Annotated in this window: 118 protein-coding genes and 2 tRNA genes (2 of these 120 only partly in view); 70 read left to right on the forward strand and 50 right to left on the reverse strand. The window is 67.8% G+C overall.

Annotated elements, in window-relative coordinates:
* The 4 genes from EV653_RS30745 to EV653_RS30760 all read right to left on the reverse strand — a co-directional run.
* A protein-coding gene (locus EV653_RS30745; protein ID WP_134107943.1) for a hypothetical protein crosses the window boundary here: on the reverse strand, positions 1-573 show its 5' portion. 375 nt of this gene lie to the left of the window's left edge; 573 of the gene's 948 nt are visible here — the first part of the coding sequence; it begins with the start codon at positions 571-573; its stop codon lies off the left edge, out of view.
* A gap of 297 nt (positions 574-870) precedes the next feature.
* Positions 871-2,079, reverse strand: coding sequence for an OmpA family protein (locus EV653_RS30750; RefSeq protein ID WP_134107945.1), 1,209 nt, complete (start codon positions 2,077-2,079; stop codon positions 871-873).
* A 192-nt stretch (positions 2,080-2,271) separates the two neighbouring features.
* Positions 2,272-3,528, reverse strand: a complete 1,257-nt coding sequence (locus tag EV653_RS30755) for a hypothetical protein (RefSeq protein WP_134107947.1) — start codon at positions 3,526-3,528, stop codon at positions 2,272-2,274.
* A gap of 13 nt (positions 3,529-3,541) precedes the next feature.
* Entirely contained in the window at positions 3,542-4,177 is a 636-nt protein-coding gene (locus EV653_RS30760) for a hypothetical protein (protein ID WP_134107949.1), read from the reverse strand.
* Positions 4,178-4,394: 217 nt separating this feature from the next.
* Between EV653_RS30760 and EV653_RS30765 the strand changes: the two genes are divergently transcribed.
* Both EV653_RS30765 and EV653_RS30770 read left to right on the forward strand, forming a co-directional pair.
* Positions 4,395-5,831, forward strand: a complete 1,437-nt coding sequence (locus EV653_RS30765) for a GuaB1 family IMP dehydrogenase-related protein (protein WP_134107951.1) — start codon at positions 4,395-4,397, stop codon at positions 5,829-5,831.
* A 404-nt stretch (positions 5,832-6,235) separates the two neighbouring features.
* The gene (locus EV653_RS30770) at positions 6,236-7,219 is read left to right on the forward strand and encodes a helix-turn-helix transcriptional regulator (protein ID WP_134107953.1); all 984 of its coding nucleotides are present in this window, start codon (positions 6,236-6,238) and stop codon (positions 7,217-7,219) included.
* A 23-nt stretch (positions 7,220-7,242) separates the two neighbouring features.
* Here EV653_RS30770 and proS read toward each other — a convergent pair whose 3' ends face one another.
* Positions 7,243-8,655, reverse strand: a complete 1,413-nt coding sequence (gene proS / locus EV653_RS30775) for a proline--tRNA ligase (protein ID WP_134107955.1) — start codon at positions 8,653-8,655, stop codon at positions 7,243-7,245.
* Positions 8,656-8,812: 157 nt separating this feature from the next.
* Here proS and EV653_RS30780 point away from each other — a divergent pair, with 157 nt between their 5' ends.
* Positions 8,813-9,826: a metallophosphoesterase gene (locus tag EV653_RS30780; protein WP_134107957.1), complete on the forward strand. Its 1,014-nt coding sequence runs from the start codon at positions 8,813-8,815 to the stop codon at positions 9,824-9,826.
* Between the two features lie 82 nt (positions 9,827-9,908).
* Here EV653_RS30780 and EV653_RS30785 read toward each other — a convergent pair whose 3' ends face one another.
* The 5 genes from EV653_RS30785 to EV653_RS42335 form a co-directional block, all read right to left on the reverse strand.
* The gene (locus EV653_RS30785) at positions 9,909-12,125 is read right to left on the reverse strand and encodes an NADP-dependent isocitrate dehydrogenase (protein WP_134107959.1); all 2,217 of its coding nucleotides are present in this window, start codon (positions 12,123-12,125) and stop codon (positions 9,909-9,911) included.
* 87 nt (positions 12,126-12,212) lie between these two features.
* Positions 12,213-12,875, reverse strand: coding sequence for a pentapeptide repeat-containing protein (locus tag EV653_RS30790; protein WP_238160548.1), 663 nt, complete (start codon positions 12,873-12,875; stop codon positions 12,213-12,215).
* A 139-nt stretch (positions 12,876-13,014) separates the two neighbouring features.
* Positions 13,015-13,848 carry an ROK family protein gene (locus tag EV653_RS30795; protein ID WP_134107961.1) on the reverse strand — a complete coding sequence of 278 codons (834 nt, stop codon included), beginning with the start codon at positions 13,846-13,848 and terminating at the stop codon, positions 13,015-13,017.
* 20 nt (positions 13,849-13,868) lie between these two features.
* Positions 13,869-14,642, reverse strand: a complete 774-nt coding sequence (locus EV653_RS30800; RefSeq protein WP_134107963.1) for a hypothetical protein — start codon at positions 14,640-14,642, stop codon at positions 13,869-13,871.
* A gap of 1 nt (position 14,643) precedes the next feature.
* Complete coding sequence (locus EV653_RS42335; protein WP_134107965.1) at positions 14,644-15,168, reverse strand: SigE family RNA polymerase sigma factor; 525 nt, start codon at positions 15,166-15,168, stop codon at positions 14,644-14,646.
* Between the two features lie 162 nt (positions 15,169-15,330).
* Between EV653_RS42335 and EV653_RS42340 the strand changes: the two genes are divergently transcribed.
* From EV653_RS42340 to EV653_RS30830, 5 genes are read left to right on the forward strand one after another with little or no spacing between them, the layout of a single operon-like run.
* The gene (locus EV653_RS42340) at positions 15,331-15,864 is read left to right on the forward strand and encodes a hypothetical protein (protein ID WP_134107967.1); all 534 of its coding nucleotides are present in this window, start codon (positions 15,331-15,333) and stop codon (positions 15,862-15,864) included.
* Positions 15,865-15,910: 46 nt separating this feature from the next.
* Positions 15,911-16,606: a YcnI family copper-binding membrane protein gene (locus EV653_RS30815; protein ID WP_134107968.1), complete on the forward strand. Its 696-nt coding sequence runs from the start codon at positions 15,911-15,913 to the stop codon at positions 16,604-16,606.
* Between the two features lie 2 nt (positions 16,607-16,608).
* The gene (locus tag EV653_RS30820) at positions 16,609-17,115 is read left to right on the forward strand and encodes a copper resistance CopC family protein (protein WP_134107970.1); all 507 of its coding nucleotides are present in this window, start codon (positions 16,609-16,611) and stop codon (positions 17,113-17,115) included.
* Positions 17,115-18,140: a copper resistance D family protein gene (locus tag EV653_RS30825; protein ID WP_134107972.1), complete on the forward strand. Its 1,026-nt coding sequence runs from the start codon at positions 17,115-17,117 to the stop codon at positions 18,138-18,140. Before EV653_RS30820 ends, EV653_RS30825 begins: the two co-directional genes overlap by 1 nt.
* A gap of 42 nt (positions 18,141-18,182) precedes the next feature.
* The gene (locus tag EV653_RS30830; RefSeq protein ID WP_134107974.1) at positions 18,183-18,665 is read left to right on the forward strand and encodes a MarR family winged helix-turn-helix transcriptional regulator; all 483 of its coding nucleotides are present in this window, start codon (positions 18,183-18,185) and stop codon (positions 18,663-18,665) included.
* 30 nt (positions 18,666-18,695) lie between these two features.
* Here the strand turns inward: EV653_RS30830 and EV653_RS30835 are convergent, their stop codons facing one another.
* On the reverse strand, positions 18,696-19,880 hold the full coding sequence (locus EV653_RS30835) for a DUF6236 family protein (protein WP_134107976.1): 1,185 nt from the start codon (positions 19,878-19,880) through the stop codon (positions 18,696-18,698).
* A gap of 194 nt (positions 19,881-20,074) precedes the next feature.
* On the opposite strand from EV653_RS30835, the gene EV653_RS30840 reads away from it, so the two are divergent.
* From EV653_RS30840 to EV653_RS30860, 5 genes are all read left to right on the forward strand, one after another.
* Complete coding sequence (locus tag EV653_RS30840; RefSeq protein ID WP_134107978.1) at positions 20,075-20,338, forward strand: hypothetical protein; 264 nt, start codon at positions 20,075-20,077, stop codon at positions 20,336-20,338.
* Between the two features lie 40 nt (positions 20,339-20,378).
* On the forward strand, positions 20,379-21,446 hold the full coding sequence (locus EV653_RS30845; RefSeq protein WP_134107980.1) for a pyridoxal-phosphate dependent enzyme: 1,068 nt from the start codon (positions 20,379-20,381) through the stop codon (positions 21,444-21,446).
* A complete protein-coding gene (locus EV653_RS30850) occupies positions 21,443-22,240 on the forward strand; it encodes a Rossmann-like domain-containing protein (RefSeq protein ID WP_134107982.1) in 798 nt (265 codons plus the stop codon). Before EV653_RS30845 ends, EV653_RS30850 begins: the two co-directional genes overlap by 4 nt.
* Before the next feature lie 96 nt (positions 22,241-22,336).
* Complete coding sequence (locus EV653_RS30855) at positions 22,337-23,014, forward strand: DUF1707 SHOCT-like domain-containing protein (protein WP_134107984.1); 678 nt, start codon at positions 22,337-22,339, stop codon at positions 23,012-23,014.
* A gap of 38 nt (positions 23,015-23,052) precedes the next feature.
* Entirely contained in the window at positions 23,053-23,508 is a 456-nt protein-coding gene (locus EV653_RS30860; RefSeq protein WP_134107986.1) for a GNAT family N-acetyltransferase, read from the forward strand.
* Here the strand turns inward: EV653_RS30860 and EV653_RS30865 are convergent.
* Entirely contained in the window at positions 23,492-25,087 is a 1,596-nt protein-coding gene (locus EV653_RS30865; protein ID WP_370359158.1) for a dolichyl-phosphate-mannose--protein mannosyltransferase, read from the reverse strand. The genes EV653_RS30860 and EV653_RS30865 overlap by 17 nt on opposite strands.
* Positions 25,088-25,302: 215 nt before the next feature.
* On the opposite strand from EV653_RS30865, the gene EV653_RS30870 reads away from it, so the two are divergent.
* The 5 genes from EV653_RS30870 (at position 25,303) to EV653_RS30890 (ending at position 29,388) form a co-directional block, all read left to right on the forward strand.
* Positions 25,303-25,542, forward strand: coding sequence for a hypothetical protein (locus EV653_RS30870; protein WP_134107990.1), 240 nt, complete (start codon positions 25,303-25,305; stop codon positions 25,540-25,542).
* Positions 25,539-25,955 carry a type II toxin-antitoxin system VapC family toxin gene (locus tag EV653_RS30875; protein WP_134107992.1) on the forward strand — a complete coding sequence of 139 codons (417 nt, stop codon included), beginning with the start codon at positions 25,539-25,541 and terminating at the stop codon, positions 25,953-25,955. The genes EV653_RS30870 and EV653_RS30875 overlap by 4 nt, the downstream gene beginning before the upstream one ends.
* Positions 25,952-26,794: a 16S rRNA (cytidine(1402)-2'-O)-methyltransferase gene (gene rsmI, locus EV653_RS30880; RefSeq protein WP_134107994.1), complete on the forward strand. Its 843-nt coding sequence runs from the start codon at positions 25,952-25,954 to the stop codon at positions 26,792-26,794. Before EV653_RS30875 ends, rsmI begins: the two co-directional genes overlap by 4 nt.
* A 28-nt stretch (positions 26,795-26,822) precedes the next feature.
* The gene (gene metG, locus EV653_RS30885) at positions 26,823-28,388 is read left to right on the forward strand and encodes a methionine--tRNA ligase (RefSeq protein ID WP_134107996.1); all 1,566 of its coding nucleotides are present in this window, start codon (positions 26,823-26,825) and stop codon (positions 28,386-28,388) included.
* An 88-nt stretch (positions 28,389-28,476) separates the two neighbouring features.
* The gene (locus EV653_RS30890) at positions 28,477-29,388 is read left to right on the forward strand and encodes an NADP-dependent oxidoreductase (protein ID WP_134107998.1); all 912 of its coding nucleotides are present in this window, start codon (positions 28,477-28,479) and stop codon (positions 29,386-29,388) included.
* Positions 29,389-29,494: 106 nt separating this feature from the next.
* Here EV653_RS30890 and EV653_RS30895 read toward each other — a convergent pair whose 3' ends face one another.
* Genes EV653_RS30895 through EV653_RS30915 form a run of 5 tightly spaced genes read right to left on the reverse strand, consistent with a single transcriptional unit; the run spans position 29,495 to position 34,719 of the window.
* Positions 29,495-30,406, reverse strand: a complete 912-nt coding sequence (locus tag EV653_RS30895) for a phytanoyl-CoA dioxygenase family protein (RefSeq protein ID WP_134108000.1) — start codon at positions 30,404-30,406, stop codon at positions 29,495-29,497.
* Positions 30,403-31,677, reverse strand: coding sequence for an ABC transporter substrate-binding protein (locus EV653_RS30900; RefSeq protein ID WP_134108002.1), 1,275 nt, complete (start codon positions 31,675-31,677; stop codon positions 30,403-30,405). Before EV653_RS30900 ends, EV653_RS30895 begins: the two co-directional genes overlap by 4 nt.
* A 12-nt stretch (positions 31,678-31,689) precedes the next feature.
* Positions 31,690-32,499 carry a carbohydrate ABC transporter permease gene (locus EV653_RS30905; RefSeq protein ID WP_134108003.1) on the reverse strand — a complete coding sequence of 270 codons (810 nt, stop codon included), beginning with the start codon at positions 32,497-32,499 and terminating at the stop codon, positions 31,690-31,692.
* The gene (locus EV653_RS30910; protein WP_238160549.1) at positions 32,496-33,410 is read right to left on the reverse strand and encodes a carbohydrate ABC transporter permease; all 915 of its coding nucleotides are present in this window, start codon (positions 33,408-33,410) and stop codon (positions 32,496-32,498) included. Before EV653_RS30910 ends, EV653_RS30905 begins: the two co-directional genes overlap by 4 nt.
* Positions 33,403-34,719 carry a glycoside hydrolase family 36 protein gene (locus EV653_RS30915; protein ID WP_202871907.1) on the reverse strand — a complete coding sequence of 439 codons (1,317 nt, stop codon included), beginning with the start codon at positions 34,717-34,719 and terminating at the stop codon, positions 33,403-33,405. Before EV653_RS30915 ends, EV653_RS30910 begins: the two co-directional genes overlap by 8 nt.
* A 64-nt stretch (positions 34,720-34,783) precedes the next feature.
* Here EV653_RS30915 and EV653_RS30920 point away from each other — a divergent pair, with 64 nt between their 5' ends.
* Complete coding sequence (locus tag EV653_RS30920; protein WP_134108007.1) at positions 34,784-35,701, forward strand: helix-turn-helix domain-containing protein; 918 nt, start codon at positions 34,784-34,786, stop codon at positions 35,699-35,701.
* Here the strand turns inward: EV653_RS30920 and EV653_RS30925 are convergent.
* Positions 35,673-37,808 (reverse strand): discoidin domain-containing protein, encoded by a 2,136-nt coding sequence (locus EV653_RS30925; RefSeq protein WP_134108009.1) that lies wholly within the window; start codon positions 37,806-37,808, stop codon positions 35,673-35,675. The two genes, EV653_RS30920 and EV653_RS30925, sit on opposite strands and share 29 nt — an antisense overlap.
* Positions 37,809-37,972: 164 nt before the next feature.
* Between EV653_RS30925 and EV653_RS30930 the strand changes: the two genes are divergently transcribed.
* Entirely contained in the window at positions 37,973-38,392 is a 420-nt protein-coding gene (locus EV653_RS30930; protein ID WP_134108011.1) for an SRPBCC family protein, read from the forward strand.
* A 23-nt stretch (positions 38,393-38,415) separates the two neighbouring features.
* On the opposite strand, the gene EV653_RS30935 is transcribed toward EV653_RS30930, so the two are convergent.
* The gene (locus tag EV653_RS30935; protein ID WP_134108013.1) at positions 38,416-39,393 is read right to left on the reverse strand and encodes a type IV toxin-antitoxin system AbiEi family antitoxin domain-containing protein; all 978 of its coding nucleotides are present in this window, start codon (positions 39,391-39,393) and stop codon (positions 38,416-38,418) included.
* A 157-nt stretch (positions 39,394-39,550) separates the two neighbouring features.
* Here EV653_RS30935 and EV653_RS30940 point away from each other — a divergent pair, with 157 nt between their 5' ends.
* From EV653_RS30940 to EV653_RS30985, 10 genes are all read left to right on the forward strand, one after another.
* On the forward strand, positions 39,551-40,462 hold the full coding sequence (locus tag EV653_RS30940; protein WP_134108015.1) for a TatD family hydrolase: 912 nt from the start codon (positions 39,551-39,553) through the stop codon (positions 40,460-40,462).
* A complete protein-coding gene (locus EV653_RS30945) occupies positions 40,456-41,346 on the forward strand; it encodes an ornithine cyclodeaminase family protein (RefSeq protein WP_134108017.1) in 891 nt (296 codons plus the stop codon). Before EV653_RS30940 ends, EV653_RS30945 begins: the two co-directional genes overlap by 7 nt.
* Positions 41,347-41,499: 153 nt before the next feature.
* Positions 41,500-41,769 (forward strand): hypothetical protein, encoded by a 270-nt coding sequence (locus EV653_RS30950; RefSeq protein WP_134108019.1) that lies wholly within the window; start codon positions 41,500-41,502, stop codon positions 41,767-41,769.
* A gap of 21 nt (positions 41,770-41,790) precedes the next feature.
* The gene (locus EV653_RS30955; protein WP_134108021.1) at positions 41,791-42,405 is read left to right on the forward strand and encodes a nitroreductase family protein; all 615 of its coding nucleotides are present in this window, start codon (positions 41,791-41,793) and stop codon (positions 42,403-42,405) included.
* Positions 42,406-42,631: 226 nt separating this feature from the next.
* On the forward strand, positions 42,632-43,762 hold the full coding sequence (locus EV653_RS42345; protein ID WP_134108023.1) for a resuscitation-promoting factor: 1,131 nt from the start codon (positions 42,632-42,634) through the stop codon (positions 43,760-43,762).
* A gap of 18 nt (positions 43,763-43,780) precedes the next feature.
* Entirely contained in the window at positions 43,781-44,659 is an 879-nt protein-coding gene (gene rsmA / locus EV653_RS30965) for a 16S rRNA (adenine(1518)-N(6)/adenine(1519)-N(6))-dimethyltransferase RsmA (protein WP_134108025.1), read from the forward strand.
* 18 nt (positions 44,660-44,677) lie between these two features.
* Entirely contained in the window at positions 44,678-45,610 is a 933-nt protein-coding gene (locus EV653_RS30970) for a 4-(cytidine 5'-diphospho)-2-C-methyl-D-erythritol kinase (protein ID WP_202871908.1), read from the forward strand.
* Between the two features lie 31 nt (positions 45,611-45,641).
* The gene (locus tag EV653_RS42770) at positions 45,642-45,803 is read left to right on the forward strand and encodes a type II toxin-antitoxin system Phd/YefM family antitoxin (protein ID WP_202871909.1); all 162 of its coding nucleotides are present in this window, start codon (positions 45,642-45,644) and stop codon (positions 45,801-45,803) included.
* Between the two features lie 70 nt (positions 45,804-45,873).
* Complete coding sequence (locus EV653_RS30980) at positions 45,874-46,161, forward strand: type II toxin-antitoxin system VapC family toxin (protein ID WP_134108031.1); 288 nt, start codon at positions 45,874-45,876, stop codon at positions 46,159-46,161.
* A 148-nt stretch (positions 46,162-46,309) separates the two neighbouring features.
* Positions 46,310-48,187: an elongation factor G gene (locus tag EV653_RS30985; protein WP_134108033.1), complete on the forward strand. Its 1,878-nt coding sequence runs from the start codon at positions 46,310-46,312 to the stop codon at positions 48,185-48,187.
* On the opposite strand, the gene EV653_RS30990 is transcribed toward EV653_RS30985, so the two are convergent.
* Positions 48,171-49,019 carry a fructosamine kinase family protein gene (locus EV653_RS30990; protein ID WP_166679629.1) on the reverse strand — a complete coding sequence of 283 codons (849 nt, stop codon included), beginning with the start codon at positions 49,017-49,019 and terminating at the stop codon, positions 48,171-48,173. The two genes, EV653_RS30985 and EV653_RS30990, sit on opposite strands and share 17 nt — an antisense overlap.
* Positions 49,020-49,092: 73 nt before the next feature.
* Between EV653_RS30990 and EV653_RS30995 the strand changes: the two genes are divergently transcribed.
* Positions 49,093-50,853, forward strand: coding sequence for an ABC-F family ATP-binding cassette domain-containing protein (locus tag EV653_RS30995; RefSeq protein ID WP_370358936.1), 1,761 nt, complete (start codon positions 49,093-49,095; stop codon positions 50,851-50,853).
* A gap of 459 nt (positions 50,854-51,312) precedes the next feature.
* Here the strand turns inward: EV653_RS30995 and EV653_RS31000 are convergent, their stop codons facing one another.
* The gene (locus EV653_RS31000) at positions 51,313-51,810 is read right to left on the reverse strand and encodes a MarR family winged helix-turn-helix transcriptional regulator (RefSeq protein ID WP_130440594.1); all 498 of its coding nucleotides are present in this window, start codon (positions 51,808-51,810) and stop codon (positions 51,313-51,315) included.
* A gap of 97 nt (positions 51,811-51,907) precedes the next feature.
* Between EV653_RS31000 and EV653_RS31005 the strand changes: the two genes are divergently transcribed.
* On the forward strand, positions 51,908-52,705 hold the full coding sequence (locus EV653_RS31005; RefSeq protein WP_134108040.1) for a methyltransferase domain-containing protein: 798 nt from the start codon (positions 51,908-51,910) through the stop codon (positions 52,703-52,705).
* Between the two features lie 2 nt (positions 52,706-52,707).
* Positions 52,708-53,055 carry a VOC family protein gene (locus tag EV653_RS31010; RefSeq protein ID WP_134108042.1) on the forward strand — a complete coding sequence of 116 codons (348 nt, stop codon included), beginning with the start codon at positions 52,708-52,710 and terminating at the stop codon, positions 53,053-53,055.
* Positions 53,056-53,098: 43 nt separating this feature from the next.
* On the opposite strand, the gene EV653_RS31015 is transcribed toward EV653_RS31010, so the two are convergent.
* The 6 genes from EV653_RS31015 to EV653_RS31040 all read right to left on the reverse strand — a co-directional run bounded on the left by EV653_RS31015 (position 53,099) and on the right by EV653_RS31040 (position 60,050).
* Positions 53,099-55,561: an ABC transporter permease gene (locus EV653_RS31015; RefSeq protein WP_134108044.1), complete on the reverse strand. Its 2,463-nt coding sequence runs from the start codon at positions 55,559-55,561 to the stop codon at positions 53,099-53,101.
* Between the two features lies 1 nt (position 55,562).
* Positions 55,563-56,342 carry an ABC transporter ATP-binding protein gene (locus tag EV653_RS31020; RefSeq protein ID WP_134108046.1) on the reverse strand — a complete coding sequence of 260 codons (780 nt, stop codon included), beginning with the start codon at positions 56,340-56,342 and terminating at the stop codon, positions 55,563-55,565.
* Between the two features lie 99 nt (positions 56,343-56,441).
* Positions 56,442-57,107, reverse strand: coding sequence for a response regulator transcription factor (locus EV653_RS31025; protein ID WP_134108048.1), 666 nt, complete (start codon positions 57,105-57,107; stop codon positions 56,442-56,444).
* On the reverse strand, positions 57,107-58,285 hold the full coding sequence (locus EV653_RS31030; RefSeq protein WP_238160550.1) for a sensor histidine kinase: 1,179 nt from the start codon (positions 58,283-58,285) through the stop codon (positions 57,107-57,109). Before EV653_RS31030 ends, EV653_RS31025 begins: the two co-directional genes overlap by 1 nt.
* A gap of 74 nt (positions 58,286-58,359) precedes the next feature.
* On the reverse strand, positions 58,360-59,001 hold the full coding sequence (locus EV653_RS31035) for a TetR/AcrR family transcriptional regulator (RefSeq protein WP_134108052.1): 642 nt from the start codon (positions 58,999-59,001) through the stop codon (positions 58,360-58,362).
* Positions 59,002-59,054: 53 nt separating this feature from the next.
* Positions 59,055-60,050: an acyl-CoA desaturase gene (locus EV653_RS31040; RefSeq protein ID WP_134108054.1), complete on the reverse strand. Its 996-nt coding sequence runs from the start codon at positions 60,048-60,050 to the stop codon at positions 59,055-59,057.
* A 124-nt stretch (positions 60,051-60,174) separates the two neighbouring features.
* Here EV653_RS31040 and EV653_RS41395 point away from each other — a divergent pair.
* Positions 60,175-60,246 (forward strand) — tRNA-Gln (locus EV653_RS41395).
* A gap of 314 nt (positions 60,247-60,560) precedes the next feature.
* Here the strand turns inward: EV653_RS41395 and EV653_RS31045 are convergent.
* The 3 genes from EV653_RS31045 to EV653_RS31055 all read right to left on the reverse strand — a co-directional run bounded on the left by EV653_RS31045 (position 60,561) and on the right by EV653_RS31055 (position 62,649).
* Positions 60,561-60,941 carry a hypothetical protein gene (locus EV653_RS31045; protein ID WP_134108056.1) on the reverse strand — a complete coding sequence of 127 codons (381 nt, stop codon included), beginning with the start codon at positions 60,939-60,941 and terminating at the stop codon, positions 60,561-60,563.
* A 241-nt stretch (positions 60,942-61,182) separates the two neighbouring features.
* Positions 61,183-61,395: a hypothetical protein gene (locus EV653_RS31050; RefSeq protein WP_134108058.1), complete on the reverse strand. Its 213-nt coding sequence runs from the start codon at positions 61,393-61,395 to the stop codon at positions 61,183-61,185.
* Positions 61,396-62,130: 735 nt separating this feature from the next.
* Positions 62,131-62,649 (reverse strand): hypothetical protein, encoded by a 519-nt coding sequence (locus tag EV653_RS31055; protein WP_134108060.1) that lies wholly within the window; start codon positions 62,647-62,649, stop codon positions 62,131-62,133.
* Between the two features lie 224 nt (positions 62,650-62,873).
* On the opposite strand from EV653_RS31055, the gene EV653_RS31060 reads away from it, so the two are divergent.
* Both EV653_RS31060 and EV653_RS31065 read left to right on the forward strand, forming a co-directional pair.
* Positions 62,874-63,377 (forward strand): DinB family protein, encoded by a 504-nt coding sequence (locus EV653_RS31060; RefSeq protein ID WP_134108062.1) that lies wholly within the window; start codon positions 62,874-62,876, stop codon positions 63,375-63,377.
* Positions 63,378-63,501: 124 nt separating this feature from the next.
* Positions 63,502-63,939: a hypothetical protein gene (locus tag EV653_RS31065; RefSeq protein WP_134108064.1), complete on the forward strand. Its 438-nt coding sequence runs from the start codon at positions 63,502-63,504 to the stop codon at positions 63,937-63,939.
* A gap of 36 nt (positions 63,940-63,975) precedes the next feature.
* Here the strand turns inward: EV653_RS31065 and EV653_RS31070 are convergent, their stop codons facing one another.
* Complete coding sequence (locus tag EV653_RS31070) at positions 63,976-64,440, reverse strand: HEAT repeat domain-containing protein (protein WP_166679631.1); 465 nt, start codon at positions 64,438-64,440, stop codon at positions 63,976-63,978.
* 88 nt (positions 64,441-64,528) lie between these two features.
* A complete protein-coding gene (locus EV653_RS31075; protein ID WP_134108068.1) occupies positions 64,529-64,840 on the reverse strand; it encodes a hypothetical protein in 312 nt (103 codons plus the stop codon).
* A gap of 259 nt (positions 64,841-65,099) precedes the next feature.
* On the opposite strand from EV653_RS31075, the gene EV653_RS31080 reads away from it, so the two are divergent.
* From EV653_RS31080 to EV653_RS31095, 4 genes are all read left to right on the forward strand, one after another.
* Positions 65,100-65,609 (forward strand): RNA polymerase sigma factor, encoded by a 510-nt coding sequence (locus tag EV653_RS31080; RefSeq protein ID WP_134108071.1) that lies wholly within the window; start codon positions 65,100-65,102, stop codon positions 65,607-65,609.
* Entirely contained in the window at positions 65,602-66,780 is a 1,179-nt protein-coding gene (locus EV653_RS31085; protein ID WP_134108073.1) for a hypothetical protein, read from the forward strand. Before EV653_RS31080 ends, EV653_RS31085 begins: the two co-directional genes overlap by 8 nt.
* Positions 66,781-67,054: 274 nt before the next feature.
* Positions 67,055-67,837: a hypothetical protein gene (locus EV653_RS31090; RefSeq protein ID WP_134108075.1), complete on the forward strand. Its 783-nt coding sequence runs from the start codon at positions 67,055-67,057 to the stop codon at positions 67,835-67,837.
* 76 nt (positions 67,838-67,913) lie between these two features.
* A complete protein-coding gene (locus tag EV653_RS31095) occupies positions 67,914-68,354 on the forward strand; it encodes an AAA family ATPase (protein ID WP_134108077.1) in 441 nt (146 codons plus the stop codon).
* Here the strand turns inward: EV653_RS31095 and EV653_RS31100 are convergent.
* From EV653_RS31100 to EV653_RS31110, 3 genes are all read right to left on the reverse strand, one after another.
* Complete coding sequence (locus EV653_RS31100) at positions 68,345-68,869, reverse strand: DinB family protein (RefSeq protein WP_134108079.1); 525 nt, start codon at positions 68,867-68,869, stop codon at positions 68,345-68,347. The genes EV653_RS31095 and EV653_RS31100 overlap by 10 nt on opposite strands.
* A complete protein-coding gene (locus EV653_RS31105; protein WP_134108081.1) occupies positions 68,859-69,308 on the reverse strand; it encodes an NUDIX domain-containing protein in 450 nt (149 codons plus the stop codon). The genes EV653_RS31100 and EV653_RS31105 overlap by 11 nt, the downstream gene beginning before the upstream one ends.
* 67 nt (positions 69,309-69,375) lie before the next feature.
* The gene (locus EV653_RS31110; protein WP_166679632.1) at positions 69,376-70,191 is read right to left on the reverse strand and encodes an alpha/beta fold hydrolase; all 816 of its coding nucleotides are present in this window, start codon (positions 70,189-70,191) and stop codon (positions 69,376-69,378) included.
* 39 nt (positions 70,192-70,230) lie between these two features.
* On the opposite strand from EV653_RS31110, the gene EV653_RS31115 reads away from it, so the two are divergent.
* Positions 70,231-70,698 carry a hypothetical protein gene (locus EV653_RS31115; RefSeq protein WP_134108085.1) on the forward strand — a complete coding sequence of 156 codons (468 nt, stop codon included), beginning with the start codon at positions 70,231-70,233 and terminating at the stop codon, positions 70,696-70,698.
* A 7-nt stretch (positions 70,699-70,705) separates the two neighbouring features.
* The gene (locus EV653_RS31120) at positions 70,706-71,611 is read left to right on the forward strand and encodes a phosphotransferase family protein (protein WP_134108087.1); all 906 of its coding nucleotides are present in this window, start codon (positions 70,706-70,708) and stop codon (positions 71,609-71,611) included.
* On the opposite strand, the gene EV653_RS31125 is transcribed toward EV653_RS31120, so the two are convergent.
* Entirely contained in the window at positions 71,601-71,933 is a 333-nt protein-coding gene (locus tag EV653_RS31125; RefSeq protein ID WP_134108089.1) for a VOC family protein, read from the reverse strand. The two genes, EV653_RS31120 and EV653_RS31125, sit on opposite strands and share 11 nt — an antisense overlap.
* Before the next feature lie 213 nt (positions 71,934-72,146).
* Here EV653_RS31125 and glmU point away from each other — a divergent pair, with 213 nt between their 5' ends.
* Both glmU and EV653_RS31135 read left to right on the forward strand, forming a co-directional pair.
* Positions 72,147-73,598: a bifunctional UDP-N-acetylglucosamine diphosphorylase/glucosamine-1-phosphate N-acetyltransferase GlmU gene (gene glmU / locus EV653_RS31130; RefSeq protein ID WP_202871910.1), complete on the forward strand. Its 1,452-nt coding sequence runs from the start codon at positions 72,147-72,149 to the stop codon at positions 73,596-73,598.
* A gap of 26 nt (positions 73,599-73,624) precedes the next feature.
* On the forward strand, positions 73,625-74,605 hold the full coding sequence (locus EV653_RS31135; protein ID WP_134108094.1) for a ribose-phosphate diphosphokinase: 981 nt from the start codon (positions 73,625-73,627) through the stop codon (positions 74,603-74,605).
* A gap of 48 nt (positions 74,606-74,653) precedes the next feature.
* Here the strand turns inward: EV653_RS31135 and EV653_RS31140 are convergent, their stop codons facing one another.
* Positions 74,654-75,139 carry a hypothetical protein gene (locus EV653_RS31140; RefSeq protein WP_134108096.1) on the reverse strand — a complete coding sequence of 162 codons (486 nt, stop codon included), beginning with the start codon at positions 75,137-75,139 and terminating at the stop codon, positions 74,654-74,656.
* A gap of 291 nt (positions 75,140-75,430) precedes the next feature.
* On the opposite strand from EV653_RS31140, the gene EV653_RS31145 reads away from it, so the two are divergent.
* Complete coding sequence (locus EV653_RS31145; RefSeq protein WP_134108098.1) at positions 75,431-76,192, forward strand: DUF1932 domain-containing protein; 762 nt, start codon at positions 75,431-75,433, stop codon at positions 76,190-76,192.
* Here EV653_RS31145 and EV653_RS31150 read toward each other — a convergent pair.
* On the reverse strand, positions 76,185-76,841 hold the full coding sequence (locus EV653_RS31150; RefSeq protein WP_134108101.1) for a hypothetical protein: 657 nt from the start codon (positions 76,839-76,841) through the stop codon (positions 76,185-76,187). The genes EV653_RS31145 and EV653_RS31150 overlap by 8 nt on opposite strands.
* Positions 76,842-77,118: 277 nt before the next feature.
* Between EV653_RS31150 and EV653_RS31155 the strand changes: the two genes are divergently transcribed.
* Genes EV653_RS31155 through EV653_RS31180 form a run of 6 tightly spaced genes read left to right on the forward strand, consistent with a single transcriptional unit; the run spans position 77,119 to position 84,518 of the window.
* The gene (locus EV653_RS31155) at positions 77,119-77,763 is read left to right on the forward strand and encodes a 50S ribosomal protein L25/general stress protein Ctc (RefSeq protein WP_134108103.1); all 645 of its coding nucleotides are present in this window, start codon (positions 77,119-77,121) and stop codon (positions 77,761-77,763) included.
* A 45-nt stretch (positions 77,764-77,808) separates the two neighbouring features.
* Positions 77,809-78,384 carry an aminoacyl-tRNA hydrolase gene (pth, locus tag EV653_RS31160; RefSeq protein WP_134108105.1) on the forward strand — a complete coding sequence of 192 codons (576 nt, stop codon included), beginning with the start codon at positions 77,809-77,811 and terminating at the stop codon, positions 78,382-78,384.
* Positions 78,381-82,010, forward strand: a complete 3,630-nt coding sequence (gene mfd / locus EV653_RS31165; RefSeq protein WP_134108107.1) for a transcription-repair coupling factor — start codon at positions 78,381-78,383, stop codon at positions 82,008-82,010. The genes pth and mfd overlap by 4 nt, the downstream gene beginning before the upstream one ends.
* A gap of 29 nt (positions 82,011-82,039) precedes the next feature.
* Positions 82,040-82,663: a hypothetical protein gene (locus tag EV653_RS31170; RefSeq protein WP_134108110.1), complete on the forward strand. Its 624-nt coding sequence runs from the start codon at positions 82,040-82,042 to the stop codon at positions 82,661-82,663.
* Positions 82,664-82,669: 6 nt separating this feature from the next.
* Entirely contained in the window at positions 82,670-83,644 is a 975-nt protein-coding gene (locus EV653_RS31175) for a MazG family protein (protein WP_134108112.1), read from the forward strand.
* A 40-nt stretch (positions 83,645-83,684) separates the two neighbouring features.
* Positions 83,685-84,518, forward strand: coding sequence for a phosphotransferase enzyme family protein (locus EV653_RS31180; RefSeq protein WP_134108114.1), 834 nt, complete (start codon positions 83,685-83,687; stop codon positions 84,516-84,518).
* Between the two features lie 201 nt (positions 84,519-84,719).
* Here the strand turns inward: EV653_RS31180 and EV653_RS31185 are convergent, their stop codons facing one another.
* Positions 84,720-85,184, reverse strand: coding sequence for a hypothetical protein (locus EV653_RS31185; protein WP_134108116.1), 465 nt, complete (start codon positions 85,182-85,184; stop codon positions 84,720-84,722).
* Positions 85,185-85,254: 70 nt separating this feature from the next.
* Here EV653_RS31185 and EV653_RS31190 point away from each other — a divergent pair, with 70 nt between their 5' ends.
* The 7 genes from EV653_RS31190 to EV653_RS31220 all read left to right on the forward strand — a co-directional run bounded on the left by EV653_RS31190 (position 85,255) and on the right by EV653_RS31220 (position 90,979).
* Positions 85,255-86,097: a LysR family transcriptional regulator gene (locus EV653_RS31190; protein ID WP_134108118.1), complete on the forward strand. Its 843-nt coding sequence runs from the start codon at positions 85,255-85,257 to the stop codon at positions 86,095-86,097.
* Entirely contained in the window at positions 86,094-86,618 is a 525-nt protein-coding gene (locus tag EV653_RS31195) for an RNA 2'-phosphotransferase (RefSeq protein ID WP_238160551.1), read from the forward strand. Before EV653_RS31190 ends, EV653_RS31195 begins: the two co-directional genes overlap by 4 nt.
* Before the next feature lie 60 nt (positions 86,619-86,678).
* Positions 86,679-87,959, forward strand: a complete 1,281-nt coding sequence (gene eno / locus EV653_RS31200; RefSeq protein WP_134108120.1) for a phosphopyruvate hydratase — start codon at positions 86,679-86,681, stop codon at positions 87,957-87,959.
* An 18-nt stretch (positions 87,960-87,977) separates the two neighbouring features.
* Positions 87,978-88,583, forward strand: a complete 606-nt coding sequence (locus EV653_RS31205; protein ID WP_134108122.1) for an FtsB family cell division protein — start codon at positions 87,978-87,980, stop codon at positions 88,581-88,583.
* Entirely contained in the window at positions 88,580-89,062 is a 483-nt protein-coding gene (locus tag EV653_RS31210) for a DUF501 domain-containing protein (RefSeq protein ID WP_134108124.1), read from the forward strand. Before EV653_RS31205 ends, EV653_RS31210 begins: the two co-directional genes overlap by 4 nt.
* Entirely contained in the window at positions 89,055-89,963 is a 909-nt protein-coding gene (locus EV653_RS31215) for a Ppx/GppA phosphatase family protein (protein ID WP_202871911.1), read from the forward strand. The genes EV653_RS31210 and EV653_RS31215 overlap by 8 nt, the downstream gene beginning before the upstream one ends.
* 80 nt (positions 89,964-90,043) lie before the next feature.
* Positions 90,044-90,979, forward strand: coding sequence for a hypothetical protein (locus EV653_RS31220; protein WP_134108126.1), 936 nt, complete (start codon positions 90,044-90,046; stop codon positions 90,977-90,979).
* Between the two features lie 15 nt (positions 90,980-90,994).
* On the opposite strand, the gene EV653_RS31225 is transcribed toward EV653_RS31220, so the two are convergent.
* Positions 90,995-91,576, reverse strand: coding sequence for a TetR/AcrR family transcriptional regulator (locus EV653_RS31225; RefSeq protein ID WP_134108128.1), 582 nt, complete (start codon positions 91,574-91,576; stop codon positions 90,995-90,997).
* 129 nt (positions 91,577-91,705) lie between these two features.
* On the opposite strand from EV653_RS31225, the gene EV653_RS31230 reads away from it, so the two are divergent.
* The 3 genes from EV653_RS31230 (at position 91,706) to EV653_RS31240 (ending at position 94,877) form a co-directional block, all read left to right on the forward strand.
* Positions 91,706-93,136, forward strand: coding sequence for an MFS transporter (locus tag EV653_RS31230; RefSeq protein WP_134108130.1), 1,431 nt, complete (start codon positions 91,706-91,708; stop codon positions 93,134-93,136).
* Between the two features lie 84 nt (positions 93,137-93,220).
* On the forward strand, positions 93,221-94,069 hold the full coding sequence (locus EV653_RS31235) for a uracil-DNA glycosylase (protein WP_134108132.1): 849 nt from the start codon (positions 93,221-93,223) through the stop codon (positions 94,067-94,069).
* A gap of 61 nt (positions 94,070-94,130) precedes the next feature.
* Entirely contained in the window at positions 94,131-94,877 is a 747-nt protein-coding gene (locus tag EV653_RS31240) for a hypothetical protein (RefSeq protein WP_134108134.1), read from the forward strand.
* Positions 94,878-94,902: 25 nt separating this feature from the next.
* Here the strand turns inward: EV653_RS31240 and EV653_RS31245 are convergent, their stop codons facing one another.
* On the reverse strand, positions 94,903-95,676 hold the full coding sequence (locus EV653_RS31245; RefSeq protein ID WP_238160552.1) for an LLM class F420-dependent oxidoreductase: 774 nt from the start codon (positions 95,674-95,676) through the stop codon (positions 94,903-94,905).
* Positions 95,677-96,502: 826 nt separating this feature from the next.
* On the opposite strand from EV653_RS31245, the gene EV653_RS31250 reads away from it, so the two are divergent.
* Entirely contained in the window at positions 96,503-96,955 is a 453-nt protein-coding gene (locus EV653_RS31250; RefSeq protein ID WP_134108138.1) for a hypothetical protein, read from the forward strand.
* Between the two features lie 215 nt (positions 96,956-97,170).
* Here the strand turns inward: EV653_RS31250 and EV653_RS31255 are convergent.
* From EV653_RS31255 to EV653_RS31265, 3 genes are all read right to left on the reverse strand, one after another.
* Positions 97,171-97,253, reverse strand: a tRNA-Leu gene (locus tag EV653_RS31255).
* A gap of 67 nt (positions 97,254-97,320) precedes the next feature.
* Complete coding sequence (locus EV653_RS31260; protein ID WP_134108140.1) at positions 97,321-97,863, reverse strand: peptide deformylase; 543 nt, start codon at positions 97,861-97,863, stop codon at positions 97,321-97,323.
* A complete protein-coding gene (locus EV653_RS31265; protein WP_134108141.1) occupies positions 97,860-98,366 on the reverse strand; it encodes a glycine cleavage system protein R in 507 nt (168 codons plus the stop codon). The genes EV653_RS31260 and EV653_RS31265 overlap by 4 nt, the downstream gene beginning before the upstream one ends.
* Positions 98,367-98,469: 103 nt before the next feature.
* Between EV653_RS31265 and EV653_RS31270 the strand changes: the two genes are divergently transcribed.
* Together EV653_RS31270 and EV653_RS31275 are read left to right on the forward strand one after the other, a co-directional pair.
* Positions 98,470-99,588 (forward strand): sensor histidine kinase, encoded by a 1,119-nt coding sequence (locus EV653_RS31270; protein WP_134108143.1) that lies wholly within the window; start codon positions 98,470-98,472, stop codon positions 99,586-99,588.
* Positions 99,585-100,241: a response regulator gene (locus tag EV653_RS31275; RefSeq protein WP_134108145.1), complete on the forward strand. Its 657-nt coding sequence runs from the start codon at positions 99,585-99,587 to the stop codon at positions 100,239-100,241. Before EV653_RS31270 ends, EV653_RS31275 begins: the two co-directional genes overlap by 4 nt.
* A gap of 43 nt (positions 100,242-100,284) precedes the next feature.
* Here the strand turns inward: EV653_RS31275 and EV653_RS31280 are convergent, their stop codons facing one another.
* From EV653_RS31280 to EV653_RS31290, 3 genes are all read right to left on the reverse strand, one after another.
* The gene (locus tag EV653_RS31280; RefSeq protein ID WP_134108147.1) at positions 100,285-101,592 is read right to left on the reverse strand and encodes an NAD(P)/FAD-dependent oxidoreductase; all 1,308 of its coding nucleotides are present in this window, start codon (positions 101,590-101,592) and stop codon (positions 100,285-100,287) included.
* Between the two features lie 182 nt (positions 101,593-101,774).
* Entirely contained in the window at positions 101,775-102,257 is a 483-nt protein-coding gene (locus EV653_RS31285) for a GNAT family N-acetyltransferase (RefSeq protein WP_134108149.1), read from the reverse strand.
* Positions 102,254-102,754, reverse strand: coding sequence for a DinB family protein (locus EV653_RS31290; RefSeq protein ID WP_134108151.1), 501 nt, complete (start codon positions 102,752-102,754; stop codon positions 102,254-102,256). The genes EV653_RS31285 and EV653_RS31290 overlap by 4 nt, the downstream gene beginning before the upstream one ends.
* A 62-nt stretch (positions 102,755-102,816) precedes the next feature.
* Between EV653_RS31290 and EV653_RS31295 the strand changes: the two genes are divergently transcribed.
* Positions 102,817-103,578 carry a DUF4118 domain-containing protein gene (locus EV653_RS31295; RefSeq protein ID WP_238160553.1) on the forward strand — a complete coding sequence of 254 codons (762 nt, stop codon included), beginning with the start codon at positions 102,817-102,819 and terminating at the stop codon, positions 103,576-103,578.
* 84 nt (positions 103,579-103,662) lie between these two features.
* On the opposite strand, the gene EV653_RS31300 is transcribed toward EV653_RS31295, so the two are convergent.
* Complete coding sequence (locus EV653_RS31300; protein WP_238160554.1) at positions 103,663-104,574, reverse strand: NADP-dependent oxidoreductase; 912 nt, start codon at positions 104,572-104,574, stop codon at positions 103,663-103,665.
* Between the two features lie 66 nt (positions 104,575-104,640).
* Between EV653_RS31300 and EV653_RS31305 the strand changes: the two genes are divergently transcribed.
* The 4 genes from EV653_RS31305 (at position 104,641) to EV653_RS31320 (ending at position 108,124) form a co-directional block, all read left to right on the forward strand.
* On the forward strand, positions 104,641-105,027 hold the full coding sequence (locus EV653_RS31305) for a winged helix-turn-helix transcriptional regulator (RefSeq protein WP_134108153.1): 387 nt from the start codon (positions 104,641-104,643) through the stop codon (positions 105,025-105,027).
* Between the two features lie 148 nt (positions 105,028-105,175).
* Complete coding sequence (locus tag EV653_RS31310) at positions 105,176-106,000, forward strand: Bax inhibitor-1/YccA family protein (RefSeq protein ID WP_134108155.1); 825 nt, start codon at positions 105,176-105,178, stop codon at positions 105,998-106,000.
* A 109-nt stretch (positions 106,001-106,109) separates the two neighbouring features.
* A complete protein-coding gene (locus tag EV653_RS31315; protein WP_134108157.1) occupies positions 106,110-107,264 on the forward strand; it encodes a VOC family protein in 1,155 nt (384 codons plus the stop codon).
* Positions 107,265-107,284: 20 nt separating this feature from the next.
* Complete coding sequence (locus EV653_RS31320; RefSeq protein WP_134108159.1) at positions 107,285-108,124, forward strand: LLM class F420-dependent oxidoreductase; 840 nt, start codon at positions 107,285-107,287, stop codon at positions 108,122-108,124.
* 68 nt (positions 108,125-108,192) lie between these two features.
* Here the strand turns inward: EV653_RS31320 and EV653_RS31325 are convergent, their stop codons facing one another.
* Positions 108,193-108,423: a DUF4287 domain-containing protein gene (locus EV653_RS31325; RefSeq protein ID WP_134108161.1), complete on the reverse strand. Its 231-nt coding sequence runs from the start codon at positions 108,421-108,423 to the stop codon at positions 108,193-108,195.
* A 114-nt stretch (positions 108,424-108,537) separates the two neighbouring features.
* Entirely contained in the window at positions 108,538-109,566 is a 1,029-nt protein-coding gene (locus tag EV653_RS31330; RefSeq protein WP_134108163.1) for an SGNH/GDSL hydrolase family protein, read from the reverse strand.
* 78 nt (positions 109,567-109,644) lie between these two features.
* Between EV653_RS31330 and EV653_RS31335 the strand changes: the two genes are divergently transcribed.
* Positions 109,645-110,314, forward strand: the 5' portion of a protein-coding gene (locus EV653_RS31335) for a cystathionine beta-synthase (RefSeq protein WP_134108165.1). The gene runs 704 nt beyond the window's last position; 670 of the gene's 1,374 nt are visible here — the first part of the coding sequence; its start codon is at positions 109,645-109,647; the stop codon falls past the right edge of the window.

Consider the following 110,314-nt stretch of genomic DNA (forward strand, 5'->3'; position numbering starts at 1 on the left):
GGGTACGACGCTGAGCTCGTCGCCGGCCGGTTCCCCGTGTCCGTGGGGGACGCTGAACGACTCGCAGAGATAGCGGACGTTGCCATGGGTGAACTTGATGTCGCGGATGCCCGTGAAGGTCGGCTGCTCGCCGATGACCGCGTGAGACTCGAGCCGGTCGACGTACCAGCCCTTGGTGGCAAACGGGTTCCGGTCGTCGCTGATCCGGGCGCGGCGCTCCAAGACCTGGGCCACCGCGCGGTTCGCCTCCCGGAGCCGCCGACTCATCGTCCGGAGGCCGCGGTCCATCGCCGCGCCCAGCCGCTCGAGCCTGTCGGTCAGCAGCGGGGACGTGTCGTCGACGCCCAGGCCGGCCCGAAAGATCCGGGCGAGGTCGGTCGGGACGACTTCGGCGGCAGACACCAGCGCGGCGCGGATCAGGCTGCGGCTCTCCGCCTCGTCCGGCTCGTTGTCGCCGAAGATCAGCTCCCGCAACGTCGGCCCGAGCCTCGCCGCGACCCCCGGCGTGTGGATGCCGCGGCCGCGGTGTAGTTCGTCCAGTTCGCTGGTCAGGAGATCGAGCCTCGAGCTCATAAGCGTTCACCTCGGTCCAATGGTGCTGCTCCAACGGTGGGGACCTAACCGCACCGTACCGCTCCTGACCGGATCGCGCCTGTCCTCGCTAGTCCGGAATCTCACCTCCGAATCGGGATCGGTTCGCCCAGCACCTGGGCAACCGAGGAGGTGAAAGCGATGATCTGGCACTGCTTCAGCTTCAGCTGGTTCGGACTGCAGTTCTGGGCCGAGCCGTCGATCCGCTGCTGACGACGGTCGGCAAGGCGCTGGCCGGTGGATACGATCCACCGGCCGGCGCCATTTTGTGAGTTGGGGTTAGGGCCCGAGGGCCGAACAGGCCGGAGGGCCGGTCGTGACCCTCACTGTCCGGTTCAGGATGGCCAGCCGCGCGATGAGATCGCCCTGCTTCGATCGGTCGACGACGTAGCCGCAGAAGTGCATGCCGACCCCGCGGGCAAGGATCGAGGCCGGTGTGACCCCCATGACATCGGCGAGCAGGTCGCGGAACGCCAGCGCTCGGTCTGTGGAAACGCGTGTGCGGCCGGCCTCGGTGCCCCACGAACTTGTCGTGCCAGTGACGCTCAGCCGGCCCGGGCATTTGGCGAGTGCCGTTGCCACGCGAACGGCGGCGGCCCGGGCTGCGTCCGGCTCCACGAAGGTCGCGGTGTCGGGCTGGAAGCTCACGATCGTCTCGGGGATGACCTGCTCGGCGCATGGCGTCGGCGGGGGCGGCGGCGGTGGCGGCGGCGCGATCGGAACTACTGACACCTTGTACTTCGAGGACGACGAAATGGTGCCGACACCCGAAGGGACGAACTCGACCTGCCTTTCCTTGGCTCCGGAGCGGATCAGGATCGTCCGCCACAGGTCCTCGAGCTGCTTGGTCCTGGCCTCGTCCAGGGGCGACTGGGGAGTCGTGGTCTGGCCCAGTCCGATCACCTTCACCCGGATGTCACGCAGATCCGGAAGGTTGTTCGGCTTCGGCGCGGAGAGCTGTTCCCACAGATCCTCGGTTGTCCACCTGAAGCCGAGGTGCTGAAGCTGGAGCTGACCGGCGGTCGGGAGCAACGAGTCAGCGATGATCAGGGTCTTGTCTCCGGCGCTGCCGCGCAGCCGCCTGGCCGCGACGGCGATCGCGCCGAGCGGGTCGCTCTCCGCCGAACCGGCGACGGCGGCGTCGATGTCCTTCCCGAGTTCCACTTTGGCACGGGCGACGGCCTTGCGCCGGTCGTCGTTCGACGTGGCCGTGCCGATCTTGATCTCCGAGATGTCCACGCCGTCGACGGAGCCGTCCACGCCGATGGAGATCAGGTTCGAACCGTTGGTCACATCAGGCAGGGCGTCGAGGATTCGCCGGGACGGAACCTTCGGGGCATTGCGATGCACGCTGACCACGACAGCCACGTCGGGTGGTGGTTCCGCCGACTGGGGTTGTTGGTGGCCGCAGGCAACCAACACTGAGGCGACGGCGACGGCAACGGCACCGGCTGTCCCGCGCCGGAACGCGCTGTACTTCGGTGACATGGTCTTCCTTTCGATCGATGCGGGCCTAGTACCAGTGCCGTCCGTGCGTCGGGCAGCGGGATCCCAGAAAGCAGTGCACGTAGTCGAGGCGGCTGTGGCCGGATTCCTCGCAGACCTCCAGAACGAGCGCGCAGGAGCGGCATCTGCCGGTTCGGTCCGGTCCGATCCGCCGCCACCGCCAGAACTGCCAGGTCATGCGACTTCTCCGCTCGTGACACCGGTGGTGAAGGCGGGGTCGCCCATCATCGTGATCAGCGTGTCCCGGTAGTGCCGCTTCACATGGGTGCCGGCCCGCACGAGGACGACGTCGTACATGTGTTTGCGTGCTTCGAGTTGCTTCGCGACCATCCGGCGCTTGAAGTCGGCGTGATTCGCGACGGCGGTCAGCGCTGTGCGTACCTTGCCGACGCGGCGGCGCAGCAGGGCGATGGTGGTGTCGGCCTTGACCGCGTCGCCCCGGACCGGGTTGTGCGTGAGGACCTTGATGAACATCATCGCGATGCCGACGGCGAGGATAGCCACCAGCCAGAGCACGAATGCGAACCAGAAGTGGAACTGCTCGGGTGCGCCCCCGCCGTCAGCAGCGCGCTCCAACTGCTGGGTCTCGAAGTCCTGCCTCGAAGCGTCCGTCCGGGCCAGCGCCAGGCCCGCTCCGAAGACCGCCCAGAGGGCGGTGCCGAGGAAGACGATCCGGTCGAGCCGGTTGGCGTACCCGCGCCGCTTGCAGCCGACCAGTCGGGTGCCGCAGACGTACGGCACCATCACCATGAACACGATCAGCATCGCGGCCAGGCTGGCACCTAGCCACCGATCGTCGTCGTTGTGGATGAAGACGCCGAGGATCCACGTGAGGACGTACCCTTCGGGAACTCCGAAGACGATCAGCAGGCCGACAGTTTTGAACCACAGCTTCAGGCGCTCCGGTCGGAGCACGATGCCGAGGTACCGCTCGGACGTGGGCGCGGGCGGCTCGGTAGCGCTCCAGTCGGTGTCGTCCGCAGCCGGCTTCTCGCCGCGCAGGATCTGGCCGAGTTCCGCCCGGCTCGCCTCCGCCGCGGCGAGATCGGCTTCTAGGTGGGCGGCCTGCAACTCCAGCCTGGTATGGGACAGTTTTCGACCGTCCTCGTCCTCGGTCGACTCCAGCGCGTGCAGGACGAAGTGCTCGCCTTCTGCTTCGGCCAGGATTCGCCGTACCTCTTCCTCGGAACGGATCCGGTCGATCTTGGCGTCGATCTCCTGCTCGTACGGCAGTTGGCCGTCGACGGCCTCGACCACGGTCACGTCGTACGCGCCGCTCTCGACGTCTACCCGGGCCTTGGCCTCCGCGGCTTTCAGCTCCAACGAGAGATCGAACTCCGGCGGCAACTCGGTGAACGCCGGTAGGTCGCTGTTGCGCTGCACAAGGGCTTCGATACCCGTGGTGCGAGCGCGTCGGAACGTGAACTTCACTGGGATGGCCTCCTCAGGCGCTACGGGTTTGAACACTGGCCAGATGTGGACGGCGGGACTGCCAGACCGGTCCGTCGAACGGCGGTGCCGGTGGGATGTCGGCGCGATTGCGGTCGGCGCGGGCGCAGCGGACACGGCTGTACATCTCGACGCGCACCAAGTAGGCGCTCTCGCAGAGTTCGCGGAGCGTCTCGTACTCGCTCTCCAGCCAGTCCAGTTCGGCCTGAACCTCTGCTCGCCGGGCGACTGCCGCCTGTTGTGCCGAGGTCTGAGCGCGGGCCGCGACGCGATCGCTCAGTTCGGCCCGCCGCCGGAGAGCCCAGTCATGGCGTTCCCTCGCCGTGCCCTGCGGTCTCAGTGAGGAAGCCGGCGCAGTGATCGCCGGCTCGTCGAGAAGGACCTGCAGGGTTGCCAGTTCCTTCTCGAGAGTTGCCTGACGCGCTTCGAGAGGCTTGCGAAGCTCGACGGCGTGTGCGAAGTACACCCCGTGTTGCGTCCGAGTCCAGCCTGTGTGCCGACCGATAGGCACCGCCCGGTAGCGCGCCCGGTCCCGGACCGCGCTCCACTTGATTGCCCACCGCTCCTTCCGGGTGATCTCCAACGGAGGAATGGTTGCCTCCGCCGCCCCGGTCTGGGACTTCCTGCTCATGACGTGCCTCCCTGGTCACCGGCTTCCCTGTCCCGGCTACCAGTTCCTGACGGACGGTGAGCAGGCTGCGGACGCGTAGGTCCGAGGTTTCACTCCAAGGACGAGACCGGGCGGATCAGGCATCACTCGACGGGGGTGGGGGAGCCGGTTCGCTTGTTCGGGGTTGGTTTGCGTGGCAGGCTGGTTTGGTTTGTTCAGCGGGCGGAAGGGGATTGTCATGCGGTTTCATCATGAGCGGGAGGCTGCGGGCGATCTGACCTTCAGTGATGTGTTCCTCGTGCCGAATCGGTCCGGGGTCGCGTCGCGGCTGGATGTGGATCTGTCGACGGGGGACGGGAGCGGGGCTTCGATTCCGGTGGTCGCCGCGAATATGACTGCTGTGTCGGGGCGGCGGATGGCGGAGACCATGGCCCGGGGTGGCGGCCTGGCGGTTATTCCGCAGGACATTCCGGTCGATGTCGTGGCCGACGTGGTCGGTTGGGTGAAGAGCCGGGATCCGGTGCATGACACCGCGTTGACGCTGCCGCCGACCGGGACTGTCGGCGAGGCCTTGAACCTGTTGCCGAAGCGGAATCACGGCGCGGTCGTGGTTGTCGATCACGGGCGGCCGGTCGGGGTTGTGACCGAGGCGGACTGTGTTGGAGTGGATCGGTTCACGCAGCTTGAGGGGATCATGTCCCGGGAGTTGCTGACGTTGCCGCAGGGGATCGACCCGGAGGCCGCGTTCAACCAACTGCACGACGGGCGGCACCGGCTTGCTCCGGTGGTGGATGCGAACGACCAGATCGTCGGCATCCTGACTCGGCAGCGCGCGCTTCGCGCCACCCTGTACGAGCCGGCGCTGGATGCGAACGGCAAGCTGCGGATCGCCGCCGCGATCGGGATCAACGGGGACGCCGAGCAGAAGGCGAAGGCGTTGCTCGACGTCGGAGTCGACGTACTCGTGATCGACACCGCGCACGGGCATCAGGAGCGGATGCTCGAGGTCGTCGAGCGGGTTCGCGCGCTGGGTCCGACGGTGCCGATCGTGGCCGGCAACGTGGTCACGGCCGAGGGCGTCACGGATCTCGTCAACGCGGGCGCCGACATCGTGAAGGTCGGCGTCGGGCCGGGCGCGATGTGTACGACGCGGATGCAGACGGCGGTCGGTCGTCCGCAGTTCTCCGCCGTACTCGAATGTGCGACGCGGGCCCGTGAGCTCGGCAAGCATGTCTGGGCGGACGGCGGCGTACGGTATCCGCGCGATGTCGCGCTCGCGCTGGCGGCCGGCGCGTCGAGCGTGATGATCGGCTCGTGGTTCGCCGGCACGTACGAGTCGCCCGGCGACCCGCACCGCGACAGCCAGGGCCGGATCTACAAGGAGAGCTTCGGGATGGCGTCCGCGCGGGCGGTGCGGTCCCGGACGGCCGACGACACTCCGTTCCAGCGGGCCCGGAAGAGCATCTTCGAGGAGGGCATCTCGACCGCCCGGATGTACCTCGACCCGGAGAGCCCGAGTGTCGAGGACGTGCTGGACTCGATCGTCTCCGGCGTCCGCAGTTCCTGCACGTACGTCGGTGCCGCGAACCTCGCCGAGTTCCACGAGCGCGCCGTGATCGGGCTGCAGACCGCCGCCGGATACGCCGAGGGGAAGCCGCTCGACACGAGCTGGTAGCTGTAATCGTATACATCCGATCTCACCCCCGGGATGAGATTGAGGGCACAACAAGATCATGCGGCGGGCGATGGCCACCGTCGGCGTTCGGTGGCACCGTGTAGTCAGCGGGGGGAGGAAGGGACACCGGGACGACCGTCGGGGGGTCGCCGATCTCGCAGGGGGCGTGGGATCGATCGACGCGGGGGCTCAACAGTTACCGGTGTTCCGCTCGTGGTCGCGGGTGGTGCAGGAGGGCTCGGCCGAGGCTTGGGAGGGCGACTCGGGAGCTCACACTCACCGCCCGCGACCGCCGTCCAGTCACACCGTCCGGCTACCGGATCACGGGCATCGCTTGGCAAGTCGCGGGTACAGCGGCATAGTCAAGGGATCGATGCTGCCGTGCTGGGTGGGGAGCCGACGTTGTGGAGTCAGACAAGGGCGCCCCGCTGCGGGTTGACGCAGAGACCGCGATCATCCTGCGCGAGGCCTACCACAAGATCGAAGCGCTGTTCCGTTCCGACCACTACGGCCTGTACGACTACGTCCGGGTCGTAGCCGGGAAGGTCGCGCGCGTCGACGCGTTCTTCGTCGGGTTCCTGCAGGGCAGCAACCGGGTGCGGTACCCGTACGGCTACGACAAGGGTCACTTCGTCAGTCCGGACAGCCACAACTTCGGGCCGAACGGGCAGACCGCGTGGCTCGTCAAGCACCGGCAGACGTACCGGTTCGCCTACGACAACGGATTCGCGCTGCATGCCGGCATACCGGTGGGGGACGTGGGCCGGCGGTCGGAGGACGTGGTCACCGTGCCGATCTTCCGGCCGTCGAAGGACGGCCCCGACCAGCTCTTCGGCCTGTTGTCGATGCAGAGCTACGAGCCCAAGTCGTACGACGACAACGCAATACGAGCGTTTGAGTGGTTGTGTGCCGTCGTGGAGCGTGTGCTCACCCGCGAAGGCGAGGACCGGGAGGCCTTGCGCCGGCTGCCCGCGGGTGATGTCGGGCCGAACCTGCTGACGTCCGACCACGTGATGGAGTACCTGACGCACCGGGTCGCGTCGATCCGCGAGATCGCGGCCGAGGCGGAGAACGAGCCCGATCTGACTGCCGGCGTACGGACGTATCTCGACCGGATCATCGACGCGACCGAGCACATCCAGTCCGAGTTGATCGAGATGCTGATGGAGACCGACGAGGGACCTGAGCGTCGGTTCACCAGTCTGACCAAGGCGCAGCAGGCGGTCGCCATACTCCTCGCCGACGGTCTCGACAACGACCAGCTGGCCGCGGAGCTCGGCATCAGCCTCAACACGGTGAAGACCCACCTGAGCGCGATTCTCCGCAAGTACGGTCTGCGGAGCCGCGCCCAGGTGAGCGACGATGTCCGGAAGTACCTGGCACGCTGAACCGGCGGCCGCTTCTGTAACGGCTAGTAGGAGCGGGCGACGTACGCGATCAGGCCGGGTTCGGCGTCGTCCAGGGGCAGGGTGCCGTCCGGGCGTTGGAGGCAACGGACCGTGACACCGGACTCGGCCAGGCGGTCCTCGCCCTCTTCACCGATTGCGTCGTACGGCAGGCTGGCCCAACCCGACGCGGCTGCTTCCACCGCCTCGTCGACAGTCGACACCGCGGTGGTGCGTGCGGTGTGGCGAGCCGTCGCTTCCTCCAGCAGATGCGCCTGGTCGGTGCCGATCGCGTCGACGACGGTTGACGTGAGCTCGGCGAGGTTGACGGCGGTCTTGGTCGAGTCGCGGAGGCGGCGTACGACGGTTGCCACCTCTGCGGCCAGATCGCGCGGGCCGAGCTCGATGCGGATCGGGACGCCCTTGAGCTCCCAGTTGACCGCGCGGCGGCCGAACGGCTGATCGGTGCGATCGTCGACCGTGACCCGCAGGCCGGCAGCTTCGAGGTCTTTGGCGATGCGTTGAGCAGCGTCGATCGTTTCGTCTCTTACCGCTAGTACGACGACCTGGATCGGGGCGACTGCCGGCGGGATGCGGAGTCCGGCGTCGTCGCCGTGCACCATGATGAGGCCGCCGACCATGCGGGTGGTGCTGCCCCAGGAGGTGGTCCAGGCGAGTTCGCGCCGGCCGTCGCTCGACAGGTAGTCGATGTCGAAGGCGCGGGCGAAGTTCTGGCCGAGTTCGTGGGACGTGCACATCTGCAGGGCCTTGCCGTCGCCGGTCATCGCTTCGAGCGTCATGGTGTTGATGGCGCCGGCGAAGCGTTCGCGGCGGGTCTTGCGGCCCACGGTGACCGGGATCGCGAGAACGTTGACCATGACGTCGCGATAGACGTCGTACAGGATCTTGGTCGCGTACGCGCGGGCGTCCTCGAAGGTGGCGTGGGCGGTGTGGCCCTCCTGCCAGAGGAACTCGGTGGTGCGCAGGAACAGGCGTGGGCGCAGCTCCCAGCGGACCGCGTTGGCCCACTGGTTGAGGAGCAGCGGGAGGTCGCGGTAGCTCTGGATCCACTTCCCCATGTACTCGCCGATGACGGTTTCCGAGGTCGGGCGGATGACGGCCGGTTCCTCGAGTTGCTTGCCGCCGGCATGCGTCACTACGGCGAGCTCGGGGCTGAAGCCTTCGACGTGCTCGGCTTCGCGCTGGAGGTAGCTCTCGGGGATCAGCAGCGGGAAGTAGGCGTTCGCGGCGCCGGTTGCCTTGATCCGGCGGTTCATTGCCTCCTGCAACTGTTCCCAGATCCCGTACCCATACGGTCGCACGACCATGGTCCCCCGCACCGGCCCGTTGTCGGCGAGCTCGGCTTTGGCAATCACATCCTGGAACCATCGGGGGTAGTCCGCTGCTTGCGAGGCAAGCACGGAACGGGTCGTCGTCATGACCGCCAGTCTAGGAACGCGATCGATGGTCCGGCCACGCATTTCCGGCGCGCGCGTTCAGCGGGCTCTCAGGCACTGATGTTCATACGGCTGTGCACCGGTGTTCATCACCGGATCCAAAAGTGGGCTCGTATCCGCTCGTACCTGGAGGAACGCTGTGAGAGTACGTCGTGCGCCTGTGATCTCTGCCTGTCTGGCTCTGGTCGGGCTGGCGGTCGGAATCCCGTCCGCTGCCGCAGACCGGGGACCGCAGACCTACACCTTCGCCGTGATCGGCGACATTCCCTACGGCCCGGCGCAGATCGCCAGGTTCCCGAAGGTGGTCGACCAGATCAACGCGGACAAGCCGGTCAGGTTGGTCACCCACCTCGGTGACATCAAGGACGGCTCGTCGGTGTGCAGCGACGAGTACTTCGCGCAGGTGAAGACGCAGTTCGACCGGTTCGCCGACCCGTTGGTCTACACCGTCGGCGACAACGAGTGGACCGACTGCCACCGGGCCAACAACGGCAGCTACAACCCGTTGGAGCGGCTCGCGAAGGTCCGGCAGGTGTTCTTCCCGCAGCCGGGCAGGACGCTGGGGCAGCACCCGGCGAAGGTCGAGACCCAGGCGGCGCAGGGCATCCCGGAAGACGTCCGGTTCACCCGAGACGACGTCGCGTTCGCGGCTCTGCACATCGTTGGCAGTAACAACAGTATGGCGCCGTGGACCGGCAAGACCGCGCCGACGCCCGAGCAGGCCGCCGAGGTGCTGAACCGGACGTCGGCCGTGATGCAGAGCATCCACGACACGTTCGCCCAGGCTCGCGACGAGCACAACAAGGCCGTGGTGCTGCTGACCCAGGCCGACATGTTCGATCCGACCGTGACGAATCCGGCCTTCGCGGACTACTACGCGTTCCAGCCGATCGTGCAGGAGATCGCTCGCGAGGCGGCGAACTTCCGCGGCCCGGTGTACCTGTTCAACGGCGACAGCCACGTTTACAACAGCGACAAGCCGCTGGCCGCGAGCTCGCCGTGGACCAAGTTCTACGGCGTCACTACCCCGGCGGAGAACCTGTCGCGTATCACCGTGGACGGCTCGACCGGCGACAACGACTACCTCCGTGTCACGATCGACTCCCACAACCCCGCCGTACTGACCTGGGCGCGGGTGCCGTTCACCTCCTGAAGCTCCTGAAAGCTCCTGAAGCTCCTGAACGCTGAAGCGCCCGGTGCCCACGTGGGGCACCGGGCGCTTCTGTTCTGCCGGGTCAGAGTGACGCGAGCGTGTCGTTCCAGGTCTTCGACGGGCGCATGATTGCGGCCGCCTTCGCCGGGTCGGGCCGGTAGTAGCCGCCGAGGTCTACCGGGTTGCCCTGGACCGCCAGGAGTTCGCCGACGATCGTCTGCTCGTTGGCGGACAGGGACTCGGCCAAGGGCGCGAAAGCCTCGGCCAGGGCGGCGTCGTCGGTCTGCTTGGCCAGTTCCTGGGCCCAGTAGAGGGACAGGTAGAAGTGGCTGCCGCGGTTGTCGATGCCGCCGACCCGGCGGGTGGGGGACTTGTCCTCGTTGAGGAACGTCGCCGTCGCCCGGTCGAGGGTGTCGGCGAGGACCTGGGCGCGAGCGTTGCCGGTTGCCTGGGCCAGGTGCTCGAAGCTCGCGGCCAGCGCGAAGAACTCGCCGAGGCTGTCCCAGCGCAGGTAGTTCTCCTTGACCAACTGCTGTACGTGCTTCGGCGCCGAACCGCCGGCACCGGTCTCGAACAGGCCGCCGCCGGCCATCAGCGGCACGATCGACAGCATCTTCGCCGACGTCCCGAGCTCGAGGATCGGGAACAGGTCGGTCAGGTAGTCACGCAGTACGTTGCCCGTCACCGAGATCGTGTTCTCGCCGCGGCGGATCCGCTCCAGCGAGAACTTGATCGCCTCCACCGGCGCCAGGATGCGGATGTCCAGGCCCTCGGTGTCGTGGTCGAACAGGTACTTCTGCACCTTGGTGATGATCTGCGCGTCGTGCGCCCGCGTCTCGTCCAGCCAGAACACCGCCGGGTCACCGGTCGCGCGGGCCCGGTTGACGGCCAGCTTGACCCAGTCCTGGATCGGCGCGTCCTTCGTCTGGCAGGCGCGGAAGATGTCGCCGGCCGAGGCGGCCTGCTCGAGGACGACGTCGCCGGCCTGGTTCACCAGCCGGACGGTGCCGGTGGTCTGGATCTCGAACGTCTTGTCGTGCGAGCCGTATTCCTCGGCCTTCTGCGCCATCAGGCCGACGTTCGGCACCGAGCCCATCGTGGCCGGGTTGAAGGCGCCGTTCGCGCGGCAGTCGTCGAGGACCGCCTGGTAGATCCCGGAGTAGCTGTGGTCCGGCAGCACGGCGAGGGTGTCGTGCTCCTCGCCGTCCGGGCCCCACATGTGCCCCGACGTCCGGATCATGGCCGGCATCGACGCGTCGACGATGACGTCCGACGGGACGTGCAGGTTGGTGATGCCCTTGTCCGAGTCGACCATCGCGAGCTTCGGGCCGTCGGCGAGCTCGGCGTCGAAGGAGGCCGTGATCTCGGCGCCCTCGGGCAACGTGGCGATGCCGTGCAGGATGCCGCCGAGGCCGTCGTTCGGCGTCAGGCCGGCCTTCGCCAGCACGTCGCCGTACTGCGCGAACGTCTTCGGGAAGAAGGCGCGGACGACGTGGCCGAAGATGATCGGGTCGGAGACCTTCATCATCGTCGCCTTCAGGTGGATCGAGAACAGCACGTCGTCGGCCTTCGCCTGGGCGACCTGCGCGGTCAGGAATTCGCGCAACGCGGCCACGTGCAGGACCGACGCGTCGACGACCTCACCGGCCAGGACCGGGATCGACTCGCGCAGCACGGTGGTCGTCCCGTCGTCGCCGACCAGCTCGATCCGCAGCACGTCGTCGGCCTCGATGACGGCCGACTTCTCGGTCGAGCGGAAGTCGTCGGTGTCCATCGTCGCGACGTTGGTCTTCGACTCCGGCGACCAGGCGCCCATCCGGTGCGGGTGGGTCTTCGCGTAGTTCTTCACCGAGGCGGGCGCACGGCGGTCCGAATTGCCCTCGCGCAGGACCGGGTTCACCGCGGAGCCCTTGATCTTGTCGTAGCGGGCCTGGATCTCCCGCTCCTCGTCGGTCTTCGGCTCGTCCGGGTACTCCGGCAGGGCGTAGCCCTGGGACTGCAGCTCGGCGATCGCGGCCTTCAGCTGCGGGATCGAGGCCGAGACGTTCGGCAGCTTGATGATGTTCGCCTCGGGCGTCTTGGCCAGCTCGCCGAGCTCGGTCAGCGCGTCCGCGATCCGCTGGTCGTCCTTGAGGTACTCCGGGAAGACGGCCAGGATCCGGCCGGCCAGTGAGATGTCCCGGGTCTCCACTCCGACACCGGCCTGGCCGGCGTACGCCTGGACGACAGGGAGGAACGAGTACGTGGCGAGCGCCGGAGCCTCGTCGGTGTGGGTGTAGATGATCGTCGAGTCAGTCACAGGCCCCACCCTAATGGGCCGTCCGGCCGGACCGTCCCCGGCGTGGGCAGGCTCACGCCCCGTGCGGGGCTCGCCTGCGGAGATCAGTCAGTCGAGCTCGTCGGGGTGAGCAAGTGTGATACCGCTCGCCGCGGTCACCGCGCTGGTGAACGCCAACGTGTCGATCGGGGATGCCGCCGCGACCGTCGCACCGGCCAGCGAGGCCAGGCCCTTCGCGCCCTCCCAGGTGCAGTCCACGAAAACCGCCTTGGCTGCCTTGACCTGGGAGAACTCCACTCCGGACAGGTCGCAGTTCCGGAACACCGCCCCGGTCAGGTCCGCGGAGACGAAGTCGGCGTTCTGCAGCCGGCAGTCGGTCAGCTCGACCTTCTGGAACCTCGAGAACCGGAACGACGCGAAGTCGAGCACGCTGTCGCGGATCGTGATGTGCTGGAGGCTGGCGCCGGGGCCGGCGAACCCGATCATGCGGGACGCCGAGATCGCGACCCGGGTCAGCGCGGCGTCGGACCAGCGGGCGTTGGCGATATCGCACTGGGCCAGCTCGGCGTCGACCAGGATCAGCTTCTCCAGGTCGGAACCGGCCAGTTTGCACCGCGTCAGCCGGCAGCCGCTGAGCTCGACGTGCTCGGCCTCTTGGTCGCTGAGGTCGATGTCCTCCAGCGCCAGGTCGAGCAGCCGCTCCTCGTCGTCCAGCTCGGTCAGGTCAGCCGCGTCGAGGTTGGACCGGAGGCGGGGTACGGCGATCTTCACGCCAATGACCGTAGCCGGGATTGCCGACACTCGGCGGATCTCCCGCACTGACCAACTGGCCGTCGGCTGCCCGGCTCACGCGCGGCGGACGGCCCGAGCGGGCCGCGGGTCGGGGTTGGTCAGTGGTGCAGGTCCGCCTTCACGCGCGGAGGTAGTGGGCGGCTGCGCCGATCAGGGCGGAGTGTTCGGTGTCCTTGGTTGCGGAGACCGGGAAGTCGAGCGACGACGCCACCAGGTCGAAGGCTCCTGAGATCGAGCCGCCCAGGACTGTGTGGGTTACGCCGAAGCGTTCGAGCCAGGGGGTCAAGGCGGTGGCGAGGTGGGTGAAGGCGGTGACCAGGACGTCACGGGCACCGGCGTCGCCGGCTCGGGCCTGGTCGGCGATCTCCTTGACGCCGGGAGCCTCGGCGCCGGTGCGGTCCGCATAGGCGCCGAGGATCGCGCGGGCGGAGATCGAGTCCTCGAGCGGCTTCCCGGCGTACGTCGTCTTGTAGAGCTCGCCGCCCGGCGGGACGGTGTCGCCCTCGCGGACCACCCGGCCGTCGGCGAGGAACGCCGTACCGATGCCGGTGCCGATCGTGACGCCGAGGCAGCGGTCGACGCCGCGGACCTCGCCCGCCGTCCACTCACCGACCGTGAACGCCTCCGCGTCGTTCACGAACAGGAGCCGGTCGATCCCGAGCTCGGCGCTCAACGCCGCGCCGAGGTTGAACCCGTACAGCTGGTCGAACTTGCCCTGCCCGCGGTACCACGCCACGCCCGTACCGAAGTCGAACGGACCGGGCAGCGCGATCGCCAGACCGTTTGCCAGCGGCAACTTCCGCGCAGTGTCCGCAAGCTGCCCGACCACCACCTCGGCGGCGGCCTGCGACTCGAGCTCGGCCCGGTCCACCTCCGTCACGTCCCACGTCGCCGGCCTGACCACGGCCGCCGTGACGTGACTCCCCCCGATCTCCAGCACCGCTACGTCCATCCGGACATCATCGCAAAGAGTCAGTACCGCTCCTTGAACACCTGCTTCCCGGAGCGGTCGTACATCGTGATGTAGATCGGGTCGACGTTCCCCGTCCTGATGTCGTCGGTGTACACGCGGTGGACCCAGTAGCCGTCCTTGATCGTGGCGTTCGCATGCTGACCGAGGCCCGAGAACGCGATCCGGGTGACTCCCTCCGGCACCCGGCCCGCGTAGCTGTACCGCACCCCCGTGCACGGCATCGTCCGGTTGTCCCGATCGACCGGATCATCGCCGCACCCCATGCTCCAGTAGCGCTGGATCTGGTACGGGCGCGTGACGATGCCGACGTTGAGCAGCGTCGCGCCGAAACCACCCAAGGGCCGGCCGAGCATCGGTACGCCGGCCACGCAGTACGCGTACTGCGACCCGTCCGGCGAGCGTCGTACCGTCATCGCGCCGTCGGCGTCGGTCACTTCGACGACCTTGTCGGTCCAGCTGCTGACCACCTGCTGCCGCCACGCGTCGTCGTTCGCGGTCCGGAAGAAGTCATCGGACTTGGCGCACAGATCGGTGACCATCTTCGGCTGGGCTGTTGTCGCCGGCTGCGGCGCGGGCCGCGTAGTACCGAGATGGCCGACCAGCAGTACGGCGATGACCGCGGTCGCCGCCGTGGCAGCCGTCGCGGCCGAGATCACGATGCGGCGGACACGAGTGCGGTGCCGTGCAGCGGCGACCAGATCTGCCACGTCCGGCGTGAACGTGGCGGGACGGTCGGCGGCCTGGTCCAGCAAGGTCTTCAGTTCGTTGGTCATCTCAACCCTTCACGGCCAGGTCGGAAAGCTCGGCGAGGGCCGGATGCGTGCGCAGTTTCTCCAAGGCGCGCAGCGTCTGGCTCTTCACGGTCCCGGGGCGGCAATCGAGGGCGGCGGCGGTTTCCTCGACGGACAGTTCGTCGAAGTAGCGCAGTACGACGCAAGCGCGCTGGCGGGGCGGGAGCTCGGCCAGGGCCTTAGTGATCACAAGGCGGTTCTCGAGGACGCCGAGCGGGTCGGCGGGGTCGGTCTCATGGGCGAAGTAGTCGTCACCACCGACGATCTCCTGGCTGGATTTGCGGCGCAGCGCGTCGAGGGTGGTCGAGACCACGACCTTCCGCGCGTAGGCACCGACAGCGCCTTTGCGCTGGATCCGCCCCCAGACGCGATACAGCCGGATGAGAGCTTCCTGGGTCGCGTCCTCTGCCCGGCGCCAGTCGCCGCACAGGAGGTAAGCGGTCCGGCACAGCGCGTTGGCCTGGTGCGTGACGAACTCGACGTAGTCCTGCTCGGTCTCCGGTCTCACCCGTGGCACTCCCCAGTCATGCCGGGTCAAACGTGGTGGGCCCACCGACTGGTTGCACCGATCCGGCAAGAATCTTTTCTCATGGTCGGCGCTCCCCGGGTCAGTACCGAGGGAACCCGGACCCGTTCCTGTCCGTAGAGTGACTGGAGCGAGGGGAACGACATGCCGACCGAGAGCAGGACGACGTCCGTGGTCGCGGCGCTGAGCGTCGCGGTGGCGGTAGTCGGCCACGTGCTCGTGGGCGGCGGTGGTGTGCCCCTCGGCGTCGTAGCTCCGTTGGCGGCGCTGGCCGGGGTGTGCTGGCTGCTGGGGGAGTACCTCGCCGGGGAACGGTTGCTGACGGCACTCGTCCTGGCCGCGGTGCAGCTGTTCGTGCACGTCACGCTGGACTCGGCGAGCATGCACGACGGTATGGCGATGCCGCCGGGTGTCGGCTCCAGCTTGATGATGACCGGCACGCACCTCTCGGTCCTGCTGGCCGGCGTACTCGCGGTCAGCCGGGCCCGGCGTTGGATCACGCGCGTCGTTCGCATCGTCGCCCGGTTCCTTCCCCAGCTTCCGGTTCTGCATCCGGTGCCGGGACCCGCCCGCAGGTTCGTCGTGGTGTCCGCGCCGGTGCGGCTCGCCGCGTCCTGGCGCGAGTCGAACGTTTCCCGCCGCGGACCTCCCGGCGTACGAGTGATCGCTGCTGTCTGAACCGGCCCACGGGCCGGATTACTCGTATGCCTGGAAAGGTTCTCTCATGCCCAAGAGATTCGTCCTGCGCGCCGGCGCGATCGTCGCGGCGTCCGCGCTGGTCGTGATCGGCGCCGCGGGATCGGCGTCCGCGCACGTCACGGTGTCCTCGCCGGACGCCAAGCCCGGCGGGTACGCGAAGCTGGTCTTCCGCGTCCCGACCGAGTCCGACAACACCAGCACCACCAAGCTCGTCGTCAGCCTGCCCAAGGACCATCCGTTCGCGTCCGTCGGCGCGCAGGTGAAGGACGGCTGGAAGGTGGAGAAGAAGGAAGAGAAGCTGCCGGCGGAGGTCAAGGTCGGCGACGTGACGCTGACCAAGGCGATCACCACGGTCACCTGGACGGCGACCGCGGGCGGCATCCCGGCGAACGACTTCGACGAGTTCGCGTTGTCGGTCGGCAAGCTGCCGGAGGGGGTCGACTCACTGAGCTTCCCCGCGGTCCAGACCTACAGCGACGGTGAGGTGGTGAAGTGGGCCGACGTCGCCAAGGACGGTGCGGACGAGCCCGAGCACCCGGCGCCGACGCTGAAGCTGGCGGCTGCTCTCACTCCGGTGGCGGCGACGACGTCCGAAGGTACGTCGGACACGTTGGCACGCTGGCTCGGCGGCGCCGGGCTGCTCGTCGGACTGCTCGGCCTGGCCTTCGGGCTGCGGCCCCGACGTCCTGCCGCTACTCCGGCTTCCGTGGAGAAGCAGTAGCCGTGCGTCGACTGATCGCAATTCTGGTGGCGTCGCTGTTCACGCTGGTGGTTTCCACCGGCGTGGCGGCGGCGCACGCCAAACTCGAGTCCATGACGCCGACGGACGGTTCGTCGATGGCCGCGCCGCCGACGAAGGTGATCCTGACCTTCAACGAACCGGTCGGCTCGAACGGGACGCAGGTGCAGGTCAAGTCGCCCAGCGGTACCAACGTCGCGAACGGTGACGCCGAGGTGGTCGACAACACGGTCACCCAGCCGGTCGGCGCGATGATCGAGGCCGGGAAGTACACCGTCGAGGCCCGGGTCGTGTCGGCCGACGGGCACCCGATCACGATCTCGGGAGCGTTCACGGTCACGCACGCCGGTCATCCCGCAACGCAACCGGCCGGCACGCCGGCGGCCCCCGAGGGCAACGGCAATGTGGTCACGATCGTCGCGATGTGCCTGGTGATGCTGGTGGTCGTGGCGCTCGCGATCGTCATCGTCCGTCGGCGCCCGGCGGACTGATGAGCGAACCTCTGCCGCGCGGCGCCGTCCGCCCCGAGGGGCGGGCCGGCTGGCTCATCCTGGGGATGGTTGCCTCCGGCATCGTCGTGATGGTGGCGGCGTTGTATGCCGCGGGTGGCGCGCCGAGGCGAGCCGTGGACGGGTTGCTCGGCGCCGGCCTCGGTGTGTCCTGGGCCGTTCCGGTACTGCGATTCGTCGCCGACGCGGCCGCCGTGGCCACCGGCGGCGCCGTGCTCGCCGTACTGCTGTTTCTGCCCGCGGACGGCGGAAAGCTTGGCAATAAGGCGATTCGGGCCTGCCAGGACGCGGCGTTGGCGGCCGGGATCTGGGCGGTGGCAAGCATCGGTGGGTTGATCGCCACGGCGACGGTGATTCTTGGCATACCGCTGTCGCACCTTGCGGAGCATGCCGAGCCGGCAGGTCAGCTCACGCAAGTGCGTGCGCTGGCGGTTGCCGTCGTACTGACCGCTGTGTTGGCTGTTGTGTTGAGCGGTGTGAAGACGTTGCGCGGTGCGCGGCTTGCCGCCGTACTCACGGTCGCCGCTCTGATCGGACCGCTGCTGACCGGCCACGGTGCGCTCGATCGGACGAGCGCCTGGTCCGTTCTCGCCACGACCTCGCTGGTCGTGCACGTTGTCGCCGCGACCGCGTGGGTCGGCGGACTGGGCGCCGTACTGCGGTATTCGCGTTCGCGTCAGGCTGTCGAGGTGTTCAGCACGGTCGCCCTGGTGTGTGCGGTGACGATGGGGATCACGGGCCTGCTGACAGCCGAGATCCACCTCGGTGGCCGGCAGGACGGCTGGGGTCTGATCACGCAATGGGTGACGAGCGGGTACGGCGCCTTGGTGCTGGGGAAGACGCTGGCGTTCGCGACGCTCGTCATCATCGGGCAGCTGCACCGGCAGAGCACGCTGCCGCAGTTGGAGGCGGGTGATCCGGTCGCGTTCCGGCGGCTCGCCGTACTCGAACTGCTCGTGATGGCTGGCACCATCGGCCTTGCGGTTGCCTTGTCACGCACGCCGTAGCGGACTCGATGACATGTCAACAGATATCCGTACACTGTGTGCATGGGTGAACCGCAGTGGCTCGATCAGCGTGAGGCGCGGCTCTGGCAGTCGTACCGGGACACGCACCGCGAGCTGATGCGCGCGCTCGAGGCGCGGATGATCAGCAATTCCGGCCTGTCCGGCGCCGACTACGCCCTGCTCCACCCGTTGTCGGAGGCGGAGGACGGCGTACTCCGGACCCGCGACCTCGGCCGCTCGGTCGGGTGGGAACGCAGCCGCCTGTCCCACCAGGTCAGCCGGATGGAGAAACGCGGCCTGGTCTGCCGCGAGGAATGCACCGCCGACGCCCGCGGCTCGATGGTCCGCCTCACCGACCTCGGCCGCAAAGCCGTCGACGCCGCCGCCCCCGACCACGTCGCCGCCGTCCGCACCTACTTCTTCAACCGCCTCACCGCCGACGAGCAAGCCCAACTCACCACCCTCCTCAACCGCATAGCCGCCGCCCTCCCACCCACCTACCCCACCCCCGACTGCGACGAGTAGCAGGGCTTACGGAGCGGCTGGGACCCTCGGTCAGTGCGTGCCGGTCCAGACCCGGCGAACCTTCTGCGCGAACGTCTTCGGTGTCAGTTCGTCCTGGATGGCGAGAACGTAGGACATCGGCGAGGCTTCTCGCTTGACGCGTCGTGCTTCGCCGACCTGCCACCAGGCGGCGCCGACCGCGAGAGCCGCTCCGACCGACTGCCCGATGACCGTGCCCGCCAAGCCTGAAGTGTCAAGAAGGTTCCCGGCGATTGGCGGCGCGGCAAGCGAGCCGCTCACCAACATCGCGCGAGCCGGCTCGATCCTGTTCAGTTGAAGCCCGCGTTCAAGGTCGCGCAGTGGCGCCTCGATGCTGCGCTGGACATGGTTTGCCACTGCGTCGAGCCGACGCTGTTCTGTCTGCAACGCTGCAACCTCTTCGAGTTCGGCCTCGGCCGCCTCGACGTGCTCACGGAAGCGTTGCAGCTCCGGTGCTAAGGCCTCTCTGCATTCGAGGATTCGTCGCGCCGGGATCGCGCTGAGGTTCTTCGGACGAATGTATTGCAGCGCGAGCATCATGTACCGCGAGCTGACCTCCTCGCCTCGTGCAGCACGGGCTGAGCCGGTGAGCAGGTGGAGAACGGCGGCAACGTCCGCGCTCGGGGCCGAGGTACGAGATTCCGCCTGATCGGTCAGTGGCAGCATCCCGTCGAGCTGCCCGATCTGCATTGCGAGTGCTGTCATGTAGGCACCGCCGAGCGCCGGATGCATCCCGATCCATGCGCCGTCATCCCCGTCGTGGTGTTGTGCCGGTTGCGGTCGCCCCTGAACGGCCAGACCTGCATCGACGAGGCGTTTGATCAGACCGGGCCAGAACTTCTTGGCGTGGATCCAGGCCAGTTGCGGGTACTGCGCCGTGTTGCCGACGCCGTCGGACCAGATGCTGGTTCCGTCGAAGGCCTCGTTCGCGCGCTCCAAGCCGTACGCCGATTGCAGTACTTCGAGGTTGTCCTCGATCGCGCGGACCAGATCGATCGTCAGGCCGTCGAGATAATGCTGCGGATCAACGCTCCGGAAGACATCGGCATCGCCGAACTCGCGGGCGGTGTCGCTATCTCGCGTCAGGTAGTACTGCGGCGCGATGCGGTAGAGCTGCGGCCAGTACAGCGCCGCGAGCTTCAACCAGTCGTCGTCGCGGACATGGATGAATGGGAAATACAGCCCAGCGTCGCGCATTGGTCCCCCTGGATTGCTCTCCAGCCCTGCACGGACGGTACACCCGGCGTACGGCGCCTGTCGTCAGTTCCCGCCCGCCGCGGAGGACACGCCGTCACGGAGAGCGATCGGTGGTCGCCCTCGGAAGAATGATCGGGTCGGGTTCGGATGCGCGCTGGATTTGACGATCGTTTTCACTAACGTGAGGATGTGTCGTGTCCGAGGCCGCTGTTGACGATCGGTGTGGTCGCGGCTTGGGGATCTTGCTGCTCAGTCACGATCTCGACCTCGTGCGGGCGCTTGCAACCCGGGTCGTGGTGCTGGACGCCGGCCGAGCGGTCGGCGACGTGCTGCCGGCGTCGTCCGAGCTGTCGCCGCCGGGAACCTCGACCGGCGGGCATCCGTTGCTAGAGGCAATGAACCTGTCAGCTTCGCCGCGGCCGCCCGGATCGGCAACTCGCACGCTCCGCCCGTGCTGACCCTCGACACCGGATCTGACCCAAGGAGCGAACCGCGCCGATGACGCGACTGCACGACCATCTGGCGGAGGCCATCAAAGATCCCGATCCGATCCGGGTCCCTTCCTCCTCAGGGGACGATCTGATCTGCCTGCGGTTCGAGACCATGAAGGTGTACTCCGCGCTCGGCGCCGTCCGCCACCTGCTCGAGACCGGGCGGGTACGGCGTGGTGACACGCTGATCGACTCCTCGAGCGGGATCTACGCGCACGCGCTCGCGCTCGCCTGTCACCGGTACGGGATGAACTGCCACATCGTCGGCTCGACCACGGTCGACCGGACCCTGAAGATCCAGCTCGAGATCCTCGGCGCGACCGTCGAGCAGGTGCCCCCGTCGAACAACCTGCAGCTCGACCAGAACCTCCGGGTACGCCGGATCCAGGAGATCCTGCGCGACAACCCGACGTACCACTGGATGCAGCAGTATCACGACGACATCCACTACCTCGGGTACCGCGCGGTCGCGGATCTCGTCGCGGAGGTGGTGCCGGACGGACCGCTCTGTCTGGTCGGCGGCGTGGGTACGGGCGCGTCGACCGGCGCGATCGCGGCGTACCTGCGGGACCGTGGGCGCGACGTGAACCTGGTCGGCGTGCAGCCGTTCGGCAGCGTCACGTTCGGGGCCGGGCACACGCAGGATCCGGACATGATCATCGCGGGGATCGGGAGCTCGATCGAGTTCCGCAACGTGCGGCACGAGTTGTACGACCGGCTGCACTGGGTCTCGTTCGACTACGCGATGTCCGCGGCCGTCGATCTGCTCCGGACGTCCGGGGTGTTCGCCGGGCTGTCGGCGGGCGCGGCGTACCTGTCGGCGTTGTGGGAGCACAGATGCGACCGCGGCCGCAAGCACGTGTTCCTGGCCGCCGACACCGGGACGCGGTACGTCGAGTCCGCTTTTGCCCGCCATGCCGAGGCGCGACCGATGGCGTCGATGCGACCGCTCGAGATCGACTCGCTCGACGACCTCTCGGTGCCGTGGTCGGCCATGTCGTGGGACCGCCGGCACGTCGGCATTGGTCAGACGCGAGGAGTTTCACACCCTGAAAGGCTGGCCGAGCTGCCATGACCGTTGCTGACCTGACCGCCGCTGTCCTCGCCGGTTCGCCTTCGCCGGCGAACTTCAACGTCACCAGCGCCTTCTGGCTGCATCACACCACCCGGCTTCCGGGCGCCGACGTCACCTATCGCAACTACTACGTCTTGTTGCGGGTCGGCGAGGTCTTCGGCGCATGCTCGTTCGAGGCCGGGGAGTTGGACCCGTCGTACTGCGCGGACACCTCCGGGCGGACGCTGGCCGACGTACTCACGTCCGACGATCCGCTCCCGGTGCGGATCGCGGCGCTGGATGCCTACCTGGCCACGGTCCAGCCGCATCACCTGTCGGAGCAGGCCGAGGAGATCGTCCTCCCGGCCGGTACGCCGGACGTCCGTGCCCGGGCCCGCGACGCCGCCGTCGCAGGTCTGCTGGATGTCGCTGACGGCACCAAGGTTGCGCTGATCGGGGTCGTCAACCCGCTCGTGGACGCGATCACGGCCCGCGGCGGGATCTGCCTGCCGTGCGACTTCAACCTGCGCGAGACGGCGTCGGGTCTGCCGGTGTCCGATGACATGACCGAGGTGATCGACGCGGCGGACGCGGTCGTCGCCACCGGCATGACCCTGTCCAACGGCAGCTTCGACGTCCTCCTCACTCGTTGCCGCGAGCAAGGGAAACCGCTGGCGATCTATGCCCAGACCGGTAGCGCCGTAGCCCGCGCGTTCCTCGGCGACGGCGTCACCGCGCTGTCGGCCGAACCGTTCCCCTTCTCCCAGTTCAGCTCCCGCCCGAGCAGCCTGTATCGCTACCGGACCGATCGATGACCACGTGCCCTCAGAGTGCAGCCCCGGGAGTAGGGGTCAGGATCGGGGATTTTCCGGAGTCCTCACCGAGCCTTTCTCGATATATCGTTCGGTCTTATGGAGAATCTGCCCGACCGCCCGCACCCGCACGCGCACCTGCGGGCGTCCGACACCGATCGTGACCAGGTCGTCGACGTACTGCGGGATGCCCTGATGTCGGGCCGGTTGTCGCAGGACGAGCATGCCGAGCGCCTCGAGCAGACGTTGCAGGCCAGGACGCTGGGCGAGCTCGAGCCGATCACGCGCGACCTCGTCGTACCGGGTCAGGCCCAGCCGGTGCCGCTGCCGATGACGCAGCCGTCGGTCTCCAACAGCCCGGTCCCGATCGAGGAGCCGGCCGACCCGAGCCAGAGCTTCGACACGATGGTGGCGATCTTCGGCGGCGGCGAGCGGACCGGCCGCTGGCGGGTGAAACGGCGTACGAACGCGTTCGCGGTGTTCGGCGGACACGATCTCGACATGACGAATGCGGTCTTCGAGGGTCGCGAGGTGACGATCTACGCGTTCGCGGTGTTCGGCGGGATCGACATCACCGTTCCGGAAGGAGTGACGGTCCGCAACGAGGGCGTCGGCATCTTCGGGGGTTTCGGCGCCCGCGGCAGCGACGACCCGAACCCGAACGCCCCGACCGTCGTGGTGAAGGGCCTCGCGCTGTTCGGCGGCGTCGGCGGCCAGTCGTCGGCCAAGCGGCACGGCAAGAAGAACAAGGGCAAAGGGCACCACGAGCTGCATTAGGGCATGCGGTCCGGGGCGTGGCCTCGTAGCCTGCGGTCATGAGCGACTTCGTCCCGGCCGACTTCGAGGTGCCCCGGGCACTGATCACACCGCGCTTCCGGCTGGAACCGCTCGGCCCGGAGCACAACGTCCCGGATCATGCCGCGTGGACGAGCAGCATCGAGCACATCCGTGCGACGCCGGGCTTCGGTGGCAGTTGGCCGCCGGTCGGCGGGATGACGCTGGAGTCGAATCTCGGGGATCTGCAGCGGCACGCGGAGGACTTCGTGCAGCGCCGCGGCTTCACCTTCACGGTGATCGAGACCGACGGCGACGTGATCGGCTGCGTCTACATCTACCCGTCGCGCAAGAACCCGGGCGTCACCGAAGTACGTTCCTGGGTGAGTGCCGACCGGGCTGAGCTGGATGTTCCGTTGTACGACGCCGTCAGCAGCTGGCTGGCCGCGGACTGGCCGTTCGAGAACGTCGACTACGCGGTCAGATCCACGACTTGAACCACATCCGGCTGAGCCAGTCCGGGTGGGGGAGGACCTTGTCGGTCAGGATCGGCCAGATATAGGCGAAGTTCAGTACGACGAGGACGACGAACGCGCCGACCACCGCGCTGCCGATCAGCCGGCGCGGTGAAGCGCTGCTTATCGCCGTACCGGCCGAACTCGCCACGGTACTCGCCGCAGATCCGACGGCGGCACGGGCCGGCCCGAGGATCTTGCCCAGGATCAGCGCCACCGCCATCACGGTGAACGGGATCATCGTGACGGCGTAGAAGAAGAAGATCGGTCTGTCGTCGAACGCGAACCATGGCACCCAGCAGGTCACGAAGCCCACGATCGGTACGCCGTACCGCCAGTCGCGTGAGCCGATCCAGAAGACCAGCGCCGCGATCAGCGCGAGCGCGCCGCCCCACCACAGCAGCGGCGTACCGAGGGCAGAGATCACCTGCAGGCAGTTGGTCCCGGCGGGGGCGTTGCAGCCCGGCGTACCGGGTTTGATGTCGTTGACCGCGTCGAAGCCGATCGGGCGGGCGATGATCGGCCAGCCGGCCGGGTTCGACTGGTACGGGTGGGTGGCGTGCTTGATGTAGTCGCCGGTGTGGAACGCGAGCACTTCCTTGTGGTACTCGAGCAGTGACCGGAAGTCGTCGGGCACGACCTTCATCACGCCGTGTGCCGGATTGCTCGCAGCCCAGTTGTGGTCGTAGGCGTTGTCGTGCAGCAGCCAGCCGGTCCAGGTCGCGAGGTAGGTGATGCCGGCGACGAGCACCAGGCTGACGAACGCCGGGATGCCGTCGACCAGCGCCGACTTCACGAACGCGAACCGTACGCCGAGGGCGCGTCGGGCGCCGAAGTCCCAGGCGAACGCGAGGACACCGAAGGCGGCGAGCGTCCAGACGGCGGACCACTTCGTGCCGAGCGCCAGGCCGAAGCAGACGCCGGCGGCGATGCGCCACGGGCGGATGAGCAGCCAGCGGCCGATCGTACGACGCGCGCCGTCGGGGGTCGGCGTGTCGAGGGACTCCGCGTGCCGGCGACGTGTCCAGTCACGGTCAGCGACCAGGCAGGAGACCGCTGCCACCAGCCAGAACGCGAGGAAGATGTCGAGGAGCGCGACCCGGGACATGACGAAGTGCAGGCCGTCGACGGCGAGCAGCAGGCCGGCGATCGAGCCGATCAGCGTCGAACGCGTCATCCGGCGTACCGTCCGGATCAGCAAGAGGACGGTGAGGGTGCCGAACAGGGCTGGCATGAAGCGCCAGCCGAACGTGTTCATCCCGAACAGCTGCTCGCCGGCCGCGATCATCCACTTGCCGACCTCGGGGTGCACGGTCAGGCTCGGGGAGGGCTTGAAGACGTCCAGGTTGCCGCTCAGGATCGCCTTGTCGGCGGCGCCCTCGGGCTGGTCGATGAATTGGCGCGCGTACCCGAACTTGAGCAGGCTGAACGCGTCCTTGGCGTAGTACGTCTCGTCGAAGACGAACTTCACCGGCGTACTGAGGTGCCAGAACCGCAGGATGCCGGCCATCAGCGTGATCGCCAGCGTGGCGATCCAGCCGCCGTCGAAGTCCCGCGGCATGGGCGGGTACAGGCGCTCCTTGAGCGGCGGCAGCCGTCTCCCGAGCACGTCCCGCCCGAGCGTCTCCAGCCCCTCGCCGGCGTCGCTACGCCGCGCAGTCCCATCCTCGATCACAGCAGCCACGCCCGCCATCGTACGGACGCCCCGGTACCACCGCCTCCCCGCGGTTGTGGATAACCGGAACCAGCCGCGCCGAACCTCCTACAATCAGTCACATGAGCACGCCACGCGAGGAGCTGCACGCCTTGATCGACGAGCTGCCCGACGAAGCTGCCGCGGAGCTCGTGCCGGACATGCGGGAGATCCTCAAGCACCGCCTCGAGATGCGCCGCCGCCGGGCGACGGAGCCTCGACCGTGGCCGCCGTCGTGGTTCGGCGCCGGCGCAGGAAGCCGTCCGGACGTCGCACGGCAGAGCGAAGAGATCCTGCGAGACGAGCTCGGCCGCAGCGAGTGATCGTCGTCGATACCGGCCCGCTCGTCGCCGCGGTGTTGTCCAACGACGACGACCACCGTGCCTGCGTCGACCTGTTCGCCGCCGCCCACCTCAACCGGGAGCAACTGGTTGTGCCGAGCTTCGTCATACCGGAGGTCTGTTACCTGATCCAGCGCGAGGTCGGTGCGAAAGTGGAAGCCGACTTTGTCGAGTCGCTCGCGGCGGGTGACTTTGCAGTTGCCGAGTGCGACTCGGAGCTCGAGCGCATCGCGGATCTCATGCACAAGTACGCCGACCTGCCGCTGGGGCTAGCGGATGCCTCGGTGGTGGCGGTCGCGGAGGCGCTGGGTGCCCGGGAGGTTGCAACATTGGATCGTCGGCACTTCAGTGTTGTCCGGCCGCGGCACGTCGATGCTTTTACGCTGCTGCCATGACCGGGCGATTGGTGCTGGCGGGGACTCCTATCGGGGATGTTTCTGATGCTTCGGCGCGGTTGGGGCGGGTGCTCGCGGGGGCGGATGTGGTGGCTGCGGAGGATACGCGGCGGTTGCGGCGGTTGACGTCGGAGCTGGGGATCCAGCTGGGTGGGCGGGTCGTCAGTTACTTCGAGGGGAACGAGCGGGAGCGGACGCCGGAGTTGCTGCAGGCGTTGGTCGACGGACAGACCGTGGTGGTGGTGACCGACGCGGGGATGCCCAGCGTGTCGGATCCGGGGTATCGGCTGGTGGCAGCGGCGATCGAGGCTGAGGTCGACGTGACGGCCGTGCCGGGGCCTTCGGCGGTGTTGACGGCGCTGGCGCTGAGCGGGTTGCCGGTGGACCGGTTCACGTTCGAGGGGTTCCTGCCACGCAAGCCGGGGGAGCGCGGGCGGCGGCTCGACGAGCTCAAGGAGGAGCCGCGGACGATGGTCTTCTTCGAGGCGCCGCACCGGCTGACCGCGTCCCTGGAGGCGATGGCCGAGGCGTTCGGCGCGGATCGGCGTACGGCGGTGTGCCGGGAGCTGACCAAGACCTACGAAGAGGTCAGACGCGGTCCCCTCGACGAGCTCGTGACCTGGTCGAAGGACGGTGTCCGCGGCGAGATCACGATCGTCGTGGCCGGCGCCGACCCGCACAAGATCGTCACCGGCGAGGACCTCGCCCGGGAGGTCGCGAAGGACGAGGAAGCGGGTACGCACCGCAAACAAGCGATCGCTGACGTCGCCAAGCGCTTCAACGTCCCGAAACGGACCGTGTACGACGCCGTACTGGCTGCACGAGACTCTGGTAAATAGCATTCGCGCGCCCCACTACGCTTGAGACATGTCCGAGAAGGCCTATTACGTCACCACCCCGATCTACTACGTCACGGCCCCGCCGCACATCGGCAGCGCCTACACGACGGTGGCCGGGGACGTCCTGACGCGCTGGCACGCGCAGCGCGGCGAGCGCAAGTGGTACCTGACGGGTACCGACGAGCACGGCGAGAAGGTGATGCGCAGCGCCGAGGCGCAGGGCATGACGCCGCAGGCGTGGACGGACAAGCTGGTCGAGGAGGCCTGGAAGCCGGCCTGGGTCGACGTCGACATCGCGTACGACGACTTCATCCGGACCACCGAGCAGCGCCACACCGAGCGGGTCCGCGAGTTCTGGCAGACGCTGTACGACAAGGGCGACGTCTACAAGGGCGAGTACGAGGGCCTGTACTGCGTGGGCTGTGAGGAGTTCAAGCTCCCCGCGGACATCCGGACCGACGAAGACGGCACGCAGCGGTGCATGATCCACGGCACCGAGCTGGAGACGGTCTCGGAGACCAACTACTTCTTCCGGCTCTCGGCGTACGCCGACAAGCTGCTCGCGCTGTACGACGAGCAGCCGGACTTCGTCGCGCCCGCCAGCGCCCGCAACGAGGTGATCGCGTTCGTCAAGCAGGGCCTGCAGGACCTGTCGATCACCCGCTCGACCTTCGACTGGGGCATCCCGGTGCCGTGGGACGAGGACCACGTTCTGTACGTGTGGATCGACGCGCTGCTCAACTACGTGACGGCCGCGGGCTACGGCACCGACCCGAAGCGGTTCGAGGAGCTGTGGCCGGTCGACGTGCACCTGGTCGGGAAGGACATCCTCCGGTTCCACGCGGTGATCTGGCCGGCCATGCTGATGGCTGCCGGTGTCGCCGTGCCTCGCCAGGTGTTCGCGCACGGCTGGCTGCTGGTCGGCGGCGAGAAGATGAGCAAGTCGAAGCTGACCGCGATCGCGCCGCACGAGATCACCGACCACTTCGGCTCGGACGCGTTCCGGTACTACTTCCTGCGCACGATCCAGTTCGGTTCGGACGGCTCGTTCTCCTGGGAGCACCTGAGCGCGGTCTACACCTCCGAGCTCGCGAACGGCCTGGGCAACCTGGCCAGCCGGATCGCGGCGATGGTCGGCAAGTACTTCGACGGCGTGCTGCCGGAGCCGACTGACCACGGACCGGCCGAGCAGGCGCTGGCGGACAAGCTCGCGCAGACCGTGGCCACTGCGGACAAGGCTCTGGACACGCTGGCGTTCCAGGACGCGCTCGCCGCGATCAACGACCTCGTCGGCGCGGTCAACGGGTATGTCACGGAGCAGGAGCCGTGGAAGGTCGCGAAGGACGATTCGAAGCGGGACCGCCTCGCCACGATCCTGTACTCCGCGGCCGAGACGCTGCGCGCGGTCGCCGTACTGCACAACCCGACGATGCCGAAGACGTCCGCGAAGCTGTGGGAGCTGCTCGGCGCCGAGGAGAAGCTGGGCGCGCTGAAGGACCAGCGGGTGCAGGACGCCGGGACCTGGGGCCAGCTGCCGGCCGGCTCAAAGCTGACCAAGGGAGAGCCGCTCTTCCCGCGGCTCGAAGAGAACTGATCGGAACAAACTGACGCCGCCGCCCGGGAATGCCGGGCGGCGGCGCAGCCTTTTCTTGTAGCAACAACCAAGTCGAGGAGGCTGTCGCATGCGGGCTGTGGTGTTCGAGGAGTACGGCGATCCCGAGGTACTCAAGGTGCAGGACGTGCCGGAGCCGCATGCGGGCCCCGGGCAGGTGCGGATCAAGGTGCACGCGGCCGGTGTGAACCCGTACGACACGAAGATCCGCCGAGGCTTCACGAAAGATTTCGCGCCGGCGAAATTCCCCGCGATCCCGGGGTTCGAGGTCGCCGGGGTGGTGGACGAGGCCGGTGACGGTGCTGCCTTCGCGGTCGGCGACGAGGTCGTCGGCTGGTCGACCGGCGGTTCGTACGCCGAATACGCGCTCGGCGGCAACGTGACCCGCAAGCCCGCGGGCCTCGGCTGGGAGCAGGCCGTCGGCGTACCCGTGGCCGGCGAGACCTCGCAGCGGGTGCTGGACCTGCTTGGTGTGAAGTCGGGCGAGACGATCCTGATCCACGGTGCGGCCGGGGCGGTCGGCTCGGTCGCCGTACAGCTGGCTGTGGCGGCCGGTCTCACGGTGATCGGTACGGCGTCTCCCGCGAACCACGACTACCTGCGCTCGATCGGCGCGATCCCGGTGGCGTACGGCGACGGTCTGCTCGAGCGGGTCCGCGAAGCGGCGCCGCATAGCGTCGACGCGGTGTTCGACACCGCCGGTATGGGCGGTCTCGAGGAGTCGATCGAGCTCCGGGGCGGCACCGACCGGATCGTCACCATCGCCGACTTCGGCGCGGCCGAGCTCGGCATCCAGGTCTCCGGGCGTGGCACAGGCACCCCCGAGGAGGTCCGTGCCGCCCTCGACGCCCAGCTCCAGGCGGCCGCCGACGGCAAGCTCACGATCCGGATCGCCGGGACCTTCGCCCTCGCGGACGCAAGCAAGGCCCAGGCGCTGAGCGAGTCGGGCCACGCCCGCGGCAAGATCGTCGTAGTTCCGTAGGCGGACCTCCACCACTGATCAACCTGCGTCCACGACGGCGCGGCGCCGCGGCTCAGGCGTAGACCCGGACGGCTGCCGCCGGTTGATCAGTGGTGCGGGTACTGCCTCAGGCATAGGCGAACCGGGACTGCGGCGTCGGGACGTCGTCCACGCGTGGGTCCCAGCGATCGACGAATGTCACCCCGGGCGGGACCTCGATGGATTTCGTCGATGTCCAGCCGCGGGTGAGGGTCGGGAAGTCCGGCACGTCCGGGTGGTAGTGCGGCTTGCCGGTGCCGAGGAGGTCGCGCGCCATCGGTGCGCTGCGTGCCTGGTACCGGAAGTCGGCGGAGAGCCGCAGCCGCTTGGTCCGGTTCGGCATCGCGCCGTGCACGGTCAGGCTCCCGAACAGCAGCACGTCGCCCGGCTGGTACGACGTCGTACGCCACTCCGGATGGTTCTCGTCGGCCTCGGCCCGCATCATCCCCGGCCCGTCGGACGCCTTCACCGGCAGTACGCCGAGCCGTGGCGACCCGGCGTACACCCGCAGCCCGCCGATCTCCGGCGGCGCCGGGCTCAGCGGGAGCCAGGTGGTCAGTGTGTCGACGCACCCCTGGATGAACCGGTAGTCCTGATGGATCGGCGTCGGATTCGCACCCGGCGACGGCGGCGCGATCCGGCAGATGTGCGCCGGATGCGCGAACGCCTCCTCACCCAGCAACTGCGAAGCGAGCCCGATCAACTCCGGCCGTACGGCGAGTTCGTGGAACGCCTGCGTGCTCTGGATCGCCGTATATGCACCGAAGAACCCTGCCGACCCCTCCTCGACAGCCCGCCCCGAAGCCACCAACTCCCGCGGATCCGCATCCCGCGCCAACCAGTCACTGTCGTACAAGATCCGCGCCAGCTGCTCGTGCACATCGGTGACCACCTGAACCGGCAACAACCCCCGAAAGAACAGGTAGCCATCCGCCCCGAGCCGCTGCCGCAGTACGGCGTCGTCCGCCCGATCGGCGTACGAGTCGGTCAGTTCCTTCATCTGTCGTTTCCGATCTTGTCCATGGTGGCGGCGATGTCCTGGACGGGGGTCTTGTCGAGGAAGAGGTCGTTGGCGGCCTTGTTGATTTCGGTGGACTTCGAGGTCCAGCCGTCGGCGATCGGGAGGTTGACCGTGCTGCCGGCGGCGGAGTCGAGGAAGGGCTGGACATCGATGCCCTTCTTCTGCCAGAACGCCTGGTAGCCGGCGCCGGCGTCGGTGAGGGCCGGGATGATGTAGCCCGCGTCGCCCATCAGGCGTTGTGCTTTCTCCGTGCCGAGGAAGGCGACCAGCTTGCCGGCCTCCTCCGGGTGCTTGGTCTTCGCGAACATCGTCTCGGCGAGGCCGTTGATCACCACCGTGCGTCCGGCGGGTCCGGCCGGCATCGCGGCGACACCGATCGGGAACTTCACCTCGGGCAGCGCGAACGGGAGCAGGGCGTTGTTCGCCGGGAACATCGCGACCTCGCCCCGATAGAACATCTCGGTCGCCTGTCCGGTCGGTGGGTTGGTCCGCGTGCCGTCCGGCGACACCTTCCATTTGAAGATCAGGTCACGGGCGAACTGCAGCGCCTCGACCGACTTCTGGCCGGCGAAGTCGAACGTGCCGTACGGCTTGTCCATCGCGTGGCCGCCGTTCGAGGCGATCCAGTTCAGCCACTGCGTCTGGTTGTGGTTCCACGAGCAGAAGCCCCACTGCTTGGTGCCGACGGTCAGCTTGCGTGCGACCTCGAGGAAGCTGCCCGAACCGTCCGGCGCCCAGGTCAGCTCGGCCGGCATCGTCACGCCGGCCTTCTTGAACAGGTCCTTGTTGTACAGCAGCCCGACGATGCCCATGTCCTTGGGCATCCCCAGTTGTTTGTCCTCGAACTTGTAGGACTGCACGACGTTCGGGTTGTACGCGTCGAGCTTGAGCCCGGCCTTCGAGATCAGGTCGTCGAGCGGCGCGAGCACGCCCTTGCCGGCGAAGTCGGGGAAGTAGTCGACGGTCAGCCAGAACACGTCCGGCGCCTTGCCGCTGGCCAGTTCGGTGGTGAGCTTGGTCCAGTACTGGTCCCACGGCAGCACCTCCATCCGGACCGTGATGTCCGGGTTCTCCTTCGTGAACTCCGCGAACACCGCCTTGTAGCCGATCTCCTGCTGCTCGTCCCACAGGCGGTAGACGAGCTCGACCTTGCCGCCGCCACTGCTCGCCTTGTCGTTCGACGAGCCGCAGCCCGCGAGGGCGAGCACACTTCCGGCGCCGATCAGAAAAGTCCTCCTGGACAAAGACATGAGAGCCTCCGACTACTTGAGCCCGGTAACTGCGACCGAGCGGACGATGAAGCGCTGGAAGACGATGAACAGGACCAGCAGCGGCGCCAGCGCGATCAGGCTGCCGGCCATCACGGCGTTGTAGTCGACGCCGATCTCCCCCTTGAACAAGGCGATCCCGACCGACAACAGCCGCTTGTCCTCGCTGCTGGTGATGATCAGCGGCCAGAGGAAGCTGTTCCAGTTGGCCACCACGGCGAGTGTGGTGACGGTGACCAGGATCGGTTTCGACAACGGCAGCACGATCGACACCAGCGTCCGGACCCGCCCGGCGCCGTCGATCCGGGCGGCGTCCTCGAGATCCGCGGGAATGCCGCGGAAGAACTGGCGGAGCAGGAAGATCGCGTACGGCGTACCGAGCATCGTCGGCAGCATCAGGCCGGCCCAGGTGTCGACCAGGCCGAGCTTCTGCATCATCAGGTACAGCGGGATCATCGTGACCACCGGCGGCACCATCAATGTCGACAGATAGACCCAGAACAACGCGTCCCGGCCGGGGAACGACAGCCGCGCGAAGGCGTACGCCGCCAGCACCGCGAACACGACCTGGCCGAGGGTGATCCCGGCCGTGACGAGCGTCGTGTTGACCAGGTAGCCGCCGAAACCGGATGCGAACAGCCGGTGGAACGCCGCCGTGCTGGGCGGCACGCCGGGCTCCCACGGCATCGTCTCCGACAGTTGCCCCGGCCCCTTGAACGCGGTGAGCACGGTCAGGAAGTACGGGAAGATCGCGAGCACGCAGCCGGTCACCAGGACCGCGTACACGAAGATGCGCAGTTTCATCCGGACACCTCATAGGTCGTGCGGCGTTCGAAGTACACGAACTGGGAGATCGTCGCGATCAGCACCACCGCGAACAGCAGCACCGAGATCGTCGACGCGTAGCCGAAGTCGAACTTCTTGAACGCCTCGTCGTAGATCAGGTACGTCGTCACCTCGGTGCTGTCACCGGGGCCGCCCTCGGTCATCACGAAGATTGTGTCGAAGGCCTGGAACGAGCCGATCACGTTGGTGATCAGCACGAACAGCATCGTCGGCCGCAGCAGCGGAAGCGTGATCGAGAAGAAGTGCGCGACCGGGGACGCGCCGTCCAGCGACGATGCCTCGCGCAACGACGGCGGGATGTTCTGCAGGCCGGCCAGGAAGAACAGCATGTTGTACCCAGCGAACTGCCAGATGTGCACCGCGGCGACGCTCGGCATCGCGAGGACCGGCGACGACAGCCAGGCTGGACCGTGGACGCCGAACAGTCCGAGGAACTGGTTGAGGGCACCACGGCCCGGGTCGAAGATCCAGCTCCAGACGAGACCGAGGGCAACGGGCGTCGCCATCCATGGGATCACGAGCAAGGCGCGGAAGTACTTCATCCCTCGGAGCTTGCGGTCAACCAGGAGCGCGAGCAGCAGCGACAGGATCGTCGTACCCGGCACGCAGATGATGACGTAGTACAGCGTGACCAGGAGCGAGTGCCAGACGTCGGAGTCGGTGAACAGCTTGCGGTAGTTGGCGAGCCCAATGAATTCCGGTGTCGACAGCAACTTCCAGTCGAACAGACTGAGGACGAGCACGATCACCACGGGCGCGAGCAGGAAGCCGAGTACGCCGACCAGACTCGGTGCGAGCAGGGCATAGGCGGCGGCCGTCTGTTTGTAGGCCCCGATCCGCTGCGTACGGCGAGGCGCCGGCCTAAGCATCGGGATCCTTCAACGGGTGCGGCCGCGGCGAACTCGGCACGAGCAGCTCGCGGGTGCGATCGAGCCCCCAGCGATCGAGCGAGCCGATGGGATCGCTCGACATCCGCAGACCCGGACCTTCGGCGATGTGTTCTGCCCAGATCTCCCGATCCTGGACATCGGGCCGCACGATCAGGCAGTCGGAGTCGTTGGCCCACCACCGGCCGTGCAAGAACTCACGCGCCACCGACGTGGACCGGGCGCCGCGCTGACCGGGCTGACTGATGTCGCCGGACGGCGGGTCGACCAACGGATCGGTGTCGGGCGAGATGCGCATGCAGTCGACCAGCCCCAGGCTCGGCAGGATCGGAGCGCCGCAGCCGTGCAGGATCCGGTTCGGTCCGACGGCCTCGCGCAGCAGCCGCATCCCGTGCCGGTACGCCGCGATGCCGTCGAGCTGCTCGTGGCGCGGTCCCTCGATCGCACCGGCGTACACGAAGTCGAGCTTGAAGTGGTCGTACCCCTGCCGGCACAGCTCGGTGAAGACGTCCTGGATGTGCTGCGCCGCACCGGGGTGGGTCACGTCGAGGACCAGTTGCTCCTGGCCCCAGTTGGTGCCGGCGGTGATCCCCGGGACCAGCCACTCGGGATGCCGGCGGGCGGTCTCGCTCCTGCTGCCGACCAGGAACGGCGCCACCCAGATCCCGGCCCGCCGGCCGCTGGACCGGATGTCGGAGGCCAGCCGCACGGTCGAACCGAAGTCCGCGCGCGGTGTCAGCCAGTCGCCGATCTCCGCCTGGTATCCCTCGTCGAGCAGGACCAGGTCGACGCTGAGGTCGTGCTGGTCGAACTGGCGGACCTCGGCCATCACATCCCGCTCGGTGACCTTGCCCCAGTACGCGTACCAGCTGCACCAGGACGGACCGAACACGCGGACGGGCGGTGCACCGGCGGCGAAGGTGTCGGCCCAGTCGGCGAGCGCCTGGTTCGGGTTGGCGTGCTTGCTGATGGTGAGTCGTACTTCGCCGTCCGCGGAGATCAGCAGCCGGCCGTTGCGGATCTCCGCGCGGATCGACGGGACGGCGTCGGGCGTCGTCGCGGTAACGGTGGTGACTTCGCCGGCGGTCGCGACCGCGAGGAGACCCTCGCCCTGGAACCGGCCGGCCTCGACGCCGGGGCGGTACGCCATCACGTGATGGTTCGGGGCGGTCGGCCGCGGCGGCGACGCGTCGAGCCGGTACCAGCCGCTCGGGCTCCAGGACTGCCAGCCGTGCTCGAAGACCAGTGTGGAGGCGTCGTACTCGAGCTCGGCGACGGGTGCGAAGGGCACGGATGACTCGATTCGTCGGGTGCAGGATCTTGCTAATCTTGGAGCCCTCACGAGGGGATCCACCATGACGGAGCCTGCTGACTTCGAGCACGATCTTGCTACTCAGGTGCTGATCGAGCTGTACAGCGAGATCCCGCCGCCGAGCAAACTGGTGACCGGCCACTTCCACAGCGGCGGCGACTATCGCGTCGTCCGGCCGGACGGTGTGGGCAGCTGGTATCTGCTCTACACCGCGTCCGGGACAGGCCGGTATCTCATCGGCGAGAACAGGCTGACCCTGCGCCACGGCGATGTCGTACTGGTCAGCCCGGGTACGCCGCACGACTACGGGACCGTCGGCACCTACTGGGAGTCATGGTGGGCGCACTTCCAGCCGCGGCGTGAGTGGCACGGGTGGTTGTCGTTGCCACAGGCAATGCCCGGGCTGTCGTACGTACGGCTGACCAGATCGTCGGAGACCGACCGCGTGGTGTCGGCGTTCGACCGGTTGCACCGGGACGCGCAACGGGCCGGGCTGTCGCCGACCGGCGACACCGAGCTGCACCTGCTGGAGAAGAGCGTCGCGACCGAGCTGACGATGAACGGCATCGAGGAGGTGCTGCTGACCGCGGTCGCGAGCCTGCGCCGGGAGACGCAGCACCTGGACGCCCGCGTTCAGCTGGTGCTCGAGGCAATCACCGCGGATCCGGCGCGGCCGCACACGCTGACCTCACTCGCCGGGCTCGCCCAGGTGTCGGTCTCCCGGCTTGCGCATCTCTTCAAGGAGCAGGTCGGTGATTCGATCATGAACGTCGTACTCGCGCTCCGCCTGCAACGCGCGGCCGAGCTTCTCGGCGCGACCGACATGTCCGTCGCGCAGATCGCCGCAGCGGTCGGCTTCGACTCGCCGCACTACCTCAGCCGCCAGTTCGGCCGCCGCTACGGGATCTCGCCGACCGCCCACCGCGCCAAGGTCAGGAACCCGGAGCTAGAGCTATATTGAGCTCGGTCGCCGCCGCGTAATCCGCCCCGCCGGCCAGTCCGATCAACCGCACATAGCGGGCCGTCGTTGCGGCTGGGAGTCGGGCGATCTTCGCATCGACGCTGCCGTCCCATGACCCGGTCGTCGCCGATCTGAACGTGATCCCGTCGAGGCTCGTCTGGACGTCGTACGACGAGATCCGGCCGTTGGGCACGTCGGCGTCCTGGCGTGGGGTGTAGACGAGCGCTTCGATCGCACGCGGCGCCTTCAGGTCGAGGGTGATGTACTGCGGGAGCGGCGCGTGCGGACTCCAGTTCGAGTGCCACATCGTCGTGCAGTTGCCGTCGATCGCTGCCGTTGCGCTGTTGGTGGGCGAGCCCTGGCTGGTGGCCGTAGCGGTCATCTCGCTCTGCGGCAGCAGGTTCAGCGGACCGAACGGGCCGTCGACCGGCGGCGGCGTACCGGGGATCGCGGTGACACGTCCGAGACTGGGTGCCTTGAGCAACGGATGGGTCCGGAGATAGTTGAGGAAGACCTCCTGGCCCATTTTCGGAGCCCGGGTCAGCTGGGTGTACTGCTGAAACCCCGGATAGCCGTACTGCGCTCCGTGCAACGGCATCGCCGCGCTCGTCGTCACGCGGTACGTCTTGTCGGGCTGCAGCGGCTTCCCGTTGATCAGGACCTTCGCCGGATCGATCCGGTCGCCGACGGGTCTGCCCAGGTCGTAGGTGTAGCCGAAGTTCGCCGAGGTCGCGAGCGCGGACAGCCTGCTGCACCCGTACGCGGGCGGGATCCATTGCTGCTCGAGGACCGCCTCGACCGTCGCGCCCTTCATCGAGAGCGTGGTGATCGGCGAGATCCCGGCGACCGGCCACGCTTCGCCGTACGTCACCGTGCCGGCCTTGAGACCGGCGGCGATCACGTCGACGCCGAGGTCGGCCGGTACCAGCGCGAAGTCGCCGTCCGCCTCGGCCTTGTAGAGGTCGGCGACCAGGTTGCCGGTCCGGCTCTCCGTCGTGGTGGCGAAGTCGAGATCGCGGTCGAGCTTCGTCAGCGGCTGTGCCTGCCGGGCCGTCCACTTGTCCATCCAGTACTTCACGATCTGCTGGATCTTCGGATCAGGCGTGAGGTCCTTCGTGACCGCGTGGTTGGTCGCGGTCGTCGCGGACCGGATCACGTCACCGGTCGCGGGATCGATCGACAGGTTGACCTCGCCGAGCACCCGGCCGTGGTTGCTTGCCTCGAGCACCGGACGCGGTACGCCGTTCGGGTCCGGGATCATGCAGTTGAACGCGGTGTGCCAGTGGCCGCCGAGGATCACGTCGATGTCCGGCGACAGCGCCCGCGCGGCGTCGAAGATCGGACCGGTCGGACTCTTGCACTCGTCGTACAAGCCGCCCTGCTGGCCGCCCTCGTGCATGCTGACGACGATCGCGTTCACGCCCTGGGCCTTCAGAGCGGCCGCCGCCCGGTTCGCGGCGTCCACCACGCCCTGGAACTCGAACCCGGACCCGTCGATCGACAGCGTCTCGGTCGGCGTACCCGGGAAGCCCAGCCCGATGAACCCGATCCGCTGCGAGCCCGCCTGCGCGATCCAGTACGGCGGGAGCACCGGCCGCTTGGTCCGCGGGTCGACGATGTTCGCCGCGTGGTACGCGTAGTCGGTGCCGTGGAAGTTCCGGCCGGTGGAGTCCTTGAAGCAGCTGTCGAAACCGGGCTTGCCGTAGCAGGCCCCGGTCTGCATCCGGCGCAGGAACGGGAACTCGCGGTCGAACTCGTGGTTCCCGGCGACGTCGAAGTCCATCCCGAACGCGTTCAGCACCTCGATCGTCGGCTCGTTCGCGAACGCCTGCGTGTAGTCCGGCCAGCCGCTGAACTGGTCGCCCGAGCCGATCAGGAAGCTGTTCGGCTTCCGCAGCTGGTCCAGGTGTGCCTTGAGATAAGCGGCACCGCCGACCTGCTCGGTGCCGGACGGGCCGGCGATGGTCAGGTTCTCGGTCTCCGAGAGGTAGCCGTGCAGGTCGGTCAGACTGAAGATCTGCACCGGGATCGGCGGGGCGGTGTCGGTGTGTAGCGCTGTCATCGCGAGGCTGAGTACGGCGAGGACTGCGCTGAGCCTTCTGGGCATCGGCTGCTCCTGTCGGTCGGGCGGAACCGAGACGCAAATTACTGGCCTGCGCGTGCCGCGAACATGGCCGTGGGTGCTGACTTCCTGCACGATCCGGCTGACGCTTTTCTACAAGCGCATGAGGCCCGGGAACCGTACGGTCGGGGGGAGAGAGGAGATTGACGATGACTGGATACGTGGCAGTGGCCGAGACCGACATCGATGCGCCGGCGGCGCGGGTGTGGGAGGTGCTGACCAGCCCGGAGAAGCTGAAGGAGCTGTGGTTCGGCGCCGAGGTCGAGACCGACTGGCAGGTAGGCAGCCCGATCACCTGGACCGGTGAATGGGAGGGCAAGCCGTACCAGGACAAGGGCGAGATCCTCGCGATCGAGCCCGAGCGGCTGTTGAAGCTGACCCATTTCAGCCCGCTCACGGGGCAACCCGACGTACCGGAGAACTACCACACGCTGACCTACGAGCTGACCGGCGATACGCACTTGAAGCTCTCCCAGGACAACAACGCCGGCGAGGAAGAGGCCAAGCACTCGCAGGGCATGTGGGAGATGCTCGTCGCCAAGGTGAAGGAAGCCGCCGAGGCCCGATAGCGGGTTGTTTGATGGGTGCCTGGTTATTGCGCGATAGCCGTCACATAACCCGCTATCGACGCGGGCTGTGCGCGGCCAATGGCGCGGTGGATGCGGGTGAGGAGATTGGACGGGTGGGCTAGGTCGGGCCAGCGGACGCGGACGATCTGGTAGCCGAGGTCGAGCAGGCGGTCCTCGCGCACCTTCTCGGCGATCAGCGCCTGCCCGCCGCCATCGCCGTACTTGACGTCTCCGTCGAACTCGACGATCACGCCGTACTGCGTGAACAGGAAGTCGACCCGCGCAACCAGCGAACCGCCGGTGTCCCGGATCTCTGCCTGAGGCAACGGTGCAGGCAGGCCGAGATCCGCCAGCAGCACCCGCAGCCGCGACTCGGCGACCGACTCGGACCGCGCGTCACCGAAGAGAACGGCCCTGGTCGCCGTGCTGATGCCAGGCCGGCCGGTGAATAGTTGGAGGGCGGCTGCGAGCTGCGGTGCTGTTGCTATGCGCAACCGGAGTGCCTGATCCACGACGGAGACCGCAACGGGATAGCTGGTTGCCCGAACGGTTTCCACGACGGCTCGTGGACCGGCGGTCGTCCGTACGCCGTCAACCTCGGCCAGCGCGTCGACCGGCGGCCGCGGCGCGTGCTGGCAGACCGTGGTGCCTGACCGACCTGCGCCGACCAGTCTGGTGACATGTACTCGGCGCAGGTCGAGCTCCGACACCCGAACCCCCAGCAGGAACAATGCCGACTGATGGCTGACCACGGCCCGACCCCCCAACCGGTGGTACACCGCGCTCGCAGTACGCAGATGAAGCCAAGCGTCCCGCTCCCAAGCCGGCATCTCCCCGACCGCGGCTCCCGGCTCGGCGTACGCGCCCCGGGTCAGATGCACCCACCTCCCCGACATCACCTCCCGACGGAGGTCGGCATCGGAGTACCCAGCTGCGATCGCATCCCGCCGCGAGAACCATCCACCCCGCCGCGCAGCCACAACCTCAAGTCTCACGTCCATACCCCACAACATGCCGCGACCCGCACCCGTCGCCGCGCGCGACTTTCGGCCTGTGGACAGCGGTCGATCACCGTTTGTTTCGCCGCTGACGGGTTGTAAGCCGCCATCGGCGAAACAACCCGCCAGCGACTCAGGAACGGTTAGTAACCTAGGCGGTATGTCTGATGGTGTGGAGGTTGACCGCCCGACCCGGGAACGGGCTGCTGTGGGCGAGGACGGGCGGTCGCGGGATCGCAGTCGGCCCGCGGTGCCTGATCCGTTGCCGATGAGTGTGGTCGACGCGCACTGTCATCTCGACATCGCCGACGGCGAGGACGGTGCGTGGCTGAGCCCGGCCGAGGCGATCAAGCTGGCGTCGTCGGTCGGCGTCACGCGGATCGTGCAGGTCGGGTGCGATCTGCCCGGTGCGGTGTGGGCGGTCGAGGCGGCAGCGCAGTACCCGAACCTGATCGCGGGTGTCGCCCTGCACCCGAACGAGGCGCCGAAGCTGAAGGAAGCCGGCGAGCTGGACAGGGCGCTCGCGGAGATCGAGCGGCTGGCGTCGAGCTCGGACAAGGTCCGCGTGATCGGCGAGACCGGGCTGGACTACTTCCGGACCGGCGAGGACGGGCGTGCGGCGCAACACGAGTCGTTCGCCGCGCACATCGAATTCGCGAAGCGGCTGGGCAAGACGCTGATGATCCACGACCGGGACGCCCACGAGGACATCCTGCGCATCCTCGACCGCGAGGGCGTACCGGACCGCCTCGTGATGCACTGTTTCTCCGGCGACACCGAGCTCGCCCGCGAATGTGTCAACCGCGGCGCGTTCCTCAGCTTCGCCGGCGTCGTCACCTTCAAGAACGCCCAGTCCCTCCGCGACGCCCTGGCAGTCACCCCCCTCGACCGCATCCTCGTCGAGACGGACGCGCCATACCTGACCCCGTCCCCGTACCGCGGCAAGCCCAACGCGTCGTACCTGATCCCCCACACCGTCCGCAAAATGGCCGACGTCCTGAACATCTCCGTCCCCGAACTCTGCACAGCCCTCAACACCAACGCCAACAACGCCTTCGGCGGATCGTGGTAACTGTCCTCACCGACGCCGAGATCCGGGCGCGGCTGCGGCCGGGGCAAGCGGTGGGGTGGATGCGGGAGGCGGTTCTTGCTGCTTATGAAGGGCGGTTGCGTACGCCGCCGCGGGTGTCGACCGATCTCGGCGACGGGCGGCTGGTTTTCACGACGGGTGCTTTGGAGGGGGAGTGGTTCGGGTATCGGTCGTATGACTCCTTCGATAGCGAGCCGGGGCAGCAGGTTGTTGTGCTGCACGACTGGGGGAGTGGTCAAGTGCGGGGGATTGCTGTCGGCAACGAACTGGGGCCGCGGCGGGTGGGTGCGATCGGTGGTGTGGCTGTGGATGCGCTGGCGGATCCGGGCGCCGAGACCCTCGCGTTGATCGGGACGGGCACGCAGGCGTTCACTCAGCTCTGGGCGATATCAGCGGTACGACGGTTGGCCGGCGTGCGTGTGTTCAGCCGGGACCGGGATCGGCGAATCGCCTTTGCCAGAAGGGCTTCTGAGGATCTAGCGGTTCCCGTCACTGCAGTCGAGTCAGCCCGGGAAGCCGTCGAGGGGGCGGACCTGGTGGTGCTGGCTACCAACAGCCCTACGCCGGTGATTGACCCGGCGTGGGTCAAGGATGACGCCTTCGTCACCACGCTTGGGCCGAAGCAGCAGGGTCGCGCCGAGTTCGGGCCGGAGTTGATCGATCGGGCCGACCTTGTCGTCACGGATTCGATCGCGCAGACCCGGGCGTACGACCCGCCGTTCATCCTGTCCGGCACCCCGCAGCACGAGCGGCTGATCAGCCTCGGCGCGGCACTGAGCGGCAACGTGACGGGCGGGACCGTGCTGTTCTGCTCGGTCGGACTGGCAGGCACCGAGGCGTACCTGCTGGCGAAGCTGGTTTCGTGACCGGGCGGACGCCGACCGTCAACGTTCGCGCTGACCGTTGCGCGGGGTGCCGGACGGGCGCAGTCTGAGGGCGTCGGCCCGGTTCACGGACCGGCCTGCACAGGGGGAGGGGCAATGAGCGTTCTGATGACCCTGTAGGTGACTGGGGACCCCATGGCGATCGAGAAGTTGGGCGCCGACGACGGCGCGCTCTTCGAGGGTGTGATCGCGGACGCGTCGAGTCGCGGTCTGATCTCACATCACTTCTACGGCAGCGAGACCGAGGTTCTCGTGGTCGACGAGTGGCCCGACGAGGCGTCGTTCCGGGCGTTCTTCGAGCACTCCGGTCCACAGATCCAGGAAATGATGGCGTCGGCCGGCGTGACGTCCCGGCCGGAGCCGGAGTTCTGGCGACACCTGGACGTCGGCGACGACGTCGGGTGACGGCGCTGATAGACAGACCTCATGGAGTTCAGTGAGGTTGTCCGGCGGCGGCGGATGGTGCGGAACTACGACCCGGATCGGGCGGTTCCGGAGGAGGTGCGGGAACGCATCCTGGAGAACGGTCTCCGGGCGCCTTCGGGTGGATTCAGCCAGGGGTGGGCGTTCCTGACCCTCGAGGGTGACGAGCGGGAGCGGTACTGGCGGATCGCGGCCGAGGATCCGGACGAGAAGTATGTGGAGTGGATCACAGGCCTGCGGCGCGCGCCGCTGCTCGTTCTCGCGTTCGCGCACAAGGACGCGTACCTCGATCGGTACACCGAACCGGACAAGGGCTGGACCGATCGCGACGAGGGCCGCTGGACGGCGCCGTACTGGTACGTCGACACCGGGATGGCGGTGCTGCTGATGCTGCAGACGGTGGTCGACGAAGGCCTGGGAGCCTGCTTTTTCGGGCCTCCTGCGGACAAAACGCACCGGCTGCTGAAGGAGTTCGGCGTACCCCAGGGGTTCGATCTGGTCGGGGTGCTGTCGGTCGGGTACCGGGCCCCGGACAAGCGGTCGCCGTCGCTGAAGCGGGGTCGTCGGACGACCGCCGAAGTGGTGCATCGCGGCCAGTGGGGCAATCACCTGGCGTGACGACATATGTCGTCCCCGTTACACCCATTTGCGACTCGCCGACCAGGGGATTGGCACTTCCGGCATATCTTCGTTATGGTCCCGTGATGTTGGCCGGGATCGGGGAAGATTCCGGACAGCACATCCCCTCGGCGGGACCATGAGCTCCGGGCAGCCAGTCCGGCGTCGGCGGTCGGTGCCTGTGCTGTCCCACCCCGTGCCCGGGTAGCCCTACCTGGGAGCGTTAGTGCGTAAGTCCATCATCGTGGCCGTCGGTGCGACGGCTGCGTTCGCCGTCGCGGGCGGCTCCGTGGCCTATGCCGCGAAGAGCAAGACGGTCAGTCTCTCCGTCGACGGCCAGGTGCGGAAGGTTCACACCTTCGGCTCCACCGTGGCAGACGCCCTGAAGGCCGAGAAAGTTCAGATCGGTGCCCACGACGTGGTCGCGCCGGGTCCGGACTCCAAACTCAAGGACGGCCAGGAGATCTCGGTCCAGTACGGTCGCGAGCTGACGGTCAACGCCGACGGCACCAAGAAGGCCTACTGGACCACCGCCGACAGCGTGAACGAAGCGCTCGCCGACCTCGGTCTGCGGTACGACGGGGCCCAGCTGTCCACCAGCCGGAGCGCGCCACTCGGGCGCCAGGGGCTGGAACTGGTCGTGAAGACCCCGAAGACCGTGCAGATCGTCCACCTGGGCAAGATCGCGACGATCAAGTCGCTGGCCGGCACCGTCGGTGAGGCCCTGACCGAGGCGAAGATCCGCTGGGACGCCGACGACCGGATCACCCCGTCCGCCGCCACCCCGCTGAAGCTCGGCATCAACAAGATCGGCTACGTGCAGGTCCTGCAGAAGCAGGTCACCAAGACCCTGGCGGTTGCGCACGGCACCGACGAGACCAAGTCGGCGACGCTGGTCGAGGGCACGAAGAAGACCACGGCCAAGGGCACCGACGGCTCCAAGTCCGTCACGTACCTGTACACCTACCTGGACGGCAAGCTGTCGACCACGAAGGTGGTCGCGTCGAAGGTCGTCACCGCGCCGGTCGACGAGCAGATCCTGGTCGGCACCAAGCCGAAGCCGGCGGAGCCGACCACCACGACGACGGACGAGAAGCCGTCGGTCCCCACCAGCAGTGGTGGCGCGTGGGACCGGATCGCGGCGTGCGAGTCCGGCGGCAACTGGGCCGCGAACACCGGTAACGGGTACTACGGCGGTCTCCAGTTCGACCACGGCACCTGGGCGGCGTACGGCGGGACGGCGTACGCCAACAACGCCAACGGTGCCTCGAAGGCGCAGCAGATCGCGATCGCGGAGAAGGTCAAGGCCGACCGCGGTGGCTACGGCGCGTGGCCGGTGTGCGGCAAGAAGGCCTGAGCCTGACACACTGACGGCGTGAGCTCGTCTGATTCATCCACCTCCGCCGGACCGAGGCTTCTCGGTCCGGCGGAGGTGCGTTCACTGGCCGCCGCGCTCGGGGTTCGTCCGACCAAGCAGCGCGGCCAGAACTTCGTCATCGACCCGAACACGGTCCGAAGGATCGTGCGCGCCGCCGACCTGTCCGCCGGCGAGACCGTGCTGGAGGTCGGCCCCGGGCTCGGCTCACTGACTCTGGCGCTGCTCGCGGAGGGGCACCCGGTCACCGCGGTCGAGATCGACCCGCTGCTCGCGCAGGCGCTCCCGTCCACCATCGCGACGTACGCGCCCGAGCAGGCCTCCGCGTTGACCGTGGTCCAGGCCGACGCGATGGAGGTGACCCCGGCGGAGATCGGTACGCCGACCGCCTGCGTGGCGAATCTTCCGTACAACGTCGCGGTGCCCGTCCTGCTCCACCTGCTCCAGGTGTCCGACTCGCTACGCCACGGTCTCGTCATGGTGCAGTCCGAGGTCGCGGACCGACTGGCCGCCCCGCCCGGCTCGCGGACGTACGGCGTACCGTCCGCCAAGGCCGCCTGGTACGCCGATGTGCGGCGCGCCGGGCCCGTCGGGCGGAATGTCTTCTGGCCGGCGCCGAACGTGGACTCCGGGCTGGTCGCGTTCGAACGACGCGATCCGCCGGACACGCCGGCGAGCCGCGAGGAGGTGTTCGCGGTGATCGAGGCCGCGTTCTCGCAGCGGCGTAAGACGATCCGCTCCGCGCTGGCACGCTGGATGCCGGACCGCGCGCGGCTGGACGAGGTGCTCGCGGCAACGGGTATCGACCCGCAGTTGCGCGGCGAGATGCTCGGCATCACCGAGTTCGCGGCCCTCGCTGGTGCAGGTCGAACTCAGTAAGGCACTAACCTGTGCGACGTGCCACCTTCTGTTGAGGTCACGGTGCGAGCGCCGGCCAAGATCAATCTCGGTCTGTCGGTCGGTCCGCCGCGCCCAGACGGGTTCCACCCCGTCGCCACGGTGTACCAGGCCGTCGCCCTGTACGACGACGTCACCGCGCAGGTTCGGGACGACGACGGCGAGGTCTCGGTCGAGATCGTGGGGGACTTCGCGGACGACGTACCGGCCGACGAGACGAACCTCGCGGTGAAGGCGGCCCGGCTGCTGCAGGCGGAGTACGACGTCGACGAGGGTGTCGACCTGACCATCCGCAAGACGATCCCGGTGGCCGGCGGCATGGCCGGTGGATCGACTGACGCCGCAGCGACTCTGGTGGCGTGCAACCGGCTGTGGGGTCTGCAGCTCACGCAGACCGAGCTGCAGCATCACGCCGCGGAGCTGGGCAGTGACGTGCCGTTCTGCCTCGTCGGGCACACCGCTCTCGGTCAGGGCCGCGGCGAGCAGGTCACCGAGGTGATGTCCCGCGGGACGTTCCACTGGGTGTTCGCGGTCGCCGACGGCGGCCTGTCCACCCCCGAGGTGTACGCCGAGCTGGACCGCCTGCGACCGCTGCGCCGCGTCGAGGCACCGCAGGTCCGTCCTGAACTGCTGTCCGCGCTGCTGTCCGGTCAGCCCGGCGCCCTCGCTGTTGCTCTCAGCAACGACCTGCAGGCGGCCGCGTTGTCGTTGCGTCCGGAGCTGGGTGACACGCTCCAGTTCGGCCTCGACCAAGGCGCGCTCGCCGCGCAGATCTCCGGATCCGGCCCCACCTGCCTGTTCCTCGCCGCCGACAGTCGCAGCGCGGTAGACCTGGCCGTCGAACTCGCCGAGTCCGGCCTGTGCCGCATGGTCCGCCAGGCCGAAGGCCCCGTCCCCGGCGCCCGAATCCTTCCCGCCATCGTCTCCCACTAGTACGCTTAGCTAAGTGGACTAAGGGGGGATGATGGGCGAGCCTCCTCCGCAGTACAACATTCATGAAGCGAAGACGCAGCTGTCTCGGATCATCGAGCGGGTAGAGCATGGCGAGGAAGTCGTCATCAGCCGCGCCGGCCGTCCTGTCGCAAAAGTAGTTCCGCTGCCTACTGCCCGCCGGCGGACTGGGTGAGGCTCGCTGGCAGATCAGATCAGCCTGGCTGACGACTGGGACTCGCCAGAGACGAACGCACAGATCGCCGATGACTTCAGCATTCCCACGTGACGGAACGACTGTCTGGGAACTCTCGATCAAGCAGGCGGCTGGGAAGATCAACCTGCCGGACAACCTGCTGGAATGGATCGAGCGTGGTGGTCTCAGCGAGTTGCCGATCTCCATGGCGCATGCCGACCTCGCCGGGCGGTTGCCGGCGATCCATCGGGATCCCTTCGATCGGATGCTGGTGGCCCAGGCTCTCGTCGAGAAGTTGACGCTGGTGACTCGCGACGGATTCATCCAGCGGTACGACGTACCAGTCCTCAAAGCCTGAAAATCGCTCGTCCACGCCCTGGGTGTGGTGTTACGGTCCGACTGGCCCTTAGTGCAGAGACAGGAGACCGGGATGCGCCGCGGATCGATCGACCTCATCGGTTCTGATCGTTTCGACGCATTCGCGAGGACTCTTGAACTCTCTGACGATGGGCATTGTGGCGCATGTCGACGCCGGTAAGACCAGCCTGACCGAGCGGCTGCTGTACGCCGCCGGGGTCATCGACCGGGTCGGCCGGGTCGACGACGGGAACACCCAGACCGACTCGATGGACCTCGAGCGGAAACGTGGCATCACGATCCGCTCGGCGGTGGTGTCGTTCGCGCTCGGCGACCTGCCGGTCAACCTGATCGACACCCCGGGGCACTCCGACTTCATCGCCGAGGTCGAGCGGGCCCTGTCGGTGCTCGACGGCGCGGTGCTGGTGATCTCCGCGGTCGAAGGCGTGCAGCCGCAGACGCGGCTGCTGATGCGCACGCTGGACCGGCTGCGTATCCCGACGCTGCTGTTCGTGAACAAGATCGACCGCGTCGGTGCGCGGTACGACGAGCTGCTGGCCGATATCAAGCGCTTGCTGACACCGGCCGCTGTGCCGATGGTCGGAGTCATGGACCTCGGGACGCGGTCCGCCCGCCTGACGGCCGTCGACGACGAGCCGCTGGCGGAGATGCTTGCCGAGCGCAACGATGACTTCCTCGAGCGGTACCTGTCCGGCGGCGCGCTGGACCTCGCCGGCGAGCTCCGGCGCCAGGTCGCCGAGGCGTGGGTGCATCCGGTGTACTTCGGCTCCGCGATGACCGGCGTCGGCGTACCCGAGGTGATCGAGGGCATCCGGTCATGGTTGCCCCGGGCCACCGGATCGACGAAGGATCCGTTGCAGGCAAGGGTTTTCAAGGTCGATCGCGGCGCGGCAGGGCAGAAGATCGCGCTGGCCCGGATGTTCGCGGGCACCTTGACGGCACGCTCGTACGTCGACGTACACCCGGTGGACGGAGCGGAGTACCAGGCTCGTCCGAGCGCGATCGAGGTGTCAGGCCGTCCCGTTGACAGGGCCGAGGCCGGTCAGATCGTGGCGTTGCGCGGGTTGAAGAGCATCCGGATCGGCGATCAGCTCGGTGTGCGTACCAAGCAGGTCGGACGGTTGTTCGCGCCGCCGACGCTGGAGACCGTGGTGAGCGCGCGGGACCGGGTCAAGCTGTTCCAGGCATTGACGCAACTCGCCGAGCAGGACCCGCTGATCCGGGTCCGCAAGGCCGACGACATCACGGTCAGCCTGTACGGCGAGGTGCAGAAGGAGGTCATCGCGTCGTTGCTCGAAACGGAGTACGGCGTCGAGGTCACGTTCAGCGAGACGACGCCGATCCACGTCGAACGGCTCGACGGCGAGGGCGACGCGGTCCGCGAGATGATGGCGCCGGGCAACTTGTGGCTGGCCGGCGTCGGATTCCGTGTCGCACCGATTGCCGAGGGCATCGAGTACAACCTGATGGTCGAGCTCGGCGGGCTGCCGCGCGCGTTCCATACCGCGATCGAGGAGACTGTACGCCTGACGCTCCATCAAGGCCTGTACGGCTGGGAGGTCCCGGACATCCGGGTCGACCTCACGCATACGGCCTACGACAGCGTCGGCACGACGGCCGGTGACTTCCGGCGGCTGGTGCCGCTCGTCCTGCTGGAGGCGATCGCCCGAGCCGGTACGACGGTCCTCGAGCCGGTCAACCACTTCGAGCTCGACGTTCCGGCCGACACGGTGTCACGCGTTCTCGCCCACGTCGCCGAACATCGCGGTCTCGTCTCACAGACCGCCCTGACCGAGACGCAGGCCCACCTGGAGGGCACGATCCCGGCGGCGACCACCCATCCGTTCGAGAGTCTGCTGCCGGCCCTGAGCCACGGCGAAGGCCTCCTCGCCACCACGTTCCACACCTATCAACCGGTCTCCGGCCCGGCTCCCACCCGTCCGCGGACCGACGGCAACCCCCTCAATCAGAAGGAGTACGTGCTCAACCTCAATCGAAGCTCTTGAGGATCGTGTGGATCTCGGCGACGGTTTGCGCACGGTCGGGCCAGTGGGCGGTGATGCAGAGAAGTTCACGCAGGTGCAGGAGCGGCATCCGCGCACGCCAGCCCTCGGCCAGCGGGTGCATCTCCTCGTACGCCGAGAAGAAGGCGTCCGACAGGTTGCCGTAGACGAGCAGCGTGGCCAGGTCGGCTTCGGGCCAGCCGTAGTTGACGGCGGGATCGATCATGCCGGGCTGCCCGTCGGGGCCGGGCAGGAGGTTGCCGTGCCAGAGGTCACCGTGCAGGAGCGACGGCGGCTGGTCCGGGACCAGTTCCGGCAGGCGACCGGCAAGGCGTTCCAGCCGGTGGCGATCGGCCGACGGTAGCTGCCCGGAGCAGTTGGGCTCCTCGAGGTACCGGAGTAGACGCTGCTCCGCGAAGAACGCGTGACCGTCGGACGTCCACGGGTTCCGCTGCGGAAGCGTGCCCAGGTAGTTGTCCCGGTGGTACCCGAACTTGTCCGCCGTCTGCCGATGCTGCAGCGCCAACGCCCGCCCGGCATCCTCCAAGTACGTCGGCGACGCTGCCGCCGTACCGAGGTCAGCCAGGACGATGAACGACGACGTGACCCGGAGCACCTCCGGTACAGCGAATCCGCCCGGGACCCGCAGCGCGTCGAGGCCGTCGGCTTCGAGCGGATACAGGTCGGGCGGCAGGTCATCCTGGGTCTTCACGACCACCGTCCGGCCCAGCGACGTACGCACGCGGTAGGTCTTGCTGGCGTAGCCGCCCTCCAGCGGATCGGCTGCGATCGGGTCGCCCAGGGACAGGCCCTCGAGCCAGGCGGGAGTCAGCACCTGGACGATCCTGGCACGGGTGCCGCGGTCGGATACCCTTGGGCGCGTTATGGCGGCACCTAACTTGGTCAATATGGAAGCTGTTTCCAAAGGCTTCGGCACCCGGACGTTGCTCGACTCGGTCACCCTCGGGATCGGGCGCGGAGAACGGGCCGGCGTGGTCGGGCGGAACGGCGACGGCAAATCGACGCTTCTACAGGTCCTGGCGAGGCGTGAGGAGCCCGACAGCGGCCGGATCACGCACAACCGCGACCTGCGGCTCGGGTACCTCGGGCAGAGCGACGACCTCGACCCCGGGCAGACCGTGCTGCACGCGGTGCTCGGCGACGTCGAGACCTACACCTGGGCCGCCGATCCACGCGCACGCTCGGTGATGGAGCACTTGCTCGGCGAGGTCGACCACCAGGCGCTCGTCGGCAGCCTGAGCGGTGGCGAGCGCCGCCGGGCGTCGCTCGCGAGGCTGTTGCTGACCGAGGTCGACCTGCTCGTCCTCGACGAGCCCACCAACCACCTCGACATCGAGGCCGTCAGCTGGCTCGCCGAGCACGTCGTCGACCGAGCCGGCGCCCTCATCGTCGTCACCCACGACCGCTGGTTCCTGGACGCGGTCTGCACGGTCACCTGGGAGGTGCAAGGCGGCCAGGTCTCGTCGTACGACGGTGGGTACGCCGCCTACGTACTCGCCAAGGCCGAGCGGGCCCGGTCTGCGCAGGTCACCGAGACCAAGCGGCAGAACCTCCTGAAGAAGGAGCTCGCCTGGCTGCGCCGTGGTGCGCCGGCGCGATCCACCAAGCCGAAGTTCCGGATCGACGCGGCGAACGCCCTGATCGAGAACGAGCCGCCGCCACGCGACAAGCTCGCGCTGTCGCAGCTGGCGACGGCCCGGCTCGGCAAGGACGTGTTCGACGTCGAGGACGTCGGCCTGAGCTTCGGCGACCGGGTGATGCTCAACCACGTCACGTTCCGCCTCGGCCCGGCCGACCGGATCGGGCTGCTCGGCCCGAACGGCGCCGGCAAGACGACGTTCCTCAAGGTCCTCACCGGTCAGCTCGCCCCGGACCGCGGCGTGGTCAAGCAGGGCAAGACGGTCCGCGTCGCGAACCTGTCCCAGACCCTCGACGAGGTCGACGGCGCGGCGACCGTGCTCGAGCACATCACCGCGATCCGCCGTACGGCGGCGCTTGCGGGTCGAGGTGGTGAGCTGACGTCCTCGCAGCTGCTCGAGCGCTTCGGGTTCACCGGGGACAAGCTGACGACGCGGATCTCGGACCTGTCCGGTGGCGAGCGGCGGCGGCTCCAACTGCTGCGCATCCTGCTCGACGAGCCGAACGTGCTGATCCTCGACGAGCCGACCAACGACCTGGACGTCGAGACGCTCACCGTGCTGGAGGATTTCCTCGACAGCTGGCCGGGCGTCGTCGTCACGGTCACCCACGACCGGTACTTCCTCGAACGCGTGAGCGACATGGTTTACGCGATCATGGGTGACGGCCAGGTGCGGCATCTGCCGCGCGGTGTCGATCAGTATCTCGAGGAACTCGAGGCCGGAATTCCACGCCGGGCGCCGTCAAATGCGTTGACACCGGCCGCGGAGATGTCCAGCAATTTGTCCGTTGACCCGGCAGCGACGCGGGCGGCGAAGAAAGAGCTGAACCGGATCGAGCGGCAGCTCGCCAAACTCACCGAGACCGAGGCGAAGCTGCACGACCAGCTGGCCGCCAGCGCGAGCGACTACGAGCGACTGGCCGAGCTGGACACCGAGCTGCGCAAACTCGCCGACGAGCGGACCGAGCTCGAGACCGCCTGGTTCGAAGCCGCCGAACTGGCTGAGTAGACGCTGCCGAACTGGCTGAGTAGACCCCTGCGGAGCCGGCGGATCGACGCTGCGGAGCTGGCGGATAGACGCGGTCGAGCTGGCGCAGTAACGCCGCAGAGGCGCGGGTTGAGCCGCGGCGCCCCTCCGATCCCCTGTGATTCGGAGGGGGCGCCGGGCTCTGGGTGAGCGGGCCCCGTGCCGGCCGGCGTTGTTCGGGCCCCGAGCCCCGGACACCGCGCGGCCACTTTCGGCGGACCACCTCTTGCCGCCGAAGTCACCGTGATCTGACGTTTTGTAGTCGGTCAGCCACCGACGGTGATGACCCTAGTGCGGGCGCTCACTCAGTGTCGACAGTCGTCGGCTACAGCAATCTCTCGATCTCGTTGCAACTAGCAACGATCGTGGCCGGGCAGAAGTGACGGGTCGTCTTTTCGGATTATTCCGGCACAATTCTCCGGCGCGTTTGTGCGCCTATTGTCAGTGCTTTTCGAGATCGAACGGGCGGACCAGTTCGCGCAGTACGCGGGCGATCTTCTGCTGGTCGCGCTCGCTGAGCGATCCCAGCAGTGCGCGCTCGTGGGTGAGCAGGTCGGCCATCGCCGCGTCGACCGCGTCGCGTCCGGCGGTGGTCAACTGGACCAGCACGCCGCGGCGATCCGAGGGGTCCGGCAGTCGCTCGACCAAGCCGCGCGCGGCGAGCCTGTCGACCCGGTTCGTCATCGTGCCGGAGGTGACCAGGGTTTCCTTGAGCAGCTTGCCGGGGGAGAGTTGGTACGGCGCACCGGCCCGGCGCAGGGCCGCGAGTACGTCGAACTCCCACGACTCGAGGCCGTGGGTGTCGAACGCTTGACTGCGGGCGCGATCCAGGTGCCGCGCGAGCCGGCTGACCCGGGACAGCACCTCCATCGGCGCCACGTCGAGGTCGGGCCGCTCCCGGCGCCAGGCCTCGATCAGCCGATCGACCTCGTCCTCCATGGTTCGAGACTACCCATCAAGACTCTTGACATCAAGACAAGTCGCAGGACTAGAGTATCTCGATGTCAAGATAAATCGTGGAGAGAGGTGCAGACCGATGCGGACGTCACCGGTGTGGAGTCCAGTGCAGTACGGCACGTACGCCGACGAGCGGGCCCGTCCGTTCCGGGACCTGGTCGAGCGGGTGCGGGCGACCGACGTACGGACGGTCGTTGATCTCGGCTGCGGTCCGGGCGCGCTGACCGCGACGCTGCGCGAGGTCTGGCCGGAGGCTGTCATCCGTGGCATCGACAGCTCACCGCAGATGCTCGAGGCGGCGGCGGAGTACGCGGACGACCACCTGAGCTTCGAACTGGGTGACGTTCGCGAATGGGCCGCCGAGCCGGGATCGCTCGACGTGATCGTCACCAACGCGACGCTGCAGTGGGTCCCGGAGCAGGTCGACCTGCTGCCCGGGTTCGTGCGTGCGTTGCGTCCGGGCGGGTGGCTGGCGATCCAGATCCCGGGGAACGGGAACGCGCCGTCGCACGCGATCCTCCGTGAGCTCGCGGAGACCGAGCCGTACGCCGAGTACGCGAAGGACGCGTCGCTGCGTCCGGACGTGCCCGGGCCGGCGGAGTACGTCGACGTGCTCAGCGCGGAGGGCTGCGTGGTGGATGCGTGGGAGACGACGTACTTCCACGTGCTGGCGGGCGACAACGCCGTACTGGAATGGGTGAAGGGGACCGGTGCGCGACCGGTGCTGCAGTCGTTGCCGGATGACCTTCGCAAGCAGTTCGAGGCCGAGTACGGCGCTCGGTTGGCGGAGGCCTATCCGCAGAAGCCGTACGGGACTGTGCTGCCGTTCCGCCGGATCTTCGCGGTTGCCCAGAAGCTGGCGCAGAAGGAGAGTTGAGCATGCGGCTCGATCATGTGCAGGTGTCGTGCCCGCCCGGAGGTGAGGACGTGGCGCGGGCGTTCTACGGCGAGGCGCTCGGGATGACCGAGGTCGAGAAGCCGGAGTTGCTCAAACCGCGTGGCGGATGCTGGTTCAAGGCCGGTGACGCAGAGATCCATGTCGGGGTGGAGGCGGGGTTCACTCCGGCGAAGAAGGCGCATCCGGCGTTGGCTGTCGACGACCTGGACGGCTTGGCGGCGAAGCTCGCCAACCTCGGGTATCCGGTCACCTGGGACAACGAGACGATCCCGGGCCGTCGGCGGTTTCACACCGCCGACGGCCACGGGAACCGAATCGAGGTTGTCTGACGAGCGGCTCGCCCGGCCCCCTCAAGCCGGGCGAGCCGCTGGCTCATTCGGTCGCGAGGGCACCGGCCGGAGCGACCTTCGCGGCCCGCCGGGCGGGCAGGACCGAGGCGAGCAGACCGGCGACCGCGGCGACTGCGGCGATGATGATCAGCAGCGTCCCCGGTACGGCGTACTCGACGCCGCCGTCGACGGTCTGGCCGCCCATCAGCGCGCTCGTCCCGGTCCAGCCGTAGACCAGGCCGAGCACGATCCCGAGGCCTGCCGCGACCAGTGCCATCAGCAACGATTCGACCGCGAGCATCCTGCGCAGCTGGCGGCGGGACAGGCCCATCGCGCGGAGCAGCGCGTTCTCCCGCGTCCGCTCGAGTACGGACAGGCTGAGCGTGTTGCCCACGCCAACCAGTGCGATCAGCACCGAGACCCCGAGCAGACCGACCCCGACGATCAGCAGTACGTCGAAGACCTTCGTATAGCTGGTCCGCTCGGCGAGGCCGCCCGTGACAGAGAGGTCCTTCACGGTCGGGAGCGACTGATCCACGGCGTCGAGCACGTCCGAGCCGTCCGCCTTCGGGTCCGAGGCCAGCCAGAACCCGGTCAGCGGCGCGGTCGGCGCCAGCTTGGCGAGATCGGACGAGCTCACGGTGATCGGATCGAGCCCGGTCGCCTGCTGGGCCGTGACGGCCAGCTTGTGCTGTCCGGACACGATCGTCAGCGGCGATCCGTTCTCGAGCTTCAGCATGATCATCGTTGACCGGTCCAACAACGCCGTACCCGGTTTGAGCTTCGCGGCCGCCTCCGGGTTGTGGATGACGGAGCCCGCCTTCGCCGGGTCGATGCCCGTCACCTGGACCTCTTGGCCGCCGGACTTCACCAGCACCTGGCTGACCGGGACCACCTGCGTGATGCCTTTGATGTTGCGGAGCTGCTGCTCGGCGTTGGCCGGCATCTTCTCCTTGTACGTCGTCACCATCAGGTCGACCGGGTACTGGCCGTCCATCGACACGTCGAACGTCTTCCGCACCGAGGCGATCCCGACGCAGGTCAGGCTGATCAATGTCACGCCGATGAGCAGCGCGGACGTCGTGGCCGCCGTACGCTTCGGGTTCCGGACCGCGTTCGCGACCGCGATCCTCGCGGGTACGCCACCGCTCCGAGCGGGCACTGCGCCGATCACTCGGATCAGCGCTGGCACGAGCAGCGACCCGACCGCGAGGATGCCGAGGAACGAGATCGCACCGCCCGCGACGCCGACCAGGACCTGGTGTGATGCCGCTCCGGCCGCCAGCAGCAGGCCACCGCCGACAAGGAGCAGGAAACCCACGATCAGACGCAGTACGCCGCCCTTGGACGCGGCCGCCGGAGCAGTTTCAGGTCGCAGTGCTGCGAGCGGCGCCACCTTGGTCGCCCGACGAGCCGGTACGACGGCAGCAATCAGGGTCGCCACGGTTCCGAGCAGCAGCGGCAGGAACACCGACGACAGGTCCAGGTGCAGCGGCACCGGTGGGATGCCCCAGTCGAACTCGCGGGACAGAGCCAGACCCAGCGCGGAAAGCGCGACACCGAAGACGACACCGACCGTCGACGCGATCACGCCGACCACGCTCGCCTCGGCGATCACGGACGAGAACACCTGCCGCCGGGACGCGCCGACACACCGCAGCAGCGCCATCTCGCGGGTGCGCTGGGCGATCACGATCGTGAACGTGTTACCGATCACCAGACACGCCACGAACAGCGCGATCACGGCGAACATCCCGAACACACCGCCGAGGACGTCGATGCCGTTGGTGTAGCTCTTCACCTCGTGTGCGATGAATCCCGTTCCGGTGAAGGTCTCCAAACCCTTGGAAACAACGGGTCCCGCGGCGTCGGCCAGCTGCTGCTGCGTGACGCCGGGCTTGGCGGCGATCGCGACCCCGCGGACGAAGGCGCCCGGTTCGAACATCTTCACGGCGGCTGGAGTCGCGACCGCGGACGCCGTACCGACGTACTTCGAGTCATCGAGGAGCCCGACGACCGTGACGTTCCAGGACTTGTCCTCGTACGAGCTGATCCGCAGGGTCTGGCCGACGGTGACCTTGTGCTTGGCCGCGGTGCGGGCCGGCAGCGCGATCTCGTTCGATGTGGTTGGCAACCGTCCCGAGGAGGTGCCGGGACCGGCGATGCGCGTGGTGTCGTAGAGCGCGTCGATCGGGAGCGTGGTCGGCCGGACCAGGTCCGGGTACGACACCTGCATGTATGCGGTTGTCAGCGTGACGACCGATGCGGCCTGCGGCAGCTTCTGCACGCTGGCGATGTCGGCGGGTGAGATCGACGCCTGGCTCGGGTAGACGACGGCGTCGACACCCTTGTACTGCGCGCCGATCGTCTCGTCGACACCGTGCGACGCGGACGAGTGCACGATCATCGCCAGCGAACCGAAACCGACCCCGAGAACGATCGCCAGACAGGCGGCGACCAGGCGACCCACGTGGGCGCGCAGCGAGGAGAGGATGGAACGTCGCACGTCAGGCTCCCAGCTGGCGCAGGGCGTCGAGGACGCTCTCCGGGGTCGGCTGCCGCAGCTCGCCCGCAAGCTTGCCATCGGCAAGCATCACGACGCGGTCGGCGTACGACGCGGCCAGCGGGTCGTGGGTGACCATCACCACGGTCTGGCCGAACTCGCGGACCGAACGGCGCAGAAAGCCGAGCACCTCGGCGCCGGACCGCGAGTCCAGGTTGCCGGTCGGCTCGTCGGCGAACACGACCTCCGGCCGGCCGACGAGGGCCCGCGCGACCGCGACCCGCTGCTGCTGACCGCCGGACAGCTCCGACGGCCGGTGCGTGAGCCGGTCCTTGAGACCGAGTACGTCAATCAGCGTGTCGAGCCACTGCTGATCGGGCTTGCGGTTGCCGAGCTCGAGCGGCAGCAGAATGTTGTCCTTGGCCGTCAGCATCGGGAGCAGGTTGAACGACTGGAACACGAAGCCGACCCGGTCCCGGCGGATCTTGGTCAGCTCCGAGTCGGGCAGTTGGGTCAGCTCGGTCTCGCCGAGCAGGACCTGACCGCCGGTCGGCGTGTCGAGCCCCGCCAGGCAGTGCATCAGCGTCGACTTGCCGGACCCGGACGGGCCCATGATCGCGGTGAACTGGCCGACACCGAAGTCGACCGAGACACCGTCGAGAGCGGCGACCGCGGTATCGCCCTGTCCGTACACCTTGCGCAGCTCGTGCGCCCGGATCGCGGTCCGCGGTTCCCCGTCCTGCGGCAACCGCCCGGCCGCAAGCTCTCCGGTCTGCAAGCTCATGTCACTCCTTGGTTCAACTCCGATGTTGTCCAAGAAGTTAGTGATCCGGGGGCCCGGTTACGTCGGACCAGAGTGGGGACTACGGGTCCTACCTGGGTATTACTTGGTGGGTCTGACCAGACCCGTTTCGTACCCCAGGACGACTAGGGCGACCCGGTCGCGCAGGCCGGTCTTGGCCAGGATGCGGCCGATGTGCGTCTTGACCGTTGCCTCGGACAACGTGAAGAGCTTGGCGATCTCGGTGTTCGACAGGCCGCGGGCGACCTCGACCAGGACCTCTCGCTCGCGGGCCGTCAGATCGGCCAGGTCGGGGCGCTCGGTCTCGGTGTCGGGCAGTGCCCCGGCGAAGTGCTCGAGCAGGCGCTTCGTCGTACTGGGGGAGACGACTGCGTCTCCGGAGTGCACCTGGCGGATCGCCGACAGCAGGTCGGCCGGCGGGGTGTTCTTGAGCAGGAATCCGGCCGCGCCGGCCTTGATCGCGGAGAACGCGTACTCGTCCAGGTCGAACGTGGTCAGCACTATCACTTTCGGTGCGTCCGGCAACGACTGGAGCCGGCGGGTCGCCTCGACCCCGTCCAGCCGCGGCATCCGGACATCCATCAGTACGACGTCGCACGCCGTGACCTGGATCTTCTCGACCGCCTCACCACCGTCACCCGCCTGGCCGACCACCCGCATATCGGGCTGGGAGTCCACGAGCATCGTGAAACCTGCTCTGACGAGCTCCTGATCGTCCACGAGGAACACCCGGATCACGTCGTCCATTACTCTCCACTCGGCAAGTTGTAGGGCAGTTTGGCGATCACCTCGTAACCGCCGCCCGCCTTCGGTCCGGCGCTCACCGTACCGCCCGAGACCGAGGCGCGCTGCCGCATCCCGACCAGGCCGTGGCCCGGGTCGGAGCTCGGCGCGACGCCGGCACCACGGCCGTCATCGGTGACCACCACGGTCAGCATCTCGTGCCCGAAGTCCAACGAGACGGAGGTACGCGCTCCCGGCCCGGCGTGTTTCAGCGTGTTGGTCAGACCCTCCTGCACGATCCGGTACGCCGTGAGTCCCAGCAGCGCGGGCAGATCGCGCGGCCGGCCGGTGACGTCGTACGTGACGTTCAGCCCGGCCTCGCGGACGTTGTCGATCAGCTCCGGCAGGCTGGACACGCCCGGCTGCGGGCGCGGCTGGTTCGGGTCGAGCTCGTTCTGCTCGTCCTGCTTGAGCAGGCCGAGCATCTTGCGCATCTCGGTCAGGCTCGCGCGGCCGGTGTCGCCGATGGTGGCCAGCGCCTTCTTCGCCGCCTCGGGCGACTGGTCCGCGGCGTACAGTCCGCCGTCGGCCTGGACGATCATGATCGACAGGCCGTGCGCGACCACGTCGTGGATCTCGCGGGCGATCCGGGTCCGTTCGTTGCTCACGGCCAGCTTCGACTCGCGGTCGCGGTCCCGTTCGAGCTGTGCGGCGCGCTCCTCGAGCTGAGCGACGTACAGACCACGGGTACGGCGGCGGTCGCCGAAGGCCCAGACGCCGAAGACGACCGCGGCGAGGCCGACCATCGTGGTGATCTGCTGCTTCCAGTCCGAGTTCGACCAGTACCGCGAGACCGCCATCAGCACGCCGAGGCCGCCGATGCCGAGGGCGATCCGGCTCAGCCGCACGTCGCCGTACACGGCGATCGCGTAGAGCGCGACGAGCAGACCGACGTTGCCGGCCTGCAACTGGATGCCGAACAGCCATTGCACGACGGCCACCGAGCAGACCGCGAAGAAGGTCAGCTCGGGGTGGGTGCGGCGCCAGATCAGCGGGACCAGCATGCCGAACGCGAGGATGCCGCCCCAGTGCACCTGGGCCAGCGACAGGAAGCCGAAGGTCATGCAGAGCCCGCCGGCCAGCAGCAGGTCGAACGCCTTGCTCCGGGCAGGCAGCGGCCTCGCGGTCAGCATCCCCGTCATGCGAGCCAGGGTACGGGGCTGATTTTGCGCTGAGGTCATGCCACGGGCGGATTTCGCCGTACGACCGTGGGTTGTTACTTGTGCGGTCTGGTCGAGAGTGTGGGCTTGGCCTCGAGGCCGGACAGGCCGTTCCAGGCCAGGTTGACCAGGTGGGCGGCGACGTCGGGCTTCTTGGGTTTGCGGGCGTCGAGCCACCACTGACCGGTGAGCGCGACCATGCCGACCAGCATCTGGGCGTACATCGGCGCGTTCTTCGGGTCCAGGCCGCGGCGCTTGAACTCCTCGGCGAGGATGTGCTCGACCCGGGTCGCGACATCGCTCAGGATCGAGATGAACGAACCGGTCGACGACCCGACCGGCGAGTCGCGGACCAGGATCCGGAAACCGTCGGCGTTCTTCTCGATGTAGTCGAGCAGCGCGAGCGCGGCCTGCTCGACGAGCTCGTGCGCGCGGCCGGCCGTCAGCGCACCGGTGACGCCGTCCAGCAGGCTGCGGACCTCGCGGTCGACGACAACGGCGTACAGGCCCTCCTTGCCGCCGAAGTGTTCGTAGACGACCGGCTTGGAGACCTCGGCGCGGTGCGCGATCTCCTCGACCGAGGTGGCCTCGTACCCCTTCTGCGCGAACAGGCCGCGGGCAATCGTGATGAGTTGTTCGCGACGTTCGGCACTGGTCATCCGGATCCGGCCGGACCGCCGCGGTTTGGGTTCCGTCACGTCGTGATCACGTCAGCATCATGCCGCACTTCGGGTCGTGCCGTTGGGAGTTTTCAAGCAGCCTTGAGCGTACGGGGCGAAGAGTCCACACGTCGGGCCTCCAGCCGCTCCTTGACCGGCCACCGGACATCGGAGACCCAGCCGCGCTTCTCGAAGAACCAGATGCAGCGCGCCGACGTGTCGAGCTGACCCTTGAGTACGCCGTGCCGCGCGCAGGTCGGGTCGGAGTGGTGCAGGTTGTGCCATGACTCACCCTGGCTCAGGATCGCCAGCCACCACACGTTGCCGGACTTGTCCCGGCTCTTGAACGGCCGGTCGCCGATCGTGTGGCAGATCGAGTTGATCGACCAGGTGACGTGGTGCAGCAGCGCGATGCGGACCAGGCTGGCCCAGAAGAACGCGGTCAGCGCGCCGGAGATCGACCAGGACCAGAGGCCGCCGATGACCGCGGGCGCGAGGAGGGAGACCGCCACCAGGAGCGGGAACATGCGGGACACCCGCACGATGTCCTTGTCCTTCAGCAGGTCCGGTGCGTACTGGCGCTGCGGGGTCTGCTCGGTGTCGAACAGCCAGCCGACGTGAGCGTGGTAGAAGCCCTTGGTCAGCGCTCCGAGGGTGTTGCCGTACTTCCACGGGCTGTGCGGGTCGCCGTCGCGGTCGGAGAACTTGTGGTGCTTGCGGTGATCGGCCACCCAGCGGATCACCGGCCCCTCGATCGCCAGCGAGCCGGCGATGGCCAGCGCGTACTTCATCGGACGGTTCGGCTTGAACGACTTGTGCGTGAACAGCCGGTGGAAACCGATCGAGATCCCGTGCCCCGCGACCGTGTAGAACACCACGGCGAGCACGACGTCCCGCCAGCCGAGGAAACCACCCCACGCGATCGGCACCGCCGCCAGCACCGCCAGGAACGGAATGCCGATGAACAACGCCAGCGCGAGCTGCTCCCAGGCCTTCTTCTGCTCACCGCCGAGCGTCCCGGTGTTCACGTCCTCGACAGCCGGGGCGATACGGGTGGGCGCTTCCGGCGTGGCAACGGGTGGGGTCATAACTGTTTCATCCCTCTGGTCGGGGGTTCCTTACCTACGCCACCGTAACCTACGGCACCGTAGGTAAGGAACCCCTGGGCGTGTCATCCACCCCACTCATGGCAAACTATCCCGGCAACCACGATCCCCCGTGGGGTAATCGGCAGCCCGCGAGACTTTGAATCTCGAAGACCAGGATCGAAACCTGGCGGGGGAGCTTTTCCGTACTGCGCCAATCGCGGCTGGTGAGGTGGATGGGGTTGGCCCCCACGCGGTGCTACGCGCGACTCGTTCCTCGCCGTGCTACGCGCCGCTCCCACCCACCCGGCGCTTAGCGCGCCATTTACGCGCTTATCGCGCGTGACCGCACCCGTGGTGGAGCTGGTCCGCGGCGTGCGGGCTGGATGGGGTTGGCCCCCACGCGGTGCTACGCGCGCCTCCTTCGTCGCCGTGCTTCGGGTTCCCACCCCCGGGTATGAGCAAATGCACTCTCACGCCGCGATCCGCGCTCGTGCCGACGTACCGGAACCATCAGGCCCGGAAGGTCTGACCATCTGCGCGGCCGTTCCGGATCTGTTCGATTGACCACGCGCCGGCCGAATAGTCATCGATCGCGTACCCACCCTCGGCCAGGAGACGCTCAACAAGGTCACGCATCTCGGCCTGGTAGTCCCCGCGACCGGAAACACGAACCTCGACCCAGATCCCCGCGAGTTCATCCCTCACCTGCCACAAGGCGTCCAGCTCGGATGCGGAGAATGAGCCCTCGTCCGCCAACGCGTGGATCAGGTCCTGCACAGATTCGTAGCGGGTCAGACTGATCTCAAGCCGTCGATCGGCAACCCCGAACCATTCCAACCCTGCACGTTCGCCCACGCTATCGAGCAGGTAGATCAGCCGAGGAAGGTCCATTCGCGGGAACACCTGTACCGACCTCACGACAGACAGTGTCTCAGCCGCCTGGCGTCTGACCGTGGGTTGCCCCGTCCCGGTGGCCGCTCGATCGGGAGGTCACCCACGATACGCATCAAGAGCGCCAGAGGCGGCCCTACGGGATCGACAAGCCGACCCTTGACCTGCGCCGCGTTGACCTTGGTTGGCAGCTATCAGGCGGACGGGGCAGGTGTGGCGGTCGAGCAACGTGACGTCGCGTCTACAGCTCGCTTCGCCGTACGCGCCTCAGCCCTTGGATCCTCCACCCCAGGTCGAGCACGGCGACGACCAGCAGGACGATGCCCAGTACTGCCTTCCAGTCCGAGAACGAATCCGCCTTCTCGATCAACCAGATGCAGAAGGCTGCTGCGGCCCCAGCACGGCAGGCCATGATGACGACCTGCTGCCACAGCTGCCGCGACTCGGCCGTCATGAAATCATCCCTCTCTGCCCGTCATGATGCGGGCGATCGTAACCTCAGGCGCTCGACCGCACTGCCAAGCTGGCGGCTTGCTAACGGATTTGCTAACGGGACCCGTTGACGGCTGCAGACGGCTCCCACCCGCCCGGCGCTCAGCGCGCCATCTGGCGTCTATAGCGGGTGACCGCGGCGTGGTCTCGCCCAGTCGTGATTGTCGGGGAGCGGATCGGGCCAAAGGAGTTCGTGTCCATCTAGAGGGAGCGGCATACTTCGGGAGATGTCTGGTCGGTCGCATCGGGAGTGCTGCGAGAGCGCCGTCGTCGAGCTAGCTATCGGCGAGGTGTTCGACGTACCTCGACCGCTTCGATACCGAACGTGGACTGATGACCACGGTGTCGCATGGCGGAGACGCGGTCAGGGCGCCCTGACGCCGACTCAGGCCCGCAGACTGCTGGCCCGAACAGACGTCAAGGTGATGCACGTATACAACGGTGCCGTCCATGAGCACGTGGGCGCAGATCGCAGCGGACTGAGTGCGGAGGTCGAGCAGTACTGGGCCGGCCACGCAGACCCCATGGCCTCATTCGAAATCGGAGAGTTTCGCGACGATGGCCACCGCGTGATGGTCTTGATCGTCGAGGGCTGCTGATCCGGCCGGCGCACTGTTTCAGGGCAAGGCCACCGACACGTGACGCGACCTGACTTGGTGATCACCGAACAGGCGCGCAACCTGCCGATTCGATCTCGTCAATCGAAGGTCCGCGACGATGGGCGGCCATATATAACGTCCCGAACCCCGCGGAACTCAATCGGCACCTCGCTTTGCGCCCTCAGCGCCCTCAGCGCCGCCAGCGCCGTCTCCGGCGCCTTGGAGCTAAGGCTGATCCCCACGCCGGAGAAGTCATCGTTCGGCCCAGCCGAGCTTATGACGCCCTTATTGGCTTCCAGCAGGGACCTGGCGGCGGCCACCAGTTCGGCCCTGCTGTAGGTGGCCTTGCGAATGGCCACCGGCACCGGTTGACCCGCCACGAATCGCTGCAGATCAGCCGGGGGATCACCTTTCCAATAGACCACGACGGTCTTGTGGTCGCGGAGAATGCAAACGCTGCCCGCGTTGGTGTCGGGGTTCTCGGTGAGCCACTGCATCACTGCTTGAGCCGCGTCCTCTTCGGGCGTTGGCTCCACTTCCCCCGGGAGCGGGTCTTCAGGCTCCTTCGGAACCTTGACACCCGCCTCCGCGTGCGAGCTCGCGTCGCGATCACTCATGGACTCGGTTCCTTCCTTCCGTACGGACGGTTCGCTGCCTCCGCTAGCCCCTGTGATCCGCCAACAGATCCGCGACACATTCCCGCCAACTGATGTACGACAGGCTAGAGGCCTGAGTGACACCTGGGACACCCGCCAGGGCACGCACATGCCGACGACAAGTGCGCTGGTCCCACCAGGTTGTGAGCGGAGACGAACGCTTCAGGTTGACTGTAGGTGTGGACATGAATACAGAGCAGACAATGAAGCGCGAGCTGCTTGAGTGGCTCGACGCGCAGCGGACGCATGTCGTGGAACAAGTCATGGCGATGCCGGCCGAGGCTCGCCGCCACTCCCAGGTCCCCTCAGGCTGGACACCCCGAGGTGTCATCAGGCACCTGACGCTGGACGTCGAGCGCGTGTGGTTTCGAGCCGTCATGGCTGGCGAGCACGTGGATCTTCCCCAGGGGTACGACGGCTGGACCGCGCCCGACCTCCAAAGCGACGAGGAGCTTCTCGAGCAGTACGCCAATGAGTGCAGGCTGGCTAAGGCTGCTGTCGCCGAGTTGCCGCTGGACGCGCAGCCGGTCTGGTGGTTCGAGGACAGCGGCAACCCTCCGTACTCGTCCCTGCGAGAGGTCTTGTTGCACGTGATCGTCGAGACGGCCACTCACGCCGGACACCTTGACATCTGTCGTGAGCTGGTCGACGGCGGACAGCGCCTCGTCCTCGACGAGCCGACGACCTGAAGAGCACTCTCACGCCGCGATCCGTGCTTTTCGGATGTGCAGATCGCCGGCGGACAGCGACGCGGAAAGACGCATTGGGGTGCTTGGAGGCTCGCAGCGGATGGGGCTTCGTTAGCATCGGGCCGTGGTAGTGACGGCGTCTGGGGTGTTTCGGCGGACCGCGATTGAGCGGGCGGATCAACGGGTTTCCTGGGAGCGGACGGATCGGGCGTTCTTTTCGAGTGGTGCGTGCCATGTGCTGGCCTGGGTGTGCAGGGATTTCTATCCTGAGCAGGGGATCGGCTTGGCGGCCTTGTACTTGGGTGACTTCGAGCATCCGCTTCACGTGTATGCGAGGTGGAGCGCGTGGGCGTTCGATGCGTCGGGTTGGAACCTTGAGTCCGAACTCCTGCAGGTCAACAGCGAGTTCGAAGGTCTCCCCGTCCGTGAGGTGGAGACGATCAGCAGTGACCTTCGGGAGTTCTGCGAAAAGCACGTGCATCGACAACCGCATCAGTACTGGGCAGATCCGACAGAACGCGCACGCGCCTATGTAGCTCGATACGACCCGCCCTGGCTCTAGGCGCTTCGCCCGCAGGCTTCAGGTGGACCGGGGGTTCTACTCGGTCGCGTCGCTGTCCGGCCAGACGGGCTCGTGGTCGAATCCGTGTTGGGCGAGGCAGTAGTTGGCTGACCATCGCACCTCGGCGTCGGGGTCGTGCGCGGCCCGCTCCAGCGTTCCGCGGACGGCCTCGCCGGGGTGGTCGGTCAGACACATGACCGCCGAGTCTCGAGCTTCGGGGACCGGGTCTTCGACTGCCATCTGGAGAATCGCGGGCAGCGTTCGCGGGTCGTTGCGCCAACGCGCGGAGATGCGAATGACGCTCTCGTGACGGACTCGCCAGTCCGCATGGCTCAATCCTTGGCGCAGCTCTTCCCACGTGTGCAGGGCCTGCGCCGTGGCCGTCGCAGACGACCAGAGCAACTGATCTTTCACGAACCGCGGGTCGTCGTCCTCGATGATCGGAATGACGAACGGTCCACTACGGAATTCGTCAGGCCCATCCGGATCCAGTTCGTCCACACGCCCAGTTGAATCGATGCTCCATCAATCTGGCAACCGAGATCTGCCGTGCAGATCGGGGAACCGCACACGCGTGCGCCTCGCCCGATCAAGGCTTTTGCGTCGACCTGGTGAGCATGACCATGACCAGGCCGAGTGGGCCGAGGACGCCGTACATCGGGTGGTAGATGCCCTTCGCCTTCGCCAGGTACTCCGCAGCGTCGGCCCACCTGCACTGACAGAAGACGATGGATGCGAGACCCGTCAAACCAATCGGCCACCGAAGCCAACCGTGCATGGCTCCGGCGAACGCAACGAGCGCAGCCACACCGACCGTCGTCGCAGATGCCACCGCGAGCGCACGCCAGAACTTCCGCATGATCGCCGCACGTGGAGGGAAGATCTGCGACTCGGATGACATGCCCGCATCGTAGATGCGCTTATGGGCCGCTCCCATCCCCGGCGCTTGGCGCGCCACGTTGGGGCTCGGCGCGCGATGAGAATCACGCTATGGGCGGCCCGGTGGTCCTCTTGACGGTGCAGTTTTGCGGGGTCGTCGAGGACCAGTTTGGGTGAGACGCGTCCGGAGGATCCCGGTTTCGGGCATAGTGCTTTGGGCGTGCAACCGGATCCTCTTGTCGGGACTCGTGTGGGGAAAGGGTTCGAGCTGGGGAGTGGTGATGGCTGACGGCGACACGGTGCGCGAGCTGTACGAGGGGTGCTACCGGCGCCTGGTCGGGCAACTGTTCGCGATCTGCGGGAACCTGGGCGAGGCCGAGGACGCCGTACAGGAGGCATTCGTCCGGGCGGTCGAGAAACCCCGGCGGTTCGAGCAGCTCGAGAACCCGGAGGCGTGGCTGCGGGCGGTCGCGTTGAACGCCGTACGACGGAGGTACCGTCGCGCGACCCGGTTCCACGGGTTGCTCTCGCGTGCAGGTGTTCCCGAGACCACGGTGACCGGGATGTCCGCGGATCGAGTCGCCTTGGTCGAGGCGCTGCGACAGCTCCCCTTCGAGCAGCGCGAGGCGATCGTGCTGCACCACATCGTCGACCTGCCGGTGCGTGAGATCGCCGTACAGCTGCGGGTTCCGGAAGGCACGGTCAAGGCGCGCCTCGCTCGAGGCAGAGTCCGCCTGGCTCCGCTGGTCCACGAGTTCGCCGACGACGCCGAGGAGGTTAACCATGTCTGAGTTGAAGGAACTGTCCTGGGACGTGCAGGAGACGGTTCAGCCGTTGCCCTTCGAGGCTCTGGAGCGCCGTGGTATCCGCCGCCGGCACCGTCGGCAGGCGCTCGCCGGGGCCGGAGTCGTCGCGGCGGTGACGATCGCAGTACTGGCCGCCGTCCTACCGCTCGGGAACCTGACCGGCACCGAGAAACCGTCAGCCGGCCAGACCTCCATCCCGGTCGACCAGGCGGCGGAGAAGGTGATCCACGACAAGAAGGCGGCCATGTTCGGCGTCGCGTTCGCCACACCGACGCGGTGGGCCGCGGTGTGGGCGTTACCGCAGCCGGGATCCACCTGGAAGTCCGCCGCGGTTCTGAGCCGCGACGGGGTGCGGGCCACCGCGCCGGTGCGTAAGAACGACTACTCCGTGGTGCAGGCCGGGGACGAGGTGCTGGCCCTGTCGATGCCGACGAGCATGAAGGGGAGTGATCCGACCTGGGCGCAGTCCGTCATGGTCCGCCTGACGGATCAGGGCCGGATCGAGAAGAAGCTGCACTGGGCTCCACCGACCACCGAGTTCGGAGCCGACGACGTTCTGCTGGCGTCCGGCACCCTCCGAGCTCTGAATCTGGAGACCGGCACCCTCCGCGAGGTGAAGATTCCCGGGATCGACAACGCCCTCGAACCCCAACGCGACACGACCGGACGGTGGTGGGTGGTCGCCGCCAGGAACAGCGGCGTCGGAAACATCTACTGGACCGATGACCACGGCAAGACCTGGGGCCACTCCGTCATCAGCCAGGGCCGAATGGGCGGCGACCTCGGAGTCAGTCCGGACGGCCGCACCCTCGTGGTGATCCCGGGCCGCAAGCCCGCCCGGACGGACGACGGTGATGAGGTGCCGCTGCGGTTGTCCACCGACCGGGGCGAACACTGGACCACAGTGGCCACCCGGAACGCGCCGTACCTACAGTCTCCCGTTGCCTTCGACAACGGGACGGGCCTCGCGCTCTACCAGCGGGGGAAGGATCGCGAACTCCTCCGACCCGGCGCCGGCAAGCCGTTCACACCGCCGACCGACCTGGGCAACCTGATCGCGGTAGGCGACTTCGTCTACGGTATGCAGTACAACGGCAACCACGCCATCACCAGCACCAACCACGGCAGAACCTGGAAGTACGTCGACCCTCGCTAGCCGGCGCGTACTGCGGCAGCCCAGCGGCCCGCCGGGCCCGAGATGGTCTGCGTGGTTCCCGTCTGGTGATGAACTACCGCTCCGGTGATGAACTGCCGCGCGTTCGATCCCCCTCTCGGCGATGCCGTCGGACGCGCGGCAGTTCAATTACGCTAAGCGAGCTGTTCCACGTCGTCCATCGGATGCGGCGTAGGGGCAGACAACTGACTCCCTACAGATCGCCACGTAACGTGACGATCGTTCTGTCCGATGTACTGGCGGGGAGGACTTCGAGATGACGCCACGGCCACCGCCATCACTGGACGACGCGAGCGCCGGGTACTTCCTGGACGCGGCCGCCGAGTTGATCGACGCGATGTTCGACCACGCTATCCGGGAACGGCCACGTCGGCTCCGTGGCATCCACTTTCCGGCCGCGCTCGAGTGGATGCGCGTCAGTGATGTTGTCGGTCTCGCGCAGAAACGCCACGGTGACGGAGCGAGCGAGAAGGCCTTCCGCAACCGGTGGCCCGATCGCAACACGTTCGTCAAGGCGGCGATCATCCACACGATGCTGTACCGCGATGCGCCCGAGGCCAATCCGTCGCTCCATGTGGCGAAACTGCCGGCCAGCGCCGGAGCTGCCAGTGTGGCGGACTCCGTGATCGGGCTCTGCGATGGGCTGCTGGAGGCGCTGCAGGCCCGGCCGCGCTCCTACCTGTTGCACCACATCGGACCTCTGCTCGACCAATACCCCGATCTGAGAACGGCGATCATCGAGGACATCGTCCGCACCCGAGAACCGTGGTTCGAGGGGTACGCCAGGTTCCTCGAGGCGCTGCAGCTCAAGCTCAGGCCCGGGTGGACGATCGAGCGAGTAGGCCTGGCGCTGCAGGCCATGCTGGACGGGTTCCTGTTCCGATCTCGCATTGAGTCCGAGGAGATGAACGAAGCCAGGTCGGCCGAAGCAAGCTTGTTCGCGGAGACGGTGATCGCCTTCGTCCTCGGCGTACTCGACCTGGACGATTCACGTGAGTCGACCCACGCGATCCTCGACCAGGCTGCACGAGCCGAGTGATCGCCTACCTCTGAGGCTGAAAGGTCTGACGGTCAAGGTCCCGTCGCACGCCTGGTTGTTGCTACGGTCCCGTCGCATGGCGCGGGTCTTGGTGACGGGGATGTCGGGGGTTGGGAAGACGACTGTGCTTGAGGAGTTGGGGCGGCGGGGATGGCTGATCGTCGACACTGACTATGACGGGTGGGTGTTGGCTGACGGTCGCTGGGATGAGCGCCGGATGGATCAGCTACTCGCCGATGAGCCAGATGTTGTTGTTTCGGGAACGGTCGAGAATCAGGGGCGGTTTTACGATCGGTTCGAGCAGGTGGTGTTGATCAGCGCGCCGGTTGAGATGCTGATCGAGCGGGTCAGTACGCGGACCAACAATCCGTATGGCAGGAGTGCTGAGGAGCAGGCTGAGATTGCGGCGTACGTCGAGACTGTGGAACCTTTGCTCCGGAGTGGGGCGACGGTGGAGTTGGATGGGCGGAGGCCGGTGGGGGAGCTGGCCGACGCGATTGAGCGACTTCAGCGATAGTGGTCGGCGGCCTGCTGGATCGCGTTGCGGCGGTCGTGCCAGAGCGGATCGTCGTCGATCAGTTCGCGGATGATGTCGGCGTGGCCGGCGTGCTGGGCTGTTTCGTTGACCATCCGGATCAGGAGGACGCCCAGGGTCGTGTCCTGGCCGCCCTCGGCCCAATGCGCTACGTGGGCTGGGCTGTCCAGGTTCAGCTCGTTGACGGTGGTGTCTGAATGAGCGCAGGCCTGCTGGTACGTGTGAACGACGTACTCGCTCGTCTCATCCGGCGTGGCCCACATGTCGATCTCGGTGGACGGGTCGTCGCGGAACCACGACGGGCGCTCGATCGGCGGGCGACCGAGTGACTCCCCGAGGTAGCCGTACTCCATGCCGGCCAGATGCTTCACCAGCCCGAGCAGATTCGTACCGCTTGGAGTCAGCGGACGCCGCCGGTTGTACTCCGACAGCCCGTCCAACTTCCCGAGCATCACAGCCCGACTGCCCTGGAGGGTTTTCAGCAGCTCATCCTTCATGCCGCACCTCGACCAACAGTTTGGTCAGCAACTGACCGAGCTCTAGTGGGAAGATGGTTTCTCTTGTGGTGAGGAGCTCCTGGGCCCGCCACCAGTGGAAGCCGAGGATGGTGCGGGCTTCGTAGGCGCTGAGGTTTGCCGGCTTGGGCGTGAAGTGTTCGACTCGGTGCAGGAGCCATTCTTCGTGTACGTCGAAGGCTTGGCCGTTGAACTCGTAGCGGTGATCGCGGCGCCAGACCGGCGTACCGGCTGGGAGATCCGTCAAGCTGGTCTCCTCGTAGGCCTCGCGTGCTGCGGCCGCTTGCAGGGACTCGCCTGGCTCGACCCCGCCGCCGACCGGGTACCAGCATTCGGCGTGTGACTGCGGGTCCTTGGCTTGGATGAGGAGTACCCGGTCGTCGGCGTCGAGGAGGATCAGCTTCACCGCTAGCCTCGGCATGACGTGACTTTAGATCTGCTGGGGCCCACAGGCGCTGGCGTCGGTTGCACGTATGCGGCGTGCTGTTTCACGCCAGGAAGCCGCGGATGTGGTTGGACCAGAGCTCGGGTTTTTCGAAGTGGGACATGTGGGCTGTGTTGGGGATGACGATGAGGTCGCTGGGGACCGCGGTGTGGAGGCGGTGGGCTAGTTGGACGGGGAAGCCCATGTCGTACTCGCCGTGGAGGATGAGGATGGGCTTGTTGAAGGTGCGGAGGATGTTTTCGGGGTCGCCGTGGAACCACGGGTGCGTCAGACCTTTGATTGCGCGTTCCTCGGACCAGTCGCCTAGGTCGGTGCCGAGGGAGTTGAGGAGCTTGAGGTACGCCGGGGCGAGGTCCAGGTCCCAGACGAAGAGTGTGGAGTTGCGCAAGGCACCATGAGCTTGGTTCTCGACGCGTTGCCGGCGGTGGTATTCGTCCCAGTTCGCTAGATACGGGGCGTTGTCCGCGGACGGGTACGCCGACGTGGAGGCGAGCACCAACCGGCGTACCTGCTCGGGATGCTTGTCGACGAAGCCGATCGCGGCGCGTCCGCCCGTGGAGAAGCCGAGGAGATCGACCTGGCCGAGATTGAGTCGCTCGATCAGGCGATGGGTGTCGCGTACGACGTACTCCGGTTGCAGCTCGTCGTCGGACAGGCCGCGGCTGCTCCGCCCGCAACCGCGGAAGTCGAACAGTACGACGTGGTGATCGCGGGCCAGCGGCTCGAACCCGGGCAGGAGGTACCCGTGGCCGACGTCCGGGCCGCCGTGCATCACCACCAGCGAAGGTTTCTCGCTGCGCTGCCCAAGCTCGCGCACGAACAGCGTCACGTCGCCGGCATCCACGAACGAATCACGCATGCACCCGAGGATGTCAGGCCCCTCCGACATACTTGGCCGATGCGGGAGCTGGAGAAGGCGACGTGGACGGAGGCCGACTTCGAGGTGATGGGCTGGCACGACTGCCGCGTGCACGCCGTGAGCATCGGTGTAGCCGAGGACGGCTTCCCGTGGAACCGGGTGCTGCTCGATCTCGACTACATCGTGGAATGGGTGAAGCCCGACGCGGGCCGTTTCAGCTTCTGGATCACGCCCGCGACGCTCGTGTTCGACGAGGCGTGGGACGTCACCGGCGAGCTCGACCCGATGAACAACCTCCTCGAGATCGCTGACCTCCACCGCCTCGACCCGCCCGACGACAAGCCGGATCCGTTGTGGCACGTCGAAGGCCAGAACTTCGACCTCCGCCTGCGCGCGCCGGCGTACACGCAGTACCTCCGCAAACCCCCGATCCACAGCCCCGCAGCGCAATACCTGACCCAATCCGAACGCGGCGGCCCGAGCTTCGCCGAACAACCCTTCACCTGAGGTGCGTATGCCACTGTCGGACAGTTTTCTGCGGGAGCAGTTGCGTGGGTACGGCGAGGTGGAGCAGATCGCGATCGGCATGCAGGGGGCCGTCTATCGGCTGCCTGGGGAGAGGGTCGCGAAGATCTGGTTTCATGCCGGCGAGGAGGAGCTGCGGACGCTCGGGGAGTTGTACGGCGCGATCGAAGGGCGGTTGCCGTTTCGTACGCCGCGGATGCTCGAGCTGCGTCGGCCGGGGCCGTACTGCGTGACGGTCGAGGCTGCGCTGCCCGGCGTACCGCTGCAGGCCGTCGCGCCGGAGTTCGGGGAGGCAGGGTGGGAGCGGGCGCGGGACTGCGTTGTCGACGTGCTTGCGGCGCTTGCGGAGATCGAGGTGCCTGAGGTCTTGCGGCGGATGACGGTGCTCGATGAGACCGACCCGTTCAGACCTGAGGGAGTGTCGTGGATCGAGGCGTTGACAGGTCTGGTACGTCGGCGGGTGGCGCGGTTCGGCGATCAGCTTGCGTCGGTTATCGACGACTTCGACGGCGAGGTCGAGCGACTGCTGAACCAGCTGGCCGAGCTGAAGGAGCCGGAGACCAGGCTCGTGCACGGTGACGTGACTGCGGGCAACATCCTCGTCGACGAGGACCTGTGGCCTGTGGCGTTGCTTGATCTCGGCCTGTTGACCATGCCGGGTGATCCGGTGTTCGCCGCGGCGGCGGCCGGAAGCTTGTACGAGATCTGGTCGCCCAGGGTCCGTGAGGTCGAGGCGGCGTTCGACCAGGCGTTCGTCGAACAGCTTGGGTACGACGTTGAGCGGCTGCTCGTCTACCGACGCATTCACTCGCTCCTCATCGCCAATGCCCACGACGAGGACCCGTACGGCCGGGACAGCGCCGTACCGCTGGCTGCGAAGTTGTTCAATCGATGATGCAGAAGACCGTGCCGTCGGGGGACTTGAGGACGACGAAGTCGGGGTTCGGCGGGTAGGGCCAGTCTTCTACTCGTTCGGCGCCGAGGGAGATGAGGCGGTCCACTTCGGCTTCCAGGGTTGAGGATTCGTGGTCGAACCACAGGTCCAGATGGGTGCGGTCGGTCTCGTCGAAGTGGAGGCGGGTGGGCGGGGTCGACGGGGGCGGGATGAGGAAGTCGGGGTTGCCATCGGTGGTGAAACCGAGAGCCTGACTCCAGAACTCGGCGGCGGGGCCGGTCTTCGGGACGTTCAGGATGATTGCTCCGATGGTGAGGGCCATGGTTCTCAGCGTGGCAGATTCTGGGGTGTACGGCTCCCTACATCACCTGACCGGTCACTGAGCGTCCCGGGCACGACGGAGGGTGAGATCGGTCTCGTCGAGGCCGGGTGTGGGGGGTTCTGGAGAGCAAGTAGGCTTGCGCGGGCACTGCATCGGGTGCCCATGCTGATACTTGTTGAAAGAAACTCGCAGGGAACTCGAGGAGAAGACCGCGTGACTTCCCATCGCCCCGCGGCGGTCGTGATCATGGCCGCCGGGCTCGGAACCCGGATGAAATCGGCGACGCCGAAGGTGCTGCACGAGATCGGCGGGCGCAGCCTCGTCGGGCACGCCGTCGTCACCGCCCGGGCACTCGCCCCCGAACACCTGGTCGTCGTGGTCGGCAGCGGCCGCGAACTGGTCGAGGCGCACCTGAAGGATGTCGACTCCGACGTACGGACGGCCGTCCAGGAGCAGCAGCTCGGCACCGGCGACGCGGTCCGCGCCGGGCTGACCGCCGTACCGGCGGACTTCGACGGCTCGGTGATCGTCACCTCGGGTGACGTTCCGTTGCTCGAGGCGGAGACGCTGCACGACCTGGTCGCCGATCACGACAAGCAGGGGAACGCGGTCACCGTTCTGACCGCGGAGGTGCCGGACCCGACCGGGTACGGGCGGATCGTCCAGGGCGAGGACGGCGCGGTGGACGCGATCGTCGAGCACAAGGACGCCACCGCCGAGCAGCGCGAGATCCGCGTGATCAACGCCGGCATCTACGTCTTCGACGCGATCACACTCCGTGACGGCCTCAGCCGCCTGACCACGGACAACGCCCAGGGCGAGCTGTACCTGACCGACGTCATCTCGATCGCCCGGAACGACGGCAAACGCGTCGGTGCGCACGTCACCGACGACGCGATGCAGACCGAGGGCGTCAACAACCGCGTCCAGCTGGCCACGCTCGGCGCGGAGCTCAACCGCCGTACGCTCCTCAAGCACATGCTCGAGGGCGTCACGATCGTCGACCCGAACACCACCTGGATCGACTCGACCGTCGAGCTGGCCCGCGACGTCACCCTGCTGCCGAACATCCAGCTGCACGGCGCCACCACCGTCGGCAGCGGTACGACGATCGGCCCTGACACCACGCTGACGGATATGGAGATCGGCGCGAACGCCACGATCATCCGCACCCACGGCTCGCTCTCGGTGATCGGCGACGGCGCGTCGGTCGGCCCGTTCGCGTACCTGCGGCCGAACACGAAGCTCGGTGTGAAGGGCAAGATCGGCACGTTCGTCGAGACCAAGAACTCCACCATCGGCGACGGCGCCAAGGTCCCGCACCTGACGTACGCCGGGGACGCGACGATCGGCGAGGGCGCGAACATCGGCGCCGGCACGATCTTCGCGAACTACGACGGTGTCGCGAAGCACCCGACCCATGTCGGCAAGCACTCGTTCATCGGCAGCAACTCTGTCATCGTCGCCCCGCGGACGATCGCGGACGGCGCCTACCTGGCGGCCGGCACGGCGCTGACCGAGGACGTCGGCCCGGGCGAGATCGCGGTCGCGCGCGGGCGGCAGCGCAACATCAAGGGCTGGGTCGCGCGGAAGCGGGCCGGTACCAAGACCGCTCAGGCGGCCGAAGCGGCGCTCGCCGAACAGGCCGGCGACGAGCAGTCCTGAACAGCAAAACTACGGGAGGCGCTGCGATGAGCGGGATGAAACGAACCACCGAGAAGAACCTGATGGTCTTCTCCGGCCGGGCGCATCCCGCGCTGGCCGCGCAGGTCGCCGAGGAGCTCGGCAGCGGCCTGGTTCCGACGCAGGCGTACGACTTCGCCAACGGCGAGATCTACGTCCGGTTCGAGGAGTCGGTCCGGGGTAGCGACGCGTTCGTGATCCAGAGCCACACCTCGCCGATCAACGAGTGGATCATGGAGCAGCTGATCATGGTCGACGCGCTGAAGCGGGCGTCCGCCAAGCGGATCACCGTCGTACTCCCGTTCTACGGCTACGCGCGGCAGGACAAGAAGCACCGCGGCCGCGAACCGATCTCGGCCCGGCTGATGGCCGACCTGTTCAAGACCGCGGGCGCGAACCGGCTGATCTGCGTCGACCTGCACACCTCGCAGATCCAGGGCTTCTTCGACGGCCCGGTGGACCACCTGATGGCGCTGCCGATCCTGAGTGACTACGTCGGGCAGAAGTACGGCGACCAGCAGCTGGCCGTGGTCTCGCCGGACGCCGGCCGGATCAAGGTTGCCGAGCAGTGGTCGGCCCGGCTCGGCGGGGCGCCGCTGGCGTTCATCCACAAGACCCGCGACATCGAGCGCCCGAACGAGACGGTCGCGAACCGGGTCGTCGGCGAGGTCAAGGGCCGGGTCTGCATCCTGGTCGACGACATGATCGACACCGCCGGCACGATCACCAAGGCCGCCGACGCCCTGTACGCCGAGGGCGCCGCCGGGGTGGTGATCGCCGCGACCCACGCGATCCTGTCCGGGCCGGCGGTGGACCGGCTGAAGAACTGCCAGGCCAGCGAGGTCATCGTCACGAACACGCTCCCGATCGCCGAGGACCGCCGCTTCGACAAGCTCACCGAGCTGTCGATCGCCCCGCTGATCAGCCGAGCCATCCGCGAGGTCTTCGAGGACGGCTCGGTCACCAGCCTGTTCGAGGGCCGCGCCTGAACCGGCAGGGCGTACCACACCAGGCGCCGTACGCCCTGGCGTCGTCGGTCAGGCGTAGATCCGGCGTCCCGTCACCTTCCCGGTGAAGGTCGCCACCACCTCGGTCGCGCTCCCCGGCGCGAAGACGGTGACCCGGTAGGTCGCCGCGATCGTGCCGTGCGACAGCGTGCCCCTCAGCTGCACCCGTGCCGTCTGTCCGACCGAATCCTGGCCCTGCGCGCCCGGGAAACCGGTCCAGAACGTCGCGCGGAACGAGTTGCCCCGCTGGGACCAGGTACCCGTGAACGGCGGTCCCGCCGGGCTGATGTCGTGCGAAATGATCACGCCGCCGCCGGCGAAGCTCAGGACCAGCCGAACCTTGTCCGGCGAGCCGTCGTCCTGGCGCACGCACATCCAGCTGCCGAGCAGTCCGTGGTCGTTGTCGTTGCCTGCCACCGCCGGCGCGGCTGTCGCAAGCCCAGCGATCGCCACACCACCGGCGGCGATTCCTGCCCCTCTCAGCGCCTGGCGGCGCCCCACTGCGTTCTCACCCATTGGAGTCCCCTCCCCAGAGATCCGCTGTTTCTTCCACGCTGCACCCGGCCTGTGTGCGTGGCAACACGTTGATCCCCTCGACCCCGAGGCGTAGCACACCGGCTTCTCGCCGTACTGCGCACCAGCTCACAGCGCTGCTGCGACGCCACGCGTAGTAAGCGATGCCGATTCCGCTGCTGCTATCGGGATCTGGACGGTCAGGCCGATCACCAACGATGAACAGCACCGCCGGGTGCTCGCCGTACTGGCCTATCTTGGAGACCACTGACCGCTCTCCTAGAGGACTGGCCCATGCGAATCGCTGTCTTCCACCCCGGTGCCATGGGCTCCAAACTCGCGGCGCAGTTGGTCGTCGCAGGTCACGAGGTGCACTGGGTCCCGGAGGGTCGCAGCGAGGCGTCGAGGGCGCGGGCCGAGGAAGCTGGTCTGATCAGTACGCCGTTCGCCCAGGCCGTTGAGCGTGCCGAGGTCGTCCTGTGCTCGTGCGCACCGCAGGGTGCCGTGGACGTTGCCAAGCAGGTCGGCAGTCAGGGATTCAGCGGCCTGTACGTCGAGGCGAATCCGCTGTCGCCGACGTCGCTTCGCGAGGCCCGGTCCGCCGTACCGGATGCGACCTTCGTCGACGCCGGCGTCGTCGGGCCACCGCCGACCGGTGGACCGAGCCCGACCCACCTGATGCTGTCCGGTACTGCGGCCGGCGAGGTCGCCGCGTTATGGGACGGGACCGCGGTCACCTCGATGGTGGTCGGCACGGAACCGGGCGCGGCCAGCGCGGCGAAGTCGTCGTACGCGCTCTACAACAAGGGCAAGGCGGCGCTGGCAGTACTGGCGTTCCAGCTCGCCGAGAAGCACGGCGTGACGGAGGCGCTCGTCGCTCAGCAGACCCGCGCCGACGGCGGTTCCCTGAAGGACCCGTCGCTTCCGGAGCAGCTCCGCAGCGTGGCGTGGCGCTGGGGCCCCGAATTCGACGAACTCGCCGAGACCCTGGACAACGCCGGCCTCGAAGGCGACGCAGCCCGCGCCCTCCGCCAGGTCTGGACCAAACTCACCTGAACACCGGCCGCCCATAGTCCCGCAGCACGAACGGCGGAATCAGATCGACCAGGCGACTCATCACTTCGAGCCGGCCGACGACGTCCGCGATCGTGAAGTCGCCAGGCCCCCAGCTCACGAGGGCGTTGCCGGCGATCTGCCACTCCAGGCCGGGGTTGTAGAGCATCCACTCCATCAGGCGGGGATGCACCACCGCGGACGCGTAGCGGTTGTCCAGGCAGGCGATCCGGAACGTGTCGTTGAACTTCTGATTCTCCAGCTCGAAATCGCTGCGCCGCAAGCCCGAGTGGCGCGACAGGGTGAGCGGCGGCAGCGCGACCGGCAGGTTCATGACCACCAGATGCACGTGGTGCGTCTGCTGACTGTTGCCGCTGCTCGTCGTATATCTGTAGTCGAAGGCACACATACCGCGACCGCGGAAGTCGCCGGCGAACGTCTCGCCCGGTCTGCCGCGCCGGTACAGGCGGCCGGCAACGTCCAGCAGCCAGGGGTTCGGCGGCACCAGGTACCACCCGAACCGCGCTGCCTCCGCGGCGCGCTGCCGTAGCCGGGCCAGGTGCCGTCTGGAGTTCCGGATCGACAGCCAGGTGACGCCTGCGACGAGCGCCGTCAGCAACAGCAGACCGAGCACGGCCAGCAGCGAGATCACCGTGGCAACGTACGGCGGGAAACGGGTCACAGGAACCACGCCGCGCGGGGAGCAAAGTGCCCCAGACGTACGATTTCCCGTCTGGCCGGAGTGGTGGGTAGACTGTTTTGGTTGCCTCGGCGAGGGACGCCCCCCGAGAAGTGCAGGGCGCGGCTCCGTGATCGACGCGGTGGTTCGTTGCCTGACGCCTTCTCCGGGGTCAGCAGGCGCCCGCTGAGGCCGCAGCCGAGTTCCATACAGACAACTGATCACCGCAACGCTTTTAGGAGTTCATCTCGTGGCCGAGGTCAAGATCCAAGCCGAATCGCGTACGGAGTTCGGCAAGGGGGCTGCCCGCCGAATCCGCCGGGACAACAAGGTTCCCGCCGTCCTCTACGGCCACGGCAGTGACCCGGTGCACATCACGCTGCCCGGTCACGACACCATGCTGGCCCTGAAGACCGCCAACGCCCTGCTGATGATCGAGGTCGAGGGCGGAGAGTCCCACCTCGCGCTGCCGAAGCAGGTCCAGCGCGACCCGCTGAAGGGCTTCATCGAGCACGTCGACCTCGTCATCGTGCGCCGCGGTGAGAAGGTCCAGGTCGACATCGCGGTCCACCTCGAGGGCGAGGCCGTCAGCGACGCGCTGGTCGTCCTGGAGGCGCCGAGCATCCTGGTCGAGGCCGAGGCGACGCACATCCCCGACGGTGTCACCGTGTCGATCGAGGGCCTTGAGATCGGCGCCCAGATCCACGCCTCCGACCTGAAGCTCCCGACCGGCACCACGCTGGCCATCGAGCCGGACACCCTGGTCGTGAACGTCACCGCACAGCCGACCGCCGAGCAGGTCGACGCCGAGATGGCCGAGGCCGAGGCCGAGGCCGGCGTGCAGCGCGACGAGCCGACTGCCGCCGAGGAGCCGGTGGCCGCCGCGGCCGAGTAGTCTGCACTCGGCATCAGCAGCCGAACTTCAGGAGGGCCGGGATCCGTGGCGGACGACGTGTGGTTGGTCGTCGGACTGGGGAATCCCGGCCCTTCCTATGCCCGCACCCGGCACAACATCGGTCAGCTGGTGGCCGACGAGCTGGCCGCCCGGACCGGCGGGAAGTGGAAGCAGAGCAAGCAGGTCAAGGCCGAGGTGATCGAGACCCGGATCAGCGGCCTGCGGGTGGTGCTGGCCAAGCCCCGCGCGTACGTGAACGAGTCCGGCGGTCCGGTCGCCGGCCTGCTGAAGTTCTTCAAGCTCGACCCGGCCAACCTGCTCGTCGTCCACGACGAGCTCGACATCGACTTCGGCGTACTGCGGTGCAAGTTCGGCGGCGGGGACAACGGCCACAACGGGCTCAGGTCGCTGCGGAAATCGCTTGGCACCGGTGAGTACTATCGAGTGCGGTTCGGTGTGGGTCGTCCACCGGGCCGGCAGGCGCCAGCCGACTTCGTCCTCAACGAGTTCTCCTCGGCCGAACGCAAGGATCTTCCGTTCGCCGTCGACCGGACCGCGGACGCCGTCGAGTGCCTGCTCACCGACGGCCTCGACGCCACGCAAGGGAAGTACAACTCGTGAAACTGAGCGGTCTGGTCGACACCCTGATCACCGATCCGGTGGTGTCCGAGGCCGTTCGTGACGCCCGCAGCGACGGCGTCACGACCCTCGACCTGAGCGCACCCGGCCCGGTGCGCCCGGTCCTGCTCGCCGCGATCGCGGCAGCCCAGAACGGCGCCGACCGCCCGGTCCTCGCGGTCACCGCCACCTTCCGCGAGGCCGAGGAGCTCACCGAGGCGCTGCAGTGCCTCGTCGAGGAGCCCGGCACGGTCGCCTACTACCCGGCGTGGGAGACGCTCCCGCACGAGCGTCTCTCGCCCCGTTCCGACACGGTCGGCCGGCGTCTCGCCGTACTGCGGCGTCTCGTGCACCCCGATCCGTCCGACGAGACCACCGGGCCGATCAAGATCCTGGTCGCGCCGGTGCGTTCCGTGCTGCAACCGCAGGTGGCCGGCCTGGCCGATCTGAAGCCGGTGCAGCTGCACGTCGGCGACTCGGTCGAGCTCGAGGACGTCGTCGAGCGGCTCGCGGGAGCGGCGTACCACCGGGTCGATCTGGTCGAGCGCCGCGGTGAGTTCGCGGTCCGCGGCGGCATCATCGACGTGTTCCCGCCGACCGAGGAGCACCCGCTGCGGGTCGACTTCTTCGGCGACGACGTGGAAGAGATCCGGTACTTCGCGGTCGCGGACCAGCGCTCGCTGGAGATCGCCGAGCACGGTCTGTGGGCGCCGCCCTGCCGCGAGCTGCTGCTGACCGACGAGGTCCGTTCACGCGCCGCGGTCCTCGCGAAGGAACATCCCGAGCTGGCCGAGCTGTTCGAGAAGCTCGCCGAGGGGCATGCCGTCGAGGGCATGGAGTCGCTGGCTCCGGTGCTCGTCGACGACATGGAGCTGCTCGTCGACCTGATGCCGGCGGGTGCGCACGTCATCGTCAGCGATCCCGAGCGTGTTCGCGCCCGGGCGCACGATCTGGTCGCGACCAGCCAGGAGTTCCTCGAGGCGTCGTGGGCCGCGGCCGCCGGTGGTGGCGAGGCCCCGATCGACCTCGGCGCAGCGGCGTACATGTCGCTCGGTGACGTCCGGTCGCATGCCCTGGGCAAGGGCCTGGCCTGGTGGAGCCTCTCGCCGTTCGCGGCGGGGCCGACGGACACCCCGGAGCTGCGCGACTCGATGGGTGAGCGCGTCTCGTTCGACATCGACGCCGAGGCCGGCGCGGTCACGAGCAAGATCCTCGCGGTCCACGAAGTCGATCCGTACCGCGGTGAGACGGCGGCCGCGGCCGAGGACATCCGCGGCTGGCTGCGGGACGGCTGGCGCGTCGTCTGCGTCACCGAAGGACACGGTCCCGCGCAACGTCTGGCCGAGGTGTTCTCCGAGGCCGAGCTGCCGGCGCGTGTGGTCGAGGGGATCGAGGAGATCCCCGAGCCCGGCGTCGTATTGATCTCGCAGGGGCAGTTGGACCACGGATTCATTGCCGACGGCATCAAGTTCGCCGTACTCACCGAGAACGACCTGGCCGGCCAGCGGTCCGCGGCCGAACGCCGTTCCCAGCAACGGATGCCGTCGCGGCGGAAGAAGACCATCGACCCGCTGGAGCTGCAGCCGGGCGACTACGTTGTGCACGAGCAGCACGGCGTCGGCCGGTACGTCGAGATGATGCAGCGGACCGTCGGCTCGGGCTCGCAGAAGGCCACCCGCGAGTACGTCGTGATCGAGTTCGCGCCGAGCAAGCGCGGTCAACCGGGCGACCGGCTGTACGTGCCGACCGACCAGCTCGACCAGGTCACGCGGTACGTCGGCGGCGAGCAGCCGACGCTGGACAAGATGGGCGGCGGCGACTGGGCCAAGCGCAAGGGCCGCGCCCGCAAGGCCGTCCGCCAGATCGCCGGCGAGCTGATCAAGCTGTACGCCGCGCGCCAGGCGACCAAGGGACACGCCTTCGCCAAGGACACCCCGTGGCAGCGCGAGCTCGAGGACGCCTTCCCGTTCGTGGAGACGCCGGACCAGCTGGCCACGATCGAGGACGTCAAGCACGACATGGAACGCGTCATGCCGATGGACCGGATCGTCTGCGGCGACGTCGGCTACGGCAAGACCGAGATCGCCGTCCGGGCCGCGTTCAAGGCGGTGCAGGACGGCAAGCAGGTCGCCGTACTCGTGCCGACCACGCTGCTCGTCCAGCAGCACTACGCGACCTTCGCCGAGCGGTACGCCGCGTTCCCGGTGAACGTGGCGCCGCTGTCGCGGTTCCAGACCGACAAGGAGGCGAAGGCAACGATCGACGGCCTCGCCGACGGGTCGGTCGACGTGGTGATCGGGACGCACCGGCTGTTCAGCGGCGAGGTCGCGTTCAAGGATCTCGGTCTGGTCGTCGTCGACGAGGAGCAGCGGTTCGGCGTCGAGCACAAGGAGCAGCTGAAGCGGCTGCGGACGGCCGTCGACGTACTGACGATGTCCGCGACGCCGATCCCGCGGACGCTGGAGATGTCGATCACCGGCATCCGCGAGATGTCGACGATCGCGACCCCGCCCGAGGAACGGCACCCGGTGCTGACCTTCGTCGGCGCGTACGACGAGCACCAGGTGACCGCCGCGATCCGGCGCGAGCTGCTTCGTGAGGGCCAGGTCTTCGTCGTCCACAACCGGGTGAACACGATCGAGAAGGCCGCCGCGCGGATCCGTCAGCTGGTGCCCGAGGCGCGGGTGTCGGTCGCGCACGGCCAGATGAACGAGCACACGCTCGAGCAGGTCATCCAGGGCTTCTGGGAGAAGCAGTCCGACGTCATCGTCTGTACGACGATCGTCGAGTCCGGTATCGACATCTCGAACGCGAACACGATGATCGTCGAGCGTTCCGACTTGCTCGGCCTGTCCCAGCTGCACCAGCTCCGCGGTCGCGTCGGCCGAGGCCGGGAGCGCGCGTACGCGTACTTCTTCTTCCCGCCGGAGAAGCCGCTCACCGAGACTGCGCACGACCGGCTGGCCACGATCGCGCAGCACGCCGATCTGGGCGGCGGTATGGCGGTCGCGATGAAGGACCTCGAGATCCGCGGCGCGGGCAACCTGCTCGGCGGCGAGCAGTCCGGGCACATCGCGGACGTCGGCTTCGACCTGTACGTCCGGCTGGTCGGCGAGGCGGTCGCGGAGTACCGCGGCGACACGCAGGCCGAGGAGCCCGAGGTCAAGATCGAGCTCCCGATCGACGCGCACCTGCCACACGACTACATCCCGTCGCAGCGGCTGCGGCTCGAGATGTACCAGCGGCTGGCCGCGGTCCGCGACGAGGACGGCATCGCCGAGCTGGTCGAGGAGCTGCACGACCGGTACGGCGAGATCCCGCAGGCCGTGCTGAACCTGATCGAGGTGGCGAAGTTCCGCAACCACGCCCGCCGGGCGGGGCTGCACGACGTCACCCTGCAGGGGAACCTGATCCGCTTCGGGCCGGTCGAGCTGCCCGATTCGAAGGTGCTCCGGCTCAACAGGCTGTACCCGAAGAGCCTGGTGAAGCCGCAACTGCATACCATTCTGGTGCCGCGACCGGCCACCAGGCCGGTCGGCGGTCAGCCGCTCCGCGACCAGGAGTTGCTGCAATGGTGCACCCGGTTGATCGACGACGTGATCGGCGAACCTATTGTGGTGCCGGCGTGAAACTTACGAGTGGGATACGAGGAGATTCGGTGAGCACACGGCTACGGGCTCTCGGTGCGGTGGCGGCGATCGTGCTGCTGACCGGTGGTTGCGCGGCGGGCACACACCCCGGCGCGGCGGCCGTTGTCGGCAACACCGAGATCAGCATCGGTGACGTCGACAAGACCTCGCAGGCGGTGACCACGGCGCTCGGGCAGAACTACAACACCGCCGCCGCGCTCAGCGACCTGGTGAACAACGCGATCCTCGGGCAGGTCAAGCAGGAGAAGTCGATCACGGTCACGCCCGCGGAGACCGCCGCGGCGGCCAAGAGCGCGGTCGGCGACGACGACGCGACGTACCAGAAGTTCCAGACCGACACGGTCTCGCGCGACTTCCTGAACGAGGTCGCGACGGCTGCGGTCGTCACCATCAAGCTCGGCGGTGGCACGATCAAGGACCTGCAGGACCAGGCCAAGCTGCAGCAGGGCCTGCTGGCGGCCAAGGACGCCTCGAAGGACATCAACGTCTCGATCGCGCCCCGCTTCGGCCAGTGGACCGACGGCAAGCTCGACACGACGGTCTCCGGCTCGCTGTCCGTCGAGTCCGACCAGACTGCCGCCAAGCGCAAGGCCGCCGCTGACGCGGCCCAGCAGGCCCAACCCCAGGGCTGACGGTTCATGAGTAGCGGTGGGACGATCACGGTCGTACTCACCAGTCCCCGGGTGGCGCCGGGCCTGCTGACCCGCGCCACCTGGCAAGCCCTCGAGGCCGCCGACGAGATCGGCGCCGCGGGCGGTCCGGACCGGCCCGACGTACAGGCCGTGATCGGCTCCGGGCTGGTCGTCACCCAGGTCGAGGCCGGCGTCTCCGGCGCCTGGACCTGGCTGTCCTCCGCGGCCGCCGACGGTCGACAGGTGGTCTGGCTCACCGGGGACGACGGCGAGCCGGGTCTGCTCCGGGTCGTGTCCGACGAGCTTGTCCGCGAGCCGTCGTACCAGGTGGAGATCATTCACGGCTCGTACGACGTGCCCGGTGCCCGGCTGATCGACCTCGTGCGGGTGATGGACCGGCTCCGGCGCAACTGCCCGTGGGACCAGGAGCAGACCCACGAGAGCCTCGCGAAGTACCTGCTCGAGGAGACCTACGAAACCCTCGAGGCCATCGACACCGGCGACCTCTCGCACCTGCAGGAGGAGCTGGGCGATCTGCTGCTGCAGGTCGCGTTCCACTCGCGGATCGCCGAGGACAATCCCGACGAGGCCTTCACGATCGACGACGTCGCCGGCGGCATCGTCGAGAAACTCATCCGCCGCCACCCGCACGTCTTCGGTACTGTCGACGCCGCGGACGCCGCCGCCGTCGAGGCCAACTGGGAAACCATCAAGGCCGCCGAGAAGCAGCGCTCCTCGGTCCTCGAAGGCATCCCCCTCGCCCTGCCTGCGCTAGCTCTGGCCGACAAGGTCCTGGGCCGGTCCGCGAAGGTCCTCCCGTCGGACGCCGCGTCTCCCGCGGTCACCTCCGCCGACCAGATCGGGCCGGAGCTCCTCGCCATCGTGCGCGAAGCCCGCCGCCTCGGCGTCGACGCCGAGCAGGCGCTGCGGCAAGCCGTCGGCGAGCTGGCCGACCAGGTCCGCGCGGCCGAGACCGCCTAATTCACCGGCGGGACGGGTCGTCGGCTGACAAGCTGGCGGCGTGGACGTCGCCGAGGTACTGCGGGAGCACTGGAACCTGAAACCTGACGCCGTCGAGCCGCTCACCGGCGGGATGAACTCTGCGGCGTACCTGGTCTCGGGTGATGGCCGGCGGCTGGTGTTGAAAGCTGTTGATGCGGATGACACCGCATTCGAGCCAGGCCTCGCGCTTGCAGTGCGGCTGGACGATGCCGGGGTCACCACCGGCCGGCCGACGCCCAGCAAGCACGGGCGGCTGGTGGAGCGGGTTGACGGGCGGCAGGTTGCGGTTCTCGAGTACGTCGACGGGCCGGAGCTGGACGAGACCGATCAGGCCGAGATCGGCGAGTTGCTCGGGCAGGTGCACGCGGCCGCAGCGGTGGAACCTGGCGATACGGCCGACTGGCTGCGTTTCCTGCTGCCGTTCGAGGAGAGTCTGGATCTCGAGCCTTGGATCCGGCCGGCGGTCGAGGGCGCGGTGACTGAAGTGATCGCGCTCGGTCGGCTCTCGTGGGCCTGGCTGCACGGCGATCCGGCCGTCGAGGCGTTCCGGCGGCAGCCCGACGGCAAGGTCGCGCTGATCGACTGGGGGAGCGCCATGCAGGGTCCGATCCTGTACGACGTCGCATCCGCCGTCATGTACACCGGCGACCTGGTAGTACCGGCGTACCTGCGCCAACGCCCGGAGCTGTCCGCCGAGCTGGACCGCGGTCTGGGCACCTTCCTGCGGGTCCGCTGGGCTGTGCAGGCAGGGTACTTCGCTTGGCGTATCACCAACGACGTCCTGACCGGCATCTCCGGCCCTGCCGACAACCTCAAGGGCCTGGCTGACGCGCGTCGCTCGTTCGGCCTGTAGGCATTGTGGCCTGGATCAGATCTACTCTCGTCAGAGAGAGCGGTAAGAATTCCTGGGGATGGAGACACGATGAAGAAGCTGATCGCCTTGGCGGGACTCGCTGTTCTGGCCGTAGCCGGCGTCGCCACGCCTGCCGCTGCCGCCGGCCCCGACTGCCCGGTCCTCGTCCAGTGGTGCTGACCCCTCGCTGACCAGCGAGACCTAACCGACGCGCCCCGCGCGCTCGGCGTGCAGGTCTCGTAGTACCGCTGCCTCGGTCGTCTTCCAGTTCTTGAAGAGGTAGCGGTTCGCGACAACCGGCGTGATTGCGCTGATCACGTCCGGCTTGTCGTCGATGAAGTGCGTGATGCCGAGCTCGGCGCAGTGGATCGCCTTCTGCGGGCGCCGCAGGCAGAAACGGACGTTGCCCTCGGCAACTCCTGTGCGCTCCCAGAAGCGATGGTGCGCAAGCCACTCCAGTGAGCGTTGCTGGACCCGCGGTCCGCACTTCGACACCAACCAGGTCTCGTCGAAGAGCGGCACCAGCCGCGCGAGCGCCTCGAAAGCACCTGGTACTGCGGGCGTCCGCAGCATGGCTGCTGTGTCCCCGGAGAAGAACGACGTGTCATCGGGCCCGGATGATCCGTCGATGATCACCCGTCCGATGTCGATTCCCAATCTGTTCATGTCTCCAGCGTCGGCCGCAGTAGTTATCCAGCAGAACTAGTTCTTATCGACATAGCTATAGTTTCTGTTGATGGAGTTGGTGGCGGAGGATCTGCAGGCGTTTGCGGTGTTTGCTGAGCATCGCAACTTCACGCGTGCGGCTGAGGAGTTGCATGTCAGTCAGCCGGCCCTGCACACGCGCATCCGGAAGTTGGAAGCGCGGCTGGGTGAGCGGCTGTATGTGAAGCAGGGCCGGCAACTGCTGTTGACCGGCGCCGGGGAGCGGCTGGCGGCTTTTGCGAACGACGCGAAGGACCGGGCAGCAGACTTCCTGCGCACGCTGGACAACGCCCCGCCTCGACCGCTGGTGCTGATCGCCGGCTCTGGTGCCTACCTGTACCTGCTCGGCGACCAACTCCGCCGCTACCTCACCCGCGGACGCGAGCTCCGGCTGCGGACCGGCGATGCCGGGGCGACGCTGGACGCGGTCCGGGACGGATCGGCGGACGTCGGCGTCACCGCGCTCGGCATCCCGCCCGACGATCTGGACTGCACGCTGCTCGTGCAGGTCCCGCAGGTGCTGATCGTTCCGAAGGCCCACCGGCTCGCGCAGCGTCGTACCGTGCGGTTGAAGGATCTGCAGGACGAGGCGCTCGTCGTACCGCCCAAAGATCGGCCGCATCGGCAGCAGTTGGAGCGGAGCATGCTCGACCAGGGGATCCGGTGGTCCGTCGCGGTCGAGGCGGAAGGGTGGGAACTGCTGGTCCACTTCGTCCGTCTCGGTATCGGGCCGGCAGTCGTCAACGGGTCCGTGCGGACGACCGCCGCGCTCCGGAAGATCCCCGTGAAAGACCTTCCGCCCGTGCGGTACTACGTCGTGTCGCGGCCGGACCGGGATGAGCGGGTGGAGGAGCTGATGAGGATGCTGACGTGAGTCGCGACAGTCGAGCGATCTCCAGGCTGCTCCGCCACACCGCGGGTGAGCGTGGCCTCACGATGAGTGCGGACGGCTGGGCGGCGATCGACGACGTACTGCGAGAACTCGCCATGGACCGCGCCGCCCTGGACAAGGCGGTCGAGGAGAACGACAAGCAGCGGTTGCAGGTCGACGGCGACCGGATCCGCGCGTGTCAGGGGCATTCGCTCGAAGGGATGCCGGTGACACGTGAAGCCTTGGAGAACAGTTGGGAACGCGTGCACCCCGACCAGCTGCTCTGGCACGGCACCACCCGCGCCGCGCTGACGGCGATCCGGCGGGAAGGTTTGCGCGCCGGACGGCGTACACATGTGCATCTCGCGCCGTCGAAGGACAGTCCGGTCGGGCGGCGCGCACGCGTAGAAGTCTTGCTGGGTGTGGATTCCGGCAATCTCGCGGTCTTTCGGGCGCCCAACGGAGTGTTACTGACGCGGGAGGTACCTGTGGATGCGATCGTTAGGACCGACGCGGTCCACTGAGGCTGGTGGTCTGGAGGCTAGGCTCGGGACCGATTCGTCATCGAGAACTTGGGAGTCAATGTGGCCACCATCGAGGCCGTCGGCGCCCGCGAGATCCTCGACTCGCGCGGCAACCCCACTGTCGAGGTCGAGGTTCTGCTCGACGACGACACCGTCGCCCGGGCGGCCGTCCCGTCGGGCGCGTCCACCGGTCAGTTCGAGGCCGTCGAGCTGCGTGACGGCGACAAGGAGCGGTACGGCGGCAAGGGTGTCCAGAAGGCGATCACCGCGATCCTGGAGGACATCGACAAGGAGATCGTCGGGTACGACGTCCACGAGCAGCGGCTGATCGACCAGGCCCTGCTCGACCTGGACGGCACCCCGAACAAGGCCAAGCTCGGCGCGAACGCCATCCTCGGCGTCAGCCTCGCGGTCGCCAAGGCGGCCGCGGACAGCTCCGGCCTGCCGCTGTTCCGCTACGTCGGCGGCCCGAACGCGCACGTCCTGCCGGTGCCGATGATGAACATCCTGAACGGCGGCGCGCACGCGGACAGCAACGTCGACGTGCAGGAGTTCATGATCGCGCCGATCGGCGCCGCGACGTACGGCGAGGCGCTGATGCAGGGCGCGACCGTCTACCACGCGCTGAAGGCGGTGCTGAAGGAGCGCGGCCTGTCCACCGGTCTCGGCGACGAGGGTGGTTTCGCGCCGAACCTGGCCAGCAACCGTGAGGCCCTCGACCTGATCGCGGTCGCGGTCGACAAGGCCGGTCTGCAGCTCGGCAAGGACATCGCGCTGGCGATGGACGTCGCGGCGAGCGAGTTCCACACCGACGGCGTGTACGCGTTCGAGGGCGGCAAGAAGTCCGCGGACGAGATGATCGCCTACTACGCCGACCTGGTCGCGTCGTACCCGATCGTCTCGATCGAGGACCCGCTGAACGAGGAGGACTGGGACGGCTGGAAGAGCCTGACCGGTCAGCTCGGCGACAAGATCCAGATCGTCGGCGACGACCTGTTCGTCACCAACGTCGAGCGGCTGCAGCGCGGCATCACCGAGAGGGCGGCGAACAGCCTGCTGGTCAAGGTGAACCAGATCGGCTCGCTGAGCGAGACCCTGGACGCCGTCGACCTGGCCCACCGCAGCGGTTTCACCTGCATGATGAGCCACCGCTCCGGCGAGACCGAGGACACCACGATCGCCGACCTCGCGGTCGCGACCAACTGCGGCCAGATCAAGTCCGGCGCCCCGGCCCGGTCCGACCGCACCGCGAAGTACAACCAGCTGCTCCGGATCGAGGAGGAGCTCGACGACGCGGCGACGTACGCCGGTCGCTCGGCCTTCCCGCGTTTCCAGGGCTGATCGCAGGAGGACCCAGGTATGCCGTCCCGTCGGGAATCCGGTGCACGCCCCGGCTCGCGTCCGTCGAGCCGGACCCAGTCGCGTCCACCGGCCCGGCGGGGCGACCAGCCCAAACGCCGTACGGCGGGAACCCAGCCGGAGCCGGCGCGGACCAGGGGTTCGCGCAACCTGACCGGGCGGGCGGCCGTCGTACTGCTCGTCCTCGGAGCGTTGATCGTGTCGTACGCGCAGAGCCTGCGGGTGTGGTTCGACCAGCACCAGCAGGTCAGCGCGCTGCAGCAGGAGATCCGCGACCGGGAGAAGCGGGTCGGCGAGCTGAACGACGAGATCGCCCGCTGGGACGACGATGCGTACGTGAAGGCGCAGGCGCGGCAGCGGCTCGGCTGGGTGATGCCGGGTGAGGTCGGGTACCGCGTGATCGGCGCGGACGGGAAACCGGTCGGCGCCCCGCCGGAGCCGTCGACGCCGTCGGACGGCGCGACGGACACGCAGAAGCCGACCTGGTACACGAAGCTGTGGGGGAGCGTCGAGGGCGCCGGCAAACCGCCGGTGGCCGCGACGCCGACGCCGGCCAAGCCCACCCCGAAGCCGATCATCACGCCCTCACCTAAGGTGACCAGGTGAGCGTCAGCCCCGCCGATCAAGAAGCAGTCAGCAAACAGCTCGGCCGTACTGCGCGCGGCATCCGCTCGATCGCGCATCGCTGCACCTGCGGCCTCCCGGACGTGGTCGAAACCGAGCCGCGGTTGCCGGACGGCACGCCGTTCCCCACCACGTACTACGTGACGTGCCCGCGCCTCGCGTCCGCGATCGGGACGCTCGAGGCCTCCGGCATGATGAAGGAAATGACGGACCGCCTGGCGGAGGACGCGGACCTGGCCGCCCGCTATAGGGCCGCCCACGAGGCGTACCTCGCTCACCGCGAGTCGATCGAACACGTCGAGGAAATCGCCGGCATCACAGCCGGCGGCATGCCGACGCGGGTGAAGTGCTTGCACGTGCTCGTGGGTCACTCGCTGGCCGCCGGTCCCGGTGTGAACCCGCTGGGCGACGAGGCACTGGAAGCTCTGGACGACTGGGGCCGTCGGGGCCCGTGTGTCTGAGCGGGTTGCGGCGATCGATTGTGGGACCAACTCGATCCGGCTGTTGATTGCCGATCTGGTGGACGGGCAGCTGGTCGAGGTCGATCGCCGAATGACGATCGTCCGCCTTGGTCAGGGTGTTGACGCCACCGGAGCCTTCGCTCCCGAGGCTCTGGCTCGCGTCTTCAAGGCGACTGAAGACTTCGCAGCTCAGCTCCAGTCCAGAGCCGTCACCAGGCTCCGTTTCGTCGCCACCTCCGCCGCCCGCGACGTCAGCAACCGCGACGAATTCCTCGCCGGCATCGAAGAGCGCCTCGGCGTACGCCCCGAGATCATCTCCGGCCGTGAGGAGGCCGAGCTCAGCTTCCGCGGCGCCACCACCTCCCTCGACCTCCCCGCGCCGTACCTGGTAGCCGACATCGGTGGCGGCTCCACCGAACTCGTCCTGGGCGACGCGAACGGCGTACGAGCAGCCGAATCCCTCGAAATCGGCTCCGTCCGCCTCACCGAACGCCACGTCACCACCGACCCGATCTCCCCGGCCGAGCTGGCCGCCATCACCAAGGACATCGACGCCCTCCTCGACAGCACGACAGTCCCGCTGGCGGACACCCGCGCGCTGATCGCAGTAGCCGGCACCGCCACGACCGTGGCCGCGGTCGCCCTCGATCTCCCGGAGTACGACCGGGATGCCGTCCATCACGCCCACCTGACCGCTGCCGACGTACGCCGGACCACTACCTGGCTGACCACATCCACCCGCGCCGAACGATCCGCCGTACGCTCCATCCACCCCGGCCGAGTAGACGTCATCGGCGCGGGCGCCCTCATCCTGCAAAGGCTCACCGACCGGCTCCCGGTCGACGCCCTGACAGTCTCCGAACACGACATCCTCGACGGAGTGGCACTGTCCCTCGAATGATCCCGCAGCCGAGTTTTGCCGACGAACGGCATGGGTAAATGAGCTGACCAGGAGGTATTGCCGCGACGGCGGGGGGACAAATGAACGCGTCGCCAGGGGGAAAGGCTCTGATCCAGTCCGTCGATCCGAGGCGGTTGGCCCGCGGAGCGATCGTCGGCACGCTGACGCTGGAATTGATTCTCCTGTTCTCCGCGGGCACCACCAACGCATTCACCGCGCGGCAATTGCCGAGTCACGTGCTGGCAGTGATCGTCGGAACGCTCGGCGGCTGGATCTTCGAACTGTTCCGGCAGTTGCTGTCGGCGACGTCCGACTCGTTGACCGAACTCGGCAGGCTCAACGCGAGTCTCGGCGCGCTGACCGAGCGCATCGACTACCAAGAGACGGCCTTGGGCATGCTGACCAGTTGTCCACGCCACAACGAGGCGCTGACGAAGTTGATCCGGTCCTCGATGAGCGACAACTTCAGGAACATTCCGTACGTCGGGCCCGCCGACTACCTCGGCTACTTGCAGAGTGCGATCGAGCATTCGGACGGGTACGAGGGAATTCAGCGAAACACGCTGCGCTGGTACAAGCAACGCGGCGGAACGGCATATCTCATGGAACTGAAGAGCAAGCGGATGAGGTTCAAAACGCGGCTCTTCGTGATCGACGACGCTGACGTCGATCAGATGGAGCACGACCTCGCCGATCAGGAGCTCCTGAAGTACTACTGGGAACACACCGGAGATGTCGCCAGCTACTGGATCACGGTCACGGACTATCGGCGCAACTATCCTGCGCTGGCCGTTCCCCGCGACTTCGCCCTGTACGACCACACGCTGCTGATCTCGTACGACGAAGGCAAGCAGATCCTTTCGTTCGACGTACTGGATTCCGGAAGTTCGGCGGAGTCGCAGATCTTCCGGACGCTGGGCGAACTCACCCGCCACCACGACGCAGCTTTCCGCACTGTCCCGTATGCCAGTTCGCCGGCCGACGGCCTGGCGCCGCACAGCGTCACCGGACCGTGAATCGGCCCGGAATCCTCAGGCCTGGTGGGAGCGGACGCCGTCGAGGGCGATGGTGAGGACTCGGTCGCGTTGGGCCTGGTCTACGAAGCCGGCGGCGGTGAGGCCGCTGACCATGCGGAGGAGATCGTCGAACGAGACGTCCTTGCGGGCCTCGCCGGCCTCCTGGGCTCGCTCGAACAGCGGTGTCCCGGCGGCATACATCGCCGCGCGCGCCGCCTTGAAGCTCTCGGTCTCGCGGTTCAGGGACTCCCAGATCGCGCGCTTGGTCGCGGCGTACTCGACGAAGCGGTGCAGCCACGTCGTCAGTGCGTCCCACGGCGGTAGGTCGGCCACCTTCTCCGCCGCGATGCACAGCTCCTCGATCTCGCCGAAGTACACCGCGTTGAGCAGGTCCTGACGGTTCGGGAAGTTGCGGTACAGCGTGCCGATGCCGACACCGGCCTGGCGGGCGATGTCCTCGAGCGACGCGTCGACGCCCTTGGAGGCGAACGCGTCCCGGGCAGCGACGAGCAGCGCGTCGAAATTCCGCCGCGCGTCCGCCCGCTGCGGCCGCCGTACGTCGACCTGCAAAGCCGGCCTGCTCTGCTCGCTCACCATTCGATCACCTTAGCCAGTTGTTACCGGAGGCATACCTCCGTTATAGTGGAGGCACACCTCGACTTTACCAGGCCGGGGACTCCCGCGCCGTCGTACGGCGCGATCACACCCCTTTCGAAGGACTTCTGCATGCCTGTCATCAGGTCTGGAAACCCGCGACTGACGTTGGCGGTCCTCGCCACGGTCGTCGCATCGTTCTCGATGCTGCAGTCGCTGGTGAGCCCGGCGCTGCCCGTCATCCAGCACGACCTGCACACCACCCCGAGCACGGTCACCTGGGTCTTCACCGCGCTCCTGCTGTCCGTCTCGGTCGCAACGCCGCTCCTCGGCCGCATCGGCGACATGGTCGGCAAGGAGCGCACGCTGTTCATCGCCCTCGGCGCGCTCGCCGTGGGGTGCCTGATCGCGGCCCTCGCGCCGAACATCGGCGTACTGATCGCCGCCCGCGTCTTCCAGGGCGTCGGCGGGGCCGTGTTCCCGTTGGCGTTCGGGATCATCCGGGACGAGTTCCCGGCCGAGCGTGTGCCGTCCGTGGTCGGCGTGGTCTCCGCGATCATCGCCGCCGGTGGCGGGCTGGGGATCGTCCTGGCCGGCCCGATCGTGGAGTGGCTCGGCTGGCGCTGGCTGTTCTGGATCCCGATGGCGGTCGTCACCGTGTCGACCCTGCTGGTACGCCGGTACGTCCCGGAATCGCCGAATCGCGTAGCCGGCCGAATCGACTGGCTCGCCGCCGCCTTCCTGTCCGGCTGGCTGATCGCCCTGCTGCTCCCGCTGAGCACCGGCCGCACGTGGGGCTGGGGCTCGTTCCGTACCGTTGGCCTGTTCGTACTGGCCGTCGTGCTGCTCGTCGGCTGGATCACCGTTGAGTTGCGCTCGCGGAACCCGCTCATCGACATGCGGATGATGCGCCGCCCGGCGGTGTGGACGACGAACCTCGTGGCGCTGCTGTTCGGCGCGGCGATGTTCGCGGTGTACGCGTTCGTACCTCAGTTCCTGCAGATCCCGAAGGCCGCTGGGTTCGGCTTCGGGGCGAGCGTGACACAGGCCGGCCTGCTGATGCTGCCGATGCTGGTGACGATGGCGGTCACCGGGTCGCTGAGCGGTCCGCTCGCACCGCGGTTCAACGTGAAGGCACAGGTCGTTTCCGGTTCGGCGCTCAGCTTGGTTGCGGCGCTGATCTTCGCGGAGTTCCACGACCAGCAGTGGCAGGTCGCGGTGTCGACGGCCCTGTTCGGCATCGGGCTGGGTCTCGCCTACGCGTCGATGACCAGCCTGATCGTCCAGAACGTCCCACGCGAGCAGACGGGTGCGGCCACCGGCATGAACACCAACATCCGCACCATCGGCGGCTCCATCGGTACGGCGCTGGCCAGCTCGATCATCACCGGCCACCTCCAGCCATCAGGCCTCCCCGCCGAATCCGGCTTCACCGACACGTTCCTCCTCCTATCCGCCTTCGCCGCCGCAGCCGTCGTACTGGCCCTGGCAATCCCCACCCCCCGCCGTACCCGGGCCATCCAGGCAGCCCCAGAACCCCTCCCAGAAAAACTGGTCGCGTAACCGAGTGCCTTTGCGGAAACAATTGGTCGCCCACTGCCAACTACCTTCCGCAAAGGCCAGCCGCTCTGTCCTTAGGGTGGGGGGATGAAGCTTCCGCATCCGTTGACCGGGCAGTTGTTCGATAGCCCGGTGCCGCCCGGGACCGGCTGGCCGGAGGATCCCGCCGTACGGCGTACTCCGGTGGCGCATGACCCGGCCGAGGTCGTGCGGCTCGCGGCGACCGACGATCTGCACGAGCTGGAAGCGCGAGTGTCTGTGTGCCGTGCTTGTCCTCGGCTGGTGGAATGGCGGGAAGATGTTGCTGTCGGCAAGCGAAAGTCGTTCGCCGACCAGCCGTACTGGGGCCGGCCGATCCCCGGGTGGGGAGACCCAGCCCCGCGCATCCTCATCGCAGGACTCGCCCCCGCGGCGAACGGCGGTAACCGCACCGGCCGCGTCTTCACCGGCGACCGCTCCGGCGACTGGCTGTTCGCGTCGCTCTATCGGGTAGGTCTCGCCAATCAACCCACCAGCGAACACGCCGGCGACGGCCTCCGTCTGACCGGCGCCCGCATGATCGCCGCCGTCCGCTGCGCGCCGCCCGCCAACAAACCCACGCCTGAGGAACGCGACAACTGCGCTCCGTGGTTCCGTCGCGAACTGGAGCTGTCCCTCGCGACTACGCGAGCGATCGTGTGCCTGGGCAAGTTCGGGTACGACGCCCTGCTCAACGGTCTGGCCTCGCTGGGCGCAACCGTCCCACGACCGCGTCCCAAGTTCGGTCACGCCGTGGAGCACCAAATCCCAACCCCACAAGGCGAAATCACCGTCCTTGGCTGCTTCCACCCCAGCCAGCAGAACACCTTCACCGGCAAACTCACCGAGCCCATGCTCGACGCCGTCCTGATCCGTGCCAAGTGGCTGGCCGGGTTATCCACAGAGCCGCAGGAGTGAGGTTGACCCGGATGGCGAAGGTGGTGGAAGCTCCCGGCATGTCTCCGAAGCGGGTGTTCACATGACCGGTGGGAATCTGCCCGAGCAGTCCCGCGGACGTCCCGCCACGCGTCGCGAGGCGGGCGGTCTGGAGCGTTCGACCGCCACGCCGCAGCTGCCCGGAGCCCATGAGGCAGCGGATATGAACTTCGTCCCGTCCCCGGACCGGTTCCACTTCTGGGACGAGCTCCACGACGACGTCAAGGCGTACGTCGAGCGCAAGGTGGGGCCGAGGATCGACTGGTGGGCCGACCGCCACAAACGGGAACGCGATCGCCCGTACGCCGTCGTTCTCGGCCCGAACGGTCTGGCCGTGACGACTCCACGCGTTAATGCGCAGGGCCAACGCACCCAGAGCGTGCGCCTCGACCCGTTCGTCCCGTCAAGCCTCAAGCACGCCGTCGTACAGCAACAACCGACCAAACCACGAGGTGCCCTACGCAACCTCGTCCCAGGCCGAGCCGGCACCACACCCGGGCCCTCTGCCCCACCCCCACAACTGAACCTCACCCAAGACATGCGCGGCTTCCTGGGCAATCTCCCTCTGGAAGCCCAACACCGCCTCCAAACACCCTTCCTGGGAAGCCAACCCGTCAAGCACTACCTGTCCTACGCCTACGGCACCGACGAGGACTACGACGCCTGGTGCTACCTGGCCGGCACCCACACGGTCACCTTCGCCTCCGGCCACTGCACCCGCCCCCCAGGCACACCCCCAACCCAAGCCACCTGGCACCTAACCTGCTACCAGGCCGACATCGCCCGCTGACCCGCAGTACCACCGAGGGCCGTTGTCAAGCGTTCTGCTCGTCTCGCCAGGCGATCCACTGGCGAGCCGTGTCGAGGTCGTAGTCGGGGCCGCCGGTCGAGGTCGTGAACAGACTGACGCCGAGTTCGCGCAACGCTGGACCGGACTCGCGGGGATCGCCTCCGACGTGGACGGAGTACTCGATGGTCGACGGATCGCGGCCGATCTCGGCGCAGTACTTCCGCAGCAGGCCCAGCTTGCGGACCAGGTCGTCGCCCTCGGCGAAGGTGTTCCAGATGTCGGCGTGCTCGGCGACGATCCGGAGCATCTTCTGTTCGCCGCCGCCCGCGATCAGGATCGGCATCCGGCCGACCGGCGGCGGGTTCAGCGCAGCCAGGCGCTTCTTGATCCTGGGCAGGGATTCGGCCAGGTCGGCGACGCGGCGCCCGGCCGACGGGAACTCATATCCGTACTCGAGGAACTCACGCTCCTTGAACCCGGCTCCGACACCGAGGATCACCCGCCCGTCGCTGATGTGGTCGACGGTCCGCGCCATGTCGGCCAGTAGGTCGGGGTTGCGATAACTGTTGCAACTGACCAGCCCCCCGAGCTCGACGCGCGAAGTCTGCTCAGCCAGCGCGGCAAGCGCCGTCCACCCCTCGAAGTGCTTGCCCTCAGCATCCTTCCCGAGCGGGAAGAAGTGATCCCAGGTGAACAAGGCGTCCGCCCGGAGCTCTTCAACCTCAGCAGCCGCGCGACGGATATCCACGTAATCGGCACGCTGCGGCGCCAACTGCACACCGATCCGGACCGCTCTCACGAAATCCGCCCCCATCTCGCCTGAAACAAACACCCGACCCTAGGCGACAACAGGTCCACTCCGCACGCGAACTGTGCCCGCGACGGGACCGGCGAGCCTTCACGAGACGGTTCGGGGGCCGAGACGGAAGCCCATGGGGGAGTGCTCGCCACCACCGCGTGCGGTGCCCGGGACGGGATTCGAACCCGTATGCCTTTCGGCTGCGAGGTTTAAGTTTGATCAGCTCCTGTCCGGGGTGGTTCGCGACGGTCCGCGTTGCGCTCGCCGTCTGGATGCTGCACCTCTGCGAACGTTGGCGGATCAAGGTGAACTGCAACTACCGATGCAACTATGAACATAGACACCTGACTACTTCCATGCCATGGGCGAGGGTCACTGTCGCGCTCGTCGCCGTGAGCCTCGTATGCCCTGTAGCGCAAGGGATTGCCGCTCCCCTGGTTGGCGCTAGTTGGGCCTCGTTGAGGGCCGTTGTTGCGCCTGTTCGGCTTTCAGATCTCTCCCACTTGGCTGGACGATCCGCTGGCCTGCCGACACCTTGCCTCCCACTGCTGGCTATGGCTCGGGCCAGGGTCTGGGCTGGTGGCCCCACCGGACCTGTGAGTGGGTCTGGCAAACGAGGCGGCGAGCGGTGGGTCTGCGAGATCGCCGATCCGGGGAACGGAATCCGGGCGAACAAGCACCTTCCGTTGAGCAAGCCGGTGCTGCGGTCCGCGCCGGAGATCAGTTTCGAGGCCGGGATCGCACCCGAGTTCATCAAGTCCGCTAGATTCACCGGTAAGTGGGGATGGCAAGGCCCCACGATCGAGAATCCGGGGTTCGCAGGACGATGAACGGCCGAATCGACTATCACCAGGTGGCGCCGCTCACGGTCTGGCTCGACGGCAAGGAACAGCAGTGCTCCGTCGACAAGACCTCCACCACCGACTCCCACTGGACGCTGGTCCTGACAACGCCGGACGGCAGGACCTGGACCGGATCCGGCCAGGGGCTGTGGACCGCGTTCCTCGAGCTGCGACGTCAACTCGAGCCGGTCGGCTACAAGTTGTGTTGCGCGGGGGCGAAACTCGATGCCAACATGCGCGGTGGCCGATGGTCGGACGGCGACATCGTGGACCTTCTGAGCCGGCGGACCCTGCTCGGGTTCCGGCACAAGGCTTTCCTCTTCGACTACGCCCCACCCGCCAAGACCGCCACCGTCGACGAGCAGTCGGCCCGCTACGACCGATGGCTCGCCACTCCCTGGTGGCGAGCCCTGCTTCCCGGCGACCCCGTCCGCTGATGTCACTTCGTGCCATTTTGTTGACGCGAAGTGTGTGGGGTCAGTCAGCATCCATCTCACTGTGGTCGGCCTGTAAGGTCTTGTCACGGACCTGCTCTTTGGCTGGCGCGGCCGGGTTCGTCGGTGGGTGGTTGCAACTAGCAGTGCAACTGTCGCGGCTGTAGCTAAGTCGCGGCTTAGGTCACAGTTCGTGATACCTGCAGGTCAGAGGTCAGTGCCCGGGACGGGATTCGAACCCGTATGCCTGTTAGGGCCGCGAGGTTTAAGCTCGCTGCGTCTGCCGTTCCGCCACCCGGGCGTCGGGACGAGAGTACTAGGGGCCGAGCACCTGCTCGCTACGGCGTGGGACGAGGAGGCAGGCCCGGTTACTGGTAGTTCTTCCGGGGGTAGACGGCGTGGGCGCCGGCGACCCGGTCGAGGAAGAGTTTGCCGTTGCAGTGGTCGATCTCGTGCTGGAGGGCTCGAGCTTCGAAGGCGTCGGTGGTGATGGTCACCGGGTCAGTGGTCCCAGGGAGTACGCCGCGCACGGTCAGCCGGGTCGCCCTTTTGACGTCACCGGTGAAGTCGGGGACGGACATGCACCCCTCACGCGCCTTCTCGTTGCGAGAAGCCTCGAGGACGACGGCGTTGCAGAGGACGAACACCCCATGACAAGTACGAGTCTTCGGGTGATCGCTCACATCCAGCGAGAACATCTGCGCCGCGACCCCGACCTGCGGTGCGGCCAGCCCGACGCACCCGGGGGAGACCCGCATCGTCGCCACCAGGTCGGCCGCCAACTGGATCACGAACGGGTCGAGCGGGTCCACGGAGGCGCCTTCAGCGGCCAGCACAGGATGGGGCGCCCGGACGACGTCCAGGACCTGGCCCTCGACATCAAGCAGCTTGGGCGACCAGGAGGAGATCACAGGTCGTCGCTCTCCGCCGGGCGCAGGGTGACGCCGACCCCGAGCTCCTCGGCGGTGATCTCGAGCGCCCGGTCCAGCATCTCCAGCTCCGCGGACGGCGGCAGTTCGACCTCCGCGGTCAACACGTACAGCCCGCCGCTCAGCCGTGTCGCGAGATCCGTGATCGTCCCGCCGGCCGCCGCGATCATCCGCGTCACCGCGGCCACGATCCCGGGCCGGTCGGCGCCGTGCACACTCAGCATGTACGGCGCGCCGATCGGCGCGTGCTCGTGCTCGGGCCCCATCGCCCGCACCGTGATGACCAGCTCGCCCTGCAGCGGCTCCAGCGCCGCCTCCACCTCGTCGATCGGTCCCGCGCAGACGATCATCATCGCGAAATGGCCGCGCAGCAGCGTCATCGTGGAGTCCTCGAGGTTGACCCCGGTGCCGACCAGGGCCCCGGTGACGTCCGCGATGATGCCCGGGCGGTCCGGGCCGATGACGGTGACAGCGAGCTGACTCATGCCCGGCAACCTACCGTTGACCTAAGTACCGCAAGGAAGCGACTTCGGTATCCGGACAACCCAACGACCCCGGAAAACGCTTACGCACCGCTACATTCGGACCATGAAGGAGCTCTTCCGCCGGAGTAGACGCGACTGGATCGTGGACAGTCTCGTCTTCGTGGTGGCGGTGTCGACGGGGCTCCTGCTGTATGAGGCGGGCAGCAAGGACCCGATCAGCCCGGGTCTGCTCGCGATCGACTTCTGGGTCGGGATGGCGCTGTGCGTCACGCTCTGGTTCCGCCGGCGCTGGCCGGTCCAGCTCGCGATCATCGGCGCCGCCGTGTCGACGTTCTCGGACACGGCCGGGACGGCCGCCCTGATCCTGATCCTCACCGTGGCGATCCATCGCCCGCTGCGGACGACCGTGCTGATCTTCGGGGTGAACGCGATCAGCCTGGCCGCCTACATCAAGATCCGGGACAAGCCGGACGACCCGGTGGCCATCGTGATCGCCGCGGTCGCTTTGTACGCCGCCGTGGCCGGCTGGGGCCTCTACGTCCGATCGCGCCGCCAGCTCCTGCAGACGCTCCGGGACCGCGCCGATCGCGCCGAGACCGTCGCGAGGCTCGAGGCCGAGCAGGGCCAGCTCCGCGCCCGCGAGGAGATCGCCCGCGAGATGCACGACGTACTCGGGCATCGGCTGTCCCTGCTCAGCGTGCACGCCGGTGCGCTCGCGTACCGCCCCGACGCGTCCGCGGACGAGGTCGCCGGTGCCGCCGAGATCATCCGGGCCAGCGCGCACCAGGCGCTGCAGGATCTGCGCGAGGTGATCGGCGTACTGCGGGCTCCCGTCGGCGAGCTCCCGCAGCCGGCGTTCTCCGATCTGCCGGCCCTCGTCGACGGCTCCCGCGAGGCGGGCATCCCCGTCGACCTGACCCTTGACGCGCCGGGCGCGATGCCCGAGCACGTCGGGCGTACGGCGTACCGCATCGTGCAGGAAGGCCTCACGAACGCGGTCAAGCACGCGCCGGGCGAACCGGTGACGATCAGCGTGACCGGTGCCCCCGGCAACGGATTGTCGGTCGAGCTGCGCAATCCCGCGCCCGACCGCAGACGAGGAGACGGCCAAGGTTTGAAGGGACTCACCGAACGCGCCGCCCTGGTCGAAGGCCGGATCGAACACGGCCGGACCCCCGAAGGCGATTTCCGCCTCTACGCCTGGCTACCGTGGCCATCGTGACCATTCGGGTGCTGATCGTCGACGACGATCCGTTGTTGCGGGCCGGGCTGAAGTTGATGCTGGGTGGTGCGCAGGACATCCGCGTGGTCGGTGAGGCCGGCGACGGGTCCGGCGTCCAAGGGCTGATCGATCGGCTCGCTCCGGACGTGATCCTGATGGACATCCGGATGCCCGGCACCGACGGCCTGACCGCGACCGAGACGGTACGACGACGTCCGGGCGCGCCCGAGGTCGTGATCCTGACCACCTTCGACGCCGACGAGCACGTACTCCGGGCGCTCCGCGCCGGCGCGGCCGGGTTCGTCCTGAAGGACACCCCACCCGGCGAGATCGTCGAGTCGGTACGCCGGGTCGCGGCCGGCCAGCCCGTGCTCTCGCCGGCCGTCACCAAACGCCTCATCACCCGCGTCGCCGACTCGGGCCAGGACAGTCGCAAGGTCAAGGCCGTCGCCCGGCTCGCCGGCCTGAACGACCGCGAACGCGAGATCGCCGTCGCCGTGGGGGAGGGGAAGTCGAACGCCGAGATCAGCGCGACGCTCTACCTCAGCGTCCCGACGGTGAAGACGCACGTCTCCCGCATCCTCACCAAGCTCGACCTGAACAACCGCGTCCAGATCGCGCTGCTGGTCCACGACGCGGACCTGCTGCACTGAGAAGGCCGGCCCCCGGCGAGTCGAGGGCCGGCCGATCAGGTGGTTACGACTGCGTCGCCCTGCGGAACTCCTCATTCGGGGTCTGCAGGCTGCCAAGGCTGGTGACCTCGCGGCGGAAGAACAGCGCCAGCGTCCAGTCGAGGATGACGCGGGCCTTCCGGTTCAGGGTGGGGACGCGGGACACGTGGTACGTCCGGTGCAGGAACCAGGCCAGCCAGCCCTTCACCTTCACGCCGTACAGCTGGGCGACGCCCTTGTGCAGGCCGAGGCTCGCGACCGAGCCGACGTACTTGTGCCGGTAGTCCTGCGGCGGCTGGCCGTCGATCACCCGGAGGATGTTCGCGGCGAGCTGGTGCGCCTGGCGGACGGCGTGCTGCGCGTTCGGGGCGCAGTACGCGCCGGTGTCGCTGGTCAGGTCCGGTACGGCGGCGTTGTCGCCGGCGGTCCAGGCGTCGTCGACGCCCTCGATCCGCAGGTTCGCCAGCGTCTTGATCCGGCCCTTCTCGTCCAGCGGGAAGTCGGTCGCGGCCAGCGCCGGGTTCGCCTTCACGCCGGCGGTCCAGACGATCGTGTCCGCGTCGAACTCCTCCCCGTCGCTGAGGATCACGTGGCCCTTCTCGCAGGACTCCAGCCGGGTCTCCAGCTTGATGTCCATGTTGCGCTTGCGGAGCTGGTCCACGGTGTACCGGCCGAGTTCCTCACCGACCTCGGGCAGGATCCGCCCGGTGGCCTCGACCAGGACCCAGCGCATGTCCTCGGGCTCGATGTTGTCGTAGTAGCGGGTGGCGTAGCGGGCCATGTCCTCGAGTTCCGCGAACGCCTCCACACCGGCGTACCCGCCGCCGATGAAGACGAACGTCAGCGCGGACTTGCGCAGCACCGGGTCGGGCTGCGACGACGCGACGTCGAGCCGGTCGAGGACCTTGTTGCGCAGCGCGATCGCTTCCTCGACGTTCTTGAACCCGGTGGCCTCGTCGGCCAGGCCGGGGATCGGCAGGGTCCGGGCGATCGAGCCGAGCGCGACGACGATCTGGTCGTAGGCGAGCTCGTACTCCGGGCCCTCCTCGGGCATCACCTTGGCGACCTTGTGCGCGTGGTCGATACCGGTCACGCGGCCGGTCACCACCCGGCAGCCCTTGAGGGTCTTGCGCAGCGGCACGACGACGTGCCGCGGCTCCACCGAGCCGGCCGCGGCCTCGGGCAGGAACGGCTGGTAGGTCATCACCGAGCGCGGGTCGACCACCGTCACGCGGATCCGGCCCTTGCGGGCGGCGCGACGCAGGCCGTACGCGGTGTACATCCCGACGTAACCGCCTCCGACGACGAGGATGTGCGGTACCTGGGCTGTCATGCGGTTCACTCCTCCTGAGTGGTTCTCCGACTTCATGTTCACTTCAACGCTAAGCGCTCGTGAAACATTTCACAAACCCTCCCGCGAGTGATCTCACCCACCGAACATCCCCCACCCGAGGGACCTCTCATCCCCTCATGGTCGCCCCGGGACCACCGCCCGGCCAGTGCCCAACCCCACCGTCACAGAACCGCAAGCCCCCCTCGGTCCCATCGCATAACATCCTCGGCGCCGTCCTCGCCGGTCTTGGTGAAGCCGAGGCGGTCGTAGAGGCGGCGGGCGTCGAGGTTGTCGCGTTCGACGTGCAGTTCGAGCGGTACGCCGCGGGTTGCCGCCTCGGACTGCAGCTCGGTGATGATGGCTGTGCCGATGCCGTGGTTCTGGGCGTTGGGGTAGAGCTGGATGCCGTTCAGCTCGACGGATTCCGGCGTACGGGTGATGCGCAGGCGGCCGACGCGTCGGCCTTCGAGCTCGATGACGTTGAGGTCGGTTGTCGGGTCGTCGATCGACTCGAGGCTCCACTCCTCGAAGCCGCCGCGCCAGTCGGCCTCGTCGAAGTCCGCGGGCAACCGGCCCTGAGCGCGGGTTGCGGTGAGGCTCACGTCGGCGAGGAACGCGACGTCGTCTGGGACCGCTGGTCGGATGCGGTGCGGCGGGGGCGTCACTCGCCTACCTCGCCGTCGGTTGCTTCGCGGAGGAGATCGAGCTGGCCGAGGTGGCGGGCGGTTTCCTCGATGATGTGGGCCACGGCGTACCGGAGGTTGAACGACATACCGTCCGAGCGGGCTTTGTCGTCGAAGGACGCGGCGGCGGTGATCTCGCGGGAGCGGGCGCATTCGGTCCGGTATGCCGTCAGGATGCCCTCGACGGTGTCGTCGGGTGCGATCGGGAAGCAGCCGTGCGGGTCGTCCTCGGACCACGGCCACTCGAGGTCCAGGCCGGCGAAGTCGATGGAGAACCAGAAACGCTCGACCGCGGTGAGGTGTTTGACGATGCCGGCCGGCGTCAGCACGGACGGGTCGACGGGCCGGGCGAACGCTTGTCCCTCGGTCAGGCCGCTGAGCTTGAGTTCGACCGTCGCGCGGAGGAAGTCGAGCAGGCCGGTGAGCGTACTGCGTTCGTCGGCGTCCTCAGGTGGGCGGGTGCGAGTGATCTCGGGCATCCGCCAACGGTAGGCGCGACAGAGTTCCGCGAGAAGGGTTGCTCGGGACAGGTGAAGTGCGCGTGAATAGGGGTGTGGAGAGTTACCGCACGCCGGTCCTGACGGCCTCGCTGCTCGCGCCCCCGGCGGTTTGTGCGTTGCTGACCCCGTTCCGCGAGCATTTCGACAACGCGAACGCGGCCTTGCTGCTGGTCGTCGTGATCGTCGCCGTCGCGGTGTTCGGCATCCGGCTGGCCGGAGTGCTCGCCGCTGTGTCGAGCGCGGTGTGGTTCGACTTCTTCCTGACCGTTCCGTACAACAGCTTCACGATCGACAGCAGCAACGACGTCGAGCAGGCCGTGCTGCTGCTGGTGATCGGGATCGCGGTCACCCAGATCGCGATCTGGGGCCGGAGGCAACAAGCCAACGCGTCCCGGCGGCGTGGCTACCTCGACGGCGTGATCACCGCCTCGCAGGCGGTGGCCGCCGGCGGGTCCACCGACGACCTGATCGACCAGGTCCGCGCCGAACTGACCGCGCTGCTGGGGATCGACGGCGCCAAGTTCGTTGCCGGCAGCAAGCAGACCACGGCGCCGCGGCTGAACGCCGACGGCTCGGTCACGCGCGGATCCCACGTCCTGAAGGTCGAACGCGACGGCCTGCCGACCAACGCCGAGATCGAGCTGACCGTCCAGCACGCCGGCGAGACCCGCGGCCGCTTCCTCCTCACCGCCGCCAGCCGCATCGCCCGCCCCGACCTCGAACAGCGCCTGGTGGCCGTAGCCCTGGCCGACCAGGTCGGCGCCGCCCTCTCCAGCCAGGAAGCCATTCATCCCCACGTCTGACCCCCGAATTCCGGCCTGCGGGAGCATCACGTCCTGGGTGGCCGCCGGTCCGGCGTCGTGCCTGCCCATACAGGCGCGACGCCGTCAGACCGTGAGTACCAGTTTCCCGGCCGCACGGCCGGTCTCACTCAGTTCGTGGGCCTTGGCTGCATGCTCCAGCGGGAACACCTGCTCGACCGAGACGCGCAACGCCCCGGCGTCCACCAAGGCCGCGAGGGCCTGCAGGTCCTCGGTCGTCGGCGCCATCCGGAACTCGTGGTACCGGATACCGCGGGCGGCCGCCTCGGCCCGGACCTCATCGCGGTCCGGCCCGGTCCCGCGGACATCGAGCAGAATGCCGTCCGGCCGCAGTACCTCGAGCGACCGTACGGCGTACTCGGCCCCGATCGGATCCAGTACGACGTCCACGTCACCGACCGCCGTGGTGAAGTCGGTCGTGGTGTAGTCGATCAGTTCGTCGGCGCCGAGAGCACGAACGAAGGCGTGCTTCGCCGCCCGTGCCGTCCCGATCACGTACGCCCCGCGGGACTTGGCGATCTGTACAGCGAGGTGGCCGACGCCGCCGGCCGCGGCGTGGATCAGAACACGGTCGCCCGGACCGACGTTCGCGATCCCGGCCAGGGGCTGGTACGCCGTGAGCCCGGCGGTGGGAAGGGCTGCCGAGTGGACCCAATCGGTCGTGGACGGCTTGCGGGCAAGGCGATTCAGGCTCGCGGCGGTGAACTCGGCGTACGCGCCGCGGGGCGGGTACACGACGCCGTACACCTCCTCGCCGGTGTCTTCGCGGGTGCCGGCGAAGTCGAGGCCGAGGACGAACGGCGGTGGGCCGAAGCGGGGGAGCAGGCCGGAGCGGACCTTCCAGTCGCTCGGGTTCACCCCGGCCGCACGGACCCGGACCAGGACCTCGCCAGGGCCTGGTTCGGGGCGATCCAGCCGGGCGGGTTCGAGGACGTCGGCAGCGCCGTACGTGTACTGGGTGATGGCCCTCATCGTCATGCTCACATCCTCGACTCCAGCGGTATCTGTTGTGAAGAAGGCACTTGTTTGGTATGTAGGTACCTCATGGATACCAGGACGGCTTTCGACGACTGGGTCAAGACGTATGGGCGCGAGTGCCCCTCGCGGACAGTGATCGACGTACTGGCGAACAAGTGGGCCCTCTACGTCCTCGGCGCGCTGCGTCGCTTCGACCGCCCGCTACGCTTCAACGAGCTCCGCCGGCTCCTCGACGGTGTCACCCAGAAGATGCTGACCCAGACCCTGCGCACCCTGGAGCGGGACGGGCTGGTCACCCGGACCCTCTATCCGGCGGTCCCGGTCCGGGTCGAGTACGCCCTTACCCCACTGGGCGTCGAAGCCGGTCAATTGACGACCGCGATCGCCGAATGGTCGGTCGAGCACGCCCACCAGATCCACGCCTCCCGTGCCGATTACGACGGCCGGGAATAGGAATCGATAACGAAGCGATTGGATTGCGCAACCGCTTTGTCTGCAAGGGATTTCGGTTGCGGAACAGCCCGACGATTCTCAGATGTTGTTCAGGATGGGGCCGTAGTATCTCGATACGGCCCCGGAAGTGGGTCATCAGGAGGAAATGATGCAGAGCAGTAACCCGGTCCTGAACCGGTCGAGTGCATTTGCGCCTGGCCACGGCCAGGCCTATCCGGGCGCCGCTCCGTACGGTCAGCCCGGGCCCCAAGGCTACGGCGGCTCGGGTATGCCGCCGCAGTACCGAGGTGCTCCGGCCGCGAGCCGCCCCATGACGATGGACGACGTGATCGTCCGCACCGCCGCCACCCTCGGTGTCGTCACCGTGGTCGCGGCGATCGCCTGGAACACGATCCCGGACACCATCGTCACTCCGGTGTTCTTCGCCGGCATGCTGGCGGCGCTCGCGATCGGGCTGGTGCTGTCGTTCGCCCGCAGGGTGAACCCGGCGCTGGTGATGGTGTACGCCGCGGCCGAGGGCGTGTTCCTCGGCATCGGCTCGAAGTTCATCGCCAACTGGGTCGGTGACCCCGGCATCATCGTCCAGGCCGTGCTGGCCACGTTGGTGACGGCCGGCCTGACGCTGGCGACGTACAAGTACTTCGCGATCAAGGTGACGCCGAAGTTCACCAGAATGGTGATCATCGGCACGATGGGCTTCGCCGGCGTGGTGGTCATCAACCTGCTGCTGAGCCTGTTCGGTGTGCAGACCGGGATCGGCGGCTTCGGCGCGATGGGCCTGATCTTCGCCGCGATCGGCGCGGGTCTCGCGGTCTTCAACCTGATCCTCGACTTCGACATGATCGAGCAGGGCGTCCGCCACGGCGCCCCGCAGAACGAGGCCTGGCGCGCCGCGTTCGGCCTGACCGTCACCTTGGTCTGGCTGTACTGGAACATCCTGCGCATCCTCGCGATCCTCCGCGGCGGCGACTGAACCGCAGCGGCGCGACAGCCGTACTGTCTTGAGAAGGGCCGGTTCAGGTGGACCGGCCCTTCTGGCATTCCGGACGCGGTCCGTCCGGTTCCGGTTCTACTGTGGGTCCATGACCGAATGGCGGCTCGTCGAAGGAACCCTGACCACTTGGTACGACGCTTCCTCGCACGCCGCCGGCGCGGCACTGGTCGAGCGTCTCGCAGCTACCGGCGTCGACGTCGACCTCCGCGCGAACGGTCTACGACTGCGCACTCGCGATGAAGAGTCCGCCGGCGAGATCTCGAAAGCAGCGCACGACCTGGGCCTGACCGCGGATCCGAGCGTGCTGCAGGAGGTCCGCCTGGCCTTCGAGGCATCCGACCCGGTCGCTGTGACAACCTTCTGGCGTACGGCGCTCGGCTACGCGGACACGTCCGACGGCCTCCAGGATCCGCTCCGCCGCGATCCAACAGTCTCCGTCCACCAGCTCACCGACTCCCGGCCACTCCGCAACCGCATCCACGTCGACGTCGTACGGCCCTCCGATGCGGTGGACGCGGTCCGGGCCGCGAGCGGGCAGGAGCCGTACGGCGCGTGGGGCGTCGCGCTCGCGGATCCCGAGGGCAACGAGGCCGATGTCGTCCCCGGCGACCAGCTGTCGCCGGAGGCCACCGACTGGTGGGCCAACTTCGCCGCGATGGTCTTCTACCCGACGACATCGTCAACGCAGGCGAGCCGGCTGGTCTCCGCCGTCGCGAAGCTGGCCGACGACGCAAACACTCCGCTGCAGATCGATCTGCGACCAGCAGGCGTGATGATCGACGGCAGCAAGGACCAGTGGGAGGACGACGCGCCGAACGGCGGCGCGGCCTTCGTCGAGCTGGCCCGGCGCATCCAGGACGCCGCACACGAGCTGGGACTCGCACCGGACCCGCAGCCACTGCGCTTCGTCCAGTTCGGCATCGATGCGGTCGACGCCGACGTACTCAGCACGCTCTGGCGCACACTGCTCGGTTATCAGCCGGATCCGCGGGAGCAGGTGTCCGACATCTACGATCCTCGCCGGCTGAACCCGGTCCTGTTCTTCCAGCAGCTGGATGCGAACGACGAGCGGACGAAGCAGCGCAATCGCATCCACTTCGAGCTCGTCGTACCGCAGGACCAGGCGCAGGCCCGGATCGACACAGCTCTGTCCGCCGGCGGGCGAGTCCTGGACCGGAGCGACCAGCACTGTCTCCTCAGCGACCCGGAGGGCAACGAGATCGACATCCTCACGGTTCATTAGGCAGGCATACGATCGGGATCATGCGATTCGCGATCAAGACCTCGCCCCAGAACACCGAATGGGCCGACATGCTCGCCGTCTGGCAGGCCGCCGACGAGATCGAACTGTTCGAGTCCGGCTGGACCTTCGATCACTTCTATCCGATCTTCTCCGACTCCAGTGGCCCGTGCCTGGAAGGGTGGGTGACGCTGACCGCGCTCGCGCAGGCGACCAAGCGGCTCCGGATCGGCACGCTGGTCAGCGGGATCCACTACCGGCACCCCGCGCTGCTCGCGAACATGGCCGCCACCCTCGACATCGTGTCCGGCGGCCGCCTGGAGATCGGCATCGGCGCAGGCTGGAACGAAGAGGAGTCGGGTGCGTACGGCATGCGGCTCGGCTCGCTGAAGGAGCGCAGCGACCGGTTCGAGGAGGCCTGCGAGGTGCTCGTCGGCCTGCTGACGCAGGAGACCACGACGTTCCAGGGTGAGCACTACCAGCTGGCCGACGCCCGTTGCGAGCCGAAGGGTGTGCAGAAGCCGCATCCGCCGATCTGTATCGGTGGCAGCGGCGAGAAGCGGACCCTGCGGACGACGGCGAAGTATGCCCAGCACTGGAACTTCGTCGGTGGTACGCCGGAGGAGTTCGCTCGCAAGCGTGACGTGCTCTACGCACACTGCGCGGACGTCGGCCGCGATCCGAGCGAGATCACGCTGTCGTCACACGTCCGGCTGGGGCCTGACGGCGACTACGGCAAGGTGGCCGCGCAAGCTGAGGCCCTCGGTGCGGTCGGACTGGACCTGGCCATCGTGTACCTGCCGCCGCCGCACACCCCGGCCGTTCTCGAGCCGCTGGCGAAGACCCTCGAAGCACTCCGCTGACCCCGGAAACGTGAAAGACCTGCCCCTCCACCTGAAAGGGCAGGTCTTCTCGTTGTCTCCTTTGCGGCTCAGCCCATTCGCCGGTGCGCTTTGACCAGGTCGAACTCGTGGACGATGGCGGTCGCGTGCCCGTGCGCGAGTTCGTACTCGCTGGAGAGCCATCGCACTCTGTCGTCGAAGCGCAGGAACGACGGTCCGTCGTTCATCAGCTGGAACCACTCGGTCATCTGGCGTCCGGTGCACCTGGGCACGGCCTCCACCAAACGCTGGTGTGTCTCCTCGGAGTGGTTCAAGCCCATCTTCGCCTCCCGTCATCGGGGTACCGCGTAGTTATCGACTGTGCACCACTCGGCCGCCCGGAGGCAAGACTCTCGACATGAAAGGTGTCGCTCAGCGGACGCACAACCCAACAACTATTGGCCGACAGGCACTGTCTCGGCTTGTTCGTCTGCTTGCTCGTCCACTCGGTCGACGTCGGCCTTCGGGTGCCGGCGGCGATGCCGCAGCGCCGCCCAGCGACCGCGCGGACCGCGTTCCCGGCCGGCGACCTCGGTGGCAGCCACCTCGGTGCCCGCCTTCCGCACGGCCTGTACGGCGGCTTCCGCGATCGGGAGGATCGCCTCTCCGCGGAACGGCTCCGGGTGGACGAACGACTCGGGTCCGACTCCCATCGCAGCCGCCACCGACGGCAGCAACGCGGCCGACGCGGCGGCGTACCCGGTGGCGGACGGGTGGAAGTTGTCGCGGCCCCACATCGACGGGTTGGTCCGGAACACCTCGCCGAGCAGCGAGCCCAGTGACACGGACCGGCCGCCTGCCTCGACCACTGCGATGGTCTGAGCGGCGGCCAGCCGGTGGCTCCAGGACCGGGCGACCTGTCGCAGCGGCGGCATGATCGTCCGGACCACACCCAGGTCGGGGCAGGTCCCCACCACCACCTCACAGTTCGCGGCGCGCAGCCGGCGTACGGCGGTGGACAGCAGCCGGACCGAGGTCGACGGCGGCATCTTGGCCTTGACGTCGTTGACGCCGATCAGGATGACCGCGATATGCGGCCCGGCCTGCAGCGCGGCGTCGACCTGGCCGGCCAGATCGCTGGACTTCGCGCCGGTCTTCGACACGTCGACCAGCCGCACCGGGCGTTTGGCGAGCTCGGCCAGACCGGAGGCGAGCAGCACCCCAGGAGTCTCGTCGGGCGACTCGGTACCGTAACCTGCCGCGCTCGAGTCGCCGATCATCGCGAACGTGATCGGATGTCCTGGATACCGGCCGTACAGGCCGTCGCCCGGAGTGGGGTAGTACCTCGTCGGTCCGATCACGCGCTTCGCGTACTCGGCCTCAGCGGTCAGTACGCCGTAGAACGTGGCACCGATGAGTCCGAGTCCCCCGCCTCCGAAGGCTGCGGCCTGGGCCAGCTTCTTGGCTGCCCTGGCTCTACTCATAAGGACAAGGATTACACGCAGTTACGTCGATGCAAGTGAAAATAGGGCAACGGCGTCGATATCACTAGAGTAAAGATCGTGCGCTACGCAGAATCACTCCTGGACCTGGTCGGCAACACTCCGCTGGTGCGGTTGTCGAAGACAACAGACGGCGCGAAGCCGCTCGTGCTCGCGAAGGTCGAATACTTCAACCCCGGCGGCTCGGTGAAGGACCGGATCGCGGTCCGGATGATCGAGGCCGCGGAGGCGTCCGGCGAGCTGAAGCCCGGTGGCACGATCGTCGAGCCGACCTCCGGCAACACCGGCGTGGGCCTGGCGATGGTTGCCCAGCAGAAGGGCTACAAGTGCGTCTTCGTCTGCCCGGACAAGGTCAGCGAGGACAAGCGCAATGTGCTCAAGGCGTACGGCGCCGAGGTCGTGGTCTGCCCGACCGCGGTCGCGCCCGAGCACCCCGATTCGTACTACAACGTCTCCGACCGTCTCGTCCGCGAGATCGAGGGTGCCTGGAAGCCGAACCAGTACGCGAACCAGAACAACCCGCGCTCGCACTACGAGACCACCGGTCCCGAACTGTGGGAGCAGACCGAGGGCAAGATCACCCACTTCGTCGCGGGGGTCGGCACCGGCGGCACGATCACCGGCACCGGCAGGTACCTCAAGGAGGTCTCCGGCGGCCGCGTCCAGATCATCGGCGCCGACCCGGAGGGCTCGGTGTACTCCGGCGGCACCGGCCGGCCCTACCTGGTCG

This window comes from Kribbella pratensis (assembly GCF_004365355.1).
In the GTDB taxonomy this organism is placed as follows: Bacteria; Actinomycetota; Actinomycetes; order Propionibacteriales; family Kribbellaceae; genus Kribbella.

What these genes read in the sequence shown, in the direction of transcription:
- EV653_RS31000 (WP_130440594.1), bottom strand. Translation starts at nt 51,810, where the DNA reads ATGGAGGACGAGGTCGATCGGCTGATCGAGGCCTGGCGCCGGGAGCGG.
- EV653_RS31305 (WP_134108153.1), top strand. Translation starts at nt 104,641, where the DNA reads ATGGATACCAGGACGGCTTTCGACGACTGGGTCAAGACGTATGGGCGC.
- EV653_RS42770 (WP_202871909.1), top strand. Translation starts at nt 45,642, where the DNA reads ATGGGCGAGCCTCCTCCGCAGTACAACATTCATGAAGCGAAGACGCAG.
- EV653_RS31265 (WP_134108141.1), bottom strand. Translation starts at nt 98,366, where the DNA reads ATGAGTCAGCTCGCTGTCACCGTCATCGGCCCGGACCGCCCGGGCATC.
- EV653_RS31175 (WP_134108112.1), top strand. Translation starts at nt 82,670, where the DNA reads ATGAGTAGCGGTGGGACGATCACGGTCGTACTCACCAGTCCCCGGGTG.
- EV653_RS31220 (WP_134108126.1), top strand. Translation starts at nt 90,044, where the DNA reads ATGAACGCGTCGCCAGGGGGAAAGGCTCTGATCCAGTCCGTCGATCCG.
- EV653_RS31095 (WP_134108077.1), top strand. Translation starts at nt 67,914, where the DNA reads ATGGCGCGGGTCTTGGTGACGGGGATGTCGGGGGTTGGGAAGACGACT.
- EV653_RS30825 (WP_134107972.1), top strand. Translation starts at nt 17,115, where the DNA reads ATGAGCGAACCTCTGCCGCGCGGCGCCGTCCGCCCCGAGGGGCGGGCC.
- EV653_RS30905 (WP_134108003.1), bottom strand. Translation starts at nt 32,499, where the DNA reads ATGAAACTGCGCATCTTCGTGTACGCGGTCCTGGTGACCGGCTGCGTG.
- EV653_RS31100 (WP_134108079.1), bottom strand. Translation starts at nt 68,869, where the DNA reads ATGAAGGATGAGCTGCTGAAAACCCTCCAGGGCAGTCGGGCTGTGATG.
- EV653_RS31120 (WP_134108087.1), top strand. Translation starts at nt 70,706, where the DNA reads ATGCCACTGTCGGACAGTTTTCTGCGGGAGCAGTTGCGTGGGTACGGC.
- EV653_RS31225 (WP_134108128.1), bottom strand. Translation starts at nt 91,576, where the DNA reads ATGGTGAGCGAGCAGAGCAGGCCGGCTTTGCAGGTCGACGTACGGCGG.
- EV653_RS31280 (WP_134108147.1), bottom strand. Translation starts at nt 101,592, where the DNA reads ATGACAGCCCAGGTACCGCACATCCTCGTCGTCGGAGGCGGTTACGTC.
- EV653_RS30865 (WP_370359158.1), bottom strand. Translation starts at nt 25,087, where the DNA reads ATGCCGCGGGACTTCGACGGCGGCTGGATCGCCACGCTGGCGATCACG.
- EV653_RS31290 (WP_134108151.1), bottom strand. Translation starts at nt 102,754, where the DNA reads ATGCCCGAGATCACTCGCACCCGCCCACCTGAGGACGCCGACGAACGC.
- EV653_RS31230 (WP_134108130.1), top strand. Translation starts at nt 91,706, where the DNA reads ATGCCTGTCATCAGGTCTGGAAACCCGCGACTGACGTTGGCGGTCCTC.
- EV653_RS31020 (WP_134108046.1), bottom strand. Translation starts at nt 56,342, where the DNA reads ATGAGCTTGCAGACCGGAGAGCTTGCGGCCGGGCGGTTGCCGCAGGAC.
- EV653_RS30800 (WP_134107963.1), bottom strand. Translation starts at nt 14,642, where the DNA reads ATGACCAACGAACTGAAGACCTTGCTGGACCAGGCCGCCGACCGTCCC.
- EV653_RS31090 (WP_134108075.1), top strand. Translation starts at nt 67,055, where the DNA reads ATGACGCCACGGCCACCGCCATCACTGGACGACGCGAGCGCCGGGTAC.
- EV653_RS31240 (WP_134108134.1), top strand. Translation starts at nt 94,131, where the DNA reads ATGACCGGTGGGAATCTGCCCGAGCAGTCCCGCGGACGTCCCGCCACG.
- EV653_RS30920 (WP_134108007.1), top strand. Translation starts at nt 34,784, where the DNA reads ATGACGGAGCCTGCTGACTTCGAGCACGATCTTGCTACTCAGGTGCTG.
- EV653_RS30930 (WP_134108011.1), top strand. Translation starts at nt 37,973, where the DNA reads ATGACTGGATACGTGGCAGTGGCCGAGACCGACATCGATGCGCCGGCG.
- EV653_RS31235 (WP_134108132.1), top strand. Translation starts at nt 93,221, where the DNA reads ATGAAGCTTCCGCATCCGTTGACCGGGCAGTTGTTCGATAGCCCGGTG.
- EV653_RS31330 (WP_134108163.1), bottom strand. Translation starts at nt 109,566, where the DNA reads ATGAGTAGAGCCAGGGCAGCCAAGAAGCTGGCCCAGGCCGCAGCCTTC.
- EV653_RS31125 (WP_134108089.1), bottom strand. Translation starts at nt 71,933, where the DNA reads ATGGCCCTCACCATCGGAGCAATCATCCTGAACGTCCCGAAGACCGGC.
- EV653_RS31310 (WP_134108155.1), top strand. Translation starts at nt 105,176, where the DNA reads ATGCAGAGCAGTAACCCGGTCCTGAACCGGTCGAGTGCATTTGCGCCT.
- rsmI (WP_134107994.1), top strand. Translation starts at nt 25,952, where the DNA reads ATGACCGGGCGATTGGTGCTGGCGGGGACTCCTATCGGGGATGTTTCT.
- EV653_RS30900 (WP_134108002.1), bottom strand. Translation starts at nt 31,677, where the DNA reads ATGTCTTTGTCCAGGAGGACTTTTCTGATCGGCGCCGGAAGTGTGCTC.
- EV653_RS30855 (WP_134107984.1), top strand. Translation starts at nt 22,337, where the DNA reads ATGGAGAATCTGCCCGACCGCCCGCACCCGCACGCGCACCTGCGGGCG.
- EV653_RS31110 (WP_166679632.1), bottom strand. Translation starts at nt 70,191, where the DNA reads ATGCGTGATTCGTTCGTGGATGCCGGCGACGTGACGCTGTTCGTGCGC.
- EV653_RS31060 (WP_134108062.1), top strand. Translation starts at nt 62,874, where the DNA reads ATGAATACAGAGCAGACAATGAAGCGCGAGCTGCTTGAGTGGCTCGAC.
- EV653_RS30760 (WP_134107949.1), bottom strand. Translation starts at nt 4,177, where the DNA reads ATGAGCAGGAAGTCCCAGACCGGGGCGGCGGAGGCAACCATTCCTCCG.
- EV653_RS30870 (WP_134107990.1), top strand. Translation starts at nt 25,303, where the DNA reads ATGAGCACGCCACGCGAGGAGCTGCACGCCTTGATCGACGAGCTGCCC.
- EV653_RS30845 (WP_134107980.1), top strand. Translation starts at nt 20,379, where the DNA reads ATGACGCGACTGCACGACCATCTGGCGGAGGCCATCAAAGATCCCGAT.
- EV653_RS31080 (WP_134108071.1), top strand. Translation starts at nt 65,100, where the DNA reads ATGGCTGACGGCGACACGGTGCGCGAGCTGTACGAGGGGTGCTACCGG.
- EV653_RS30750 (WP_134107945.1), bottom strand. Translation starts at nt 2,079, where the DNA reads ATGTCACCGAAGTACAGCGCGTTCCGGCGCGGGACAGCCGGTGCCGTT.
- EV653_RS31315 (WP_134108157.1), top strand. Translation starts at nt 106,110, where the DNA reads ATGACCGAATGGCGGCTCGTCGAAGGAACCCTGACCACTTGGTACGAC.
- EV653_RS30995 (WP_370358936.1), top strand. Translation starts at nt 49,093, where the DNA reads ATGGAAGCTGTTTCCAAAGGCTTCGGCACCCGGACGTTGCTCGACTCG.
- EV653_RS31205 (WP_134108122.1), top strand. Translation starts at nt 87,978, where the DNA reads ATGCCGTCCCGTCGGGAATCCGGTGCACGCCCCGGCTCGCGTCCGTCG.
- EV653_RS30910 (WP_238160549.1), bottom strand. Translation starts at nt 33,410, where the DNA reads ATGCTTAGGCCGGCGCCTCGCCGTACGCAGCGGATCGGGGCCTACAAA.
- proS (WP_134107955.1), bottom strand. Translation starts at nt 8,655, where the DNA reads ATGACGACGACCCGTTCCGTGCTTGCCTCGCAAGCAGCGGACTACCCC.
- EV653_RS30860 (WP_134107986.1), top strand. Translation starts at nt 23,053, where the DNA reads ATGAGCGACTTCGTCCCGGCCGACTTCGAGGTGCCCCGGGCACTGATC.
- EV653_RS31075 (WP_134108068.1), bottom strand. Translation starts at nt 64,840, where the DNA reads ATGTCATCCGAGTCGCAGATCTTCCCTCCACGTGCGGCGATCATGCGG.
- EV653_RS31135 (WP_134108094.1), top strand. Translation starts at nt 73,625, where the DNA reads ATGAGCGGGATGAAACGAACCACCGAGAAGAACCTGATGGTCTTCTCC.
- EV653_RS31045 (WP_134108056.1), bottom strand. Translation starts at nt 60,941, where the DNA reads ATGGACCTTCCTCGGCTGATCTACCTGCTCGATAGCGTGGGCGAACGT.
- EV653_RS30985 (WP_134108033.1), top strand. Translation starts at nt 46,310, where the DNA reads ATGGGCATTGTGGCGCATGTCGACGCCGGTAAGACCAGCCTGACCGAG.
- EV653_RS30935 (WP_134108013.1), bottom strand. Translation starts at nt 39,393, where the DNA reads ATGGACGTGAGACTTGAGGTTGTGGCTGCGCGGCGGGGTGGATGGTTC.
- EV653_RS30815 (WP_134107968.1), top strand. Translation starts at nt 15,911, where the DNA reads ATGCCCAAGAGATTCGTCCTGCGCGCCGGCGCGATCGTCGCGGCGTCC.
- metG (WP_134107996.1), top strand. Translation starts at nt 26,823, where the DNA reads ATGTCCGAGAAGGCCTATTACGTCACCACCCCGATCTACTACGTCACG.
- EV653_RS31085 (WP_134108073.1), top strand. Translation starts at nt 65,602, where the DNA reads ATGTCTGAGTTGAAGGAACTGTCCTGGGACGTGCAGGAGACGGTTCAG.
- EV653_RS30925 (WP_134108009.1), bottom strand. Translation starts at nt 37,808, where the DNA reads ATGCCCAGAAGGCTCAGCGCAGTCCTCGCCGTACTCAGCCTCGCGATG.
- EV653_RS31250 (WP_134108138.1), top strand. Translation starts at nt 96,503, where the DNA reads ATGAACGGCCGAATCGACTATCACCAGGTGGCGCCGCTCACGGTCTGG.
- EV653_RS31320 (WP_134108159.1), top strand. Translation starts at nt 107,285, where the DNA reads ATGCGATTCGCGATCAAGACCTCGCCCCAGAACACCGAATGGGCCGAC.
- EV653_RS30850 (WP_134107982.1), top strand. Translation starts at nt 21,443, where the DNA reads ATGACCGTTGCTGACCTGACCGCCGCTGTCCTCGCCGGTTCGCCTTCG.
- EV653_RS31105 (WP_134108081.1), bottom strand. Translation starts at nt 69,308, where the DNA reads ATGCCGAGGCTAGCGGTGAAGCTGATCCTCCTCGACGCCGACGACCGG.
- EV653_RS30890 (WP_134107998.1), top strand. Translation starts at nt 28,477, where the DNA reads ATGCGGGCTGTGGTGTTCGAGGAGTACGGCGATCCCGAGGTACTCAAG.
- EV653_RS30980 (WP_134108031.1), top strand. Translation starts at nt 45,874, where the DNA reads ATGACTTCAGCATTCCCACGTGACGGAACGACTGTCTGGGAACTCTCG.
- EV653_RS31145 (WP_134108098.1), top strand. Translation starts at nt 75,431, where the DNA reads ATGCGAATCGCTGTCTTCCACCCCGGTGCCATGGGCTCCAAACTCGCG.
- EV653_RS30940 (WP_134108015.1), top strand. Translation starts at nt 39,551, where the DNA reads ATGTCTGATGGTGTGGAGGTTGACCGCCCGACCCGGGAACGGGCTGCT.
- EV653_RS31325 (WP_134108161.1), bottom strand. Translation starts at nt 108,423, where the DNA reads ATGGGCTTGAACCACTCCGAGGAGACACACCAGCGTTTGGTGGAGGCC.
- EV653_RS31115 (WP_134108085.1), top strand. Translation starts at nt 70,231, where the DNA reads ATGCGGGAGCTGGAGAAGGCGACGTGGACGGAGGCCGACTTCGAGGTG.
- EV653_RS31040 (WP_134108054.1), bottom strand. Translation starts at nt 60,050, where the DNA reads ATGACCCCACCCGTTGCCACGCCGGAAGCGCCCACCCGTATCGCCCCG.
- EV653_RS30895 (WP_134108000.1), bottom strand. Translation starts at nt 30,406, where the DNA reads ATGAAGGAACTGACCGACTCGTACGCCGATCGGGCGGACGACGCCGTA.
- EV653_RS31010 (WP_134108042.1), top strand. Translation starts at nt 52,708, where the DNA reads ATGCGGCTCGATCATGTGCAGGTGTCGTGCCCGCCCGGAGGTGAGGAC.
- EV653_RS31300 (WP_238160554.1), bottom strand. Translation starts at nt 104,574, where the DNA reads ATGACGATGAGGGCCATCACCCAGTACACGTACGGCGCTGCCGACGTC.
- EV653_RS30795 (WP_134107961.1), bottom strand. Translation starts at nt 13,848, where the DNA reads ATGGACGTAGCGGTGCTGGAGATCGGGGGGAGTCACGTCACGGCGGCC.
- EV653_RS30835 (WP_134107976.1), bottom strand. Translation starts at nt 19,880, where the DNA reads ATGCGCGACGCTGGGCTGTATTTCCCATTCATCCATGTCCGCGACGAC.
- EV653_RS31140 (WP_134108096.1), bottom strand. Translation starts at nt 75,139, where the DNA reads ATGGGTGAGAACGCAGTGGGGCGCCGCCAGGCGCTGAGAGGGGCAGGA.
- EV653_RS31270 (WP_134108143.1), top strand. Translation starts at nt 98,470, where the DNA reads ATGAAGGAGCTCTTCCGCCGGAGTAGACGCGACTGGATCGTGGACAGT.
- EV653_RS30830 (WP_134107974.1), top strand. Translation starts at nt 18,183, where the DNA reads ATGGGTGAACCGCAGTGGCTCGATCAGCGTGAGGCGCGGCTCTGGCAG.
- EV653_RS31185 (WP_134108116.1), bottom strand. Translation starts at nt 85,184, where the DNA reads ATGAACAGATTGGGAATCGACATCGGACGGGTGATCATCGACGGATCA.
- EV653_RS42340 (WP_134107967.1), top strand. Translation starts at nt 15,331, where the DNA reads ATGCCGACCGAGAGCAGGACGACGTCCGTGGTCGCGGCGCTGAGCGTC.
- EV653_RS30955 (WP_134108021.1), top strand. Translation starts at nt 41,791, where the DNA reads ATGGAGTTCAGTGAGGTTGTCCGGCGGCGGCGGATGGTGCGGAACTAC.
- EV653_RS31025 (WP_134108048.1), bottom strand. Translation starts at nt 57,107, where the DNA reads ATGGACGACGTGATCCGGGTGTTCCTCGTGGACGATCAGGAGCTCGTC.
- EV653_RS31050 (WP_134108058.1), bottom strand. Translation starts at nt 61,395, where the DNA reads ATGACGGCCGAGTCGCGGCAGCTGTGGCAGCAGGTCGTCATCATGGCC.
- EV653_RS31030 (WP_238160550.1), bottom strand. Translation starts at nt 58,285, where the DNA reads ATGACGGGGATGCTGACCGCGAGGCCGCTGCCTGCCCGGAGCAAGGCG.
- EV653_RS30950 (WP_134108019.1), top strand. Translation starts at nt 41,500, where the DNA reads ATGGCGATCGAGAAGTTGGGCGCCGACGACGGCGCGCTCTTCGAGGGT.
- EV653_RS31190 (WP_134108118.1), top strand. Translation starts at nt 85,255, where the DNA reads ATGGAGTTGGTGGCGGAGGATCTGCAGGCGTTTGCGGTGTTTGCTGAG.
- EV653_RS31055 (WP_134108060.1), bottom strand. Translation starts at nt 62,649, where the DNA reads ATGAGTGATCGCGACGCGAGCTCGCACGCGGAGGCGGGTGTCAAGGTT.
- EV653_RS31005 (WP_134108040.1), top strand. Translation starts at nt 51,908, where the DNA reads ATGCGGACGTCACCGGTGTGGAGTCCAGTGCAGTACGGCACGTACGCC.
- EV653_RS30765 (WP_134107951.1), top strand. Translation starts at nt 4,395, where the DNA reads ATGCGGTTTCATCATGAGCGGGAGGCTGCGGGCGATCTGACCTTCAGT.